This is a genomic window from Bradyrhizobium barranii subsp. barranii, from assembly GCF_017565645.3.
In the GTDB taxonomy this organism is placed as follows: Bacteria; Pseudomonadota; Alphaproteobacteria; order Rhizobiales; family Xanthobacteraceae; genus Bradyrhizobium; species Bradyrhizobium barranii.
This window is the reverse complement of sequence record NZ_CP086137.1, coordinates 173,015-288,357: the sequence shown is the minus strand read 5'-3', so window position 1 is coordinate 288,357 and position 115,343 is coordinate 173,015. Positions and strand designations below refer to the sequence as shown.

93 protein-coding genes and 14 pseudogenes (2 of these 107 running past the window's edge) are annotated in these 115,343 nt (G+C 59.5%); 47 read left to right on the top strand and 60 right to left on the bottom strand.

Annotated features, from left to right (window positions below):
• Together J4G43_RS53025 and J4G43_RS53020 are read left to right on the top strand one after the other, a co-directional pair.
• On the top strand, nt 1-122 hold the final stretch of the coding sequence (locus tag J4G43_RS53025) for a type IV toxin-antitoxin system AbiEi family antitoxin domain-containing protein (RefSeq protein WP_208089758.1). Its footprint begins 616 nt before the window's first position; 122 of the gene's 738 nt are visible here — the last part of the coding sequence; the start codon falls outside the window, past its left edge; the stop codon is at nt 120-122.
• Nucleotides 119-553, top strand: a pseudogene (locus J4G43_RS53020) (nucleotidyl transferase AbiEii/AbiGii toxin family protein); the annotation flags it as partial. The gene J4G43_RS53025 and the pseudogene J4G43_RS53020, both read left to right, overlap by 4 nt.
• A gap of 49 nt (nt 554-602) precedes the next feature.
• Here the strand turns inward: J4G43_RS53020 and J4G43_RS53015 are convergent.
• The 4 genes from J4G43_RS53015 to tnpA (J4G43_RS56390) are packed head-to-tail and all read right to left on the bottom strand — an operon-like array spanning nt 603 to nt 3,626.
• A complete protein-coding gene (locus J4G43_RS53015) occupies nt 603-1,253 on the bottom strand; it encodes a UPF0149 family protein (RefSeq protein ID WP_063712394.1) in 651 nt (216 codons plus the stop codon).
• Entirely contained in the window at nt 1,250-2,800 is a 1,551-nt protein-coding gene (gene tnpC, locus J4G43_RS53010; RefSeq protein WP_035681142.1) for an IS66 family transposase, read from the bottom strand. The genes J4G43_RS53015 and tnpC (J4G43_RS53010) overlap by 4 nt, the downstream gene beginning before the upstream one ends.
• A gap of 50 nt (nt 2,801-2,850) precedes the next feature.
• A complete protein-coding gene (gene tnpB, locus J4G43_RS53005; RefSeq protein ID WP_018273742.1) occupies nt 2,851-3,207 on the bottom strand; it encodes an IS66 family insertion sequence element accessory protein TnpB in 357 nt (118 codons plus the stop codon).
• The gene (gene tnpA / locus J4G43_RS56390; protein WP_018273743.1) at nt 3,204-3,626 is read right to left on the bottom strand and encodes an IS66-like element accessory protein TnpA; all 423 of its coding nucleotides are present in this window, start codon (nt 3,624-3,626) and stop codon (nt 3,204-3,206) included. The genes tnpB (J4G43_RS53005) and tnpA (J4G43_RS56390) overlap by 4 nt, the downstream gene beginning before the upstream one ends.
• A gap of 84 nt (nt 3,627-3,710) precedes the next feature.
• On the opposite strand from tnpA (J4G43_RS56390), the pseudogene J4G43_RS52995 reads away from it, so the two are divergent.
• A pseudogene (locus J4G43_RS52995) lies at nt 3,711-4,202 on the top strand (nucleotidyl transferase AbiEii/AbiGii toxin family protein); the annotation flags it as partial.
• 203 nt (nt 4,203-4,405) lie between these two features.
• Here the strand turns inward: J4G43_RS52995 and J4G43_RS52990 are convergent.
• A pseudogene (locus J4G43_RS52990) lies at nt 4,406-4,657 on the bottom strand (DUF736 domain-containing protein); the annotation flags it as partial.
• Nucleotides 4,658-5,113: 456 nt separating this feature from the next.
• Between J4G43_RS52990 and J4G43_RS52985 the strand changes: the two are divergent.
• Entirely contained in the window at nt 5,114-6,457 is a 1,344-nt protein-coding gene (locus J4G43_RS52985; protein ID WP_208084195.1) for an IS1380-like element ISBdi2 family transposase, read from the top strand.
• 420 nt (nt 6,458-6,877) lie between these two features.
• Here the strand turns inward: J4G43_RS52985 and J4G43_RS52980 are convergent, their stop codons facing one another.
• Entirely contained in the window at nt 6,878-8,164 is a 1,287-nt protein-coding gene (locus J4G43_RS52980; protein ID WP_208089757.1) for a hypothetical protein, read from the bottom strand.
• 675 nt (nt 8,165-8,839) lie between these two features.
• Nucleotides 8,840-10,108 (bottom strand): IS256 family transposase, encoded by a 1,269-nt coding sequence (locus J4G43_RS52975; protein WP_038379337.1) that lies wholly within the window; start codon nt 10,106-10,108, stop codon nt 8,840-8,842.
• A gap of 508 nt (nt 10,109-10,616) precedes the next feature.
• On the opposite strand from J4G43_RS52975, the gene J4G43_RS52970 reads away from it, so the two are divergent.
• The gene (locus J4G43_RS52970) at nt 10,617-10,901 is read left to right on the top strand and encodes a hypothetical protein (RefSeq protein WP_166350332.1); all 285 of its coding nucleotides are present in this window, start codon (nt 10,617-10,619) and stop codon (nt 10,899-10,901) included.
• Between the two features lie 276 nt (nt 10,902-11,177).
• The gene (locus J4G43_RS52965) at nt 11,178-12,446 is read left to right on the top strand and encodes an IS256 family transposase (protein ID WP_035716818.1); all 1,269 of its coding nucleotides are present in this window, start codon (nt 11,178-11,180) and stop codon (nt 12,444-12,446) included.
• A gap of 653 nt (nt 12,447-13,099) precedes the next feature.
• Here J4G43_RS52965 and J4G43_RS52955 read toward each other — a convergent pair.
• Nucleotides 13,100-13,657: a DUF6538 domain-containing protein gene (locus J4G43_RS52955; protein ID WP_208089756.1), complete on the bottom strand. Its 558-nt coding sequence runs from the start codon at nt 13,655-13,657 to the stop codon at nt 13,100-13,102.
• Here J4G43_RS52955 and J4G43_RS52950 point away from each other — a divergent pair.
• Nucleotides 13,626-13,802 (top strand): annotated as a pseudogene (locus J4G43_RS52950) (tyrosine-type recombinase/integrase); the annotation flags it as partial. The gene J4G43_RS52955 and the pseudogene J4G43_RS52950 sit on opposite strands and share 32 nt — an antisense overlap.
• Before the next feature lie 630 nt (nt 13,803-14,432).
• Here the strand turns inward: J4G43_RS52950 and J4G43_RS52945 are convergent.
• On the bottom strand, nt 14,433-15,776 hold the full coding sequence (locus tag J4G43_RS52945) for an IS1380-like element ISBdi2 family transposase (RefSeq protein WP_208089755.1): 1,344 nt from the start codon (nt 15,774-15,776) through the stop codon (nt 14,433-14,435).
• Nucleotides 15,777-16,051: 275 nt separating this feature from the next.
• Here J4G43_RS52945 and J4G43_RS52940 point away from each other — a divergent pair, with 275 nt between their 5' ends.
• From J4G43_RS52940 to J4G43_RS52930, 3 genes are all read left to right on the top strand, one after another.
• Nucleotides 16,052-16,447 (top strand): hypothetical protein, encoded by a 396-nt coding sequence (locus J4G43_RS52940; protein WP_166350336.1) that lies wholly within the window; start codon nt 16,052-16,054, stop codon nt 16,445-16,447.
• 2 nt (nt 16,448-16,449) lie between these two features.
• Nucleotides 16,450-16,653, top strand: a complete 204-nt coding sequence (locus J4G43_RS52935; RefSeq protein WP_166350338.1) for a hypothetical protein — start codon at nt 16,450-16,452, stop codon at nt 16,651-16,653.
• 102 nt (nt 16,654-16,755) lie between these two features.
• A complete protein-coding gene (locus J4G43_RS52930; RefSeq protein ID WP_208089754.1) occupies nt 16,756-17,064 on the top strand; it encodes a hypothetical protein in 309 nt (102 codons plus the stop codon).
• A gap of 1,034 nt (nt 17,065-18,098) precedes the next feature.
• Here the strand turns inward: J4G43_RS52930 and J4G43_RS52925 are convergent.
• Nucleotides 18,099-18,383: a DUF3892 domain-containing protein gene (locus tag J4G43_RS52925; RefSeq protein WP_224516986.1), complete on the bottom strand. Its 285-nt coding sequence runs from the start codon at nt 18,381-18,383 to the stop codon at nt 18,099-18,101.
• A gap of 189 nt (nt 18,384-18,572) precedes the next feature.
• On the opposite strand from J4G43_RS52925, the gene J4G43_RS55810 reads away from it, so the two are divergent.
• The 10 genes from J4G43_RS55810 to J4G43_RS52875 all read left to right on the top strand — a co-directional run bounded on the left by J4G43_RS55810 (nt 18,573) and on the right by J4G43_RS52875 (nt 29,381).
• Nucleotides 18,573-18,941, top strand: a complete 369-nt coding sequence (locus J4G43_RS55810; RefSeq protein WP_283258617.1) for a polysaccharide biosynthesis protein — start codon at nt 18,573-18,575, stop codon at nt 18,939-18,941.
• Nucleotides 18,942-19,076: 135 nt separating this feature from the next.
• Nucleotides 19,077-20,339 (top strand): glycosyltransferase family 4 protein, encoded by a 1,263-nt coding sequence (locus tag J4G43_RS52915; RefSeq protein WP_208089753.1) that lies wholly within the window; start codon nt 19,077-19,079, stop codon nt 20,337-20,339.
• Nucleotides 20,336-21,211, top strand: coding sequence for a dTDP-4-dehydrorhamnose reductase family protein (locus J4G43_RS52910; protein ID WP_166350344.1), 876 nt, complete (start codon nt 20,336-20,338; stop codon nt 21,209-21,211). The genes J4G43_RS52915 and J4G43_RS52910 overlap by 4 nt, the downstream gene beginning before the upstream one ends.
• Before the next feature lie 29 nt (nt 21,212-21,240).
• Nucleotides 21,241-22,251, top strand: a complete 1,011-nt coding sequence (locus tag J4G43_RS52905; RefSeq protein ID WP_166350346.1) for a polysaccharide biosynthesis protein — start codon at nt 21,241-21,243, stop codon at nt 22,249-22,251.
• The gene (wecB, locus tag J4G43_RS52900) at nt 22,244-23,371 is read left to right on the top strand and encodes a non-hydrolyzing UDP-N-acetylglucosamine 2-epimerase (protein WP_166350348.1); all 1,128 of its coding nucleotides are present in this window, start codon (nt 22,244-22,246) and stop codon (nt 23,369-23,371) included. Before J4G43_RS52905 ends, wecB begins: the two co-directional genes overlap by 8 nt.
• 204 nt (nt 23,372-23,575) lie before the next feature.
• Nucleotides 23,576-24,937 carry an acyltransferase family protein gene (locus J4G43_RS52895; protein WP_166350350.1) on the top strand — a complete coding sequence of 454 codons (1,362 nt, stop codon included), beginning with the start codon at nt 23,576-23,578 and terminating at the stop codon, nt 24,935-24,937.
• Entirely contained in the window at nt 24,934-26,343 is a 1,410-nt protein-coding gene (locus J4G43_RS52890; RefSeq protein ID WP_208089752.1) for a lipopolysaccharide biosynthesis protein, read from the top strand. The genes J4G43_RS52895 and J4G43_RS52890 overlap by 4 nt, the downstream gene beginning before the upstream one ends.
• Nucleotides 26,344-26,375: 32 nt before the next feature.
• A complete protein-coding gene (locus J4G43_RS52885) occupies nt 26,376-27,293 on the top strand; it encodes an NAD-dependent epimerase/dehydratase family protein (RefSeq protein WP_228411367.1) in 918 nt (305 codons plus the stop codon).
• Nucleotides 27,290-28,486: a glycosyltransferase family 4 protein gene (locus J4G43_RS52880; protein WP_166350356.1), complete on the top strand. Its 1,197-nt coding sequence runs from the start codon at nt 27,290-27,292 to the stop codon at nt 28,484-28,486. The genes J4G43_RS52885 and J4G43_RS52880 overlap by 4 nt, the downstream gene beginning before the upstream one ends.
• 1 nt (nt 28,487) lies before the next feature.
• A complete protein-coding gene (locus J4G43_RS52875; RefSeq protein ID WP_166350358.1) occupies nt 28,488-29,381 on the top strand; it encodes a glycosyltransferase in 894 nt (297 codons plus the stop codon).
• A gap of 35 nt (nt 29,382-29,416) precedes the next feature.
• Here the strand turns inward: J4G43_RS52875 and J4G43_RS52870 are convergent, their stop codons facing one another.
• The 10 genes and pseudogenes from J4G43_RS52870 to J4G43_RS52830 form a co-directional block, all read right to left on the bottom strand.
• Complete coding sequence (locus J4G43_RS52870) at nt 29,417-31,078, bottom strand: hypothetical protein (RefSeq protein ID WP_166350360.1); 1,662 nt, start codon at nt 31,076-31,078, stop codon at nt 29,417-29,419.
• Nucleotides 31,079-31,217: 139 nt separating this feature from the next.
• The gene (locus J4G43_RS52865; protein ID WP_166350362.1) at nt 31,218-31,478 is read right to left on the bottom strand and encodes a hypothetical protein; all 261 of its coding nucleotides are present in this window, start codon (nt 31,476-31,478) and stop codon (nt 31,218-31,220) included.
• A gap of 298 nt (nt 31,479-31,776) precedes the next feature.
• Nucleotides 31,777-32,448 carry a hypothetical protein gene (locus J4G43_RS52860; RefSeq protein ID WP_208089750.1) on the bottom strand — a complete coding sequence of 224 codons (672 nt, stop codon included), beginning with the start codon at nt 32,446-32,448 and terminating at the stop codon, nt 31,777-31,779.
• A 26-nt stretch (nt 32,449-32,474) separates the two neighbouring features.
• Nucleotides 32,475-32,870, bottom strand: coding sequence for a hypothetical protein (locus J4G43_RS52855; protein WP_208089749.1), 396 nt, complete (start codon nt 32,868-32,870; stop codon nt 32,475-32,477).
• A gap of 136 nt (nt 32,871-33,006) precedes the next feature.
• On the bottom strand, nt 33,007-33,645 hold the full coding sequence (locus tag J4G43_RS56385; protein ID WP_408581462.1) for a phospholipase effector Tle1 domain-containing protein: 639 nt from the start codon (nt 33,643-33,645) through the stop codon (nt 33,007-33,009).
• 279 nt (nt 33,646-33,924) lie between these two features.
• A pseudogene (locus J4G43_RS56380) lies at nt 33,925-34,526 on the bottom strand (phospholipase effector Tle1 domain-containing protein); the annotation flags it as partial.
• Nucleotides 34,527-34,768: 242 nt separating this feature from the next.
• Nucleotides 34,769-35,062 (bottom strand): hypothetical protein, encoded by a 294-nt coding sequence (locus tag J4G43_RS52845; RefSeq protein WP_208089746.1) that lies wholly within the window; start codon nt 35,060-35,062, stop codon nt 34,769-34,771.
• 460 nt (nt 35,063-35,522) lie between these two features.
• Nucleotides 35,523-35,984, bottom strand: coding sequence for a hypothetical protein (locus J4G43_RS52840; RefSeq protein ID WP_208089745.1), 462 nt, complete (start codon nt 35,982-35,984; stop codon nt 35,523-35,525).
• Nucleotides 35,985-36,299: 315 nt separating this feature from the next.
• Complete coding sequence (locus J4G43_RS52835) at nt 36,300-36,746, bottom strand: hypothetical protein (protein ID WP_166350370.1); 447 nt, start codon at nt 36,744-36,746, stop codon at nt 36,300-36,302.
• 224 nt (nt 36,747-36,970) lie between these two features.
• The gene (locus tag J4G43_RS52830; protein ID WP_208089744.1) at nt 36,971-38,395 is read right to left on the bottom strand and encodes a S8 family serine peptidase; all 1,425 of its coding nucleotides are present in this window, start codon (nt 38,393-38,395) and stop codon (nt 36,971-36,973) included.
• Between the two features lie 318 nt (nt 38,396-38,713).
• On the opposite strand from J4G43_RS52830, the gene J4G43_RS52825 reads away from it, so the two are divergent.
• The gene (locus J4G43_RS52825) at nt 38,714-39,778 is read left to right on the top strand and encodes an IS630-like element ISRj1 family transposase (RefSeq protein WP_026192128.1); all 1,065 of its coding nucleotides are present in this window, start codon (nt 38,714-38,716) and stop codon (nt 39,776-39,778) included.
• Here J4G43_RS52825 and J4G43_RS52820 read toward each other — a convergent pair.
• Both J4G43_RS52820 and J4G43_RS52815 read right to left on the bottom strand, forming a co-directional pair.
• A complete protein-coding gene (locus tag J4G43_RS52820; protein WP_208089743.1) occupies nt 39,765-40,154 on the bottom strand; it encodes a hypothetical protein in 390 nt (129 codons plus the stop codon). The genes J4G43_RS52825 and J4G43_RS52820 overlap by 14 nt on opposite strands.
• A gap of 9 nt (nt 40,155-40,163) precedes the next feature.
• Complete coding sequence (locus J4G43_RS52815) at nt 40,164-40,574, bottom strand: hypothetical protein (RefSeq protein ID WP_208089742.1); 411 nt, start codon at nt 40,572-40,574, stop codon at nt 40,164-40,166.
• A 563-nt stretch (nt 40,575-41,137) separates the two neighbouring features.
• Here J4G43_RS52815 and J4G43_RS52810 point away from each other — a divergent pair.
• The 5 genes from J4G43_RS52810 to J4G43_RS52790 all read left to right on the top strand — a co-directional run bounded on the left by J4G43_RS52810 (nt 41,138) and on the right by J4G43_RS52790 (nt 47,677).
• Nucleotides 41,138-42,163, top strand: a complete 1,026-nt coding sequence (locus J4G43_RS52810) for a serine protease (protein ID WP_208089741.1) — start codon at nt 41,138-41,140, stop codon at nt 42,161-42,163.
• A 285-nt stretch (nt 42,164-42,448) separates the two neighbouring features.
• Complete coding sequence (locus J4G43_RS52805) at nt 42,449-42,964, top strand: hypothetical protein (protein ID WP_208089740.1); 516 nt, start codon at nt 42,449-42,451, stop codon at nt 42,962-42,964.
• Complete coding sequence (locus tag J4G43_RS52800) at nt 42,961-44,034, top strand: hypothetical protein (RefSeq protein WP_208089739.1); 1,074 nt, start codon at nt 42,961-42,963, stop codon at nt 44,032-44,034. The genes J4G43_RS52805 and J4G43_RS52800 overlap by 4 nt, the downstream gene beginning before the upstream one ends.
• Before the next feature lie 63 nt (nt 44,035-44,097).
• Nucleotides 44,098-45,366, top strand: coding sequence for an IS256 family transposase (locus J4G43_RS52795; protein ID WP_208089738.1), 1,269 nt, complete (start codon nt 44,098-44,100; stop codon nt 45,364-45,366).
• A gap of 76 nt (nt 45,367-45,442) precedes the next feature.
• On the top strand, nt 45,443-47,677 hold the full coding sequence (locus tag J4G43_RS52790) for a hypothetical protein (protein ID WP_208089737.1): 2,235 nt from the start codon (nt 45,443-45,445) through the stop codon (nt 47,675-47,677).
• A gap of 77 nt (nt 47,678-47,754) precedes the next feature.
• Here J4G43_RS52790 and J4G43_RS52785 read toward each other — a convergent pair whose 3' ends face one another.
• The 3 genes from J4G43_RS52785 to J4G43_RS52775 all read right to left on the bottom strand — a co-directional run bounded on the left by J4G43_RS52785 (nt 47,755) and on the right by J4G43_RS52775 (nt 49,894).
• On the bottom strand, nt 47,755-48,243 hold the full coding sequence (locus tag J4G43_RS52785) for a hypothetical protein (RefSeq protein WP_208089736.1): 489 nt from the start codon (nt 48,241-48,243) through the stop codon (nt 47,755-47,757).
• 977 nt (nt 48,244-49,220) lie between these two features.
• Nucleotides 49,221-49,712: an IS110 family transposase gene (locus tag J4G43_RS52780; RefSeq protein ID WP_208089735.1), complete on the bottom strand. Its 492-nt coding sequence runs from the start codon at nt 49,710-49,712 to the stop codon at nt 49,221-49,223.
• Nucleotides 49,712-49,894 (bottom strand): hypothetical protein, encoded by a 183-nt coding sequence (locus tag J4G43_RS52775; protein ID WP_208089734.1) that lies wholly within the window; start codon nt 49,892-49,894, stop codon nt 49,712-49,714. Before J4G43_RS52775 ends, J4G43_RS52780 begins: the two co-directional genes overlap by 1 nt.
• Before the next feature lie 526 nt (nt 49,895-50,420).
• Here J4G43_RS52775 and J4G43_RS52770 point away from each other — a divergent pair.
• Nucleotides 50,421-51,539: an IS110 family RNA-guided transposase gene (locus J4G43_RS52770; protein ID WP_408581458.1), complete on the top strand. Its 1,119-nt coding sequence runs from the start codon at nt 50,421-50,423 to the stop codon at nt 51,537-51,539.
• Nucleotides 51,540-51,906: 367 nt separating this feature from the next.
• Here the strand turns inward: J4G43_RS52770 and J4G43_RS52765 are convergent.
• A pseudogene (locus J4G43_RS52765) lies at nt 51,907-53,303 on the bottom strand (TAXI family TRAP transporter solute-binding subunit).
• A gap of 963 nt (nt 53,304-54,266) precedes the next feature.
• Between J4G43_RS52765 and J4G43_RS52760 the strand changes: the two are divergent.
• Entirely contained in the window at nt 54,267-55,676 is a 1,410-nt protein-coding gene (locus J4G43_RS52760; protein ID WP_208089732.1) for a hypothetical protein, read from the top strand.
• Nucleotides 55,677-55,835: 159 nt separating this feature from the next.
• Here J4G43_RS52760 and J4G43_RS52755 read toward each other — a convergent pair whose 3' ends face one another.
• Nucleotides 55,836-57,398 (bottom strand): DUF8371 domain-containing protein, encoded by a 1,563-nt coding sequence (locus J4G43_RS52755; RefSeq protein ID WP_208089731.1) that lies wholly within the window; start codon nt 57,396-57,398, stop codon nt 55,836-55,838.
• 869 nt (nt 57,399-58,267) lie between these two features.
• Nucleotides 58,268-59,535: pseudogene (locus tag J4G43_RS52750) on the bottom strand (IS256 family transposase).
• Nucleotides 59,536-59,715: 180 nt separating this feature from the next.
• Between J4G43_RS52750 and J4G43_RS52745 the strand changes: the two are divergent.
• Nucleotides 59,716-60,135, top strand: a complete 420-nt coding sequence (locus J4G43_RS52745; RefSeq protein ID WP_208089730.1) for a hypothetical protein — start codon at nt 59,716-59,718, stop codon at nt 60,133-60,135.
• 22 nt (nt 60,136-60,157) lie between these two features.
• Here J4G43_RS52745 and J4G43_RS52740 read toward each other — a convergent pair whose 3' ends face one another.
• The 6 genes from J4G43_RS52740 to J4G43_RS52715 form a co-directional block, all read right to left on the bottom strand.
• On the bottom strand, nt 60,158-60,910 hold the full coding sequence (locus J4G43_RS52740; RefSeq protein WP_208089729.1) for a hypothetical protein: 753 nt from the start codon (nt 60,908-60,910) through the stop codon (nt 60,158-60,160).
• An 81-nt stretch (nt 60,911-60,991) separates the two neighbouring features.
• On the bottom strand, nt 60,992-61,642 hold the full coding sequence (locus J4G43_RS52735; protein ID WP_063712394.1) for a UPF0149 family protein: 651 nt from the start codon (nt 61,640-61,642) through the stop codon (nt 60,992-60,994).
• Nucleotides 61,639-63,189, bottom strand: a complete 1,551-nt coding sequence (gene tnpC, locus J4G43_RS52730; RefSeq protein WP_035681142.1) for an IS66 family transposase — start codon at nt 63,187-63,189, stop codon at nt 61,639-61,641. The genes J4G43_RS52735 and tnpC (J4G43_RS52730) overlap by 4 nt, the downstream gene beginning before the upstream one ends.
• Before the next feature lie 50 nt (nt 63,190-63,239).
• Nucleotides 63,240-63,596: an IS66 family insertion sequence element accessory protein TnpB gene (gene tnpB / locus J4G43_RS52725; RefSeq protein ID WP_018273742.1), complete on the bottom strand. Its 357-nt coding sequence runs from the start codon at nt 63,594-63,596 to the stop codon at nt 63,240-63,242.
• A complete protein-coding gene (gene tnpA, locus J4G43_RS56375) occupies nt 63,593-64,015 on the bottom strand; it encodes an IS66-like element accessory protein TnpA (RefSeq protein WP_018273743.1) in 423 nt (140 codons plus the stop codon). The genes tnpB (J4G43_RS52725) and tnpA (J4G43_RS56375) overlap by 4 nt, the downstream gene beginning before the upstream one ends.
• Before the next feature lie 91 nt (nt 64,016-64,106).
• Nucleotides 64,107-64,397, bottom strand: coding sequence for a hypothetical protein (locus tag J4G43_RS52715; protein ID WP_208089728.1), 291 nt, complete (start codon nt 64,395-64,397; stop codon nt 64,107-64,109).
• Nucleotides 64,398-64,517: 120 nt separating this feature from the next.
• Between J4G43_RS52715 and J4G43_RS52710 the strand changes: the two genes are divergently transcribed.
• Nucleotides 64,518-65,647, top strand: a protein-coding gene (locus tag J4G43_RS52710) for an IS3-like element ISRj2 family transposase (RefSeq protein ID WP_129557670.1) whose coding sequence is annotated in 2 segments (ribosomal slippage) — nt 64,518-64,770 and nt 64,770-65,647 — 1,131 coding nt in all. Because the reading frame shifts where the segments join, the coding sequence is not laid out codon by codon here.
• A 78-nt stretch (nt 65,648-65,725) separates the two neighbouring features.
• On the opposite strand, the gene J4G43_RS56370 is transcribed toward J4G43_RS52710, so the two are convergent.
• The 3 genes from J4G43_RS56370 to istA (J4G43_RS52700) all read right to left on the bottom strand — a co-directional run bounded on the left by J4G43_RS56370 (nt 65,726) and on the right by istA (J4G43_RS52700) (nt 68,648).
• Nucleotides 65,726-66,067: a ribonuclease H-like domain-containing protein gene (locus tag J4G43_RS56370; protein ID WP_408581461.1), complete on the bottom strand. Its 342-nt coding sequence runs from the start codon at nt 66,065-66,067 to the stop codon at nt 65,726-65,728.
• A gap of 259 nt (nt 66,068-66,326) precedes the next feature.
• The gene (gene istB / locus J4G43_RS52705) at nt 66,327-67,088 is read right to left on the bottom strand and encodes an IS21-like element ISFK1 family helper ATPase IstB (RefSeq protein ID WP_011090937.1); all 762 of its coding nucleotides are present in this window, start codon (nt 67,086-67,088) and stop codon (nt 66,327-66,329) included.
• 18 nt (nt 67,089-67,106) lie between these two features.
• Nucleotides 67,107-68,648: an IS21-like element ISFK1 family transposase gene (istA, locus tag J4G43_RS52700; RefSeq protein ID WP_060907903.1), complete on the bottom strand. Its 1,542-nt coding sequence runs from the start codon at nt 68,646-68,648 to the stop codon at nt 67,107-67,109.
• Between the two features lie 468 nt (nt 68,649-69,116).
• Here istA (J4G43_RS52700) and J4G43_RS52695 point away from each other — a divergent pair, with 468 nt between their 5' ends.
• On the top strand, nt 69,117-69,668 hold the full coding sequence (locus tag J4G43_RS52695) for a hypothetical protein (protein ID WP_208089727.1): 552 nt from the start codon (nt 69,117-69,119) through the stop codon (nt 69,666-69,668).
• 52 nt (nt 69,669-69,720) lie between these two features.
• A complete protein-coding gene (locus tag J4G43_RS52690) occupies nt 69,721-70,752 on the top strand; it encodes an IS110 family RNA-guided transposase (RefSeq protein WP_208088065.1) in 1,032 nt (343 codons plus the stop codon).
• A gap of 419 nt (nt 70,753-71,171) precedes the next feature.
• On the opposite strand, the gene J4G43_RS52685 is transcribed toward J4G43_RS52690, so the two are convergent.
• The 5 genes from J4G43_RS52685 to J4G43_RS52665 all read right to left on the bottom strand — a co-directional run bounded on the left by J4G43_RS52685 (nt 71,172) and on the right by J4G43_RS52665 (nt 76,777).
• Nucleotides 71,172-71,519, bottom strand: a complete 348-nt coding sequence (locus tag J4G43_RS52685) for a DUF3024 domain-containing protein (RefSeq protein ID WP_028154600.1) — start codon at nt 71,517-71,519, stop codon at nt 71,172-71,174.
• Nucleotides 71,520-71,541: 22 nt separating this feature from the next.
• A complete protein-coding gene (locus J4G43_RS52680; protein ID WP_208089725.1) occupies nt 71,542-72,102 on the bottom strand; it encodes a hypothetical protein in 561 nt (186 codons plus the stop codon).
• 1,223 nt (nt 72,103-73,325) lie between these two features.
• Nucleotides 73,326-73,505 carry a hypothetical protein gene (locus J4G43_RS52675; RefSeq protein WP_208089724.1) on the bottom strand — a complete coding sequence of 60 codons (180 nt, stop codon included), beginning with the start codon at nt 73,503-73,505 and terminating at the stop codon, nt 73,326-73,328.
• Between the two features lie 283 nt (nt 73,506-73,788).
• Nucleotides 73,789-74,631 (bottom strand): hypothetical protein, encoded by an 843-nt coding sequence (locus J4G43_RS52670; RefSeq protein WP_228411366.1) that lies wholly within the window; start codon nt 74,629-74,631, stop codon nt 73,789-73,791.
• 25 nt (nt 74,632-74,656) lie between these two features.
• Complete coding sequence (locus tag J4G43_RS52665; protein ID WP_208089722.1) at nt 74,657-76,777, bottom strand: plasmid replication protein, CyRepA1 family; 2,121 nt, start codon at nt 76,775-76,777, stop codon at nt 74,657-74,659.
• A 345-nt stretch (nt 76,778-77,122) separates the two neighbouring features.
• Between J4G43_RS52665 and J4G43_RS52660 the strand changes: the two genes are divergently transcribed.
• Nucleotides 77,123-77,422 carry a hypothetical protein gene (locus tag J4G43_RS52660; RefSeq protein WP_208089721.1) on the top strand — a complete coding sequence of 100 codons (300 nt, stop codon included), beginning with the start codon at nt 77,123-77,125 and terminating at the stop codon, nt 77,420-77,422.
• 87 nt (nt 77,423-77,509) lie between these two features.
• Here the strand turns inward: J4G43_RS52660 and J4G43_RS52655 are convergent, their stop codons facing one another.
• Nucleotides 77,510-77,830 carry a cytochrome c gene (locus J4G43_RS52655; RefSeq protein WP_208089720.1) on the bottom strand — a complete coding sequence of 107 codons (321 nt, stop codon included), beginning with the start codon at nt 77,828-77,830 and terminating at the stop codon, nt 77,510-77,512.
• 113 nt (nt 77,831-77,943) lie between these two features.
• A pseudogene (locus tag J4G43_RS52650) lies at nt 77,944-78,066 on the bottom strand (tyrosine-type recombinase/integrase); the annotation flags it as partial.
• Between the two features lie 234 nt (nt 78,067-78,300).
• Here J4G43_RS52650 and J4G43_RS52645 point away from each other — a divergent pair.
• Nucleotides 78,301-79,110 (top strand): transglutaminase-like domain-containing protein, encoded by an 810-nt coding sequence (locus J4G43_RS52645; protein ID WP_038945528.1) that lies wholly within the window; start codon nt 78,301-78,303, stop codon nt 79,108-79,110.
• 77 nt (nt 79,111-79,187) lie between these two features.
• On the opposite strand, the gene J4G43_RS52640 is transcribed toward J4G43_RS52645, so the two are convergent.
• Entirely contained in the window at nt 79,188-79,346 is a 159-nt protein-coding gene (locus J4G43_RS52640; protein WP_155258301.1) for a hypothetical protein, read from the bottom strand.
• Between the two features lie 187 nt (nt 79,347-79,533).
• On the opposite strand from J4G43_RS52640, the gene J4G43_RS52630 reads away from it, so the two are divergent.
• Nucleotides 79,534-80,604, top strand: coding sequence for a sensor histidine kinase (locus tag J4G43_RS52630; protein WP_080586882.1), 1,071 nt, complete (start codon nt 79,534-79,536; stop codon nt 80,602-80,604).
• A gap of 416 nt (nt 80,605-81,020) precedes the next feature.
• Here J4G43_RS52630 and J4G43_RS56365 read toward each other — a convergent pair whose 3' ends face one another.
• Nucleotides 81,021-81,509, bottom strand: coding sequence for a CHAD domain-containing protein (locus tag J4G43_RS56365; RefSeq protein ID WP_157790382.1), 489 nt, complete (start codon nt 81,507-81,509; stop codon nt 81,021-81,023).
• A gap of 104 nt (nt 81,510-81,613) precedes the next feature.
• On the opposite strand from J4G43_RS56365, the gene J4G43_RS56360 reads away from it, so the two are divergent.
• The 3 genes and pseudogenes from J4G43_RS56360 to J4G43_RS52615 all read left to right on the top strand — a co-directional run.
• A complete protein-coding gene (locus tag J4G43_RS56360; RefSeq protein WP_408581457.1) occupies nt 81,614-81,733 on the top strand; it encodes an ATPase inhibitor subunit zeta in 120 nt (39 codons plus the stop codon).
• 222 nt (nt 81,734-81,955) lie between these two features.
• Nucleotides 81,956-82,303, top strand: a complete 348-nt coding sequence (locus J4G43_RS52620; protein WP_208089718.1) for a c-type cytochrome — start codon at nt 81,956-81,958, stop codon at nt 82,301-82,303.
• A gap of 115 nt (nt 82,304-82,418) precedes the next feature.
• Nucleotides 82,419-82,934: pseudogene (locus tag J4G43_RS52615) on the top strand (2,3-bisphosphoglycerate-independent phosphoglycerate mutase); the annotation flags it as partial.
• Between the two features lie 99 nt (nt 82,935-83,033).
• Here the strand turns inward: J4G43_RS52615 and J4G43_RS52610 are convergent.
• The 6 genes from J4G43_RS52610 to J4G43_RS52585 all read right to left on the bottom strand — a co-directional run bounded on the left by J4G43_RS52610 (nt 83,034) and on the right by J4G43_RS52585 (nt 95,234).
• Nucleotides 83,034-83,201, bottom strand: a complete 168-nt coding sequence (locus tag J4G43_RS52610) for a hypothetical protein (RefSeq protein WP_208089717.1) — start codon at nt 83,199-83,201, stop codon at nt 83,034-83,036.
• 212 nt (nt 83,202-83,413) lie between these two features.
• A complete protein-coding gene (locus J4G43_RS52605) occupies nt 83,414-92,014 on the bottom strand; it encodes a glycoside hydrolase family 94 protein (protein ID WP_208089716.1) in 8,601 nt (2,866 codons plus the stop codon).
• Nucleotides 92,015-92,092: 78 nt separating this feature from the next.
• Nucleotides 92,093-92,314, bottom strand: coding sequence for a hypothetical protein (locus tag J4G43_RS52600; RefSeq protein ID WP_028153734.1), 222 nt, complete (start codon nt 92,312-92,314; stop codon nt 92,093-92,095).
• 345 nt (nt 92,315-92,659) lie between these two features.
• Nucleotides 92,660-93,187, bottom strand: coding sequence for a restriction endonuclease subunit S (locus tag J4G43_RS52595; RefSeq protein ID WP_208089715.1), 528 nt, complete (start codon nt 93,185-93,187; stop codon nt 92,660-92,662).
• Nucleotides 93,184-94,638 (bottom strand): class I SAM-dependent DNA methyltransferase, encoded by a 1,455-nt coding sequence (locus J4G43_RS52590; RefSeq protein ID WP_208089714.1) that lies wholly within the window; start codon nt 94,636-94,638, stop codon nt 93,184-93,186. The genes J4G43_RS52595 and J4G43_RS52590 overlap by 4 nt, the downstream gene beginning before the upstream one ends.
• A 431-nt stretch (nt 94,639-95,069) precedes the next feature.
• On the bottom strand, nt 95,070-95,234 hold the full coding sequence (locus J4G43_RS52585; RefSeq protein ID WP_208089713.1) for a hypothetical protein: 165 nt from the start codon (nt 95,232-95,234) through the stop codon (nt 95,070-95,072).
• 209 nt (nt 95,235-95,443) lie between these two features.
• Here J4G43_RS52585 and J4G43_RS52580 point away from each other — a divergent pair, with 209 nt between their 5' ends.
• Both J4G43_RS52580 and J4G43_RS52575 read left to right on the top strand, forming a co-directional pair.
• A complete protein-coding gene (locus J4G43_RS52580) occupies nt 95,444-95,881 on the top strand; it encodes a hypothetical protein (protein WP_208089712.1) in 438 nt (145 codons plus the stop codon).
• Between the two features lie 185 nt (nt 95,882-96,066).
• A pseudogene (locus J4G43_RS52575) lies at nt 96,067-97,094 on the top strand (IS110 family RNA-guided transposase).
• A 350-nt stretch (nt 97,095-97,444) separates the two neighbouring features.
• Here J4G43_RS52575 and J4G43_RS52570 read toward each other — a convergent pair.
• Nucleotides 97,445-98,541 (bottom strand): annotated as a pseudogene (locus J4G43_RS52570) (IS3 family transposase); the annotation flags it as partial.
• A gap of 102 nt (nt 98,542-98,643) precedes the next feature.
• Here J4G43_RS52570 and J4G43_RS52565 point away from each other — a divergent pair.
• The gene (locus tag J4G43_RS52565; protein ID WP_208089711.1) at nt 98,644-98,802 is read left to right on the top strand and encodes a hypothetical protein; all 159 of its coding nucleotides are present in this window, start codon (nt 98,644-98,646) and stop codon (nt 98,800-98,802) included.
• Between the two features lie 418 nt (nt 98,803-99,220).
• Here the strand turns inward: J4G43_RS52565 and istB (J4G43_RS52560) are convergent, their stop codons facing one another.
• Nucleotides 99,221-99,988 (bottom strand): IS21-like element IS1631 family helper ATPase IstB, encoded by a 768-nt coding sequence (gene istB, locus J4G43_RS52560; RefSeq protein ID WP_038952109.1) that lies wholly within the window; start codon nt 99,986-99,988, stop codon nt 99,221-99,223.
• 4 nt (nt 99,989-99,992) lie between these two features.
• A complete protein-coding gene (istA, locus tag J4G43_RS52555) occupies nt 99,993-101,750 on the bottom strand; it encodes an IS21-like element IS1631 family transposase (RefSeq protein WP_100214066.1) in 1,758 nt (585 codons plus the stop codon).
• 160 nt (nt 101,751-101,910) lie between these two features.
• Here istA (J4G43_RS52555) and J4G43_RS52550 point away from each other — a divergent pair, with 160 nt between their 5' ends.
• Nucleotides 101,911-102,201: a glycoside hydrolase family 113 gene (locus J4G43_RS52550; RefSeq protein ID WP_028154629.1), complete on the top strand. Its 291-nt coding sequence runs from the start codon at nt 101,911-101,913 to the stop codon at nt 102,199-102,201.
• A gap of 61 nt (nt 102,202-102,262) precedes the next feature.
• The gene (locus tag J4G43_RS52545; RefSeq protein WP_038945969.1) at nt 102,263-102,904 is read left to right on the top strand and encodes a class I SAM-dependent methyltransferase; all 642 of its coding nucleotides are present in this window, start codon (nt 102,263-102,265) and stop codon (nt 102,902-102,904) included.
• Nucleotides 102,905-103,105: 201 nt separating this feature from the next.
• On the opposite strand, the pseudogene J4G43_RS52540 reads toward J4G43_RS52545, so the two are convergent.
• Nucleotides 103,106-103,201 (bottom strand): annotated as a pseudogene (locus J4G43_RS52540) (DNA ligase); the annotation flags it as partial.
• On the opposite strand from J4G43_RS52540, the pseudogene J4G43_RS52535 reads away from it, so the two are divergent.
• From J4G43_RS52535 to J4G43_RS52520, 4 genes and pseudogenes are all read left to right on the top strand, one after another.
• Nucleotides 103,202-103,381: pseudogene (locus J4G43_RS52535) on the top strand (LysR family transcriptional regulator); the annotation flags it as partial.
• Nucleotides 103,382-103,472: 91 nt separating this feature from the next.
• Nucleotides 103,473-104,771, top strand: a complete 1,299-nt coding sequence (locus J4G43_RS52530) for an IS256 family transposase (RefSeq protein WP_208089710.1) — start codon at nt 103,473-103,475, stop codon at nt 104,769-104,771.
• A gap of 20 nt (nt 104,772-104,791) precedes the next feature.
• Complete coding sequence (locus tag J4G43_RS52525) at nt 104,792-105,673, top strand: aldo/keto reductase (protein WP_208089709.1); 882 nt, start codon at nt 104,792-104,794, stop codon at nt 105,671-105,673.
• A gap of 372 nt (nt 105,674-106,045) precedes the next feature.
• Nucleotides 106,046-107,047, top strand: a pseudogene (locus J4G43_RS52520) (IS256 family transposase); the annotation flags it as partial.
• Nucleotides 107,048-107,359: 312 nt separating this feature from the next.
• Here J4G43_RS52520 and J4G43_RS52515 read toward each other — a convergent pair.
• From J4G43_RS52515 to istA (J4G43_RS52500), 4 genes are all read right to left on the bottom strand, one after another.
• Nucleotides 107,360-108,577, bottom strand: a complete 1,218-nt coding sequence (locus J4G43_RS52515) for an IS110 family RNA-guided transposase (RefSeq protein ID WP_166354296.1) — start codon at nt 108,575-108,577, stop codon at nt 107,360-107,362.
• 458 nt (nt 108,578-109,035) lie between these two features.
• The gene (locus J4G43_RS52510; RefSeq protein WP_180672139.1) at nt 109,036-114,192 is read right to left on the bottom strand and encodes a Ulp1 family isopeptidase; all 5,157 of its coding nucleotides are present in this window, start codon (nt 114,190-114,192) and stop codon (nt 109,036-109,038) included.
• Nucleotides 114,193-114,370: 178 nt separating this feature from the next.
• The gene (istB, locus tag J4G43_RS52505) at nt 114,371-115,132 is read right to left on the bottom strand and encodes an IS21-like element helper ATPase IstB (RefSeq protein WP_208089708.1); all 762 of its coding nucleotides are present in this window, start codon (nt 115,130-115,132) and stop codon (nt 114,371-114,373) included.
• 18 nt (nt 115,133-115,150) lie between these two features.
• A protein-coding gene (gene istA / locus J4G43_RS52500; RefSeq protein WP_208089707.1) for an IS21-like element ISFK1 family transposase crosses the window boundary here: on the bottom strand, nt 115,151-115,343 show its 3' end. It continues 1,349 nt past the right edge of the window; 193 of the gene's 1,542 nt are visible here — the last part of the coding sequence; its start codon lies off the right edge, out of view; it ends in the stop codon at nt 115,151-115,153.

The window sequence follows — 115,343 nt, the reverse complement described above, 5'->3', positions numbered from 1 at the left end:
AGCTTGGCCGCGAACTCTCTCAGCCCTGGGCCAGCAAGCTCGATCCGTCTCAACTGCCCAAGGGCAGCGACCGGGCCTGGGTGTCCCGCTCCGCTGATGGGCTCCTGGTGCTGAAGCCATGAACCAGGTCTACCTCGACAGCGCGCGGTTGCTGACGCGCGTGGCGCCGCTGGTGCTCGTCGACGATACGTTCGCACTCAAGGGCGGCACGGCGATCAACCTGTTCGTGCGCGACATGCCGCGGCTCTCGGTCGATCTCGATCTGGTGTTTCCCGACCACACACTGCCGCGCGAGCAGGCTCTGCGGCGCATCAACGAGGCCATCCGTCAGTCGGCCGCGCGCCTGCAGAAGCAGGGCTTTCTGACCCATGCGCCGGCCGCGACGGAATCCGGCGAGACAAAGCTGATGGTGCGGCGAGGGGGCATTGAGGTCAAGATCGAGGTCAACTTCGTCATGCGCGGCACCGTCCATCCGGTGCACATGGCGTCGCTGACAGAGGCCGCGCGCGACACGCTGCAGGCGGATCTCGAAATCCCGGTGGTGTCGTTCGAAGGTAAACGGTACGAGAGGCCCACGGAGCCACGGACTTGGTGCGGACGGCCTACGCACCGCGCTTGAAGCGTATAGGCATCCAGAACTGCCGGAGGGCCTCGACGGTTGCTGGAATGTTGCGCCAGGCGTTTTGGATGATGGGCTGCGTTCCCAGCGTGCGCCGGGCCGGGGGTAGCAAGGGTCGACCGGCGTCGTCGATGCAATGGACCAAGATCGGCCGCAGCATAAGGTGTTCGGTTCCATTCGGGGGGAGAAGCCGCGACCAGACGAGAAGCCGAAGCTTCATGACGGCGTAGAAGCCCATGCACCAGGGCTGCGGGTCGACTTCGCCGTCCGGTGATCGCACGAACAGCGGCTCGAAGCTCTCCGGTCTCGTCGACAGCGTCTCGCTGATAGCGTTGTGGCGCATCAGCGTGGCGGCGATTGCCGAGAACTCCTCGGTGTCGTGATTGAAGGCGTCGGGATCTACGCCGAGGAGCGGGCACACCCATTCCTCGGACGCCATCGAGACCGGCCCGGCGACGACCGCGGCCACCGCGCCATCGAGCATGGAGAGCGACGTCGCCCGCGGATGCCGAAGCGTCGGCGACCTGGCGCGCTTGCTGATCCATTGCCCGAGCCGTTCGAACGACATGGCATAGTCCGCCATCGTCGTCTTGCGTGCTTTTCGCGTTCCCCGCCCTTGCTTCGGCTTCGTCATGCCACGGCCCGCTTTTCGGCTTCGCGTGCGGCCTTCCAGTTCCAGGCCAGAAGTTCGTGAAGCTGGTTGGTCTTCGTGGCGCCGCTCACCATGCGATCGAGAACGTCGACGAGATACGCCTCGGGGTCGAGGCCATTCAATTTCGCTGTGTTAAGAAGCGAAGCGAGTATCGCCCAGGTCTCGCCCCCGCCTTCGTCACCACTGAACAACGAGTTCTTTTTTCCGATCGCAATTGGCCTGATCGATCGTTCGACCGTGTTGGTGTCCGGCTCGAGCCGCCCGTCATCCAGGAACGTCGTCAGGCCCTGCCAGCGTTCGAGCATGTAGTCGATCGCCTTGATGAGCGTCGAGCGGCGGGAGATCCCGTCCTTCACCGCGATCAGACGGGCCCTCAACGCCTCCATCAGCGGCTTCGTCTCGGCCTGTCGCGTCGCGCGGCGTTCCCCAGCATCGAGACCGCGGATCCTCTCCTCGATCGCGTAGACGGCCGCAATGCGCTCGATGACCTCCGCGGCGAAGGGTGAGTTCGTCGTCTTGTGCACCCTCACGAAGTTGCGGCGCGCGTGAACGAGACAATACGCCAGCTGGATCTGGCCCGACATCATCGCATCGCCCGCCAGCGAGGCGTAGGCGGCATAGCCGTCGACTTGCAGCACGCCTTCGAAGCCGGCTAACTGCGCCACGATCTCCTTTTTGCCGCGACCACCTGCGAACACGTAGGCGACCGCCGGCGGCGCCGGCCCCTTCCACGCCCGATCGTCCGTCGCGTGCGCCCAGAACTGGCAGATCCTCGTGCGGCCGCGTCCCGGATCGAGCACTGGCATCGGCGTCTCGTCGCAGAACAGCCGCTCGAAGCCGTGCATAGTCTTCAGTTGCAGATCGTAGAGGCCCCTGACCAGCCACGCCGCGCTCCCCATCCAGCGCGCCAGCGTCTGACGGTCGACGACGACACCCTGACCCGCCAGGATCTGCGTCTGGCGATAGAGCGTCGATTGCCAGGCATATTTGGCCGCGGCGATATGCGCGATCAGCGCCGTCGTTGCCATGCCGCCCTCGACGAGCCGCGCCGGTGCCGGGGCCTGGACAATCGGGCCCTCACAGGAGCGGCAGGCGTATTTTGGACGGATCGTGCGGAGCACACGCAGCCACGCGGGAACCCGATCGAGCGCTTCGCTGCTCTCCTCGCCGATCCGATGCATCTGACCCGTGCAGCACGGGCACAGCGTGGACGCCGGCTCGATCACCCGCTCGACCCGAGGCAGATGCGCCGGCAGCGCGCCGATGTTGCGCTTCGCTTTGCGCCGCTCCGGCCGCGGCGCGTCCGGTTTGTCGTCATTGGCCGGGAGCTGTGAGCCGGCGGTCCGTTCCAGATCAAACGCGATCTGTTCGGCGCAGACGATCGCCGCGCGCTCCGATCGTGCGCCGAAGATCAGGCTCTTCAACGTGGCGATCTCTGCGCGCAGATCATCGTTCTCGCCTTCGAAAGCCAGCACCATCTCGGCAAGAGCCGCAGGGTCAGAGGGGAGATCTTCGGGGCGAAGCGCCATATCGCAGAGCTACACGAACGCACTCGCAATCGCCAGCAAAACAAGACGCTTCAGGCAACCTTCGTCGGCCGCTTCGTCACCTTCGGGACCACACGCGACCACTCCGCAAGACCTTCAATCAGCATCGCCAGTTGCGCCCCCGTCACCGGCATCGTACCCTCGCGAACAGGTGGCCAGGCAAAGCCCCCATTCTCCAGCCACTTCGTCGCTAGAACCATTCCCGAGCCGTCAAAAACCAGTAGCTTCAAACGATCCGATCGCTTCGATCGGAAGACATAAACGTCACCGCTGTAGGGCTTGCCGCCTAATCCCTCCGCTACCAGCGCGACAAGGCCATGAACGCCTTTACGAAAGTCAATCGGCTGCGTCGCGACGAACACACGGACCATTGGACCGAAAGAGATCATCGCGTCGATCTCACCGCCGCCAGCACGCGCTCCAGCGTCGCGGCGTCGACGCCGACGGGCACGCGCACCGTCGCGCCCGCGATCATCACCTCGATCCGCTCGGCCGGATCCGTCAGAACATGCGCCTTATCGATCGCGTTCGGCTGCGCCTCGACGGCGGCCTCGAGCCTGACTTGCACGAACTGCGGCGCTTCGCTCGACGCGAGCCGCGCCTGGCGCCGCCACACACTGAGCAGTCCCCGGTTCACCCCGTTGCGTCGAGCCACCTCGGAAATGCTCGTCTCCGGATCGGCACTCTCGGCCACGATCCGCGCCTTCTCCGCATCGCTCCAACTGCGCCGTCGCCTCTCCCCTGTGATCACCTCGATCCGCTGATAGGAGGCGGCATCATGCCCGTCTTGATGTCTGTCTTGATGCATGGAACGAGCGTCCCTCGCGTTGTCAAATCCACGCGCGAGTCTCGCTCATCCCGTCCACCTAAACGAGGTGGGGTCGTCGTACCGCTATCGTTCGAAGACGTATATGGCGGCAAACTGGTTGCGGCGATGGACCGGCAGCATCCCCGCGATCTGTTCGATGTCACGCAGCTTTTTGTGCACGAGGGAATCACGGCGGGCATTCGCCGCGCTTTCGTCGTCTATCTCGCGAGCCATAACCGGCCGGTGCACGAGGTTCTGTTTCCATCGCTGCGGGATCTCCGCCAGGAGTTCGAACACAATTTCGCGGGCATGACCACCGAGCCCGTTGAACTCGACGCGCTCTTGGCAGCGCGCGAGCGAATGATGCGCGAACTGCAGCAAGGTCTGAACGCCGACGAGCGCCGCTTCCTGCTGTCGCTGGTTGCCGCAGAGCCCGAATGGTCGCTACTGGGCGTGCCGCACTTGGAGCAGCTTCCCGGCCTGCGATGGAAGCTCCAAAATTTGGAACGGCTTCGGAAGGCCAATGCCCGAAAATTCGCCGAGCAATCGAATGCGCTGGCCCGGCTATTTGGATGAGCGTAGGTGGGCCGTCGCCACGCGCCGCAGGTGATGCGGTGTGACTGCCGACGAGGCCCTTCCGGCCTCCCCATCAGCTATCCATGAAGGGATAGGCGGCACGATGAGGCAGCGCTTGTCGACTTTACGCGCGCGTTCAAAATCGTTTCTCACCGCCTACGGGTGAAGGCCCCGCCTCGCGGCGGGGCCACCTGCGCGGCGTCTTAGTCGCGACTCGGGCGAGACCAGATGAGCGAGTGGCCTTCCTCGCCGTCGACCTCGACCAGCGTCGCGTAGATCGGAGCCGGGAAGCTCGGGTCGTCCAGCTTGACCGAGTAGTACTCGCGGCCCGTGTCCTGGGACTTCTTCTTCCACATGGCGCCGAACTCGATGTTCGCGCCCGCGAAGATGCGGTAGTCCGGGGCCTTGTCTGAAGTGCGTTCGGCCGGAACGATCTTGGTCTTGACGGTGCCTAGCCCGTCTTATTCGCGAGAGGGCGCCTGAGAGGCTGGCGAGCGTGGTGTAAAGCGCTGATGCGGCGTAGGATTCGGTTGCGAAGCCACCCCATCACCTTCAACCGCGAACGCCACGCCCGCCATGACCGATGATACGATTTCAGACCACTATCGAGAAGCAAGAATTCAACACAAATAAAACCTCTGCCTCGCGCTCGATCTCTTCATGCTTGATAGTCTCGTTTCGGAGGCTGATCACCTACCGCGTCTAATAGGCCGCTCGCGCCGGTTTCTTTGGACGCGGCACGACCGCGACTCCACGTTTCGGCACAGAAATGATCGGGAGTCACTCAATCTTTCTTCAACTTAACCCGTCTTATTCGTAAGAGTGCGCCTGAGGGGTAAAGCGCTGATGCGGCGTAGGATTCGGTTGCGAAGCCAACCCCATCACCTCCAACCGCGAACGCCACGCCCGCCATGACCGACGATACGATTCCGCCCTTCTCGTTTCCAGCCGTTCACGCCAAGAAAGTCACAGCTGCCTTCGATGGTGGGCGCCTAACCTCGAACGGGGGCGTGATGCTTCTGGCGATGGCCGAGCGGCGTCTCGGTTTGGCCAACAATCTGGCCCGGGTGTTCCCGGATCGGCGCGATCCGACGCGGGTCGTGCACAGCCTGGTCGATATGCTCCGCGCTCGCATGTTCGCGATCTGCTGCGGCTACGAGGACGCCGACGACCTCGATCATCTGAGGTCCGATCCGGCATTCAAACTGGCCTGCGGACGGCTGCCGGACACGGGCCGGGATTTGTGTTCCCAGCCGACGCTGTCGCGGCTGGAGAATGCTCCGCGCCTGCGCGACGTGATCCGACTGACCTACATTTTGGTCGACGCATGGATGGATAGCTACCCCCACGAGCCGGCATCCGTCACGCTCGACATCGATGATACCTGCGACGTCGTCCACGGCCATCAGCAGCTCTCGCTGTTCAACGCTCATTATGATGAACGCTGCTTTCTGCCGATCCACGTCTACGACACGGAGAAGAGCCGGCCCGTGGCCGTCGTGCTGCGGCCCGGCAAGACGCCGGGCGGCGTCGAGGTGCGTGCCCATCTGCGCCGCCTGGTACGGCATATCCGGACGCGATGGCACAACACGCAAATTACGTTCCGTGGCGACGGGCACTATGCCCGGCCGGAGGCCATGGCGTGGTGCGAGACCAACGGCATCGACTACATCTTCGGTCTGTCCGGCACCAAGCCTCTCGCCAGAAAAGTCGACGAGGTCGCCGACGACATCCGCACGCGACGCGCCATCGAGAACCTGCCGGTTCTGCGTGGCTATACCGAGACGCGCCACAAGGCAAAGTCCTGGGATCGCGAACGGCGCACTGTCGCCCGTATTGAGGCGACGATGCTCGGCCTCGACATCCGCTTCGTCGTCACCAGCCTCGATGTCGGCTCGGCCGAGTGGATCTACGACAGCCTGTATTGCGCGCGCGGCCAAGCCGAGAATCTGATCAAGCTGCATAAGACGCAGCTCGCCTCCGATCGCACCAGCTGCCGTTCGGCGCTCGCCAACCAGGTCCGTCTCGTGCTCCATACGGCCGCTTATTGGCTGATGCTGACCGTGCGCGACGCCATTCCCAAAGCCCGGGAATTGGCCGCTGCCGAGTTCGCGACGCTGCGTCTTCGGCTCTTGAAAATCGCCGCCCGTGTCGTCGAGACCACGAGCCGCATTCGCCTTGCGTTTGCCGCGGCATGTCCCGAAGCCGACCTGATCTGCGGCTTGCCCGGCGCGCTGCTGCCGCTCGGTCCTTGACCGGCGGGGCGTCCGCCCCCGTTCGCCCAACCCATCCCTCAAGCGCGTTGCAAAGTACCGGTCGTCAGGCGGCGAAAAGCCGAAGGCAATCCTGTGCGCCTCGTCAGACAAGATGTGCGGCCGCATCAATCGGGCCCAAAAGCCGCACTCTCACGAATAGGACGGGCTAGATCGTGCACCGCAGTACTGCCACGGGATAGCATCCGTAAGAATTGACTCGGTGACCTGTGCATTATGGTTCGTTATTATGAAACCCTGAATTGAAACTGTGTATGTCACGCCGCTTGTATTCTGTCCACGCTACACCGGTGTAAAATTGCAACACTTGGCAGGGATTTTTGCGCAGCCGAGCGTAGAGGGAGGTCGTCTGGTTGGCGCGCAAAGGGCGAGCTGCTGGACAAGTTTATCTAGCGAATGGGATCATGTACCGGGGGCCTTGCCAGATTGCACGAACAGCACTCTCACCCCCGCCGCATAGCCCAGGAATAAGAAAACAAGGGAATCATGGCTAATCCGACCATGTGCCATCGCGAGTGTGACCACGAATACTAGTGCACACAGTGCGAACCGCGCTTCAGCGGTGCAATGAGCCAACCGCCATAGCGAAAAGCCTGCGAAAATAAGAAGCGCCACCAGAATCGCTGCTGCGATCCAGCCTAGCTCAACCGCTGCCTGCAAGATCGTATTATGAATCTGGCTGTCCTTTATGCAGGACTTACCCATGAAGTGATCCATGCCTATGCCGAACGGTCCGGCGCTGGGGAGAATGGCGAAGGCATCTAAATACAGCTGTTTCCGAATAGCGATCGAATCTTGCAGATCTATGATAGGGCACGATGTGCGTCTGTTGGTGCCGTTTTCGCCTGATTTCGCCTGGCCTTCTACGCCTTCATCGGCACGGATGGCGATCGGCGTGAGGGCGACGACCTGAGCGGGCACAGCAGCTGGAACATAGCTCGAAAATCTAGCGGCCAATTCTATACGAGCAACGTTCCCTATGATGACGCCAACGATCATGAGGCAAATCATTGTAGCTGCGTATCTCCTGCCATGGGCCGGGCTAGATAATAAAGCAAATGTGAGGGCGGCTCCGATCGCCACGAACGAAAATCTCACAAAGGAGGCCGCAAAAACCATTGTCAGCATGACGACTAGAATTCGTGCTGCGATAGCCTGCCGGGTTGTAAGTTTCATACAGACCAATGCAATCATCAGAAAGCCCAGACTCAAAGTGAATTGAAGCGTAGCCGCTCCAAACTCTCCGAATACAACAGGATGAGGCCTGCCATAGCTGTCGCTCCACTGTTCCGGGAGGGCTGGGATGGTCAGAACAGCGCCGATAATCGCGACTACCGCTGTGCAGAGCACAAAGCTTGGCGCGATCGCTTTGCTTCCAGCGAAAAACCGGGCGGACGGATAAGCAACCAACGAAAGTGCCAAGAGAGCAATTTCTTTAGGATCACTACGGATCTCGTTGACAGCAAAAGAGATCGCGATGCAGCAGATGAACATCCCGAACAGAAGATCGCAGAGATCGATAGTGAAGTTCGCCCGGCGGCTGGACAAGAACAGCGCCAACGTCGATCCGGCCATAAAGGCCGCTGTAAATAAAGATCCGGCGCCGGCAAATCCGTGAGCGAAAACCAGTATCGATCCGGTCGAGACGTAGAGCGAAAGCATAAGCCAACGATTGAAGATCGAAGTCATGGGACCCTGGGCCTTGGTCTTTCGGCGGCTGGGGAAAAGTCTGGCTCTGCGAGCCGGATGCGACGATCGAGCGCTTCGCGCGTGCGATGCGTCTCAGTCCACTTGATCCATTTGTCCCAAGAACGCAAGCCGGATCGCATATGCACATTTCTTCCTAGGCAAGCCGTCGAAAAAGCAAAAGAAGATGGGCGACGGCCTACGGTTCGAAATCGTATCTTGTTGATGGTAGCGAAACAGGGTCATCAGAAGGTGGTGAATGATATTTGGCAGGCAATCGTACCAGAAGACGGCCCCCGATCATCTGCTTCGGCGCTTTAGCCTCAGCTGGCCAGAGGTAAGTCCGGGCTAAAATTTCAGCATGAGTTTTCAGCATGAGCGAGGTTCATCGCGGCGCCGCGGCCGCGCGTTCCGCCGCCGGTGAAAAGAGTTTATGCCTCAAAGCCATTCGCCTTTGAGGTTATCGATAGGCCTGGTGGAACGTCTACAAACATCCTTTTCGAACCGACTGTAGGAAGAGAGCGTTCAGCTTTCATTCCTCATGATATAATATCCGGAAGTTTTCTAAGCGTCGGTTCGGATAAGCTGGGCGATCGAACGAGGTACTCATATTCCTTTTCTTATAAGCTGAATTGATTGGGCGCCGAGCTATGGCTGATTTTGGGTGACGCGGCCTGATCAGGCGGCGTGGCTTTCAGTGTTCGGAATGACTTCGATTCCGTCGATGAACTTTACACCGGCGATGACTTTCGGCAACTGGTTCGTGCTCTTCAATCGCCGCCAGGTCTTCGATGCGGCGTCGATGAGCTTGAACACCATCAGCTTCGCGGTTTGTTGCGACAGCGATCCCTTGGTCCGCACCGTTCGGTGGCGCACCGTGGCGAAGACGCTCTCGATCGGGTTCGAGCTGCGTAGGTGGATCCAGTGCTCAGCAGGGAAGTCGAAGAAGGCGAGCAGCGCATGGCGATCCTTGATCAGGCACTCCACCGCACGTCCGTATTTGACGTGGTATTTCTCGACGAAGACGTCGATCGCGGTTTCAGCTTCGGCCCGGTGTGGGGCCAGATAGATGTTCCGCAGGTCGTTCTTCATGAGGCCCTGCACGGATTTGGCGACCTTGTCGAGTACGTTGCTCACTTTATGGCACCAGCATCGTTGGTGCCGCGTGCCGGGAAAGGCCTCGTCCAGTGCCTTCCAGAAGCCGAGGGCGCCGTCGCCGATGGCGAGTTGCGGGGCAATCCGTAACCCGCGTTGCCGCAGGTCGATCAGGAGTTCGCGCCAGCTCTGCGCGCTCTCGCGCACGCCGACCTGGAAGCCGATCAGCTCCTTCTTGCCTTCCGGCGTGGTGCCAATCAGCACCAGCATGCATTCGCTGTGATCTTCCATGCGGGCCTGCAGGTACACGCCATCGGCCCAGATGTAGACATAGCGACGCGCCGACAGATCGCGTCTCTGCCAGCGTTCGTACTCGACCTGCCAATCGGCCTTCAGGCCGGCGATCACCGAAGGCGACAGGTTCGGCGCATCCTTGCCGAGCAGCGCCGAGAGCGCCTCCTGGAAGTCGCCGGTCGAGATGCCGCGCAAATAGAGGACCGGGATCAAGGCATCCAGGCTCTTCGTCCGCCGCGCCCATAGCGGCAGGATTGCCGAACTGAAGCGGAGGCGGTCGCCTGGCCCGCTCGCTCCGCGGTCGCGGACCTTGGGACGAGCGACCTCCACCGGACCGATGCCGGTCGCAATCTCGCGCACCGGACCGTGCCCATGTCGGACCAGGCGCGCTCGACCGTCGGGCAGCGTCAGATTGGCCGTGCTGGCCAGAAACGCGCCAACCTCGATCTCGATCGCCCTGGCAAGCAGGTCCCGCGCGCCGGCTCGAACGATATCGGTCAGTGGATCATCAACCGCGGACGGCTGACGGAAAGCAAGAACATTGGTAGTCTCGGTCATGGCGTATCGCTCTCCTCGAGAGGTTCTGGCAGGCTCGTCACCCGCCTCGATACGCCGCCTTCCTCACACCGTCATCACCCAGATTCCGCCATAGCTCTTGGGCGCCCCGGGATGAACTCACGCATGACCTTGTCGTCGATGTCCTCGACGGCTAGATGCCCTGCGTATTCCCTCAACCAAAAAGGAAACGGACCACTGCATGTGGCGAGTCCACCAGCCCACCTTCGGAGCGGAATAAAGCAGTGCGGAGTTCTTCTGTCCGTGGTGAATTGACCTGAACGTCACGTGGAACTTTGGACGTTTTTGCGATTTGCACACCAGCTTGAAGGCATACAGGTGAACGATGCTTCGTTGGTTTAGCTCAGATCACCAAAAGATCCGGGAGGATCGGAAATACCTACAGGCAAGGGCTCGCCGCCTTTTGCAGAGCTACCTAACATCCAATGAGAATTAAAAGCGCCAATACTACCAGGTTGTCGCTGGCGCAGCTGCAGGATGTCAGCCCGGAGTGACCGATCCCAGCTTACGAGATGTGAAGTTGGCTGAACAGAGTGCAGATGCGGCTATGAGGGTTGTCAAAGGGCGTGTTCGGCAGGCAAAGGATGAGCATGATCACTCGGCCGTACTGATCACCGATGCCTATGCAACCGTGGCCATTGCCTACCGCCGTGCTGCTGCAGTCTACATAGCTGACAAAGAAATGGAGCAGCTAGGGACCGCCGCTGTGCATCTGGTCACCATAGCGAATTCCTTTATGAACGCCCAATTAGAGCAATCAAGTGCAGAGGAGTGATCAGGGGGCCCCTCTACTAATCGATCACTCACCTCGTAGACGTCGCACAAACTGTCTTCCCTAAGCCGCTCGTAAGGCGTTCCCCGGTAGTCTATTGGACAACAAAACTGGGGGATGGCGCGCGCCTGGCATGTCTGTTGGATTGCGCATCGTTATCCTTCTGTGCTGCGCATGTGGTGGCGAGCTATGCGGGAAACTGGGTGATGACGGAATGAGATAGGCGGCGTATCGAGGCGGGTGTCGAGCCTGCCAGAACCTCAAGGAGAGCGATACGCCATGAACGAGCATAGCAACATTGTCCCACTGCGTCAGCCCGATGAGATCGACGATCCACTGACGAATATTTTGCGATCTGGTGCTCGGCAGCTGCTTGCGCAGGCTGTCGAGATGGAAGCCGAGGCGTTTCTCGCCGCGATGAAGGGCTTGAAGCTTCCCGATGGCCGCGACCGCCTCGTGCGGCACGGCCATGGTCCAGTGCGGACGATCCAGACGGGGATCGGCGCCGTCGAAGTCGCCCGGGTAAAGATTCGCGATCGCGCGGTGACCAGCGATGGCGAGCGGATCCGCTTCACCTCGGCGATCCTGCCGTTGTGGGCACGGCGCACGAAGAGCTTGGATGCACTTTTGCCGGTTCTGTACCTGCGAGGCATCTCGACGGGCGACTTCCAGGAGGCGCTGGCGGCGCTCTTGGGCAAGGATGCGCCGAATCTTTCTCCAGCGGTGGTTTCCAGACTGACGACGGAGTGGCAGCTCGAGTACGAGCGTTGGCAGAAGCGCGATCTGTCGGCGCGCCGGTACGTATACGTGTGGGCGGACGGCGTCTTCCTGCAGGCTCGCATGGAAGACCACAGCGAATGCATGCTGGTGCTGATCGGCGCGACGCCGGAAGGCAAGAAGGAACTCATCGGCTTCCAGGTCGGCGTGCGCGAGAGCACGCAGAGCTGGCACGAACTGCTCGTCGAGGCGAAAACCCGTGGGCTGAAGATCGCCCCGGAAATCGCCGTCGGTGACGGCGCGCTCGGCTTCTGGAAGGCGCTCGACGAGGTCTTTCCCGCCACGCGACATCAGCGGTGCTGGGTGCACAAAACCGCGAATATCTTGAACAAAGTCGCAGTGTCGGTACAGGCCAGCATGAAGAAGGATCTGCGCGAGGTCTATTTGGCGTCCAACCGAGCTTCGGCCGAAGTGGCGATCGATGTCTTTGCCGAGAAATACGGAGCGAAGTACGACAAGGCGGTCGAGTGCCTGACGAAAGATCGCGACGCAATGCTTGCGTTCTACGAATTCCCCGCCGAGCATTGGGACCACTTGCGGACGACGAATCCCATCGAAAGCGTGTTCGCGACGGTCCGGCACAGAACGGTGCGCACGAAAGGTTCGTTATCGTCAACGACTGCCAAGTTGATGGTGTTCAAGCTGCTCTGCGCCGCATCAAAGACCTGGCGGCGGCTGAAAGGCACAAATCAGTTGCCGAAGGTCATCGCAGGTGTCAGATTCGAAAACGGCATCGAGGTCATCCAAGTGCCGGAAAACCACGCCGCCTGATCGCCTCGTCACCCAAAATCCCGCATAGCTCTGTGGTGGCTGGGACACCGCAGGTGTCGAGTTTGGTCAATTGCCACGGCCCCAGCCTCAAGTGCAGGCCCCTAACCCCCGGACCGGCAGTGCGTCTCAACCCACGGCAGATTATGCCGATGAGCCTGATTCTGCATGAACTCGTCACCAACGCTTGGAAGTACGGAGCGTTCTCCAACGCTGAAGGGCTGGTCCACTGGGCTCGCGTGCGATGAACCATGCGTCCCCATTTGGGCTCCGGTATAGCTCGCGCCGGTCTGACATTTTTTCCTCCCTGCTGCTCCGGACACTGTTTGACGAACGCTTCGGGATGCGGAGATCAGTGAAAATAAGAAAGCTGATTTTCCGTAATGACGCGTTCAATGTTCTCGGACGTGCACTTGATGCGATACCCTCCGGCCTCTGGCGCTCTTTCTTCCAGCCCTCGAAGGCTTCGCGTAGCGTGCCTCCTTGTTGGCCCGTAGGAAGCTCAGGGAGCACGTAGGCGGATGGAGGCGTCTCAATCGGCTCACCCGCATTCGGTCTCTCGATGTCTCTGAGAGCGCGAACGTAGGCTGTTAGCACTGCCATGCCGAGCTTTCGGTACGACTGGCTCTTGCGGTCAACATTGAGTTGGAAATCACTCAGCAGCTCGTCCAGCTCTTCTCGGATGACGCTGATGTCGCCGCGAGCCAACGCGGGCGGGACGATGGCCAGCTCGTACTCGAGTGTGCAACGCGCTTCAGCACTTCGCGGTCCGACAAGCCAGCCTCTGGCGTTGCACCAACGGAAAATGAGGTTTGATACTCGATACCCGCCGCACTGAGCTGCTTCGCGATGCTTTGAAACAACGGCTCGGAGCCAGTGCCCTCGCGGCGCTCCTCCTCATCATTCGCCAATCTGGCTGCGTAGTATGCTTCCGCCATGCGCTTTATCTGCGCATCAGTCAGCGATGGAATTACGGGACGCTCCTTCAACAGCGCTTCTGCATCGGCAATCGTCCGGTCGAAGTCGGCAAGGACGTGCGTTGCGGCCACATTCGCCGCCTTGAGGTCTTTGGTCCCCAGTGACTTCTTTAGGAAGACTTGGCGACCACGGCCTGAATTGAGCACGCGCGCGACCGCTTTTTGAAGGCGTTCGGGCACCTTCCGCTGCGCATAGTAAGTCCCGTGTTCCTCACATTCGGGCCGAAGAACCTTCATTACGCGAGCCGCGCGGCTCGTTCACAAGGCAGGCGGCTCCCTAAGAGACGTGCAGCTCTTGGCTGGCCATCGCTCGATCCAAACAACCCAGCGATACATCGATGGTGACAGCGATGCCCAAAGGAGGCTCGTATCTTTGATCTAGCAAAGTCTCGATCATTGGCAGCGACGGGGCACTCTCGGTCCACCGGCGCAGCGGCGGTCAGGTACGCAATCGGCCTGATCGAGGCCATATGCCGCAATAGCAGTGGCCAACTCTCGTCCGCTCCTCAACTCAGTATCAGCTCGCCAGATCCCGACCTTCGTGAAATCGTGCGAGCTCGGGAAACGCCGCTCCTATTCAGCTGGATGGTCGAAACGTTCTCCTTCCAGGGAATTTCAGACAGAGTCGCTAAGTCGTACCTTCAGGCTCACGGCGGAATAACCTGGCAAGAGATCAGTCAGACGGCATGTGACCCAGCGTGCCATCTCCTGGACAGTTACTGGACCTACGAGAACTGCCGCTACGACAAGACCCGGCATGCTTGCAGCCATCTCAAACTTATCGACCGATGTCCGGTTCCGAAAGCTCCGCTCAGGAACGGTCACCTCAACCAAACCGCCTTTAGCCCGTCCTATTCGTGAGAGTGCGGCTTTTTGGCCCGATTGATGCGGCCGCACATCTTGTCTGACGAGGCGCACAGGATTGCCTTCGGCTTTTCACCGCCTGACCACCTGTACTTTGCAACGCGCTTGAGGGATAGGTTGGGCGAACGGGGGGCGGACGCCCCGCCGGTCAAGGACTGAGCGGCAGCAGCGCGCCGGGCAAGCCGCGGATCAGGTCGGCTTCGGGACATGCCGCGGCGAACGCAAGGCGAATGCGGCTCGTGGTCTCGACCACACGGGCAGCGAGTTTCAAGAGACGAAGACGCAGCGTCGCGAACTCGGCAGTGGCCAATTCCCGGGCTTTGGGAATGGCGTCGCGCACGGTCAGCATCAGCCAATAAGCGGCCGTATGGAGCACGAGACGGACCTGGTTGGCGAGCGCCGAACGGCAGCTGGTGCGGTCGGAGGCGAGCTGTGTCTTATGCAGCTTGATCAGATTCTCTGCTTGGCCGCGCGCGCAATACAGGCTGTCGTAGATCCACTCGGCCGAGCCGACATCGAGGCTGGTGACGACGAAACGGATGTCGAGGCCGAGCATGGTCGCCTCAATACGGGCGACGGTGCGCCGTTCGCGATCCCAGGACTTTGCCTTGTGGCGCGTCTCGGTATAGCCACGCAGAACCGGCAGGTTCTCGATGGCGCGTCGGGTGCGGATGTCGTCGGCGACCTCGTCGACTTTTCTGGCGAGAGGCTTGGTGCCGGACAGACCGAAGATGTAGTCGATGCCGTTGGTCTCGCACCACGCCATGGCCTCCGGCCGGGCATAGTGCCCGTCGCCACGGAACGTAATTTGCGTGTTGTGCCATCGCGTGCGGATATGCCGTACCAGGCGGCGCAGATGGGCACGCACCTCGACGCCGCCCGGCGTCTTGCCGGGCCGCAGCACGACCGCCACGGGCCGGCTCTTCTCCGTGTCGTAGACGTGGATCGGCAGAAAGCAGCGTTCATCATAATGAGCGTTGAACAGCGAGAGCTGCTGATGGCCGTGGACGACGTCGCAGGTATCATCGATGTCGAGCGTGACGGATGCCGGCTCGCGCGGGTAGCTATCCATCCATGCGTCGACCAAAATGTAGGTCAGCCGGATCACGTCGCGCAGGCGCGGCGCATTCTCCAGGCGTGACAGCGTCGGTTGGGAACACAAATCCCGGCCCGTGTCCGGTAGGCGACCGCAGGCCAGCTTGAATGCGGGATCGGACCGCAGATGATCGAGGTCGTCGGCGTCCTCGTAGCCGCAGCAGATCGCGAACATGCGCGCGCGGAACATATCGACCAGGCTGTGCACGACCCGCGTCGGATCGCGCCGATCCGGGAACACCCGGGCCAGATTGTCGGCCAAACCGAGACGCCGCTCGGCCATCGCCAGAAGCATCACGCCCCCATTCGAGGTTAGGCGTCCACCATCGAAGGCAGCTGTGACTTTCTTGGCGTGAATGGCTGGAAACGAGAAGGGCGGAATCGTATCGTCGGTCATGGCGGGCGTGGCGTTCGCGGTTGGAGGTGATGGGGTTGGCTTCACAACCGAATCCTACGCCGTATCAGCGCTTTACACCACGCTCGCCAGCCTCTCGGGCGCCTCTTACGAATAAGACGGGCTAGTAGTAAGCTCGGCGGCTTTCCTTCTCGCCTTGGTATTGCGGCTGGATTCGGAGCTCTTCGTCCAGAACGAATTCGAATATTTCGCCGCAGCGGCTCTATTCGGCCTAACCGTCAGCCTTGTCGGTTTTGCGCTTGGCATAAACCGGGGGGGTGTGGCGCTACGCCTCGCTGCCGGATCTTGTCGCGATCATGAAGGCAGCAACAGTTTCGGCGGCGGTCTTCATCGCCGCGCATTTCTTTTTCGTACGGCTCGAAGCCATCCCTCGCTCTTCGATCATTATCGCTTGGGCCTTCCTAGTCGTCTTCCTGGCAGCGACTCGCGCTGCCTACCGCCTCTACCGCAACCAACGCGACGTGCACCGCTTTACGGACGCTTCGGGCCGCCCTGCCAAGCGCGTTCTCAGCGAACGCGGCGACTTGGCTGAGAAATACTCGCCGCTGCGCTCAATTATCGAACGCGCGATCGAGCTGAAGTACGTCGACTCGGCCAAGCGGCCGGATTGGCGCCTTTCGGCAAGCCCGGCTCTGATTTATTCGGGGGTCTGACAATGAAAGCAAAGACGGTAACTGAAACGCGCGCAGAGATCCGCGGCATGGTCGCGAAGCTTGACGAGATCTGTAAAGCCGATGTGCGCAAGCACGCCGCCAAGAAGAAGCCAAGCCGTGGCGCGCGATTGCGTCAGGCTGAGGCATCGGTGAAGGACGCTAAGCCGCGCGACCGCCGCTTGGTGTTCAAGGAAATGGATCAGTAACGCCGCGCGCCGGTTGTTCCTTTCTACCGGCCGCGACAGGCGAGACGCGATCGGGGAACGTCGCGTCTCGCCACCAATCAATACAAAGCAGGGAATTATTTGATGAGAGATATTATCCAGAATCTGGGCTTTACCCCAACCATTGTGCCTGCGGTGCAGGCTGCCACGATCAACGGTACGAGCGTTGATACAAACGGCTTTGAATCGGCCGCGCTTGTCATCAACACTGGCGCGATCGTCGGCGCTGCAAGCTTCAGCGCGAAGTTGCAGGACTCCAGCGACGGCACCAACTTTACGGATGTTCCTGCAACACTGCTTGTCGGGGCGCTGCCTGGCGCGCTCGCAGCAAACAGCGCGTACAAACAGGGATACCTCGGTGCAATCCAAAGGTCGCGCCGGTCAATTAGTTAGCGGCGCGGATGTTGATGTGGTCGGCGCGTCGCGGGAACAGCCGCGTCGGCCCATCAACAATTCCGGCTAAGTCGCGCCTCGCAACGGATCGCCGGCCAGATGCCGGCGCGGTCTAACAACATGGCGCTGTGTGCGCAAACTACGCCCTTATCCGACACCGCACGACGGCGATGTAACCGCGCGCAGCGGACGCGAGGCTGTAGGTCAAGCGGATGGCTCGTTCTCGTTCAGTACATCCACAAAACGCGCGTGTAGCGTTATCTCATGCTTTGACCCGTCAAGCAGAACACGAAGGCGGTGGCGCGTTCCGCCAGATCCGAGAACAACGCCATGTCGGCCGACCATTCTGGGACCCGCCGCTGCGTTCACGATGATCCGCTGCCCTTTCACCATCTCGTTTTTGACGAGGGTGAGGTCCAATGGGTTCGGCAGGCTGCGTCTGTTTGGCGGAGGCATGGTGGAAACTTAGCGCCGCCGGACGCGACGCAAAACGTCTCGTCGTCGTACCAGGTGGTTTGCGATCAGCAGCCTGACAGCCAAGACGGCGAGCGCGACAGTAACAATCTCGCAGATCATTTGGACCTCGAAAGGTTCATTTACCTCACGAGATCATCAGATCGTCAAGCCTCGTTGTGTTGCGCGACGAAATCTACGTTCGACCATCGTTTGGAGACGAATTTCCCAACGACGACTTTCAACGCCAATTCGGCCAACTGCCGATCAAGCTAAAACGTCAGCTTGCGACGGCGCTGCCTGCGATCAGAGACTGATTGCCAAGTCACCGCCCTATCCTGGTAGTTGCTCTAGGGCATTCGTCCGGAGGATACGTTGCCCGGTCAGCTTCTCCCTCCCTTGAGGCTGGCCACCGAAGTTAGCGGCGCGTGGTAGGGACAGCGCCTCCTCGGTTCACGTCAAGGCGCCGAATCACGTTGCCGCTAGCTTCACCGGCAGCGCGGGCGCGATAGGGACAGCGTCGGCTACGCAGTCCGACGCCGAGTCGCGCCCGCACCGCCACGATCTGGGATCGATAAGCATCACGGACACTCAGGGAGGGAAAGGAGATTGTCCGGTTGAATTCCGTCCACTGTTGTCTTGATGTACTTGTGTCGGCCATCGGTGGCGACGATGACCTCGACAGTGACGCCTGATTCTTCGACGTAGTACTCCCACTCGCGGCTTTCGAGGTCTCGGATAGTCTTCTTAACGGATAGCTTCCATCGCGTTCCGTCTGAATTTACCCCGCCGACATTTTTGATTCTCTCGTGTGCGTTTCGCCTGTCAGTCTTGTTTATGCAACGGATGCGCACGCGTTTGGGCATGCGGGTGTCTCCCATCTGGGCAAGCTGTCGGACCAGCTTAGAGACTGGTCGAGGAGGAGGGACCCGCCGATTCTGGTAGGTGCCCCGGTTACTTGTCTGCGCCATTATCTGGGGCGCCTGGAAGAATGTGACCCTCTCAGGAGCAGGGTGGCCAGCCCCAGTCTTCGCGGACGGGCTGGCCACCATCGCTTGCCGCGCAATCTTACAGGGGAGCTATCCGGTTTTCGCCCCGACGTCGATATCAAGATCGTCTACACGGGACTGCGGCCGGGCGAAAAGCTGTTCGAGGAGCTTTTCGACCCCGGCGAGACACTGAGCCAGACCGGCGCACCCGGCATTCTCGCCGCCTCGCCCCGCTACATAGAGCGCGCGCTCATCACGCGCATCATCGACGACCTCCATCGGCTAGTCGAAAATCACGATGTCGCCGGTGCCCTTCGGCTGCTGCTGGCGAGTGAACTTGGCTTCACTCCGAATGCGGAGATTGCGGCAATGATGAATGCCGGCGGGTCCGATCGTGCGCGTCACTCGACGCTTCTTGAGGAAGGCGGACTATGAATAAACGTTCGTGCGCTGACTCGGCGATCGATCCAAGGGCGTTGGGGAAGACGTTTTCGACGAGCAGCAGCAAACAGGTCACCCTGATCAGCGCGACGACCGCTGTCGGCAAGTCCGCTTTAAGCCTGAAGTCGAATGGTAAGCCTGAAGTCGAATGGTCTGCGGGTCTTGGTTGTCAGTCAGCATTTCTGGCCAGAGAACTTGCGAATTAACGAAGTCGTTCTCTCGCTTCGTGCCTGCGGCGTGGATGTTGAGGTGCTGACCGGCCAACCCAACTATCCCAAAGGTGAAATCTACGACGGCTATAGCGCCACCGGTGTTGGATCGAAGCGACATCCGTTGGGCTATATGATCCACAGGGTTCCAGTCGTGCCGCGTGGTGGGGGCGGCGCTTTGCGCCGCATGGCGAACTATGGTTCGTTCGTCCTTAGCGCACTCCTCTTCGCGCCGCGGCTTACCCGCGGCAGACCATACGACGTGATCTTCGTTTATGCGATCTCACCGATTCTTCAGGGACTACCGGCAGCATTCCTGAAGCTTCTGAAGCGAGCGGCGCTCGTCATATGGGTACAGGATCTTTGGCCCGACAGCCTGGAATCGACCGGGTATGTCCGCAACAAGGCCGCGCTTGCCGCTGTCGCCGCCCTGACAGGCTTCATCTACCGGCGCGCCGATCTCCTGCTTGCCCAATCGCGTGGGTTCGTCCAGAAGATCCGGGAGTCGGCGGGGCGCCGTGTGCCGATCGCCTATCACCCTAATCCGGGCGACATCGCCCTGGTGGAGAGGAGCCCCGCCGCTCCGTCTTCGCTGGCGATGGAGCCAGACTGCTTCAATGTTGTTTTTGCCGGCAATCTCGGTTCAGCGCAGGCCCTTGAGACGGTCGTCGCTTGCGCTGAAACTATAGCGGATCCGTTGATTCGGATTATTTTCGTGGGTGCGGGAAGTCGCGCGACCTGGCTGCGCGAGGAAACCGCTCGGCGGGGCCTTCGCAATATCGAACTGGCCGGCCAGTATCCGGCCGAGGCGATGCCTGCGATTTTCGCTCAGGCCTCCGCACTGCTCGTAACGCTCCGGCGAGCCGATAGTCTCGCCTTGACCATCCCAAGCAAGATTCCCAGTTATCTGGCCGCCGCCCGCCCGATCATCGGCGCTCTCGACGGGGAGGGGGCGGACCTCATCCGCGACGCCGAGGCGGGACTCGCTGTTCCGGCTGAAGACTCTGCGGCGCTTGCCTCGGCCATACTCGAAATGCGAAACCTCCCTGCCGCGCGGCGCGAAGCGATGGGTGCTGCGGGGAGAGCCTATTTCGACCAGCATCTCGCTCCGGGGGCCTTGGCCCAAGATTTGGTGCGGCATTTTCATGAGGCCCTCGGCCGTTCGAGACAAGGCAGAACATGATAACGGAGAACTCGAACACAACGGTGCTCGTGCTTGGCGCGACCGGAATGCTCGGCAATGCGATGTTTCGAGGCTTTGCCGAAAGCGCCGGCTACCGTGCCTTCGGCTCGACGCGATCGAAAGGACTGCAGGCCTTGTTCCCAGAGGCGCTGAGGTCCAATCTCATCAGCGATATTGATGTCGAGAACGTCGATGCGCTCAGCAGGATTCTGACCGACGTCAGGCCGGACGTGGTGATCAACTGTGTCGGCCTCATTAAGCAGTTGTCGGAAGCCAAGGACCCACTTGCCGCGCTTCCGATCAACGCGCTTCTCCCGCACCGGTTGGCAAGGCTTTGCCGGCTGGCCGGCGCCCGCCTCGTCCACATCAGCACCGATTGCGTTTTCGACGGCGTCAGAGGCAACTATTCGGAGGAGGATCGGCCGAACGCGGACGATCTCTACGGTCGCAGCAAGCTTCTTGGCGAGGTCGATTACGAGAACGCAGTCACGCTGCGGACTTCAATCATCGGGCATGAACTGAATAGTGCTCACGGCTTGATCGGCTGGTTCCTGTCGCAGTCGAGTAGCGTCAAGGGCTTCACCAAAGCGATCTTCTCGGGGCTGCCGACCGCCGAGCTTATGGGTCTCGTCCGCGATTTTGTCCTGCCCGATCGTTCGCTTCGCGGCCTCTATCATGTATCGGCCGCGCCGATCAGCAAATACGAGCTGCTCAGGATCGTCGCTGATAATTATGGTCGGGCGATCGACATCGTGCCGGACGAGACGCTCGTCATCGACCGCTCGCTCGACTCCAGCCGCTTCCGCCGCAGGACCGGCTATCAACCGCCGGAATGGCCGGCTCTCGTGCGCATCATGCGTGATTTCGGCTGATTCAGGCTTTCGCGAGGATTGGAATGTCTATGTTCGCTGGCAAGACGCTGCTCGTCACGGGCGGAACGGGCTCCTTCGGCAATGCCGTTGTCGCACGTTTCATCAATACCGATTTTGCTGAGATCCGCATCTTCAGCCGGGATGAGAAGAAGCAGGAAGACATGCGGCAGTCGCTAAAGGACCACCGTCTGAAATTCTATATCGGCGACGTTCGGGACAGCGCTGCGATCAACGATGCCGTTCGTGGCACCGACTACATCTTCCATGCGGCGGCACTAAAGCAGGTGCCGTCCTGCGAATTCTATCCGCTGGAGGCCATCAAGACGAACGTCCTAGGCGCCGAGAACGTACTGCGGGCCGCGATTGAGAACGACGTCCGGCGTTGCGTGGTCCTGAGCACGGACAAGGCTGTCTATCCCGTGAACGCCATGGGCCTTTCCAAGGCGATGATGGAAAAAGTGATGATCGCCAAGTCACGCCTCACGGACAGCAGCAAGACGGTCGTCTGCGCCACGCGCTACGGCAACGTCATGGCATCGCGCGGCTCAGTCATCCCGCTGTTCCTGGAGCAGATCCGGCAGGGCCGTCCTCTGACCGTGACCGACCCGAAGATGACGCGCTTTCTTATGTCGCTCGACGAATCGGTCGATCTGGTGCTCTATGCCTTCGCGCATGCAGGGCCCGGTGATATCTTCGTCCAGAAGGCGCCGGCCTCTACGATCGGTGACCTCGCCCGGGCGATCCGTGAAGTTCTGAACTCTGACAACCCGATCCGTGTCATCGGAACCCGGCACGGGGAAAAGCTATACGAGTCGCTCGTATCACGGGAGGAGATGGTGCGCGCGGAGGATCTCGGCACCTACTACCGTATCCCAGCGGACTCGCGGGACCTCAACTACGATAAGTATTTTACTGACGGCATTCGCGAGGTCTCAGACGGGACAGACTATACTTCGCATAACACCCGTCGTCTGGACGTTGAAGAGATCAAGGAAGTCCTATTGCGGCTCGACCTCATTCAGGAAGCCGTGCATGCTTAAGGTCATGACCGTTGTTGGAACGCGGCCGGAGATCATCCGCCTGTCCCGCATCATCGAGACGTTCGATGCGCATTTCGCGCATGTCCTGGTCCATACTGGGCAGAATTACGACTACGAACTCAACCAGATCTTCTTTACCGAGCTTGGCATCCGCACACCCGACCAATTCCTCGAGGCCGCAGGCGAATCCGCTGCCACGACGATCGGCAAGGTTATCATTGCGGCCGACGAGGCGATGGAGGCACATCGGCCGGATGCGCTTCTCGTGCTTGGAGACACCAACAGTTGTCTCGCCGCGATCGCCGCCAAGCGCCGGAAAATTCCGATCTTCCACATGGAGGCAGGCAACCGTTGCTTCGACTTTCGCGTTCCGGAAGAGATCAACCGTCGCATCGTCGATCACACGGCGGACATCAATCTAACCTATAGTCAGATCGCCCGCACCTATCTCCTGCGCGAGGGCTTTCCGCCCGATCAGGTGATCGTCACCGGCAGCCCGATGCGCGAGGTTCTGACACATTACCGGGCGGGGATCGAGAATTCCGACGTGTTGAACAGGCTCGGGCTGTCCCCTGGGCACTATTTCATCGTCAGCGCGCATCGGGAAGAAAATGTCGACTCGCCTGAGCGGCTCGGCATGCTCATTGACATCCTAACGGTCCTTGCCACGAGGTACCACGAGCCGGTTATCGTCTCCACCCACCCGCGCACGCGCAAGTGCATAGACGCCCTCGGCGTATCCTGCCCTGTCAACGTCCATTTCGAGAAGCCCTTTGGGTTCCTGGACTATGTGAAGCTGCAATGCGAGGCGCGCGCCGTTCTGTCGGACAGCGGCACGATAACCGAGGAAAGCGCGATCCTTAACTTTCCGGCGCTGACCTTGCGGGATGTGCATGAGCGCCCCGAAGGTGTCGAGGAAGCTTCCGTGATGATGACGGGTCTGAATGTCGAGCGCGTTCTCGGCGCGCTCGCGATCCTCGAGGGGCAACCGCGAGGCCGCGACCGGCTGCTGCGGATGCCGGCGGATTACGAGCCCTGCAATGTTTCCGATAAGGTGTTACGCATAGTCCAGAGCTATACAGAGTTTGTAAATCAGCGCGTCTGGAAGAAGACGGACTGACAAGCCAGAGCAGGGTATGGTGATCCGTAAGCAGTTGCGCTAGGCACGGGCAGCGTCGAAGCCGTCGACCTTTATTGAATTCCGCTCGGCAGAGCGCTTCCGCGTCGCGATGAAAGGTTCTAGAGTTCCAAGACGTCTCGATGGTGATGTGCAAATGCGAGCTTCAAGTATGCCATTATGGAAAGGCAAGGGGCGGAGAATCTGATGCCGGCGGATTCTATTGCAGACGGGCCGCACGTTCATCTCATTCCATATCCAGCTTGGGTCCGCACCGAGCCGCGAAATGCCGATATTGAGGCTCTGCGTGGCTATGCAATCTCGATTACAATCATTGCCCATCTCGGAACATTGGTGCCCGAATGGGGCGATTGGACTGGTTATTTTTGGCTAGGCGGGGGCGTGGACCTGTTCTTTTGTCTGTCCGGATTCCTAATCACGCGCTCACTTCTAGCATCGCTACAGACGTCCCCCGCTTTCGGCTGGTATGCGACAACCTTCTGGGTGCGCCGGATCTTTCGGCTTTTCCCCGCGGCCGTCTTTTGGTCGACGGTAGTTTTCTTTCTCTCGCTCGCCATGGGTGACTTGCCGGCGCTGGGGCTAACAAGCTCTCTGATTGATACTTGGACCGCAAGCTTCTTCAATGTTGTTAATTTACATATCTATTATTGTTACACGTATCTCTCCGATCGATGCTCTGGTAATGCCCTATGGCATTACTGGAGCCTGTCGCTTGAAGAACAGTTCTATCTGTTCATCTCGTTAAACTTATTTTTTGTCCGCCGTCCAAAATCGTTGATCATCCTTTTCCTCGCCGGCGCGCTTACGCAGGCATGGATCCAACGGCCTTGGGGTGGCTTGCTCTGGTTCATTCGCAGCGACGCACTCTTGTTCGGTTGCGTGACAGCGCTTTCGATGCATCACCAGATTGATGCCCGCATTCGCCAATACATGCGCGGGCACCGGCTCGTGGCGCAGGCTCTTCTCGGATTTTTCATGACGACGCTGATCGTCACAGCACGGGCACAGATCTCAACCCATTATATGGGACTGGTCTCGCTGTCGGCCGGCGCAATCGTCTTCATCGTCGCATCGGATAGTTCATACCTCACGAAGGCGCGGTGGATGGAGTGGATTGCGCGCTACGCAGGATCGCGATCGTACTCGCTTTATCTAGTGCACCTTCCCACTCTCGCCCTGACGAGGGACGCGACTCTGTCGCTGGCATCAACTATGCTTGAACGCGAAAATGGACGCATGATCACTCTTCTGGTCGCGATTGTGGCCGCGCTCGCGCTGGCAGAGATTTCGTATCGGTTCCTAGAAGAGCCGTTGCGCCTCTTCGGACGCCGGATTACGCAGCGCCGATCGGCGTTCTCGTTATCTCTCTTGTCGCGCAAAGTGCCGGTACATAGCATCATCGCAGGTTGCTTCGTGCCAACTGAAGACGAAAAGCAGCAGGAAGTTGTCAGGCAGGAGCGGAATCGAAGTGGCATGACCCTCGATCATGAAAGCGCCTCCAGCGTCTCCGATACACTGGCGCTCACGCAACCATTGCGCCAGGGATGACGGATTTGGCGCCGCTCACGGCAGGCGCGGAGACGCCGCCAGCAGTTCCAACCTTCCGCAGCGCCGGAGCGTCAGCGCTTTTCAGCCGCGGCGTCGTCATTATCGCGGGATTTGGCAATTCGCTCCTTCTTCCACTCGTGCTGAATCAACGAGGCATCGGACAATACTTTCTAGCGCAGTTGATTATCGCTGGGCTTGCGACCTTCTGCCAACTGGGCTTTACCTTTTCCATTCCGAGCCAGGTGACGGACGCGGTGGCCCGGAAGGATCTAGGACGGGCGCGAGGTCTGGCGGCAACGATCTTGTGTTTCTCGACTGGGCTCGGAGTGATCGTCGTCGTCGTGGTAGTCGCAGCGTCTCCATGGATCGTAGAGTTCCTCGACCCGGCTGATCGGGCCACCTGGATCGCCGCGCTGCCGATCATCGCAGCGATCGGGTCCTTGGCCAGTCTGACGGCCGTCATAGTCGAGCTTCTGCGGGCGGTGCATGCCGTCCGGGCCGCCGCCAACTTGGCCGCGCTGGCCAGCATTTTCGCCGCCGCCTATGCCGGCCTCGTACTGGCGATCGGGGAGCGGGCGACGCTGAGCGGCGCCCTGTTTGCTATCCTCCTTGGATCGGTAGGAAGTGTCACGCTTGGTCTCGCGCTCTTCTGGCTGCGGTCTGCCAACTGGCCGAGATCCGCGCACAAGCCTGCGCAAGCCACTGCGGTACTGCGTGAGACGCTTCCCAATCTATTCACGACGCTTGTCCTATTCGGTCTTGCAAATCTTGACATGCTCATTCTCGGCAGCCTTGGCAGCATGAATGAGGTCGCCCAGTATGGCCTGGCGCTGCGCTTTTCCGCCCTGATGGTGATGCCTCTCGCAATTGCGAATGCCGCCGCTGCGCCGCTTGCAGTACATGCTCGATCGACAGATGACATCGCAACCCTCTACAGCATCCTGGCGCGCGTCGTATTTGGAGGTGCCGGCGTAGCGGCGGTGCTTTATATCGGCTTTGCGGCTGTCGGCTACGGCTTCATCGCGCTCTGGAATGCGAATTACCAGGACGCCTACTGGCTAACTCTCCTGCTCGGACTGGGTAACGTGCTTCACGCCTGCGGCGGGGCGGCTGGCGTCCTATTGATGATCTGGGGTGATCAGAGTCGCGCTTTCATGATCGTGGTCGGCACCAGCGCGGTGACGATTATTCTGTGCCTCCTCGGCTATCGTTTTGGGGGCGTGTTTGGACTAGCCGTTGCTGCCGCTTTTGGGAATGTGTCGCAGGTTACCTGCTTTGTCTTGCGGGCGCGTGCCCGGTTCGATGTAGATCCTTCGCTTCCAGGTCAATGGCGGGCCAGTTTTGCCTCGCGGGGGAGATGCAATCCACCGGTGGCCGCCTCTTCGGAGGGAAGGCTGAGACGATGACAAGTGCGCCTTTTTCGCAAGGCGTTCCCGAGGTGGTCGTCCTCGGCGGCACCGGCTTCGTGGGACGCGCTCTCGCCGAGACATGGCCGGCCGTTCACCGGCGTCCGCGTTATCTCGTGCATCGCTCGTTTCCCCGATGGCTGTCCGATTCCGGCATCAGGGTGCAGCGGGTCGATCTCGACGATCCTTCCGAGGTACGGGCGGCGCTGGCAGGCGGCAATGTGCTCATCAACCTTCTGCGCCCTGACGGTCGGGGCTGGTATCCGAACCTGCTGCGGCGGCTAGGTCCGAGCTTCGGGGACGTAGGCCTGCGCCGCTGCGTCCATGCGAGCAGTATCGATGTCTATGCGGGCTCCGCTCAGGGCCTAATTGACGAGGAAACCCCTGTCCGGCCGCTGTCGCGTTACGAGGAGGAGCACTGCGAAGCTGAGCGCAATATCGCGGGAGGCTTCCCCGAAGCAGCAATCTTGCGGCTTGGAGCGGTGTTCGGTCCGGGCGGACGCAACGTCGTAAGCTTTGCGCAGGAGATGGCGGATGCGTCATTCCCAAAGCTGGCCCTGCGCCGCGCGCTCTACGGCGAGCGGCGCATGCATCTGGTCAGTGTCGGGCTCGTTGCGCGCGCCCTTATACATTTTGCAGTCGACGTATGTGTTGACGCACCGACAGTGGTTCTGTTGACGCAAGACGACGATTCCGACAACAACTTCGCGTTTGTCCAGGATACCCTTGCTGAAAGCTTTGGTCGCCAACCGCTACGCAACGTGCCGGCTCTGCCTCCTGCCGCGCTGAGCCTCGCGCTCCGTTTGCGGGGCCTGCCGAGCCAAGCCGCGAGGCGGCGCTTCTCGGCCCAAAAGGCTAAGGGCTTTGGCTTGAGAGCGGACGGATTCGGCGAGGCACTGCGGAACTATGCGCGCATGCTCGCCGTAGACGCTGAAGAGCGCCACATATGAGGATCCTCCTTACTACCATTTCCTTGAGTTCGAAAACGGGCGGCGGCACCGCGGAACGGACCCGTCGGCTTGCGCGCCACCTTGCGGCTCAGGGACATCGCTGCATGCTGGCAACGATGGAGGATGGCGATCTTGCCGACGAACTGCGCAGCGCGGGGATGCCGGTCTATGCTTCGCCCGCAATCAAGTTGCGCTTCCGCGTGCCACTAATCCGCCCAGACAGGCTGGCTGAAGCCGTGCGCTCCGCGGACGCGATTCACATCCTGGGCTACTGGAATCTTTTGTCGGTCGCGACGGCCTTTACGGCGACCCGATTCCGCAAGCCCTATGCGTTCAGCGCAGCGGGCGAGTTCGTTGGCCTGGAACGGCCGCGGCCCATCGCGCGCGCGTTCCATGTGCTGCTTGGGAGATTCATGCTGCGCAACGCTGGTCTAATTGTGGCGATTACGCCCTTGGAGCGGATGCAAATCATCCAGCGTCTCGGACTGGCTCCTAATCGGGTCGTGGTCGTTCCGAACGGCGTCGAGCCTTCTCCATCGCCGTCATCAGGAGCTGCGGTCGCTCTGCCGGACGAACCATTTATCCTTTTTGTCGGCCGCCTCGCCGAGGTGAAGGGGCCGGATCTTCTCCTGAAGGCCTTCGCCGCTGTCGCTGCGGCTCATCCAGACGTCGCGCTCGTGATGGCGGGCCCCGACTTTGGTATGGGTGCGCAACTCCGGCAGGAGGCCGCTAGACGGGGCCTTGAGAGGCGCGTTCTCTTCACCGGCCATTTGGGGGAGGCCGACCGGACCGCCGCTTACCGGCGCGCGCTGTTTCTCGTGGTGCCTTCCCGAGCGGAAGCCATGTCGCTCGTCGCGGTGGAAGCGGGCGCGGCTGGGACCCCGGTGCTTCTCACGGACCGCTGCGGCTTCGACGAGGTCGAGACGCTTGGCGGGGGACAGGTGGTGCCGGCGACGGTCGAGGGGCTGCGCGACGGCCTAAGCGCGATGCTGAGTCGACGGTCCACCCTTCCGCAGGTCGGCGAAAGGCTGCGCCTCCATGTAGAGCGGAGCTATATTTGGACCAGCATCGTGGCCCAGCTTGCATGCCATCTCAAATTCCTTGTCGAAGGGGCCTCCGGAGAAGGAACGACGACATTTGCGCCATCGCCGCCCACGGGGGATGACGACTCGACTGCGAAGGACACGAACTAGAATGCGGTCGAAAGTCTCAATCGTCGTGCCGGCCTTCAACGCCGCCGACTACATCGTCGAAACAATCGATAGCCTCTTGGCCCAGGACTATCCCAATCTTGAGATCGTCGCAGTCGACGACGGCTCGACCGACGCGACGGGCGTGATCCTCGCGCGCTACGAGGGCCATATCAGGCTGTATCGCCAAGCCAATGCCGGCCAGAGCGCGGCCATGGCGACGGGCTGGGGTATGACAAATGGCACCTTTATCGGCTACCTAAGCGCGGACGATCGGTTGAAGCCCGCCGCCGTGCGACGCTGTGTTGAGGAGCTCGAGGCGCGGCCCGACGCGATTCTCGTTTATCCGGATTTCGACCTGATAGACGAGTGCTCGCGGTTGCTTCTCACGGTCGAGCCGCCGGACTTTTCGCGCCGCGCGCTTTTTGGAGAGCTTCACTGCCTGCCGGGACCTGGCGCGCTCTTCCGGCGTGCGGCCTACGAGAAGGCCGGACCGTGGCGGACGGATCTGCGGCAGATTCCTGACCTCGACTTCTTCTTGCGTATGGCGCTCGAAGGCGACTTCTATCATCTCTCGGAGGTGCTCGCCGAGTTCCGTATGCACGCGCAGTCGACGACCTATCGGGCCGTTCCATTTGAGCGCGGGGAGGAGCCACTGATGGTAATCGATAGCCTCTTCGCGCGCCCAGATCTTCCCGCGGACATTCGGCGGTGGGAGCGCTCGGCCCGGGCCAATGCCGACCTTCTGTCTGCGGCGATCCACGGTCAGTCCGGTCGCGCCGGCGTCGCTATCCGGCGTCTTCTGGCGTCTTTTGCCTATCCTCAGGCTGCTATTTCCCGCAAGACTCTGGGACACGCCATCACGATTACCCGCGGCGTGTTGAGACGCCGGAACTAACTCGACGAGCGCGGCCACAGAGCGCACGCCGCGTGTCAGATCCTCGACATCGCCATCCAGCGGCTTGCGAACCAAAATACACTGAGCCCGGCGCAAGCTAGACAAAGCTCTACCGCATAGATGACAAGCGTCCAGGGAAAGCCCATCTGCACAGTCAGATAGGCTAGGGAAACCCCTGAAACCGCTCCAACTGCCACATTTCCGGTGATCGTGCAGGCGAACCATTCCACTAAGTGTCCGGCGAGGATCGTGCCGAATACAAAGCCGAAGATCAGTGGAATACTCCCAGAATAGCTCGCAAAGCCAATGATCCCTGGAAGCGTCAGGAAGGTGAAGACCTCGACTTTGCCATACGGGTCTCCCGCCATCCTTTGATAGATGCCGTTTTTCCCAGCCGCGGGATCTTCGGTCAGCCCTCGCAGAAGAAGGTCGCGACCGAGTTCGCGCTCCGCACCCTCCGTCGTTAGAACACCTTCCAAGCCGATCCACCGCATCAGGACAAGGCTGCGCAATTCCTGGAGGACACTGCTGAGCCTGCTCTCGCTGGTCACCACGTCGAACTTCGTGGCAAGCGTTGCCGTATCTCCAAGAGGAGACGGAGGTTGGCGGGGTTTGGAAGGAGGAATGGGAGCTTGGGTCGGAGAGGACAAGGCGGGTTTGTCCGGGGACGGGGGCAGCGAGTTCCTCGTAGGGAGCGAAGGTGGGAATGGAGCAGGCTGTTGGGGAGCATCTGTTCCGCCGACCGCGGGTGGCGGACCGACGATCGACGAAGACGGGGTCTGCACAACAATCTGGTGACCGCTCTGGAAGGCATAGTTACGCTCGATGCTGACGACCGCAATCGACAGAACGAAAAGGAAGCCGGCAATGCAGAGCGCGAACGCGATCTCCGCCCAGCGCTGAACATTCCTCCACCGCCAAAGCACTATGCAGACGGATGCCAGAATGTAGAGGAGAAACTGGATCCGACTGCCCATCGTGAGAGACGAGAGAAAGCCGAGGAAACTGGCGACGAGGATCAGAGACCCGTAGCGCAGTCGTTCAAGTTCTATCAGCCATTGCGTAAGCGCAAGGCCGCCGAGAAGCGCGCCCCATGTGAGAATAAAGGCCAACATGGCATAGACTCGCGGATGAATGTCAATCCCAAGTGGATAGCCGATCCGCAGGATGGCGAACCGAAAATTGAGCGCGTAAATGCAGGTCGCAACAACGAGGAGTAGGGCCAAGGCGCCGAATAGGATATTTCCTAGTCTTCGCTGACCGCTTGCGTCGCTGGGAGTGATGCGACCGTGGGACGGGACGAAGGACGCTAGGATGATTGAGGCGACGCCGCCGAACTGACCAGCCGTAGCAAATCTTAACGCCATGTCCCATTGGGCTGGCGAGCCTGAAAAATCACCTACCGGCTCGATCAGCTGGGCTCCGAAGGTAAGATGCGCAACGGCCTTGATTAGGAAACCAAGCGTCAGGAACAACGCAAGCACGACAACAAAAAAAGAGGGATGCAGTACGATCGCACAGCCGAGGAGCAGCGTCCCGCTGGCCACAAATATAAAAAGTGTGGTGGCGTGGCCTTCATAAAATGGAAAAACAATCGCATAGAAGACAATAGCCAAGAGGGCCATAGTCGCCGACGCTAGGGCAGGAATTTGCAGCTTTGCTGAAGACTGCATTCGTTCAAAGGAATTGGCTGACATTCACCTACACCGAGCAATTTTCGAATAAGTCCCGCTTCCCCAATGAGCGGGCAACGTGCCGGATTGCGTTGATTGGGGATGATTAATCGGCCTCACATTAGCCCGGCTCAACGGTGTCGTCCAGTCGCCGGAGGCCACGTCAGAGGATCAGCAACGAGCCGTCGTCGGAATCCGAGGGCTCTCCCGCGCCCGCGACGAGTTTCACCTTGCCGCAGCCGAGAAGGCTTGTTTCGCTCGCGTGCCCGGTCCGATCGTCCTCGTCGGCCACTCCTACGACGGCACGCTGATCATGCATGCCGGCGAGCACCCTCGGGTGGCCGCGCTCGTCTACATCGCGGCATTGGTGCCCGACGCCGACGAAACTTCGCAGAGCCAGCTCGAAAAATTTCCAACGAGCCACTGTGTTCTTGCGGGGGTGCGCATTTGGCTGAAGCGCAGTAGCGTTCAACACTTCGACGGCAGGAAGCCGCAGCGCCTCTTTTTAAAGAAGGGAATTAATGAAAGCTACTCTGCCGCCGCGGTGGACGCGATGGGCGACGCTGAATTGTCGGATAACCGAAGCTGCGCAGACGGGGCACGCTGCGGACATGCCCGGCAGCGCTTCCGTGCGCTCCCCGTGAATTTCTGCAAACTTCATAGTCGCCTCCTGCCAATACCGGACGGGCTGTCTTCCTTTTCACCGACAGGTGGCGGATCGGTCAACGCAACAGCCGTTCGGCCGCCGCGCGCGATTCTGGCAAGATACCCTTCAGGTTCGCGTTATTGGCCAACTCGTGGATCGAGCGCGTCTCCAGCGGCCGCGCCCCCGAGACGTCCAGGGGGATCGAGAATGCACAATCGAGACGCTCGCCTTTGTTCACGGCTCGGTTGAATTTACGACGAGAGTCGTAGCCAAGATCGACGACGGCTGTGCCTACCTGGCCTCCAAAAAGTGAGATAAAGGCGCATGTCGATTTGCCAATGGGGAGAACGGCCATGACGTGTCTGTTGTTGGCAAGGCCGACAATCTCTGCGACTACCGGAGGAACGTTGGCATCGATCGTGCCTTTCAGCGAACCGAAATTGAGATCCTTTTCTCCCGGAAAGAGGTGGCTCCTGAGCATCATGCCGCCCGGTCCGAGCGTCCATTCGGGACCGAGAACCCGGTGGCCCAATCCGAGCGCAATTTTGACCATGAGGCGGGCGCGGGCTTCATTGAATGCGGCAACATCGACCGTTACGCTGGCCTTGAATTCGCGGCCCTCATTCCGATTGGCGACCAGAAGAGCGATCTCGATGTCCTCATCATCGGTGATTTCGCCGAATTGGGTATAGAGATGAAGCTTCCGCTGCTTGGCTTGCTCAAGCCTACCTCGAAGAAAGAACCGCACCCGGTCCTCGGTTGAACCGAGTGAGATTATCTCTCCTGATGTCTTTTGTTCATCCTCGAACTTGAACTCTCCAGGGCGCCTTGCGAACTAATGCCCAACTCGGCGGCGGCACTGATATCGATGAACTCACCCTTCATTTTCAAAGACGGGATAACCTTGCGGTTGCCCTGAAGCTTGTAGCGATGTCGAAGCATCAAGAATGGGATGGTGCTAGCGACCGCATCGTCAATTTCGTCACCGGCTCTATTGTTTGCCACTAACGATACGTCGCACGTCGTAAACTGGTTCGATCCGCCCAACGCGAGCGGGGTGATATGCTCGGGACTTGGCTTGAAGTTTGCGTCCGATGGATCGATCACTTTGCCGGTATATATGCAACGTGTTTGGCTGATGAACTTCCCAGTTTTTGCGGGTTTTGTCACTTGATATCCTCAGTGCTACGGCAAGCGGCGCGAGTCCATTTGGAAGAACCCACAGCTCACATGCCACATTTACAATTTCCGTCTCAGTCGCCGTCCGGATCATCACGTCCTCCAAGCGCTCGTCGGGAAAAATTGATCAAAGACGGCCTACGAAGCCGCCGTTCTTCCATTTCAGTTCGATATCGTCAGCGACGCACTGCGGGGCCTGCGGGGCGCTCTGATCGAAATAATGCCTGAAATCGACATGCACCTGCATGTTGTCAGGCCGATAGAGGGACATGCGGTCGTACAGCAGAACCGGGCCGGCCTCAAAGCGGCGATAGACAGACTTGTGCATTGGTGATTTCGACAGCCCTGTTTTCTCGTCGACAGGAATTTCACGCAAGCCAAGTTTGAGAAAGCCGCCCGCCTGCTCATTGTGCTGCGGGCCGGCGGGATCTGGCGAAAGACGCAGGACGCTGCCGTCATGCTTTAGGCCGTCGGGAATGAGCGAGGCACCCGCGATCATCCAGTTGAGCGCATTGTCCGACAGCCGCGCTTCGTTCTCCAAATAGCCGCCGCCAACGTCGGCATGCACGCCGGGAAACCCAACCTGCTCAAAGAAGATGTTGCCAAACGCATCGCGCGTGTAGGTTCGCGAGCTATCGAGTGGATTCCACTTCACACGCGCGAAATCTTCGCGGTTCTCATCGATCGAGATCGCATGCTTGGCGTAGGGAACGTTTGGATTGAGCGTCGTGTCGTAGAATTTGTGCTTGGACGGAGCGAAATGCAACGTCGCGAGTCGTTTAAGAAAGCTATAGCTGGGCAGCGGCGGTGCTACCTTCAGATAGTTCTTCAATACAAGGAGAATGGCGGCCGCAACGCCGAAGTAGCTGAGGTCACGCGTCAGATGACCAGCCCAGGGATAGGTAGGCTCAAGCCAGACGCCGAGGAAATGAACGCCGATCAGGATTGCGGCGCACAGGCCGAACAGCGCGCGGCCGAGATATTTGTGTCCAAGCGCAGCGACGGTGTCGAAGACACCGATGAAGTAGGGAACGACATTCGCCTGCTCGATATTGTTGACGGTCTTCGAGCTGCCGTGTTGCCGTCGAAAGTCGGCGGCAATCGCGGCGCGGGTGTCCATCAGAAACTTCCAGTAGCCATGGGCATCCTTCCGGCTATAGGACGGGCAGAACTGATACACGTCCTTGACGGCGTGCTCGGCGAGTTCATGGATGCTCTTCGGATCGCGGCGAAGCGCGGAACCATCCGGCATATTCCGCGGGATGCCGCATTGGGAGAGGACGCCCGCGACCGATCGGACCGTATACGCGCCTCGGCTGAAGCCGAGCAGGAAGATACGATCACCTTCCTCGTAAAGCCGATGATTGCGGCGTAGCAATCGACGATGTTGCGGGTGATGCCGAGGCCGGTTGCCATGCTGGCCAGATTGTAGAGCCAGCGCATCCAGCCGATTTTGAAATGCCCGCCATCCGATGCTGAGCCGAGGCCTGGATCGTAGAACGCCACCTGCTCGGACGGCTCGATCTTCGTGTCTGGCCCCACACGGCAGGCGCGGTAGAGCTTGTACACATTCGTACGCGCTTCATCGAAATTGATGCCACCGGCCTGACCCTTGCCGTCGGAGAAGATCAGAATATTCTTCGGCATCGCACGCCATTCCCCCAAAGTGCGCCAGATGCCGATGTGTATCACAGATTGCGTAATCAGGGTGTGATGCAGCCGACCGTTTCCGACGCCCTCGGTCCTGACCATGCGGGCGTCCGGGACTTCGGCGTTTGCTTACTAAATAGATGCCCTGCCGCCTCCACCGTCTTTAATACTGGCTATCTAGCCGGGGTTCTGCGTTTTCAGTTTCACCGGCTCTTCGGTGGAGGGGCTGGGTGGCTTAGTCACCAGTCCATCACATTGCGTAGCGTACTGGTCGCATGCGACGGCTTGCCTTTCGTCGCTGTATTTGAGGTGATTCCGCCGATCCCCACATCGTCCAGCCACGCCGTGTGCTTTCGGTTCAGCAATTTCGGATTCTTTCTCCGGCAGATGAATATCATCAGCGCTTCAAGTGCCTGAAGCCAATCTCTACGAGGTCGTGCAAACCCCGACTGCTTCTCCTTCCGCTTTCCGAGCAAATGCAGACAGATTGTGCCCTTCATCCAGCCGTTGCGGCTATTGAGCTGCGAAATCATGCGCAAATTGCGTTCGCTAAATACCTCCTTGCAAAATTTCTACTTGGTCGTGAGGCCAACGTAGATCGGCTTATAGTTCCGCCCGTGCGCAGGGAAAAAACATAGATCCCGATAGCATCCGAGAGCTTGCCTCCCTCTATCTGATCAACGTATTCCCACCGTTCCTTTTGCCAGGCGCTCCGAAATACTTTGTCCCGGTCAATTTCGTACGGTCGGAACACCTCAAACGTCCTCGTCATAGACTACTCCAAGCACTCACGGACTGGATCGATTGACCATTTCTCGGGCTGCGCACTGAAGTGCGATGCATCGGCCGCTATCGATTCGTACGTCGTGCCAGCAACCGCGAGGTCTTCTCTAGAGAGGATCTTCGCTGGAATAGCCTCGGTCCATTGAAAGAATTCGCAGGGGCGGCAATGCTCCCTCGGGGCGAGGGTAGACAGAGATAACGAACATCATCTTAAATCCACAGAGTAGGCGCTGCGCTAGCAACGCAGCCCAAGAAAGGTCTGATCGTTTCGCACGCGACAGCGGTGGTGTTGACAAGCTGTGTTCTCTGGCCGACGATGTGCCAGCTAACCTCACAAGACGAGTGCTTGATAATTTCAATTTCCTGTCCCATTATCGCGACGTCCAGATTCTTGCGGCTCCTCTGATCAAACGTCTGTCTGATCTCTGAAACAAAAAGCGATTGTTTGAAAAACGAGCAGATTGACTCCTTCGCATCGGAAGCGGCGCGTCCGGGTAAGCGCTCTCGGAAAGCCATCTTTATGTGAGCGTCTTTACCCGCCTCAATAAGAAAAGCCTCGTCGGTTGGCCAGAGTTCTAAGCGGTCGCGGGGCACCTGATCCGGGTGCTTCAATGTAATTGAGAGAACGTTGAATCCCAGCAGGCCGCTAGATTTTCCTTCGTTCCTGGCCAAGAACGATCCATACCGTTGTCGAGGCCGCCAAATGTCAGAATGACGACAGGCTCCAGCGGTTGCAACCACGCTCAACCGGCGGCGAACGCCCCCAACCAGAGCGATCACGGCACCGCATACAGCCGCAACGACCTTTGCGTTAGATTCGACAGAAGCAAAATACTTCCTCCGATCCAGCGCAGCCTTGCAATTCGTACAAACTTTTGCCGCCCTCGGCACCGGTAGACCGCAGCTTGGACAGGTCCGAGTATCGGGGCGAAGCTTTGACATGGCAACGCGAAGAATGACGGTTACTCAAGCATCTTCAGGACGAGCTCATAAGATTGGGCGCGGGCGCCGCTGAGTTCGAACGGAAGCGGATTTGGCACGTTTGAGAATGTACCCGTTCTTGGTTTCCTGTCGTCGCATCCGCCGCGCCCCCAGGGGACGCACTACCGCAGGGCCCGCCGCTATGCGTTGCAGCATCTTCTCGACATCCGTCTGCGTCGTCTTTGGCATTCCGATTGCGCAAGGTGTCGTCGTCCGTTGATAGGCGTCGGTCAGATGCTTCGCGCGATCCAGCGGATCTGATATGCGCGCGAGGCCTGCCGGGGTAAACAGCCATCGCCGGACTCGCTCGATGTCGCCGCGGAAAGTGAACCCGAAGCCGTCGGAAACCATCTTGCATTCAATGGCGTTGCCCGGCAGCCGCCAGGACGACACATACTCCAGCCACTGCATTGAACCATGATTGCCCGCATACTCCCAGTAGCTGCCCCGCATGAGCCAGCCCCGCGACATCACGAACTGGAACGCGAGCGGATAGCACGCCTCAATATGGGCTTAGGGTACGAGCTGGATTGGCTTGCCGTGATCCAGATTGAAACAGGCCCGCAAGGCGGGCGGAAGATGGATGGGCTGCGCTGAAGCCGGCGATGGTAGTCCGGCCATCCCGGTGAGGAGCAAGAGAATTGCTGCCGTTGATCGAGCCCTCACAAACAGACCGGTCATGCTGCACCCCCAAGTGTAAGTCGTGAAAATTCCGCTCTCAGGTTCGGGAGAGGGCCGATATGTTGTGTGGCCGGAAAGGTAGGCGCGTCCGTTTGCGCCGTTCCGGTGTCTACGAGCAGTTGCCTCATATCAGAGGGAGGTAAGGCTGCCTGTCCCGCAGCCTTCAATGCCCCGCTAATCGAAGCGACGGTTCCGGTGATGATGGGCGATGCTCCCGATGTTCCGCCGAACGATTGCGTGTAGCACTTCGATTTGTCGATGCTGCTGATGCGGTCGTGATAGGAGGGTAGTGATCGTCCTCCCGTCGTTACGATATCGAAACCCCATCCCTGGACGTCTACGCGACTGCCGTAGTTCGACCACCAGATGCGCGATCGCGGATGCGCGTCGTGCGCGGAATTGCCGCCGCCGACGAGGATTGCACCCGAGTCACGAGCCGCCCGCGAGAATGCACTGTTGTAGATCGGGGCATCCAGATCTTCGCCGCCGTTGCCACCGGCTTCCACCACGTGAATTCCCATGCCAATCGCATATTTGATCGCGGCGAATTCGGGCTGCCAATATTCGATCGCGATAAAGCCCTGCTGGGAATTCGGGTCGCTATCGTGGGCATTCGGGCCCGGCGCGTGCATCTCAAGGAGGATCACGTCTCCCGGTGTCATACGGTCGGCAGCGAACTTGATCGCTGCTGCAGAGTTCCATTTGCGCAGCTTAGTATCGTACATCACTGCCGCCGCGGAGAGCGATGACTGGCTCGCAATGCCGGTTACGCCGAAAGGATTGCTGTCACCATGAAATATTCCGAGGACAGCCGTGCCATGATCGTTGTCGGAATGCGGACCATAGATCACACCATTGTCGTTGCCCTTCAGATCCTCATGGCCGAAATTCCAGCCATTCTCGATGTCAACGACTTTGACGTTGGTCCCGCGCCCGCCCGGGATGGTCCAGGCATAGAGTGCATCGATCCCGGCCGGCGCAGGTCCAAGATATCCCTGCTCGCCGGACAAATCCGGTGTGCCTGGCACCGGTACTGTTAGCAAAATGTCGGTCGTTTGAACCCGTCGCGACTGACCAAACTTTACCGGATATTGCCACTCACCCTGCATGTCCGCATAGGCGATGTCGCGTTCGGCCCGCAGCCGGTTGACCAACGTCAGCGCCTGCTGCTGCGTCGGCACAAAGACATGCGCGTAACCCGCCAGATCCATCGCCGCGTCCGCCGGCAGATGAGGCCGCGCAAGTATGCTTGTTCGTAGCGACGCCGGATGCTCGGCGAACACCGGCTCAGGATCGCCGTAGGCGTTCAGGTCCTTCCAGAGCAGGTTCTTTGCGTCGAGCACCGATTGGAGATTAGGCGCAGCTGCAGCCGTCATCGTACCCATGCGCGACGGCCCGTATTGCCACATTACCCGCCACATATGTCTCTCCCTGGAGAGTTAGCGAATTGTCGGACGCACCGGAAAGAGAGGCAGTTGATTGGTTATCGTCCCCCGCTTCTTCTGAACTGTCGGGGCTCCAGGCAACGGCCCGGCCCCGTGCGGCTCGGCAGGTGTTGTGACAATCTCCGCCGTGCCTGTCTGGGCGGCGGCGGCCAGCCTGGCGGGCTCGCCATTGAGCCAGATCTGAACCTGACTTGTGTGCTGGGTTGAGCCGTTTGCGTTCGGCGCAAGCGCGCTCCAGACCGGTGAGACTAGTACCCACTTTTCTTGGAACGTGAGTCGTGATTCAAGGTCGGGATGATACCCGAAGCAAGAGAAGTCCACCTTTCGAGGAAAGATCGCAAGGTGCTTGAGGCGTGCTGTCGCTCACCGGTGACGTTGCAGCGCGATTTGAAGCGGGCGCGGATAGTTCTGTTGGCGGCGGATGGGCGCAGCACCCGGTCGATCGCCAAGGAAGTTGGGGTCCAGCCGCGGATTGTCAGCCTTTGGCGGCATCGCTATGCCGACCATGGCCTTGAAGGGCTGCAAGACAAGCCGCGGCCTGGCAAGCAGCCGATCTATACGAAGACGACCGACAAGCGGATTCTGAAGCTGCTGGATAAGCCGCCACCGCAAGGGTTTGCGCGCTGGACCGGCCCCCTGCTGGCCGAGGCGCTGGGCGATGTCGATGTCCAATATGTCTGGCGGTTCCTGCGCAGCCACAAGATTGACCTGGTGGCTCGCAAGTCCTGGTGCGAGAGCAACGACCCGAACTTTACGGCCAAAGCCGCCGATGTTGTCGGCCTCTATGTCGCGCCGCCGGCGAAGGCCATTGTGCTGTGCGTGGACGAGAAGCCCTCGATCCAGGCTTTGGAGCGAGCGCAGGGTTATCTGAAGTTGCCCAATGGCCGCGCCTTGACCGGCCAAAGCCACGATTACAAGCGGCATGGCACCACAACATTGTTTGCGGCGCTCGAAGTCGCCACCGGAAAGATCATCGCGACCCATTCAAAACGCCGGCGCCGCGTCGAGTTTCTCGATTTCATGAACAGCGTCACCGCGGCTTTTCCGAACCGCAAGCTTCACGTCATCCTCGACAACCTCAACACCCATAAAAAGAACGAGGACTGGCTCAAGGCCCACCCCAACGTGCAATTTCATTTCACGCCGACAAGTGCGTCATGGCTCAATCAGGTCGAAGTATGGTTTTCCATCTTGCAGGGGCAGTCGCTCAGCGGCACCTCCTTCACGAGCCTCAAGCAGCTTCAGGAACACATCGATGCCTACGTCAACGCATACAACGACAGAGCCGAGCCCTTCGTCTGGACCAAGAAAAAGGTCCGTCAACGCCGTTTCAAAGGCCGCCGTATCACTCAGCTCTGATTCCGGGTACTAGAGTGAACTTGACCTCAAGCCCGACCGTGGCCTGCACGGCGAAGGTGTAGATCATCTGGGCGGGTATGAATTGCTCGTTGGCTTCGAGCTTCCTGTCGAGCGCTGCGAAATTGGCCCAGGTTTCGGTGCTGTTATCCTGCAGCCATGCGGCCAGAGGCAGCGTCCCGTTGACGGTTACGCGGGTAAAGGTCGCCTGATCGGGATAGTTACCGCGCGCGAGCCCGTCGAAATCGCGGGTGACATAACCCGCTTTCCTGAGCCGATCCTCCACGCCCTGAAACTTGACGAGGCGCGGAAGCGCTTTGTAGCACTGCAGCGGATCGACCTTGTCCGGCGGCGGCGTGAGACGGGCGTCCTGAGGCACCAGGAAGCTTCAGTTCAGCTCGTAGGTGTTCTGATTGCCTGCGGTAGGTCCAAAATGCCAAGTCCGGGTCGTGGCAGCGTCCACCGTGTTCAGAGGATCAATGGTGGCGCCGACGCCAACCGTGTCCTGGACCTTGAGGTCAAGCACAATCAGGCCGAACTGTTTCTCCGACAGCTCATAGTGCGGAAAGTTTGCGAAGGCGTAGGTCCGGTCGAAGTTGCGCAGCATATAGAAGAGATTGCGGCGCTGACGATTGGCTTCGATATAGGTGATGAGCTCGCATCGCATCGACTTCAGCAGGTTTGGCACGTGCTGGCGGTCGAGAAAAGGATGTGGATCATGGATGACATTGAGGCTCGTACAGGAGCCCAAACACAACGCAGCACAAACAATCGCGCCGCGTGAAGCCGCGCCCAACATATCCCACCCCCAAAAACAGCCCCGGCATAAAGTCGAAATATGAGATTTGTTGTTATTGACCTCATTTGCGAACGAGGCGTAGAAAATGTCACTCGCAACTTGTGAACGAACGGCGTGAATCTCTTCCGGTGTGATGCTGCAGCCCGGGTGCGTCCGCACATGCGACCGGGCTCTATGAGCGGGCTCACCGAGCCATGCTGTCTCGGCCCTTCGGGTAATGTCCTCGCGCAAAGACTTAATGTGCTCCTCGCCGGGGCACTCGGAAAAGGGGCTCGCCTGCGACGACCGCCAGCACTGCCCCGTTCCCGGGTGCCACTCGAAGGCCGGTCTCGTCGCTACACTCGTCCCGCGTGCCGGCTGCGCCGTCGCTATGCTCACGCGGTCCGGGTGACGTTTCAGTAGGGCGATGCGCTGCGCGCACGCCTGTCTCGCATCTTGTGCCGCTGTTGCGGCTGATCAAGCGAGCGAATCTGCCTGCGGTGCGCGCGACGTGCATTGTTTTAAATTTACAATCCAGGAAACGTCCTTATTGTATACCCGGGGTTGCTCCAGGAAACGCGTCGATGGCTGGCGTGGCGAATGTCTTTGAACAACGGGCGTGGCTTGCCAGGATATGGAGCAATGAAAAGCGCGCCAGCTTGGTCGGCACCGCTTTCGCGATCGACAAGCGCCACCTGTTGACCTGCCATCACGTTGTCCATGAAGCAGGCGCCACGATTCCGGGCGGCAGGGTTTATCTTGACTTTCCACTCACAAACAAGACGGGCATCTGGTGTACGGTCCTTGCCGACGGATGGTGTCCAACGCCGGCCAAAGATGATGCACAGTCGGCCGGCGATCTCGCACTCCTCAAGATCGACGACGGTTTGCCCGATCTCGCGCCGCTTCCGCTGAGGCTTCGCAAGTCTTACGCAGGCCTGGCATTTTCCAGCTATGGCTTCACCAAGCAGTACCCGGAAGGGGATGCCGCACACGGCCAGATCAGCCTTATGGTTGGCCTTGAGTGGTTGCGGGTGGAGGCGGCCTCCGAGGCCTTGCTGCAGCCAGGATTCAGCGGCGCACCCGTATTCGTGGAAGAGTTGGAAGGGGCTGTCGGCGTCGTCGTGACGCGGAATACGGTGAATGGACGCGCCAGTTATGCCGTGCCCATGAATGTCATATCACGATCGAACTCCGTCGTTCGAAACATCCTCGATCAGTCGCCGCTTGCATGGGTAGACACGGCGCCGCGTTCCCTGCGCGCCGAAATCATCACCAGCGCGCGCAGTTTGATCCGTGATCGAACACGTGATTTTGTCGGTCGCCAATTTGTGTTCGACGCGATCGACAATGAACTTGAAAGGGCTGCGGCTGGATACGTCATGATCAAAGGCGAGCCTGGCATTGGAAAATCCGCCATTATGGCTTCGCTCGCGGACCGGCGGGGCTACCTTCACCACTTCAACGTGTTCAGTGACAATATTCGGTCGCCGGATGCGTTCCTGGCTAACGCATGTGCACAGGTCATTTCTAAGTATGAACTACCCTACGGGACCGTGCCGGCGAGTGCCACCAAGAACTCAAACATGCTGTTCGCGCTCCTGGAGTAGGCATCGCAGCGGCCGGAAAATCTGCAGTCCAAAATCGTACTCCTCGTCGACGCTCTGGATGAGGCCAAAGAACCGGACCCGGGCGTCAACCGCCTGTATCTTCCGCGACGTCTTCCCGATCGCTGTTTCGTCGTTGCGACAATCAGGTCGAACGTCAAGGAGCATCTCATCCTTGATCAGCGTCTGGCCTCTATCGAGATCTCAGAAACCTCTGCTCAAAACGAGGCCGATATCCGGGCGTATATTGCGGCGTTTCTGGATCGAAACCGCGCCGACATATCGAAATTGCCGGGGTACGACAAGCTTGATAAGACGGCCTTTACGGACACCCTCTGGGCAAAGAGCGAAGGTAATTTCATGTACCTTCATGTCGTGCTCGACGCCGTTCTCAAAAAGCAAATCGGTCTCTCTGATGTCGCCAATCCGGATATCCTGCCCTCCGGATTGATGGGCTACTACGAAAGACACTGGCAGCTGATGCACAGTCCCGATCGTGCCAAGCGCCGCGGGTTGCAAGAACCCGTCATTTGCTTCCTGGCGCTAGCGAAGAAAGCCGTTCCCGCGGAGGTCATTTCGGAGTGGATGAACGATAGCCACCATTTTGAACGGGTCGACACGCGGGACGTTGAAGATCTTCTCGACGATGAATGGGCGCAATTTGTCCATAAGGAGCCGGGAACGCCTGATAGCTACCGGCTCTATCACCGCAGTTTTTTGGAATTCCTCGAAAAGAAGGTTCCGCTCAATCGTTACGGCGCGATGATGGCAGCTGCCATGGGTGATAAAATTGACTGGGAGTGAGGCCCATTTTCGACCGCTTCCGCGATTATGACTTTCAGTTCTGGGTTGCCGTGCAGGCCGAAAGCGGCGAGCCGGCAAAGATTCACCGGCTGTTTGGCTTTTTCGGGAAGGATGAATGCAACAAGTGGTTTGATATTCGCCAAAGGCGGCATGAGGTAGCGGGTTATGTCTCCGATTTGGCGATCGCATCCGGCCTTGCGGATGCTGCGGCTTTGCACAACCCAGGTGACAGGGCAACAGCGATCGGCCTGCAGGTGCGCTACGCTCTGATCTCGACGACCTTGCGTGAACTAGCCTACAACCACAGTCCCAACCTTGTGGCCCGCTATCTGCGAGCAAAAGTCTGGACCGGCGAACAAGCGCTGACATGGGCCCGCCTGAACGGGAATCCGCAGCAGGCTGTTGAGACGGCTGTGGCCATGCTGCGAATGTCCACCGCCGATGCCAGACCGGAGCTATGGGCAGAAGCCCTTGAGCTCGGCGGTTCAATCGGCGACGCCGATAATAAGGTCCTGGGGATCGCGGCATTCGCAGGCGACTTGCCACCCTATCTTCAGATGCGGGCACTTGAATTGATCAAGGCCGAGAAACACGAAGGAAGCCGGAGAGGCGGACTTGCTGCCTTCATAGGTAAGCCCGGCATCTCCCCTCGCATTCTCGAGGAAGCGTTGGAAGTTGCCCGAAATTTCGAGCGGGACGATCTTCGCAGTGAAGCGTTGGCTGCCATAGGGAGCGTGCTGAATGAGCCCGAGCAGACCCGCGCTTTCCAGTCCGCGATCGATTTGCTTCACCAGGGCTTGCAAAAACCAGTCTGGCAAGACCTATGGAGGCAGCCTCGCTTTATTCGCTGGCTGCCCTTGTCCATGATTTCCGACCTCATTGCCGATCCGCGGTTCGAGCAGGTCCGCGATTCGTCGACCCTCGAATATGTCGAGCGCAAGACGAAGTCGGATCCTCTTGAAGCATTTGCTCGTCTTAAGGATGCCGGCTCTTACATACCGGATGATTTGCTGGAACGCCTCGCGGAAGCGTTGGCGAGCTATGGCGGAATCTGGGTGATGACGGTGTGAGGAAGGCGGCGTATCGAGGCGGGTGACGAGCCTGCCAGAACCTCTCGAGGAGAGCGATACGCCATGACCGAGACTACCAATGTTCTTGCTTTCCGTCAGCCGTCCGCGGTTGATGATCCACTGACCGATATCGTTCGTGCCGGCGCGCGGGACCTGCTTGCCAGGGCGATCGAGATCGAGGTTGGCGCGTTTCTGGCCAGCACGGCCAATCTGACGCTGCCCGACGGTCGAGCGCGCCTGGTCCGACATGGGCACGGTCCGGTGCGCGAGATTGCGACCGGCATCGGTCCGGTGGAGGTCGCTCGTCCCAAGGTCCGCGACCGCGGAGCGAGCGGGCCAGGCGACCGCCTCCGCTTCAGTTCGGCAATCCTGCCGCTATGGGCGCGGCGGACGAAGAGCCTGGATGCCTTGATCCCGGTCCTCTATTTGCGCGGCATCTCGACCGGCGACTTCCAGGAGGCGCTCTCGGCGCTGCTCGGCAAGGATGCGCCGAACCTGTCGCCTTCGGTGATCGCCGGCCTGAAGGCCGATTGGCAGGTCGAGTACGAACGCTGGCAGAGACGCGATCTGTCGGCGCGTCGCTATGTCTACATCTGGGCCGATGGCGTGTACCTGCAGGCCCGCATGGAAGATCACAGCGAATGCATGCTGGTGCTGATTGGCACCACGCCGGAAGGCAAGAAGGAGCTGATCGGCTTCCAGGTCGGCGTGCGCGAGAGCGCGCAGAGCTGGCGCGAACTCCTGATCGACCTGCGGCAACGCGGGTTACGGATTGCCCCGCAACTCGCCATCGGCGACGGCGCCCTCGGCTTCTGGAAGGCACTGGACGAGGCCTTTCCCGGCACGCGGCACCAACGATGCTGGTGCCATAAAGTGAGCAACGTACTCGACAAGGTCGCCAAATCCGTGCAGGGCCCCATGAAGAACGACCTGCGGAACATCTATCTGGCCCCACACCGGGCCGAAGCTGAAACCGCGATCGACGTCTTCGTCGAGAAATACCACGTCAAATACGGACGTGCGGTGGAGTGCCTGATCAAGGATCGCCATGCGCTGCTCGCCTTCTTCGACTTCCCTGCTGAGCACTGGATCCACCTACGCAGCTCGAACCCGATCGAGAGCGTCTTCGCCACGGTGCGCCGCCGAACGGTGCGGACCAAGGGATCGCTGTCGCAACAAACTGCGAAGCTGATGGTGTTCAAGCTCATCGACGCCGCATCGAAGACCTGGCGGCGATTGAAGAGCACGAACCAGTTGCCGAAAGTCATCGCCGGTGTAAAGTTCATCGACGGAATCGAAGTCATTCCGAACACTGAAAGCCACGCCGCCTGATCAGGCCGCGTCACCCAAAATCAGCCATAGCTCAGCGTTGGCGGGTGCACAACGGTTCGACGATGCACTGTTTTGCTTGAAGTCGAGCGCCAACCTCGTGGTAGAGCAGAAGGCACGAGCGATTGGGCGCTTTCTGCCTGTTTGTCCCCCGCATCTGCAAGACGAAGCCATCGGTCTCTTGAAGGATGTTAGACCCGAAGATCGGGTCGCTTGCTTGCGCGAACTGGCGCGCGCACCCTCCGTTTCCAAGAATCTTGTGCGGCAGGTCGCAGATGCGAGTCTGACCGAGCACAATGAGAATGAGGTGCGGGTTGCCATGGCGCGGTTCCTTGCGCCAGAAGAACGTGAGGCGCTCGTGCATGTGCTGGCCAGCGACAAGCGTTGGTCTTCACGTCCGTTTGCTGATCTCGCGCCACACCTCCCAATTGAGATGGTGCGGTTTGGTTTGGATGCAGCAAATGCAGCCGCTTCTCGGGATGGATATATAGCCCTGTTAGTGCGTCTGGCCGATCTGGGTCATCAGCAGGAAGCAATTAACCGGGCCGGAGCTGCCACCTCATCCTACTATCAGAAGGAGTTATTTGAAGTCCTCGCGGCCAACGTTTCCGAAGACGCAATCGGGGCTATCGCGACCTCCATTCGTCCTAACGATATCAGCGAGCGACTGGACCTTGCCAAGATTGCATTGCTTCCATCGCTTCCTGATTCCGAGGCCCGCCAAACGTTCGGCAAACTGCATCACGAGTTTTCTGTGCTTGCTGCGCTCGTCGACCAGGTGTCATCGGCGGAACTCGTTCATGTCTATCCGCTCATCCTTGAGGAGATGCGCAAGAACATGACGGACACGGGCAGCATAGAGCGCGAGCTGCCCCGAACGGTCGCACTCCTTTCGCGTGCCTTGAAGCGACTGCCGTGCGCACCGGTTATTCAGAAGGCGGTAGTTGAACTTTCTTCCAAGCAGTTCGAGCCTGCATTGAAGCTTGATCTGCTGCTCGGGCTGGCCGAATCGTGTGACGATGCGGCTTACGTTCGCGTTGCTCTGCAAGGAGCACTGGCGCTTGCCAAAGCGGATGCCGATCTTACGGCCTATCTTAATATTGGTATGCGCGTCGCCGCGGCGCATCCCGCTTGCCTTAACGGCATTTTGGAGGAGATCGACGATCCCGAGGCGTTGGCGCCGTTCCTTGCGTTATCAAGCGCCACACTTGACGCTCCGACGCGACAACGCGCATTGGAACGGGTCGCGGCGATTGCGGAGCCTTGGCCACGTCTTCAGGCCCTTCGCTCGTTGTGGCGCTATCTCGACGAGGAAGAGCAGCGCTTCGTCGCTGTGAGAGAGCGAGCCAAGCCGGAATGGCTTGAAGACGACCAGTTATTCGTCTGGCTCATGACCATGCTTTCGTCTCCTACCTTGGAGGATATTGCCGGGCGCGAGATTGCGCGTGCACGACGATTCCAGGCGATGCCGGTGCGAGAAAAGATCGCCACGGCCTGCTGGATTGCTGATATCACGGCTGGCTATCGCGAATACTTTGATCCCGCCTTCGCGGCGATAACGTCGCTGGAGCCGGACGAGCAGATCGTTGCAATTAGCCGGATGGCGCCGTGGCTGACCGCCGAGCAGATCAGGTCGGCGTACGAAACCCTTGACATGCTTGAGGGCAAAGACCTGACGCCAACGATTGCCGAACTTGTCAATCGGTCGCTCCACCTCGAGGACGGTCGACTTGCGCTCAACGGACTCAACCGGATCGAAGATCGATACACCAGGTCCGGGGTTATCACTGAGGTGGCCGATCTTCTGCCCGTCGAGGTTCTCGAAATGATCGCGTTTTCCGCACGAGACGACGGCTTTATGGGAGGGCTGGCGAGTGGGACCCTAGTCGAACTTGCCTTCCGCGCGGTCGGACTTATTCGTGATGACCTTGCGCTCACCTTTCTCGATATCAAAGGGAATAACTCGTCAAGTTCTGACCGGCCCATTGAGGAGGTGTATCGCCGTGCTTCGCCTTCGTCTTATTCAGTCTTGCTCGCGCGTTCCCGACAGATATGGTCGGGCGAGCGAGCCTCCATGTTGGCATCATTACTGGAGATCGCGCCGACCGGCGAGCGAATGTCCCTTTTCAGGGAAGTGATCGAGAACCTACCTGATGCTATTGTCAGCAGCAGGGTGAGAATTCTCAAGATCAATGCACCAGAATTCGAAGCGTTCTCGGATGACGATGTTGTCGACATGTGGACGAAAACGTTGCACCGCTGCGCCAGCAAAAGCCGCCAGGATGTATTAAGCTTGGGTTCGCACCCATTCTGATCGCGCGTTTCGGTCCCTCCATTGCTTCTGAGTTGATGGACGCTTTTTCAGTCGGGGCGCGCGGTCGCTGGCCTTAATCAGTCCGGAAAAAGTTTGTGCGCGAGATCCAGCACTTCATCGCGGTCGTCTCCGCCTCCTGACGCACTGAGACGCTCACTTCCCGCCGTGCCGCTCCGCGCACGCGCCTTTGCTTTGATGACAGTCGCGAGGGTTTTTCCCTTGATGGCGGCGTCACTGTTGGAGGCGGCTTGTTCTTCGGCCTTGCTTGCGTTTGCCTCGGCGTGCGCAGCGCGCTGCTTTGCGTCTTCGACGCGTTGCCGCTGGATGTGAGTCCCGAACAAGGCGCCCGCTGCACCAAAGGTGACTGCTTCTAGCGAGCCAAGGACCACGAGCAACCTTGACCAGGCCATTTCCTCAACGGCGGTATGGAACGCAAGCCAAGCGAGCAGCAGCAGCCACGCCGCGAGTACAACCAGGGCGGCTACAAGTGCGGCTCCAGACAGTCCGGTGCGGCCATCAGCGCGATGGGGCACGGATTCTTTCTTGATCAAATGCTCATCGGTCATCGCATCTCCTCCGAAAGCCCGATCCGGTTAACTACGCCAAACCGGGGCGTTAACGCGTGCCCGTCCACCGCTATCGGATGTAGATGCAAACGTGCGGCTGTGCGTCACATGGGGCGGCAGGGAAGTGTCTGCAACCGAGGGTTACTATCCTGGCCCCGGGTAGCGAGGTCAACCCCATTCGGGGAGTTAGCCGCTTCCTACGAGGGGAATATCGTCAATGGCCTTCGGTGGAATGCCGTATCGCTACTCGCCCGCCGGGCCGGGGTGTTCAGTTTGGGCTGGATCACGTCACCGCGGGGTTAACCACATCGGGGGCCCCATCGTGAGTGAATGACCGCGGCGTTGTCCTCGATGTCGTGAGCGAGGCTTAGAGAGCGCGCCGGCGATTAGCGACCGTCGAGAGATCCGTGCGGCCCCGGGACTCGTCGGCCTCCCATGGGGGTGATTTGCATAGGTAACGAGGAGAGTCTTCTGAAGGGCGCGTCCGCTGTTGCGGGCCGGGCTCTATGAGCAGGCTCACCGAGCCATGCTGTCTCGGCCCTCCGAGTAACGATACCTCGCGCAAGACATTAGGTGCTCCTCGCCGGGGACACTCGGAAAAGCGGCTCGCCGCCATGAAGTATGGCAGCGAACGTTATCACTGCAGCATTCCCGGGTGCCGCTTTTAACCGCTCTTCTCTAACCGGGGTTGGAGCGTCAAGTACCAAATCTGATCTAATTACCGCATTGTGGCTGTCCCTTCCGAACCGACATGGCGTCAAAGCGATCCGGCGATCGCGCTTCTCTTCGAGGTCGGGATCCCCGCCTCATGATGATGTTCGTGAAGAAGTGGCGGGACCATCTCGTGAGCGCAGTCGCGGAGCGATCGGCTCGCGCTGCAGACCGGTTATCACCCTCGCCATTCCTCGTCCTGCCGGACTCCTTGACAGCCTTTCGGCCGAGTTCTGCTGATCAATGCATTCGGGTGTCAGGCTGCTCTAGCCTCCGATCTCTCCCACCGGAAGTCGCTGCCGTCGCACCACATACGGTGCAGGATGACGGATATTTTGCGAGTCACCGCTACCAGCGCATTTTTCATGGAACTGCGCTTGGCGATACGGATGCCCCATGCCTTTAACGAGCACCATGTGAACCGCCTTGAACCACCCTGTTCGCATCATTTGCGCAAGCGCTCGAGCATCATTGCGATCCGTCTTGACAGTTTGAGCTTGCATCACGCTCTTTGCATGCCGGGTCTCAACACAAATGACTGGTAATCCGCCTTCCGAAAGCCCCTTGTGCAGCCAGGAGGAACATTGCCCGGCTTCTAGCCCAATGCGCTGCAAAGCGAGGCGGGTATTTCTCAGCCAGGAAATTTGCGCCTCGGGTTCGGTATCCGTCACTCCATCCCGGACGATATTTCCATCTCGGTCAACGATGCAGATCGCGGTGCGCTTGAGAGACACGTCGAGTCCAGCGAAGTAATTCATCAGGATCTCCAGCTCATCTTTATGATCGAGCCCATGCCAGGCCCGGCGAATTGAATTCCCATGTCATTCGGCAGGATTTGTCGGGCCTCGATGTCAGTTTTGCGATCGAGCCTGTACATGACAATTGGAGCGAGTATCAACGCATCGTCGACCATAAGCCGGATTTCGTGATCATTCATCATTCATCATTCGTCGCTCGGCTCGGACACAAACCGTAACACGAACGACCTCAAAAACTTTCTCAACTACTTGCTGAGAAACGCGCCGGCAACTCAAGTGCTCGTTTACGGCCGGGGCAAAATGGCGTGATTTTGAAGAACATGTCCGCAGTATGGTTGATGGCCGATATCGTGAGCGCGTCTTTGGGTATCATGTCAGGAAAAATGGTTCAGCGCCTGAAAGCTTCGCTGACCCAAGAGTCGCAAGAGAGTTGAGGTCGGCAGTGCAGGCAAGATTGGGGCAATTGCAATAGCCGACGCGCCGCGGTCTCACGGGGGGGCGAGCGCTTCCAATTCATGTTCTCCCGCCCATAAGGATGTACGAGAGCTTCTGGCCTATAAGTGGGCTCTCGTCGTCCTATCTTATAAGGCCGCTTCCGCGCCCGTTCCTTAGTCCGTATGTCCTCAGCGCCAGCATAGCGGCGCCATCGGTCTCGGTCACAGTCGAGCCGCCGCCGCTCATGAAGGCGCGGCGGCTCGACATCGGAGAATGGGCATGCAGAAGATGGTTTACATTGGGCTCGATGTTCACAAGTCGGGAATCTCGGTTACAACGGCAGAGGAGGGGCGAGACGGCACGGTCCGGTTCATTGGTACGATTCCAAATACCACGGCCGACGTCACCAAGCTGGCGAAGCGACTGGCTAAGGAAGGCCATCGCTTGGCGTTCTGCTACGAGGCGGGCGCATGTGGTTACGGCATCTATCGACTGCTCGTCGAACTTGGCCATGAGTGCATGGTTGCAGCCCCCTCGTTGATCGCCCGCAAGCCCGGCGAACGCATCAAGACGGACCGAAGAGATTCCGAGAAGCTCGCCTTACAACATCGCTTTGGCGACCTGACCGCGGTTTGGGTTCCTGATCCAGTCCATGAGGCGATCCGCGATCTCGTTCGTGCCCGGATGGACGCCGTAATGCAGCTGATGCGAGCTCGCCAGCAATGTCTTGCTTTCCTGCTTCGTCACGGTCGCAACTATGGCCCAGGGAAGAAGAATTGGACGCTGCGTCATCGGCGCTGGCTTGCAACGCAGACGTTCGAGCACACCACACACCAGATCGTCTTTCAGGATTATGTTGAAGCGGTATGGGCCTCCCAGGACCGGCGCAACCAGCTCGAAGTCCAGATGACGACGATGCTGCCGGATTGGTCGATGGCCCTGTTGGTCGAAGCGCTGCGAACGATCCGCGGCATCGATCTGATCTCATCAGTGATCTTCGTGGCCGCGGTGGGCGATCTCGGCCGTTTCGATACCCCTCGCCAGCTCATGGCCTATCTCGGCCTGGTGCCATCCGAGCAATCAAGCGGGAGCCGCATTCGGCGGGGCGGAATCACCAGGGCCGGGAACAGCGAAGCTCGCCGTATGCTCGTGGAGGCAGCCTGGAGCTATCGGTATCAACCGCGCGTCTCATCGGGCAAGACAGACGTTATCGAGCGCCAGCCAAAACCAGTGAGGGATATTGCCTGGAAGGCGCAGGTCCGGCTTTGCGGCCGCTATCGCAAGCTTGCTGCTGGTGGCAAGAAACCCACCGTGGTTGTGACCGCGATCGCCCGCGAACTCAGCGGTTTCGTCTGGGCCATCGGTCAGACGGTGAGGCCCGGGATGCCATAGGTGTAAATCCGCCGACCTGTTCGGCCGGGGGCGGAGCGCAAGGTCAGGCAATCCTCGAGAGCCCTATGGGCCGGTTCAATCCGACGCCCATACTAAGTCAGAGGTAGGCCGCGACGAAAAGCGTTCATGCGGTAGCCAATCCGCGAATGGAAGATTGATCGACCGTCGCCATCGGCGCTTCGCCCCCGACCCAACAGGAAACAAATCGTCTTAATCGCCGCGCCTCCGGCACGGTGAGGATCTCGCACGTCTTTTTACTTGCAAAAGGACATGGAGCTCCGCCCTGGGCGCGGCGCAAGGGCAGGCCCTCCAGTTTTGGCTCCCGCGCGCTCATTACGTTTTACAGGAGCGGTAGCGCCTCCCGGACCTAACGGCGAGAGGCTATGGTTGGGCCCGGAGCCCTTGCTTCGAGGTGACCGCCCTGAAGAGCCGCCCGCCTTTCCGCGACGGCATGATTGAACAGCTCAAGTACGAGGCCGAACGCGGCCATGTCCTCTTGTTCGATCGCCCCTTCGTCGTAGCACTTGAGGGTTTCACCAATGATCGCGTCGACTTCCCGTTGCGATCTCAGCAGGTCCTGTTCGGACGCTGCATCGCGAACCTCCGAAACCACAGCCAGAATGCGGTTGCGGTGACTTGTGGTGTCATCTCGCTCGTCCCGGTTCAGATAGCGGCGCAGCCAAGCGGCCGCCGAACCGATCCCTGAAAGAAGAAGCAAGGCGAACCAGAAGTAGTCGCTGTACTTGTCAAGAAAAGTCCGCTCGGTCCCGTTGATGACAGCTGCCGCCCCCCTGTGCACGGAAGGCTCTGCCTCTTTCTCCGTCTCAGGCTTTGTGATGTGCGCGGCGCCGGCAACACGCTGCGTGATCGTATCTCGGACCGCGAAAAGTTGCCGATAGAAGGACGCCGCCTTGGCTTCGGAGAGTCCCTTTCTCGTCAAAATAAGATGGTTGACGCTGAGGGTGTCAACCTTGTCCTCTGGCCAGGCCGGTTTCGCGTTGAAGACACCGCCCGGAATTTCCTCGGCTTCGTAGCGTGCGTGCTTCAGGGCGATGGCCTCGGATGCTGCGAGGGGAAGAAACTTTGGAGCTCCGCGCGACCGCGACGTCGCGACGATCGCGGCAGCAGTAATCTTGCTGTCTAGCGGACCGACGGCGAGATACGCGTCGAGAGTGGCGTCTTGCGCGAGCTTTTCAATCTCGTCGGTCCCGAATTGGGCGGTCGCAACCTTGTCCGGCTCCACGCCTGAGCCGGCGAGAATGGCACGCAGGAGTGCGACGTTGGCCCCGGTCCTTCCGATGATGCCGACTTTGTGGCCCACAAGATCGGCAACCTCTCCGATCTCCGCGGCGGCCTTCCTCTTGGAGTCCTTGCCTCGTGCGGACGGCGCCCATATGACGACGTAGTCCTTGCGCAGAACGGCCAGCGTCTGCGCATCCGCCGGCATGGGAGGTCGCCGCGACCGATGGCCAGATCGGTTTTGCCGGTGCCCAAGAGAGTAAGGGATTCGGCTGCTCCTGCGGTCGTGATGAGCGCTAGTCTGACAGTCCTGCTTTCCTCGTTGAAGGCCTCTGCCATTGCTTGGACCACCTGATGGTCGTCACTGCCTGCCGGGCCGACGGCAATCCGGAGAGCCTCGGGCCGCAAGACGTAGAAGAGGGCAGCCGCAGCGGCGCCAAAAACAACAAACCCCAAAGCTAGGACGATCAGAAGCCTTCGTTGGCGTCGTTCGCGAGCGCTCCTGACCTGATCGGACGATGACATTAGGGGCTCTCTAGAACAGCGCTCGATTGGGCTTGAAGTGCGCCGATAACTTGGGCGAACGGATGCCGGCGCGCAATGTTCCGTGACACCGCCCGAGATCCGCCCTGTCTCAACGACAATGGGGAAGTTCGCGGGCTGCTCGGCTTAGGGTGCTCGCTGGTAGGCTAATTGATTGTTTCTAATAGGATTTTCATCGGGGTGAACTTGGATCGATGTGGCCGCTGGAGAAGGTTCGATCCCAGGTTCTCTCCCTCCGGGGAGAGGAATGCAAAACTCGTGCGCGTGCTGCCAGCTTCGGCAAGACTACTTCAATGAGTAACTGGGGGAAGAGGCCTGCCTGTCAACCTGTCAACCGTGTCAACCCAAGAATTTCCTGAACTGGCTGGCGGAATTTTGGGGCGCGCTTGGGCCGTGTAGGGGGAGGCTGTCAGAAGGACCCATCGCCGCAATGCTTTGCTTGTATCGTGGGCGCTAACAAAATCTGATCGATTGCTCTTATTGCGCTCGCGTGGTCCGCTTGTCGTTTTCCTGATCTGTTCTGTTTACCGACGGGCGGGGCGGCGGCGATTTTGTCATCTTCTGCGAGCTCGCTAACAACTTGCTGAAGCGAGATATCAGGGCCGCGCATTGAGATGCGATCGTCGAGTGAGATCGATATGGTTTGCGAATCTCTGACGCGTGACAAGTGGCCCCGCACGCAAGCGCGTGCTGCGGACTTCGCGCTCGGTCGTCTGACTTGGCGCCGGCCGTCTGCCCGACCTTGGATAACGCTGCCACTCCGCTTCCTTTTGCCGTCACGGGTGGTATGACAACGGCGGAGACGCCACCTAAAGGGCCGCAGTGCAGCGTTCGGTTAGTCGACGTAAACCGCGGCAAGAGCTTTGGTTTGGACAGTGGCAAGTACGCGCCCGATCCAAGCCGAGAAAGCGTCCGCAAGGTCACCTATCAACAGGAGACGTGAGCTTGGCTGTTCTGAATATCAAGATTTCCAACTGTAACAGCGTAGACCTGGCCGCGATCAGCATCACGGAGCAGGCCCTCAACATCAAGTACGGACCTAACGGGCTTGGCAAGAGCTCGCTGGCGCGAGCCATTGTGAGCCATATCAAGGCCGACGGTTCCATCAAAGACCTCATCCCCTTTAAGCATCGTGGCACTCCGGGCGCCGGAACTCCAACTGTTGAAGGTGCGGATAGCTTCAGATCTGCCCTGGTGTTCGATGAAGACTATGTCGACCAATTCGTCTTTCAGAAAGACGAGGTCGTAAAAAACAGTTTTGACATCTTCATCAGAACGCCGGAATACCTGACTGAGCTGGCCGAGATCGATGACCTGCTGTCTGGCATTCGACAAGCATTTGCGGACAATGCTGATATCGGGCAAGTCGTCAAAGACTTGATGGAGTTGCGGGAGGCCTTCGGTAAGCCGTCTAAGAGCGGTGCGTTGGCGAAGAACAGCAAGATCCACAAGGCCTTCGGTTCCGGAAACAAGATTGCGAACATCCCGAATGTGCTGAAGCCGTTCGAAACATTCATCAAGAGCAAAGAGCCTGCTAAGTGGATCTCCTGGCAGATCAAGGGTAACGAGTTCCTCTCGCTGGGCGATAATTGCCCCTATTGCTCGAGCACCCTGGCCGAAGCCGGGAAAAAGGATACAGCACTTGCCGTTGAGAAAGAGTACGATGCGAGCGCGGTCGGTCACATCAAAGCCAGCTTAAGAGACAAGACGACGCTGATGCTGACGCATGACATCGAACCGGCGATTGATGTCATCAAGAGCACGAGCAGCGTCTTTCAGGCAGCCCGACCGTCCGCCGCGTTTCTTTCATCTCGCGCTGGCGTGATCAGCGAAGTGCCAATACAGCGAGACGATATCCAGACCTTTGCAAAGATTTGTAAGGACAACATAGCGTTGCTGAGCGATCCTCTGCTCCAGGCCATCTATCTTCGACGCCAGTTCGAGCTACAAGACGATATGGGGCTGGAATACAATCTTCTCGCAAGCCTCTTCAAGCGGCGAGATGTTCCCACGATACAAAGCGCAACCGATAACCGGCCTATGACGGCTTCTGAAAAGGCCGAGGCCGAAAGCAAGATTTGTGTTCATTTGCCGGGGTTCGATTATGACATTCTGATCGCCGACACAAAGAGCGTAGCGACAATAAAAGCCAAGTTCCATGCCACCACGGTCGGTTACGAGAAGATTCAGCTTTTCCGTATCCTGGGTAGCGAGCATGATCACGACGTGATCAGGAAATTCATCAATGAGTCCTATCATATTGAGAACGAGTATGTGATGCAGCTCAATCCACACAGATTTGAAATTGTTCCCGAATATGTCGTTGAAGAGTGCACCCGGCTGCTTCCGGCATGACCTTGATCGAAGGTCCTCGACATATCTCGGGGTAGTCACTCGGCGGCTAGACGCGCAAAAAGCGGCATCTAGTAGTCGAGGCTCGACGTCGGCTTCATGGTGCAGGATTTCCAATCGAGAACGCGACATTGCGCGCCTGGCTCGTCAGCTTTTCGCCCTTCAGTTCGACGCGCTCGAACGGCGACGCGCATCGATATATATAGTTTCGAGCCAGATATTGGAGTTCGCCGAGCGGGCCGCATCACGCGCGGGCAGCACAAGCCGACTATAACGATCCTCGCTATCGTCGTCGAAACCAACGCAAACAAAAATACCGGAGTCGACGCCGTCCGATTGCATATACGACGGCAGTTGGCTCATTAGCCCGTGTTGGATTCTCGTATGATCCATACGCTTGAACTCAACATGAATGCGCGCGACATATCCATTTGAAAACTCAGAATCGACTGGCCCAGTACCGGTATCCGGTTCTCGTATCGCTGCAATGCCCCAGCTTTTAGCCAAGGCCCGTGCAACACTCATAAAGTGACGTTGGATACCGGCTTCGTCGGTATGACTATGCGAATCCGTCCAAAGTATGCGCCAATCGCCTGATTTTTCGATGCCTTCCTTATAAACGTTCAGCAATCCCGAGACAGTGAGCCATAAATCAGCTTTTGTGCTGACGGCGCCGTGAGCCATAGCATTGCCGGCTGGCGATGCGTTCGCACGTAGCACATTCCATTTGCCATATTCTGTCCGGTCCCACCCGCCCCATCGCGGAAGCGCTGCTGAATGCCCATGCGCCGCGTCAAAGTAGTACTGAACAAACAGAGGGTCACAATCACAAGCAACGACACGACAGGAGCACGCCATGCTCAGCGTGTCGCTTTGATCACTGTAGACGAACTTCGCCAAGCGAGATTTCAGCTCCAATTGCTGGCTCGCACTCAGGCCGATCCACACGCATAGAAGAGCCCAGAGCGTCTTCGGATTGTTTTGATCAGTCAAATCGAGCAAGAACTGGCCGATCGCAGGGCATACGTCAGGTCGAGTTCGGGCAAGGTGGGCTCCGATTTCGACGGCAATAGCTTGCGTTACCCAGCCCGCATCAGTGTCGGGAAGCTCCCAATGATTGCCGTCCTTAACTTGGTCTGTGAGCCAAGCTCTGCTCTTCTCGATCTTGGTACGTAGCTCCGCTTCCCATGAACGCGGAACGACATTAGATGGACGAGAAATTCGACAAGCCTCATCGTTGTGGGTCACCGTAATGAGAAGATTCAGAACATAGAGGGTAGACCACAAATCTGCGGCTCCGCCGGAAAACTGCGGGAAGGCACCGTTCGAGAGTTGCAACGCGATCAACGGCCCAATATTGCGCAAATCGTCGCCGTCGAATTGCTTTGCCAGAATGCGGACGTCGATTCCTATGGCCGTGTGGCGCACATTACGTACCCAAGCAGGAGCATTTTGGCTGGGCGCTTTGGAACCCGCTGCACTGTGCCACCAGCCGTCCGGAGACCTCGTTTTTTGGACCCAATCCAAATAGGTCGCGATCGCTTCGTTACCAGCAGCTCCCGTAGCAACTAAACTGAACGCTGCTTCGCTACTCGAGAAGCAATTCGGCTTTAATCTGGAAATTTCAAGGTCGCGCGCAGCGGTCGGCGATTCACACTTGCCCCATTCTCCATAGTTGAATTGGTCGGCCAGCAGCGTTTCTTGGGCGCGCTTCAAATTGTCCACTAGATGCCTCAGTCACTTGCGGGAAGATAAGCCGAACCACTTTCTTGAGAACCGATCCGTTATGCAAGGTCAGAGTTCTGATTATTCTACGTGCAGCTGCGTTGTGCCACTATCGGAATGATTAACAGAGAGTTCATCAAGCGTTGGGGGTTCAATAACTGTAGTATGTTGGTTTGCCAATGACAGCTTAGCCGCGATGACTTCGGTCATAGGCTAGGTCCGGCGCGAGTCCCTATATGAGGATTTGCGATTGCCCAAGTCCATGTCAGTTCTGGGTGAAAAACGGACGTCGTCTGGATGGATCGCAACCTAGGCTACTGGCGCATGTCAGACGGCAGACCTTGAACCGCTTTCAGGGGTGTCAGGTTGGTGAGGTCAGAAAGCCGCAATTCTATCTGGTGAAGTTTCGCAGTCTGCTTGGGCAAAAAGTGGCTACTTTGTCGAGCCACGGAGACGTAAAAATTTGGCACCTGAACGATGGTATGAAAAAAATACACAACCGATGAAGTAAGATGGGACGTTATTACCCATTCTCGATGGCGAGAGGATCTACCAGGCATCGTGTAACGATATCTTTGTTCTGGATCTGGGCCGAGGTACGATCGCCATGGGTCAAAAAGCGATTCAGGTAGAGGATTTCCGTTCGTCCCAGGATGGTGCGGCTGCGCGGGGTATTTCAACGCCCGCGCAACAAGCGAGACAATCAAAAGGGTACGGGCCCGTCGCAGAGCTTTCCGAGCCAGACGTCGTACTCTCCGGCGCAAATCTCAACGCATTTATACACAGCCATCGCAAGAATGATCTCGCGCGGGATCAAGATGCGTTCAGTATAAAAAGAGCTATGGCTGATTTTGGGTGACGCGGCCTGATCAGGCGGCGTGGCTTTCAGTGTTCGGAATGACTTCGATTCCGTCGATGAACTTTACACCGGCGATGACTTTCGGCAACTGGTTCGTGCTCTTCAATCGCCGCCAGGTCTTCGATGCGGCGTCGATGAGCTTGAACACCATCAGCTTCGCAGTTTGTTGCGACAGCGATCCCTAGTCCGCACCGTTCGGTGGCGCACCGTGGCGAAGACGCTCTCGATCGGGTTCGAGCTGCGTAGGTGGATCCAGTGCTCAGCAGGGAAGTCGAAGAAGGCGAGCAGCGCATGGCGATCCTTGATCAGGCACTCCACCGCACGTCCGTATTTGACGTGGTATTTCTCGACGAAGACGTCGATCGCGGTTTCAGCTTCGGCCCGGTGTGGGGCCAGATAGATGTTCCGCAGGTCGTTCTTCATGGGGCCCTGCACGGATTTGGCGACCTTGTCGAGTACGTTGCTCACTTTATGGCACCAGCATCGTTGGTGCCGCGTGCCGGGAAAGGCCTCGTCCAGTGCCTTCCAGAAGCCGAGGGCGCCGTCGCCGATGGCGAGTTGCGGGGCAATCCGTAACCCGCGTTGCCGCAGGTCGATCAGGAGTTCGCGCCAGCTCTGCGCGCTCTCGCGCACGCCGACCTGGAAGCCGATCAGCTCCTTCTTGCCTTCCGGCGTGGTGCCAATCAGCACCAGCATGCATTCGCTGTGATCTTCCATGCGGGCCTGCAGGTACACGCCATCGGCCCAGATGTAGACATAGCGACGCGCCGACAGATCGCGTCTCTGCCAGCGTTCGTACTCGACCTGCCAATCGGCCTTCAGGCCGGCGATCACCGAAGGCGACAGGTTCGGCGCATCCTTGCCGAGCAGCGCCGAGAGCGCCTCCTGGAAGTCGCCGGTCGAGATGCCGCGCAAATAGAGGACCGGGATCAAGGCATCCAGGCTCTTCGTCCGCCGCGCCCATAGCGGCAGGATTGCCGAACTGAAGCGGAGGCGGTCGCCTGGCCCGCTCGCTCCGCGGTCGCGGACCTTGGGACGAGCGACCTCCACCGGACCGATGCCGGTCGCAATCTCGCGCACCGGACCGTGCCCATGTCGGACCAGGCGCGCTCGACCGTCGGGCAGCGTCAGATTGGCCGTGCTGGCCAGAAACGCGCCAACCTCGATCTCGATCGCCCTGGCAAGCAGGTCCCGCGCGCCGGCACGAACGATATCGGTCAGTGGATCATCAACCGCGGACGGCTGACGGAAAGCAAGAACATTGGTAGTCTCGGTCATGGCGTATCGCTCTCCTCGAGAGGTTCTGGCAGGCTCGTCACCCGCCTCGATACGCCGCCTTCCTCACACCGTCATCACCCAGATTCCGCCATAGCTCATCCAAATACGGCGCGCCTCAATGGTATCAACACAATCTGCGCACACTTTGACTGGTTGCTCAATCGGAAGAAAGATGCGGGGTTGGTGCTGATCGACAGGTTTTCTGACCCGAATGTCGATGCACACGTGGTTGAGAAGATGGCGGTAGGTTTGAAAGGTATGCCGTTCTCGTCGGAAATGAAGTTGGACAATATAGTGGGCGTTCACTATTCCGCTGTTGGACAATCTCACTTTTCGAGCGTCTTGGACATTGTGATCGGTTCCTTGCGGTTTTCTATCAATGCTTTCACCCGGAACGAAACTAATAATCTTCCAACAGCAAAGAAGCTTCTCGGCTTAATCAAACCTTTGTTCTTCCGTGAGGAAGGAAAGGGGGCTGTGGCGGAGATAGGCTTTTGCTACCGACCCAAAGAAATCCGGATTGAGAACTACAAGTCCAAGTACCAAGCGCTCAAAGCGTTTCTAGTCGAAAACGGTATTGAAACCGCACAAGCAGTTTGACAGCTCGAAATTGAGGATTGGACTAAAATGCGTTTTCAGCTGTCCAATTATCACCGTCCTTAAGCGCAAAGATTGCCGCGTCGAATACACAGGGAATCACGCCACTTTTCTCGCACAGCTCCTGAATGCCATCGGAAACGAAAATATAGTAATTGATATCGCTTAGAGCTTCTGAGCTAAGACGAACAGGAAATTGAAATTCCTCATTGAGCCAATCGATCACTCGGCTATCTATTGGAATTTCGTACCGGGTCAGCCACAAAGACTGAAGCAGATTGCGAGATTGCTTGGGTCCAAAACCGGAAAAAGTATCTTGAATGTAGCGTGCCACGTCGATTTCCGTTACCCGGGATACGTTTGTTGTAAGACGATTGCATTCATTCAATGATCGGTCCCATTCTCCTTGTTCGAGCATTGCAAAGTTGTGCGAAAGTTGATCGGCGATCGTAGGCACATGTCGTATGCCCCGCCACTCGTTGAGTACTCTAGTGATAAGACCTTCCCTGTCATTGCTCTTGCTAATGATGTCGTATCCCAAAAGAAATGGCTGCTGACGGGAGAACCGAGCAACCGGACCATTTGGGCTGGAGTTTTGCTGCGAGGTTAGCCGCATACACACCATTTGCTGCCAGAATCGTGCTCGTCCAATCGGTTCCTTGACGGCTGCACAGTTCCGTTCGAGACGAGCTTTAACAAAAGCGTTGCCCTTTTGCTGTTCGATAAGTCGCCTCACACGCTGAATATCCGCGTCGGTCACTTGCCAGTGAAGTTTCATCGAATGTTGCTCGGCTGTGCAATACGATCAAACGTAAACGGTACGAGAGGCCCACGGAGCCACGGACTTGGTGCGGACGGCCTACGCACCGCGCTTGAAGCGTATAGGCATCCAGAACTGCCGGAGGGCCTCGACGGTTGCTGGAATGTTGCGCCAGGCGTTTTGGATGATGGGCTGCGTTCCCAGCGTGCGCCGGGCCGGGGGTAGCAAGGGTCGACCGGCGTCGTCGATGCAATGGACCAAGATCGGCCGCAGCATAAGGTGTTCGGTTCCATTCGGGGGGAGAAGCCGCGACCAGACGAGAAGCCGAAGCTTCATGACGGCGTAGAAGCCCATGCACCAGGGCTGCGGGTCGACTTCGCCGTCCGGTGATCGCACGAACAGCGGCTCGAAGCTCTCCGGTCTCGTCGACAGCGTCTCGCTGATAGCGTTGTGGCGCATCAGCGTGGCGGCGATTGCCGAGAACTCCTCGGTGTCGTGATTGAAGGCGTCGGGATCTACGCCGAGGAGCGGGCACACCCATTCCTCGGACGCCATCGAGACCGGCCCGGCGACGACCGCGGCCACCGCGCCATCGAGCATGGAGAGCGACGTCGCCCGCGGATGCCGAAGCGTCGGCGACCTGGCGCGCTTGCTGATCCATTGCCCGAGCCGTTCGAACGACATGGCATAGTCCGCCATCGTCGTCTTGCGTGCTTTTCGCGTTCCCCGCCCTTGCTTCGGCTTCGTCATGCCACGGCCCGCTTTTCGGCTTCGCGTGCGGCCTTCCAGTTCCAGGCCAGAAGTTCGTGAAGCTGGTTGGTCTTCGTGGCGCCGCTCACCATGCGATCGAGAACGTCGACGAGATACGCCTCGGGGTCGAGGCCATTCAATTTCGCTGTGTTAAGAAGCGAAGCGAGTATCGCCCAGGTCTCGCCCCCGCCTTCGTCACCACTGAACAACGAGTTCTTTTTTCCGATCGCAATTGGCCTGATCGATCGTTCGACCGTGTTGGTGTCCGGCTCGAGCCGCCCGTCATCCAGGAACGTCGTCAGGCCCTGCCAGCGTTCGAGCATGTAGTCGATCGCCTTGATGAGCGTCGAGCGGCGGGAGATCCCGTCCTTCACCGCGATCAGACGGGCCCTCAACGCCTCCATCAGCGGCTTCGTCTCGGCCTGTCGCGTCGCGCGGCGTTCCCCAGCATCGAGACCGCGGATCCTCTCCTCGATCGCGTAGACGGCCGCAATGCGCTCGATGACCTCCGCGGCGAAGGGTGAGTTCGTCGTCTTGTGCACCCTCACGAAGTTGCGGCGCGCGTGAACGAGACAATACGCCAGCTGGATCTGGCCCGACATCATCGCATCGCCCGCCAGCGAGGCGTAGGCGGCATAGCCGTCGACTTGCAGCACGCCTTCGAAGCCGGCTAACTGCGCCACGATCTCCTTTTTGCCGCGACCACCTGCGAACACGTAGGCGACCGCCGGCGGCGCCGGCCCCTTCCACGCCCGATCGTCCGTCGCGTGCGCCCAGAACTGGCAGATCCTCGTGCGGCCGCGTCCCGGATCGAGCACTGGCATCGGCGTCTCGTCGCAGAACAGCCGCTCGAAGCCGTGCATAGTCTTCAGTTGCAGATCGTAGAGGCCCCTGACCAGCCACGCCGCGCTCCCCATCCAGCGCGCCAGCGTCTGACGGTCGACGACGACACCCTGACCCGCCAGGATCTGCGTCTGGCGATAGAGCGTCGATTGCCAGGCATATTTGGCCGCGGCGATATGCGCGATCAGCGCCGTCGTTGCCATGCCGCCCTCGACGAGCCGCGCCGGTGCCGGGGCCTGGACAATCGGGCCCTCACAGGAGCGGCAGGCGTATTTTGGACGGATCGTGCGGAGCACACGCAGCCACGCGGGAACCCGATCGAGCGCTTCGCTGCTCTCCTCGCCGATCCGATGCATCTGACCCGTGCAGCACGGGCACAGCGTGGACGCCGGCTCGATCACCCGCTCGACCCGAGGCAGATGCGCCGGCAGCGCGCCGATGTTGCGCTTCGCTTTGCGCCGCTCCGGCCGCGGCGCGTCCGGTTTGTCGTCATTGGCCGGGAGCTGTGAGCCGGCGGTCCGTTCCAGATCAAACGCGATCTGTTCGGCGCAGACGATCGCCGCGCGCTCCGATCGTGCGCCGAAGATCAGGCTCTTCAACGTGGCGATCTCTGCGCGCAGATCATCGTTCTCGCCTTCGAAAGCCAGCACCATCTCGGCAAGAGCCGCAGGGTCAGAGGGGAGATCTTCGGGGCGAAGCGCCATATCGCAGAGCTACACGAACGCACTCGCAATCGCCAGCAAAACAAGACGCTTCAGGCAACCTTCGTCGGCCGCTTCGTCACCTTCGGGACCACACGCGACCACTCCGCAAGACCTTCAATCAGCATCGCCAGTTGCGCCCCCGTCACCGGCATCGTACCCTCGCGAACAGGTGGCCAGGCAAAGCCCCCATTCTCCAGCCACTTCGTCGCTAGAACCATTCCCGAGCCGTCAAAAACCAGTAGCTTCAAACGATCCGATCGCTTCGATCGGAAGACATAAACGTCACCGCTGTAGGGCTTGCCGCCTAATCCCTCCGCTACCAGCGCGACAAGGCCATGAACGCCTTTACGAAAGTCAATCGGCTGCGTCGCGACGAACACACGGACCATTGGACCGAAAGAGATCATCGCGTCGATCTCACCGCCGCCAGCACGCGCTCCAGCGTCGCGGCGTCGACGCCGACGGGCACGCGCACCGTCGCGCCCGCGATCATCACCTCGATCCGCTCGGCCGGATCCGTCAGAACATGCGCCTTATCGATCGCGTTCGGCTGCGCCTCGACGGCGGCCTCGAGCCTGACTTGCACGAACTGCGGCGCTTCGCTCGACGCGAGCCGCGCCTGGCGCCGCCACACACTGAGCAGTCCCCGGTTCACCCCGTTGCGTCGAGCCACCTCGGAAATGCTCGTCTCCGGATCGGCACTCTCGGCCACGATCCGCGCCTTCTCCGCATCGCTCCAACTGCGCCGTCGCCTCTCCCCTGTGATCACCTCGATCCGCTGATAGGAGGCGGCATCATGCCCGTCTTGATGTCTGTCTTGATGCATGGAACGAGCGTCCCTCGCGTTGTCAAATCCACGCGCGAGTCTCGCTCATCCCGTCCACCTAAACGAGGTGGGGTCGTCGTACCGCTATCGATCAAACGGCTTTCGGCAGCTCGTTGCTTTCCGCAGTGGACTCAAGCCTCGGGCGAGCCGCCAAAAAGGTTGCAAGCGAGATTTCGCTTGCCTCATACGAGGACCTAGAGAGCCTTCCGCAAAACAACTCGTATCTCAGCCAGACGCGGTAGGTATTGACGACGTCAGTTTCGCAATAGTCAGCGATTTCCTTGATTCGTCCTGCTCGAAAATACTGCTCAACTTCGCCGCCATGAATTTCATCTGGCTTTCCGGGAAAGCCGAGTATTTTGCTCAGTTCGTCAAGCTTCACTTTCGCTCCGGAACTGAACGAGGACAGTTCGTAGAGCTGGCCCCGCAAATTCGGACAGTAGCTTGAGTGGATTTTCTGCCTGACAGCGGCGAGGATTCTTGCTGCGAATCAGGAGCGAAGATGACGAAGAAGAGCCGCCGGACGCATTCTCCGGCATTCAAGGCGAAGGTTGCTTTGGCTGCGGTCAAAGGCGACAAGACACTGGCGGAGCTGGCGCAACTGTTTGATGTTCATCCGAACCAGATCACGATCTGGAAAAACCAGCTCCTGGAAGGCGCCGCCGGCGTGTTTGGGCATGACAAGACATCGGCCGAGACGCCGGTCGATTTGAAGGCGTTACATGCCAAGATCGGCGAGCTGGCGTTGGAAAACGATTTTTTGTCCGGCGCGCTCACCAAGGCGGGCCTGCTGAGCGCAAAGCGATGATCGACCGCGATCATGATCTTTCTATCGTGCGCCAGGCGAAGGTCCTGAAGCTGGCTCGCAGCACGGTCTACTATGAACCTCGGCCAGTTTCGGCCGAGGACCTTGCCTTGATGCGTCGGCTCGATGAGCTGCATCTCGATTATCCCTTCGCGGGAGCGCGTATGCTGCGATCGTTGCTGCGGCGGGAGGGCGTATACGCCGGTCGCCGCCACATCGCGACGCTGATGAAGCGCATGGGGATCGAGGCGGTCTATCGTCGCCCGAACACGAGCAAGCCGGCTCCGGGTCACAAGATCTACCCGTACCTGTTGCGCGGATTGAAGATCGAGCGGCCCGACCATGCGTGGGCAATGGACATCACCTACATTCCGATGCGGCGTGGCTTCGTCTATCTCGCGGCGGTCGTCGATGTGTTCAGCCGACGGGTCCTGGCCCATCGCGTCTCGATCACAATGGAGGCGGCCTTCTGCGTCGAAGCGGTCCAGGAGGCGTTGGCGAAGCACGGCAGGCCCGAGATTTTCAACACGGATCAGGGCAGCCAGTTCACCAGCCTCGAGTTCACCGATGTGCTGCTGGACGCGAAGATCGCCATCAGCATGGACGGCAAGGGCGCCTGGCGCGACAACGTGTTTGTCGAGCGGCTCTGGCGCACGGTCAAATACGAAGAAGTATATCTCCGCGCCTACGACAGCGTGTCCGAGGCGCGAGCGTCAATTGCCAAGTATCTGGCCTTCTACAATCAGGGACGCCCTCACTCGAGCCTTGACGGGCGCACGCCCGACGAGGCTTACTTCGGCACGCAAGCTATGGTGATGGCCGCATGACCGTCGCCGACGGTTTTGTCGTCGCTCTGGTCGGGCTACGCCCTCCCGACGCAACGACAAAACCGTAAAGCCCCGCGTTCAGCATAACCCGGCAGGAATCCACTTAAATCCAGCGGGGCGCTGTCCAAACAACCGGGGCCAGCTCTCGTCGCATAAGTCAAGAGCATCGGTGCTGTATCGCTTAAAATAGGCGCGGCTGGATAAGCCTGGCGCGGCGATACCATGCACCATGGCGCGATATCGTAAGACAGGAAGATCGAAGCTACTGCCATTGAAGGTAACAAGCTGAGGTCGTAGTTGAGCAATCCTGTCTACGAACGCAGCAATCAATTCGGGTTCAGTGCGGTCGCCAACGTGCGGAGCGCCGATGGCATCAACCGTCCAATGATCACCTTCGAGGTGAGCAACAACTGCCCCGATGCAGACGATTGAATGATAGATGTGCTTCGGAAATTTGTCGCCTATGGCATCCCGACTTCCTGAGCGGTCTTATCGCTGAGTCCGTTCGCTTTAGCGAAGCCAGACAAATCGGGCACCGTTTCTAAGTCCCAAACAATAACACTTGGCATTGTGCGCCTACGATGCGGATTTCACGGATCGTGAGCATCGATTTCGCGCGATCGTGAGCACTGAATTCAGACGATCGTGAGCAGCCCGCTACGGCCGATGGGAGATAGAGTCAGTGTTCTGGTTGGCCGTCAAGGGTGATGGTTTTGGCGCTGCGTTTTCGCATGCTTTCTCCGGTGAGCTGGAGGCGGTGGGCGTTGTGGACGAGGCGATCGAGAATGGCGTCGGCGACCGTGGGGTCCCCAATGGCTCCATGCCAGGTGTCCACGGGGAGCTGACTTGTGACGATGGTGGATGCGCGGCCATGTCGGTCCTCGAGGATTTCGAGCAGATCGCGGCGTTCCGCGGCGGTGAGCACCGATAGTCCCCAATCATCCAAAATCAGAAGCTGAGCGCGGCCGAGGCTTTTGAGGAGCCGGGCGTAGCGTCCGTCTCCGCGCGCGAGCGCGAGCGCCTCGAACAGCCTTGGAACGCGATGATAGAGGACTGATCGGTTGTCGCGGCAGGCCTTGTGGCCGAGCGCGCAGGCTAACCAACTTTTGCCCAGGCCGGTTGCCCCGGTGACGAGCAAATTCTCGTGGCGATCGATCCAGCGACCTTCGACCAGTTTGGCGAAAACGGCGCGGTCGATGCCCCGCGGGGTGCGCAGATCGACGTCCTCGACGCAAGCAGTCTGGCGCAGTGCGGCGATCTTGAGGCGCGTGGTGAGCCGCCTGGTGTCGCGTTCGGCGGCTTCGCGGTCGACCAACAGGCCGATGCGATCTTCGAACGGCAGGGCTTCGAGATCGGGCGATCGGCGCTGCTCCTCGAAGGCCTTGGCCATTCCGGTCAGGCCAAGCTCGATCAGCCGTTCGTGGGTTGGGTGGTTAAGCATGCCGGGTCTCTCCTTGCTTCAGTGGAAGTAGTCGCGTCCGCGGATATTGCCGTGGCGCAGGGGCTGGTGCTCGAAAGATTCGTCGAAGAACGTGCGATCGAGGCCGTTCTGGAGGATCGATCTAATCGAGGCGACGGAGCGCGCCTTGATGAGGATGCCCCTCCGGCAGGCTGCGTCGAGGCGTTCGGCGCCGTAGCTTTTGACGAGCGCCAGAATGCCAAGGCAGGTTCGAAAGCCTTGTTCTGGATGGGGCCGGGCGTCGATCACGGCCTGGAAAAACGCTGCTGTCGAAGGACCGATCCGCTCGCCGGCGGCGATCACCGCGGCGGGGGTCCATTTGCCGTAGCGGCGATGGGCGCTGGGCATGTGGTCGGCGATGGTGGTGTGTCCGCGTCGGTTGGGCGCGCGGGCATGGCTGGCGATCCGCTGGCCCTTGTGGAAGATCTCGACCGTCCGATCGTCGATACGGGCATCGACCAGCTCGCCAATCAGACGATACGGCGCGGAGTACCAATGGCCGTCGACCTCGACATGATAATCGGGAGCGAGGCGGCAGCGCTTCCAGCGTGCGAAGGCATAAGGCTGATCTGGCAGCGGGGTTAGCTTGGGTTTGTCGAGTTCGGCAAACAGTTCGGCGCGGCTTGAGCCGAAGCCACGCATTTGACGAGCATTGAGTTCGTCGACGAGTGTCTTGATGGCGGCGTTGAGCTCGGCCCGGGAAAAGAAGCGCTGATTGCGCAGCCGGGCCAGAATCCAGCGCTGGGCGATTTGCACCGCGACCTCGACCTTCGCCTTGTCTTTTGGGCGCCGCGGCCGTGCGGCGAGAATGGCCGTGCCGTAATGGCTCGCCATCTCGGCATAAGTGCGATTGAGGCCGGGATCGTAGCGGTCGGGGTTGCTGACGGCGGCTTTGAGGTTGTCGCAGACCACGAACGTCGGCGTTCCGCTCAAAAACGTGAACAAGTTGACGTGGGCCCGGATCCAGTCGGCCAAGCTCTCGCTGGGGCAGGCCTCGGCGTAGGTGTAGTTCGAAGCGCCCATCGCCGCGACGAACAGCTTCATCGGCTGCACTTCCCCGGTCAGCGGATCGACGATGTCGATGGTGTCGCCGGCGAAATCCACGAACACCTTCTCGCCGCCCAGATGAATCTGCCGCATCGAAGGTCGGACCCGCCCCTTCCAGGCCTCGTAGGTAGTGCAGAACCACGTGTACCCGAAACCGTCGGGATTAACGGCGCGATACTCCTCCCAGAGCAGGCGACGGGTTACGTTGCGCCGGCGGAGCTCTTTATCGATGTAGCTCCAGTCGGGCACCGGCCGCTGCGGGCTCTGAGACGCTGGTCGTGGGGCCGGGAAAAGCAAAAGCTCCAGGTCTTCATCGGTCATTCCCTCCGGAAGCGGCCAGCTCAACCCAGCAGAGCGGGCGCGGCTCAGGTAGCTGTGCACAACGCCGTTGCTGACGCCCACGCTCCGCGCGATGGCCCGCTCTGGCAGGCCTTGAAAATGTTTTAACCGAAGGACTTCCTTGATCCGGCGCATCGACAATCTCTGGGTAGGCATTGGACTTCCTCGTTAACCACGAGGTCATCCCTAAGCCGGTTGAGTTGTCGGCCGAAGCGCTGCAAGGCTCCGAAAGCCTTGCTCACGATCCCGCGAAATCGTTGCTCACGATCGTCTGAAATCTCTGCTCACGATCCCCTGAAATCCGCGCTCACGATCCCGCGAAACGCGCATACGAAATGTCGAAAGCCACTTCAAGTGACAAACATCGAAACAATACACGCAGGCGGGGATTGGTCAAAGGACCGGGGCAGGCAGGCAACTGAATGGTCGCTGGTATGGTTGCCTTTTGGCGGGTCGGAATGCCTTGAGGACGCGGAAAGTACAGCCAGCGACCATGCCAGATGGTTTGGAAGGCATCGGCGACAAATACGAGGTTCGGTGCCTCGCAGGATAAATAGTCATACACGGCATTCCCAGAGCATTTGATGAGGGCTGCCTTTGTCAAATGTTCAAAAGGGTCACGTCATGACGTCTGCTATCGGATTCTCAATCGATAATACTGACCTGCCTAGGCTTCTCGCTGATTGCGTCAAATCCCATCTTTTTCACTCCTCGCCAAACGTAGCGTCGAGTTGGGATGAGCTTTGGACGTATCCGCGCTATTTCGGTGTCTATCGAATTGGCGACGTTGAGGAAGTGTTTAAATTCAACCGCACGGACATTGATCGAGCAGTTGACGCGATGGCGGCTGCATGCGCCGAAAGCGTTCCGCTTTCCAGCGACGATCATCCAATCGATATTGGATCGTTTGTGACCGCTTCAATCGAGAAGGCGAAAGCCTTTGACATGGATATCGTGGAGGAATGGGTACGAACAAAGCATGCGTTGCCATCCTCGAAATTCTGTTCTGAGAACGCGAGGGAGGTGGTAAAATCCTACCTACAATACGGGTTCGAAAAACGATCGAATACCAAGAGAACCCTGGGGTCTCACTTCGTTTTCGCGTTCGTTGTGCCGTTGGCAGAGAAGGCGACGGACGAGAATTGGGTGTGGAACGGCCCTTCGAACCGGCTTTAAAAGTGCCTAACGTGGTCGCGTAGAGAGGGCGCCACAAAGGAAGGACCATTCCATGGAGACGATTATCACGGTGGGTTTGGATTTGGCCAAATCGATCTTTCAAGTTCACGGCATCGCCGAAAACGGGAAAGTCCTGGTCCGTCGCACATTGCGGCGATCGCAGGTTCTGCCCTTCTTTCGGAGCCTTCCAGCTTGCTTGGTAGGGATGGAGGCCTGCGGGACGGCCCATTACTGGGCGAACGCGATCAGCGAATTCGGCCACACCGTCCGCTTGATGCCGCCTGCCTATGTGAAAGCTTACGTCAAGCGAAACAAGACCGACGCAGCCGATGCAGAGGCGATCTGCGAAGCCGTGTCGCGCCCGACAATGCGCTTCGTGCCCGTCAAATCACCTGAGGAGCAAGCTGCCGGGATGGTTTTGAAGACCCGAGAGTTACTTGTTCGTCAGCGAAGCCAGACTGCGAATGCTATGCGTGCCCACATGGCGGAGCTCGGGATCATTGCCGCGACCGGCATGACCAGCATTGCCAAGCTCGTTGCCGTACTGCGCGACGATCAAGACAGACGCCTCCCTGCTTCGGCTCGAGCCGCGCTTCTGGAGATGGCCGAGCAAATCGAAAGCCTGACAACACGGATCGATATGCTCGACACCAAAATTGTCGCGGCCGTGAAGGCCGATGATGCCGCCCGTCGTCTGACGACCATTCCTGGCGTAGGCCCTATTATCGCCGCGACTGTTCGCGCCGTCGTCCAGGATCCGGCAGCCTTCCGAACAGGGCGGGATTTGGCCGCCTGGATCGGCATCACCCCAAGGGCGAACTCCAGCGGAGGGAAAGAGCGGCTCGGCAAGATCTCGAAGCAGGGCAACAAGCAGTTGCGAACTTTACTGATTGTTGGTGCGACGTCGATCCTCAAGCAGGCCCGCAGAGGCGTGAAGCTACCTGCCTGGGTCGTATCCATAATTGCGCGCCGTCCCTATAAGGTGGCCGCAGTGGCACTTGCGAACAAGATGGCGCGCATCATATGGGCGCTTCTCGTCAAGGGCGGAACCTATCAATCACCGACGACGCCGGTGACGGCTTAATCCACAATTCCCAGCGCCTTGGCGTTGGGATAAAGCGGCAAGGTGCCAAAGCGTGATGAACCCGAGGGGCGATACCCCGATGCCGATCAGACCGTCTGACGCAGTGCGCGACTGAGCGCGTAAAATTGATTAGGCGACCGGCATCGCGGATCTCATCGTGGCCAGCGGTCAATGACCGTGCGGATAGGCCGGACATATGACTGCACCGTCCGACGGTGATACACGCTGAAAAATACCTTGCTAACCGGGCCGTTCTATAGTCGAGGACTGTCAGCCAGAGGAATTTGAGCGCGCGGCATCGATGTGTAATCCCGACTCTATGAGTCACTTGGACGACAAGTCGCGAGCCAATGCCGCGAAGTACGGCTTCCGATTGTACGACTACGAACGTCGCTTCGTTCATTGAGACGCCAGCAGTTCTAGCCGAAGAAGCAGGCATGTTCGTCCTTCTCTACAACATCCAAGAAGGCTTCAATTGACGGCACCGTCAGATTTGGCTCGTAGCCGTGCCACTTGAGGTCCGCTCGTTGCCAGAAGACCTTCCAATTGCGAGCGCTCTTGTTGTACGTCGCTTTGGCGATGGGATTCTCGATCTTCCTGCTTGCATCCTTCCAATGGGGGCGGACCTCGTAAATCTCGACACTCTGGTCATCGATACGGAATGTCAGGTCGACTTGGTGGCGGACGTGCGGTCGTGGTCGTCGCCTCTGGACGAATTCGGCAACCATCTTCTCGCAGCGTTTGATCTCGAATTCTGAGAGCGTCAAGGAACGCAGCCTCCGTATTCAGCTATGGTACTGGAAAGCGACCTTTTGCAACCGCGTCAATCACACGCTTCGCATGGGCAAGCTTACGGAAAGCGGCGACTGACATCGCGGCTTTCTTCTCAGCAACGTTGATATCGTTTTCGCTCAGCTTGGCTGAAAATCGAAGCCGCTGCGCAATCTGCCACAGCTTCAGATCAGGTTCACGCAGCCGCAAGTCGTATGCTTCAAGGTCCGTCTTGAGTGATGAGACGCGGAATTGGGCTGAGACGGGATATTCTGCTTTCGAATCCTTCATCACTCGTTGCCCGCGTCCCCTCTTGTGCCGCTTTTGCAGGATTGTCTTTACGTGGCTCAATATTGCTCGCTTTGAGAATGTTAGCGGGATTGCAATGACAAGTTGTGATCCGTTTTCCCAACTGTCCTGAATTGCCGATATGTCGGATGGCAGGAGCGGGATCACGCTGCTTGTGACCGCGGGTTCGGCAAACAATCGAGCGCCACGATCTCCCGTCGTCCACCAAGTCTTGAAGTCCACCGCATGCACGTCGCCGAAATCCTCGTACAGCTCGGCTGTACTGCCCATTGCCGTCGCGCTCGCAGGTCTTGCGGTACCCCTCATGGCGACGGAGGAATTCCCACCAAAGATAATAGATGCTGCTTTCCCAATGAACGCCCGTGTCGCTCTCCCGTTTACGGAACAGCGGATGCTTGAACATGAAGTGTCTGAGAAAAGCAGGCATCGTCTGATCTTATCATTCGAAATCGTTCAAGCGCGTGATTACGAAAGATAGTCCAGAGTTGTCTGAGTGCCAACTGTCTTATCATTGGAAAATGCACGAAAACCGCGAAATGGGATAAAAACGCTGCCCGTGGCATCATCTGGAAATCAAACGCGCCCCGAAATCCCTTCGTGCCGGTTTTGATTATAAGAGGAATAGAATGAGTTACTTGCCTAAAGAACCAAACCTCAGTGCTGAAATTCGAATGATATTCGACCGCTATTCGTGCCGAAACGCGTTTGTCGTGTTCAATAACACTCCACCACAGCACGTAAATCCGATCAGGCGATCACCAAGACTGGCAAACAACGACAATAGTCCGCTTGCGACGAAGAAGAGGAGTGCCCGATAATGACCGCAACTCGTTTCCACCCCCGCACTTTGAACTTACCTGGTCACCAAGCCGCCAGACGGCAAGCCCGCTTGCCAAACTGGGTCAAGGAAAATTGGGGGTTCGAATCAATGATGCGCCGTCTCATTCGCGGAGAACTCTACGAAGAAGAAGCACGCGCGCTCGGTGTATCTAAGCAGCGTTACCGTCGGCTCCGTCGCCGTGCAATCCGGAGACTCTATGACCGAAAGTAGTGCCTAGTGCAGCGTCATCGAAGTGCAGCGGATCATAATCCGCTGCACCTTCCACTCGACAAGAGTGGCATCTCCATTGGTGTGTTGCTCATTGAGCGCAGGACTGCCGTCATTGTGCGGAGAACAGCCGCTGACGACCGCGTTCCGTTCAGAGAGGGGTCCAAGCGACAAGAATCGCATGATCGTGTGATTTTCGTAGGACCTCGTCTGTTAGCTTTCGAATAGCTGCTTGACGAACCTGATCGTTGTCCGAAGGGTTGACGGTAATCGCGTTGACTTTTCTGGCATTCGACAGAAGGCGGACAATGCGGCTGTGATCGATATTCATGGCTGCCACGGCTCTGGGCGTGCGATGACGCGGTCGATACCATGGCGGATCAGGTTCGAGACCGTTCGATATCGGGATGGGACGTGTCGTAGCAGATCGCTCAGGCGCTCTGGATCAATTCTGAAGCTCAAGACTTTTGTTTTGTGCATCTTCAATCCTCTTTTTCTCCCTAGCCCGCTTGAAGTCGAGCAAGTGCCAATGCAGTTCCATGGCTGATCTACGAACCTTTTCGTCGCCATGAAACAGTGCCGCAAACTGAATATCGAATAGGAACTCGTCGTCTGTTACAGCCATGTTTATAATCCGTTTGGTTTTGAAATACGACGGATAGCGATGCCATCCAGTCGGTCTATTTATGAATCGCTGCAATACAGCCGACGATATTTGCTGCAGAATTGCGCTGAGTTGCTGTGGACCGATGCGGACGCGACAGATCCCCGATCGTGGCTATGGCAGCTTTGCAGCTTAAGGGAGTTTGCAATACGTTGGATCAAATCCAACCAGAATCATATGCCATTGTCTGATGGTCGCCTCACTGCGTGAGGCGGCTCGCGAAGGCGAGCCGCTGGAATGGATGTCAGCTTTTGTGGGAGGTGTTGTCTTGCAGCTCTTCCGGCAATTCCTGTTGATCCCAGCCGTGCATTTCGTAGACCGACCGCCAAGCATTGGTCGTCGCCCGCTTTTCCACGAGTGCGGTCATTCGTTTGTAAGCTGCGCTATCGAACTGGTAGCGGTAGACGATCTTGCCCTGAATTTTCTGCTTTTTAAGCGGCTTGCAATTCAAACCGACCAGCTTGAGCAGCTGATTTAACTGGGTCATCGGCTTCGAGCGCACGTCGGCGCGGACCTCGAAGTCGAGGAGGTTTTCGACGATGGCTTTCTGCTTCAATATCGCGGCTGAGAACGGCTTCAGGTCGTCACTGGTCAGGGTTGTCGGCGTCCAGTTGCCGTCTTTCATCAGTGGCGTCTGGTGCAACAGATTGAAGATAGCGCGGGTAACTTCCTGCGAGGTCTTTAGGAAACGGAATCGCTTATCGAGTTTTGCAGCACCGCTAATATCCAGCTTGGAACGCAAATCGCCAGTCATTCCAGCGATTTCGTGGGTCCTCTTTGCGAATGCTTGAAGGTTCTCAAACCGAAGCACTGATTGGCGGTACTTGCCATTGTTGTCTAGTTTCATCAGCGATCTGGTTAGCGGTCGGCGGTAGAAAAGTTCAAACCACATTCGTTCTCGCGACCACTCCTCCGCGACTGTGACTTTTTCGTTTTCCGACAGCCGACCGTCGATTTCTTGGAATTCCTGAAAGGTAAGCGGTCGCGCATGGAGCAGGGCGTTCATACGCTTAGATTTGATGAGACGTTCGCCCAACTTCGCCAGATCGCGTCCTGTTTGGTTCAACGTTTCGTCTGGATCGATCAATTCGACGGTGTATCCCTGATGCCGTTTAAGATCGAGAAAATGCTTTTTTAGATTGTTCTTCGAAGCTCGTTGCTGCGACACGATCAGCGATCGCCATATCGAGAAGCGGATCGTCGTCGAGATAGGTGGGTCGTCCGAGGGCGTCGTATCCCACCAGCAAGTTTTTGTACGAATTGCTGACCTGAATATCCTTCCTGATGACATCTACGGCGGTGTCGAAATTGAACCTCCGCGGACTGATCCAGACTTTGACAGCGCCTGGATGGCGAACACGGGCTAGCTGTTGATCGCAATCAAAATGCGTCGTGATCAACGCGTCGAAAAAGCCGTACACGACATCAATCTCCTGCGCGTCATCTGGGAATGCAATGTCCACGCCAGTACCCAGCGAAGGTGACGTGAGAATCACGCTGTACCGAAGAGCCTGTTTGCTGGGGGTTTCGATGAATGCTTTAACGGGCGGGTCGTCTTTTGTAGCGCTTGTAATCAAGAGACCGCGTACTGTTCCCTCAAAGTCAGCAGCGATGGCGGCGTTCAGGTTGTCGATGCGCCGCTTAGAGTTGGAGGTAACAAAGACGCGTTTCTTGTTGTCGATGGCTTGCTTGAGATCAGCAAGGAGATGACTTTCCGATTGGAATATCGCGATTGTTTTGTCGACAGGATGGTCATTGAGGATGATGTGGGTTAAGCGCGGTGCAGCGGGAGGAGGGGAATGAGCTGGTCGTTCATTCCTCATTTTTGTTAGCGTTTCGAACGTCAGCCAGCTTAAATCGGCGTCGAGAGCGATCACGCGCTTTGCACGCTGTATGAGCATCTTGAATAGGATGAATATCGCTTCGCGATCTCGACCCTCCGAGTCCATGGTTTGTGAAAGAAAATGCGAGAGAACCTGCTCGGATTCATCAATTATGATAGTCTTGAAGATGTTCGCGGTTCCCGTGCGTGATCGCAGTCGTTGTAGGCTATCGAGGCAGATGCCGACGCGTAGCCGATCAATGGGACCATCAAAATCAAGATAGCATTCCAGTTTGAGACGCGCGCAGCTTTGGCGAATGAGGGCTACGCGATGTCCGATGAGCAGAACGCTGCCAGGATCGGCGTCAAGAACGGCGCTGAGGCGCTCGGTCTTTCCTGTTCCTTTCGGGCTCTTGATGAGAGTGAGACCGTCATTGATGCGATTCAGCGTCAGGTACTTGCTCGAGGTGATCGCGATGTTTGCGTCGGTCAATCCCTCGTGGATCGGGTCTTCGTTGACAAAAAGGTCCTTCAACGGTCCGAGATCGTGGTGCTTGTCGAAGTACGCTTTCACTTCGCGGACGCGTTTGTCGAAGTCGAAGAAATCGTAAGACGGAATTGTTGTACCTTCGAGCCAGAACGTCTGTGCGCAGGTCGAGCAATGCAATCCCCTTGTGCCTGTGCGCGATTTGAGGACGAACGCGCTTGCGTGCTCATCATGATGAAAGGGGCAACATACCGCTGTACCGAAATCGATCTGTGAGAACGGTAACGTCTTGCCATATCCTGTTTTTATGGGGAGTTCTGCGGCAACGGTGAGTTTGGAAACTGAGCTGGCGGTTACAGCCGAACCCTTCGTGTCGCTGTGATCGGTATCCAGCCCTTGCTTGATGAGTTCGTCCAGAAGGGCTGCGTCGATGCCACGGTCAAAGATTTGCGGATTGGAGCCGCGTGAGCCGTAGAAGATGCGAGCCGCATCTGTTGCGCCTCGATCACCATTGAGCCGCAAAGTCAGGCTTCGGGATGCCGCGACCATTTCATCCCTAGAATCGATTGTTCGCGGCAGCGCGAAGATGAGACGAAAGCGGTGCTGCTCGTTAGTGTGGCTTGGAGTGGTGTAGAAGATCGTCAGGAAGCGCTCGACGATCGGATCGCACATCATCTCATCGATGCGGCGCGTTCCGTCGATATCAACGGAGATGATGTCCGAGCAGAGGAAATTCGCCGATTTTCGGAGCCCATCGAGTTGGCAGCAGTACGCGATCCCCTTGTTGATCGAGTCCGCGAGCTGCTTCGGGGTCAACGACCTGTTGATCCAGCCCTCAGCAAACAAGGATTTATCGTTGCCCTCGTTCTTGTTGATGAGTTTCCGATTGATGGAAAGCTTGAGTTTTCGCGTAAGGACGGACATGCGCGGTCATCGTGCCACGGAGGCACGGATTCGACCACGGGACCGATGTGCCCTGGTACCGCGAGAAGTGGTGATAACAGGGAGGGTATTTTGATGGTTGTATATAAATCGGGGTGTTATCACCTCACGGGAGGTAAAATCGTATGGATAAGAGAGGTAAAATAGTAGGGAAAGGAAGCTGCCACGCGTTGAGTGGATGCCGATACTTATGCCCCCGAACGGTCCGCCGCAGGCGGACTGTCTGCCACTAGGCGGACATGTCCAACGCCGCCAGTGCCGACCTCTGAACGTCATACAAGCATAAATAGGTCATACAGCGTCATTGCCAAAAAGGAGAACAACAAAATGCATGACCTAGCAGCAACAAATCTCAGTCGCTCCCTCGGCATCTTGAAAAAAGCCGAGAAAACAAAACCAAGATCACCTGACTTGATTGGCACGATCAAAATCGAGGAACACACCCTCAAGACGCTCGTGGACCATTACAAGGAAAGCGGCAGCCTGACCGCCAATCTCGCGGGATGGGTTTATGCAGACAAGCAGGGTAAGCGGATCACGGTTGAGCTGTCACCGCGATACCAAAAGCGCGCTACCGTACAAGAATTCGACTTAGACGACTTTCTTGGCGAATCCACACTCCAATAGACCGCTGCCGCGTTAGACCAGTTCAACGATCTTCTTTTGCGCGTGGTATCGGCGCCGTCTTGCATGAAGGGGAGTAGCGCTCGCCTTTTATTGCTGCTTCAGGCTCAGGATATATGCGATCACGTCATTTGAGTCGGCTGGAGCAAGGATGAGATTGGGCATATTCTTGTGGCTTGAATGAAGAAACGCATTCAAAGCGATCCCTGTGGTCGACGGGAGGTTAGCGATGCTCTGGAAGCTCGGGGGATCAGCCTTGTCGGGGATAGTCATCGGCAGAACGTGGTGACATGAGCTGCATAGCTTTGTCGCGATTTCACGCCCGCGCAATGGATTGCCCTCAAGGGGCTGAGCGAGAGCGGAAAAGTGTGCCCCTGATACCAGTGCAGCAACGACGTAGGGAAACATCATCCAACGCATCGTGATCACCGTAAGCAGTTGTGTCGGAAAACTGCGCTCACGAGTGCACCATGTCAAATGGTGATATTTGCGGGAAGCCACCACCAAAAGTGACAAAAATATCCCTATACGAGATCGACAATCTTCCGCTGAGCGTGGCTATCGGCTTCTATGTATCGTTGGGTCGTTGATAGCGTGGAATGCCCAGCCAACATCTGGACATCGCGTAGCGAGCCGCCGACTGTCGATAGCCAAGCATCAGTCGGAGGTGCCCGCACCGGATCCGGGCGCGGGCATCCTGGAGAGGAAGCAGGCCGATCGGTCTATCAAAGATGCCCTCGAGGACGACGAGGTGAGAGAAACACTTGGACTGCATCATCGGGGCAAGCGCCCGTAGGCGTGTTGCATGCAACTTTACACTATACCATAGCGTGACCCCATAGGCGGAATCAGTCAAACCGACCAACCTGGAGGATTCTGAGGTGAAGATTCGGGTCGGCTACGAGATGATTTACGACTTTCCTCAGCCTACACCCATGATCATGGTGCTGGGCGCTCATTTCACGCGGGCTTCAGATGTGATTGTGCCCGACTATCTGACGACGGATCCCTCCGTTACGATCGTCCCATACCGTGATGGCTTCGGCAATTGGTGCAGCCGCATCGTTGCCCCACGCGGCCGGATGCGCCTGGCGACTGACGGTATCATTCGCGACACAGGCTTGCCGGATGTCGTTGTGCCCACGGCACAACAACACGCGATCGAAGACTTGCCGGCAGATACAATCGTCTATCTTCTCGGCAGTCGCTATTGCGAAACCGACCTACTGTCCGATGTCGCGTGGAAGCTTTTTGAGAAGGAGCCACCTGGATGGGCGCGCGTTCAGGCGATCTGCGATTTCGTTCACAATCACATTCAATTTGGCTATGAGCATGCGCGCGCAACAAAGACGTCATGGCAAGTCTTCAATGAGGGTAAGGGCGTTTGTCGCGACTACGCGCATCTGGCCATCACCTTCTGCCGTTGCATGAACATTCCGGCAAGATACTGCACGGGCTATCTGGGCGACATCGGTATGCCTCCGCCATATGCCCCAGGCGATTTCGCCGGATGGTTCGAAGCTTATATTGGCGGGCGTTGGTACACGTTCGATCCGCGCAACAACGTCCCGCGTATCGGACGCATATTGATTGCGCAAGTACGTGACGCTGCTGACGTCCCGATTACCCATACGTTCGGGCCCAATACCTTGGTCAGCTTCAAGGTGTGGACCGATGAGCTCAAGGCTTAGCAATCGCGAGCAGGCGCCGCTTGCTGAGCGAGATCTTTGTATCGGCCTTGGTCAATGTTGTGGCTGCATAGGCTGCTTCAGGCGTCTATGGGCTTTTGATCTGCATCAAGCGTTCTTTTCAGGTCTGAAGCAGAATTCAAACGCCCAAGCGGGGACATCGGATGCGGCGTCGTGTCAAGCAGACGAAAGCTCTGGAACAGCGCCTGGCGGAAGAGGCCGTGCGATTGCGTCAGCAAGCAAAATTGCTTCCTGTAGGCCCTGGGCGCGAGAGACTGATACGCAAGGCCCGGCAGGCTGAAATTGGCTTGCAGATCAGTAGTTGGCTGCGCTCACCGGGTCTTCAGCCGCCGGAGTAGTTCTCCGCCACCACGAACGGTGGCTGCTGGAATACCAAACTTGGTATCGTTGGTATTGGAGTAAGCTATGAGCAATGCGTTCACGCCTCCAGGACAAGAGCCCGTTCGACCGGAGCCATTTCGACAGCCCGAGGATTGCCCCCGCGCATTTTGCGTTGCGATCGAGGCGGGGCAAAAGGAAGTCGAAAGGCTGAAGCACACGGAAGCCCAATTGCGAGACGCTCTCGCGCGTGAACAAGTGCTGCTCGATCAGAAAGACGAATTAATTCGGCACAAAGATCTGATGAACCGCGAGTCTGACCATAGACTGATGAACGGCCTTCAGATGGTTGCAAGCTTGCTTTCACTGCAAAGCCGGGAAGTGCCGAACGCCAAGGCAGCAGATCAACTGAAGATCGCTGCAAATCGGGTCGCCACCATAGGGAGCGTGCATAAACGTCTTCACGCTCTTGATCACGTCGGAAGTGTCGAGCTCAAGCATTATCTTGAGAACCTCTGCCACGACCTAAGGGGGATTCTTCCGGGCGAACATCGCGATCTTGCAGTTGAGGGTATTGCGGTGGAAGTGCCGACCACGATCGGAGTACCGCTGGGATACATTGTCAGTGAGCTTGTTATGAACTCCGCCAAACATGCCGACGGCAAAATCACAATAAGAGTGGGCATGAGCGCGGAAGGCTACGAACTCTCGGTCTCTGACGACGGCCCCGGCTTTCCAAAGGGATTTGATCCAACGAGGTCGAAAGGTCTCGGGATGAAGATCGTTTCATCTTTGGTCAATCAAATCGGCGGCCAGGCAATCTTCGGCGCAAATCCTTCCGGGCGAGGCGCGCGTTTCACGGTTCGGTTCACGCTCAACAGGCTATCCGAATCCGTTGCAGAGAGCGCTGCTCCGAAGAGCGTATTATCTGACCTGGATGATCAGCGAATGCCTGCATCTCTAAGCACGCGGCCGATGTGTCCGGTGTGTAAGCACCGGATGGCATTGGCACGCGTCTCGCCTGGCAAGCGTGGTTTCGAGGAGCGTACATTTGAATGCTCGACCTGCGAACGCACGGAAGTTGTGTCTTTCGCCGTGGATCCAATGAAAACAGATGCTGTCGGGTGGCTGGCAGGCGAGTTGAGGCCGCCGCAATAATTCGGTGACGGCTTTGCGTGACAGAACGCGGCTGCTTCTTCACTTTTCGTCGTTACGAAAGGCCTCGGACCGGCCGTCGTTGCCGAATCTCTGGACTGCCTCCGATGCCGGCAGACGAGGACAGCTTACTGGAGGCAAATCCACGCCCGTAGACGCTTCGATGCCGCGCTTCGCCTCTCTTGCCTCGGCACGACGGTGTTGAAAGACTAGAAACCGATCGCACGTTTTCGATTTGAATCGACAGCTGTCGTACTGAAAGCGCCATGGAAGCGTACAGGATGAATGAATCAACGAGGATGGAAGCGTACGAAGCGACGCTCACCGTTTCCCTGGAGAAGGTTTGCTTCATCGTTCATCGTGACCGATCTTTGCTTGCAGCCACTATGAGTTGCGGGTGTTGATGTGGAATCAAGAGCTTAGCGGTGCCGCCGTGAAGGCTCAACCGGGGCGGTCCGCCGCAAAGCCTCCGGCGCCCGTTGAAACGCTTGATCAGCCTGTCCAAGTAGTTTTCGCTTGCTCTTGCGATAATGGGGAGGCAGACGTTGTGCCGTCTTCCGCAGGCGGTCGAGGTCTCGGAGGTCGCCTAACGCGCGATGCGCTCGTGTGGCGATTTCACCGAATGCCAAATCATGCGGAGGAATGCTGACTTGCAGAGACTGCAGTGCCGCCAACATATAGCGGTAGCGTTTGCACCGGATTCGCAGCCGATGTAGTTGTTTGCGCCGGAGAGTTCGAAGACGTTGGCCTTTTTGCCAAATTTCGGTCCTCCAATCACCTAAAATCGCTTGGCTGTAGACATCGATGGGCTCGGACCGGAGCTGCTGATCATGCTTCAGCCAGGGACCCTTCGCCAGCCAACGATTGAGCGTCGCTATCAATTGATCGTATCGAGCAGAGGTCAGCATTCGCGTTAGGCTACGCAACAGAAGTGGATTTTCGCTGACCGGCGTTGACATGAATCAATAGCTGACTGTGTGTCCCGACTAGCTTTGCTTGCGAGCGCGACGGAATGAGACGAACAATGACTTCGTTCGACGAGCGTGAAAACGCTCATGAAACGGACTCTGCCCATCGCGAAGAGTTGAAGTTCAAAGCGCGAGAGCGCGCTGTCAAGTCGCTTGCGCTTTGAGAAGGCTATCCCCCGATGGAGATCAATGAGTGCAAGTCGGCGCGCTGGATTCAGGGTGCACTAAAAGACGATGAGGTTCGGGAGGCCATACGGAGGTCTTGTTCACCGGGGCGACCGGAAAGGGCACGCAAGGTGATGCCGATGAAGCCACGGCTATTTGATCGCCCTGTCGGTGTCCTGTCCGCGCGGTCCGCGAACCCGGTCTCAGGGAAGTGCAGACGAATGGCAGCGCGTTTCGTGGGGCAGGCTCTCAGCCTCAGCATCGGATTGCTTCTGTGCTTGCCGGCACACATCGAGGCCGCCGACCTCAGGAAGGTAGCGAAGCAAGGCAAGATGGTCCTTGAAGAAAGATGCGGCCGCTGCCACGCGATCGAAGCTTTTGGGAAAAGCCCGCTCAAGGAAGCCCCGCCGATGCGCGATATCTACGCCCGGTTCAATCCACGCGAGCTGCAAGCAGAGCTCTCGGAGGGCATGGTTTCCAAGCACAGGGAAATGCCACAGATCGAATTCTCCGATGAAGACGTCCGCGCGATCCTAGCCTACCTTTACGCTCTCGCGGTCGAGAAATGAGATCGGGGCATGCTCACAGGGGATCGAGACGGTGTCGCAGGTTAGCGACACGCCGACAGATAGTATCTCATCACCTTTCGATCGGCCCCGTCGGATAGGCGGGAGGGCTCAAGAGATGCACAAGCGCCGATCCGTGATGCTGGTCGTTTTGGACGGCTGGGGTTGGCGAGAAGAGATCGCTGACAATGCCGTTCGTCAGGCGCGAACTCCCAATTTCGACCTTCTATGGGGCAGCTGCCCGCATGCCCTCCTGCGAACGTCGGGCCAGGATGTCGGGCTGCCGCAAGGGCAAATGGGTAATTCTGAGGTCGGGCATCTCAACATTGGCGCCGGTCGCGTCGTGATGCAGGACCTGCCGCGTATCAGCGCGGCGATTGCCGACGGCGAGATCAAGCATACGGCTGCCCTCATCGGCCTGATCGACCGGCTGCGGCTGACCGGCGGTACCTGCCACCTCTTGGGTTTGGTCTCACCAGGGGGCGTGCACTCGCATCAGGATCACGCGGTAGCGCTCGCGAAGATACTCACTGAGGCCGGTGTGTCTGCAGTCTTGCATGTGATTACCGACGGCCGTGACACCCCACCGCGGTCTGCAATTGGGGATATTTCGCGCCTGAGCGCGGCGCTGCCGCAGCGCATGGGCACGAGCCGGACAGCGGCGGCGAGGATGTGCCTTTGTTCGGTGATATGGCAAGCTCGTAATCGCCCAACGCCTGTCGCTTCGTGGAAATTACTCAATTTGAGGGGCGCTCGTTAAATAGACGCTCCACTCATCGGGATCGTCGCCAGCATCCAAGTCGATTTCCTCGTCGCTGATTGCCTGATCGCGAGACTGCTCCCATTCGGCATGTTGTGCCGCCGTCGCCTCTTGCGCTTGAATGATAGACTTTCGTCCCATAGCGGCTTTCCGTCCCCGTCAACGAGCGCCCTCAGGTCAGATCGTATGCCACCTTCCTGGTCGTTAATCATCGAGCGCGCTTCATCATCATCCTCAGCGCGAAATGCTAATGTCACCTTCCCGCCAATGCTCGCGACGTACGTTCTCACGATATTACTCCTCTCAGGCAGTCCCAGTTTCGACAATTATAGACCTTGTTGAGGCCCACCGCACTAGCCCAGCCGGACTTGCAGCCGATGGATCGCGCCGTCGTCTTTGAGTGGAATGGAAAGCGGCCGCGCGGCGATCTTCGCACCATCGAGCTCCGCCGCCGCAATGCCGCGCGGCACACTTTGCGGGTTCTCGACCACGATCTCGTACCGTGACGCGCCGTGGCGGAGTGTGATCTCGAAACGGGGCCATGACTTGGGAATGCAGGGGTCAAGACGCAGAACGTTGCCTTCGATGCGAAGTCCGAGGATGGACTCGATGCCGGCGCGCTGCATCCAGCCGGCCGAGCCCGTGTACCAGGTCCAGCCGCCGCGCCCGACATGGCCGGGTGCGGCGTACACGTCGGCGGCGACGACATAGGGCTCCACCTTGTAGCGGTGCATGTCGATGCGCGTGCGGGCGTGGTTGATCGGATTGAGTATCCAGAAGAGCGCCGCCGCCTTGTCGCCATCTCCGAGGCCTGCAAAGGCCATCACGGACCAGAGAGCGGCATGGGTGTACTGGCCGCCATTCTCGCGCACGCCCGGCGGATAGCCCTTGATGTAACCAGGGTCGAGCGCCGAGCGATCGAAGGGCGGCGTGAACAGCAACGCCAAGCCATCGTGATGCAGTATCAGCTCGCGGTCGACGGCCCTCATACCTTGGGCCGCGCGATCGGGCCGCGCCGCACCGGAGATCACTGCCCAGGATTGGGAAATTGAGTCGATCCGGCACTCATCGTTTGTTGCCGAGCCCAGCGGAGTGCCGTCGTCGAACCAGCCGCGCCGATACCAGTCGCCGTCCCAGGCTTGGCTTTCCAGGCCAGTCGTCAGCGCCTGCATGTGCTTGCGCCAGTTCGCTGCCCGCGCTGCGTCGCCGCGCCCATCGGCGATGGTGGCGAAGACGTCGAGAGTGGCGTGCAACAGCCAGCCAAGCCAGACGCTCTCGCCCCGACCACCTTCGCCGACGCGGTTCATGCCGTCGTTCCAATCGCCGCCGCCGATCAGCGGTAGGCCATGGCTGCCGACCGCTAGGCTCGCGTCCAGCGCACGGGCACAATGCTCGTAGAGGCTGGCGCTCTCGTCCGAGACGGTCGGCTGGAAGAAGCTGTCGCTCTCGCCCGGCTGCAGCGTCTGGCCCGTCAGGAAGGGGACGACTTCATCGAGCACGAGGGGGTCGGCGGTGACTCGCACATAGTGTGCGACCGCGTAGGCGAGCCACACACGGTCATCCGATATGTGCGTGCGCACGCCTTGGCCTGAGTGCGACAGCCACCAGTGCTGGACGTCGCCCTCGACGAACTGGCGGCTTACGGTTCTCAGGAGATGTTCGCGGGTTATCGATGGACGGATCGTGGCGAGCGCCATACAGTCCTGCAACTGGTCCCGGAAGCCATAGGCGCCGCTGGCTTGGTAGAAGCCCGATCGCGCCCAGACGCGGCAGGCGAGCGTTTGGTAGACGAGCCAGCCGTTAAGCATGATATCCATCGACCGGTCCGGTGTCTTCACCTGAACTGCGCCGACGATCTCATCCCAAAATCCACGGACTTCGGTGAGCACGGCATCCAGGTCCGCCTGGCGGTATCGCGCGATCAGCGACTGCGCCTCCGCGTCGTCCGAGGCGTCGCCGAGGAAGAAGACGATCTCGGCAACCCCATTCGGCTCGATATCGACCACGGTCTGGAGAGCGGCGCAGGGATCTAGTCCGGCGCCGACCCGCCCCGAAAGCGAAGTCCCGTTGATCAGGGCCGCCGGCCAGGCGAGCGCGCCGTTGCGGCCGATAAACTCCCGGCGATCACCCGTCCAACTCGCTTGGCGCCCGGCCAGGTCCGCGAAGGCAGAGCGCTTCGCGAAGGCCGGATTCCACAGGTTGTTTGCAATGATCGCCCCGCTTTTCGGATCGATGCGTGTGGTGATCGATGGCGCCGCCGCGCCGCGGGACGCGCCGAGAACCCATTCCACATATGCCGTCACCGACAGCCGTCTGGTGCGGCTCGAAAGATTGCGCATTCTCAAGCGCGAGATCTTCACCGGATCAGCGACCGGTACATATTCCAGGAGCTCGGCGGCGATGCCCTGCGAGGTGTGCTCGAAACGGCTATAACCCCATCCATGGTGCGCCGAATAGGTGGCCGCTTCGTCCCGGATCGGCAGCGCCGTGGGGCTCCAGAGATGTCCAGTCTCCTCATCCCGAAGATAGAAAGCCTGGCCCGGTTGATCAGTGACTGGATCGTTGGACCAAGGCGTCAGCTGATGCTCTCGGCTGTTCACGGACCAGGCGTAACCGCCGCCTTCCGCGGACACCAGGAAACCGAAGCTAGGATTGGCGATCACGTTGATCCACGGCACCGGCGTCGATTGGCCCGGGCCGAGGATCGTCACGTATTCGCGGCCGCCCTCGGCGAAGCCACCGAGGCTATTGAAGAACTCCACGCCAGGCGGCCGTCTCGAGATCTGGAGCTCGGAAGCGGGCAAACCACGCTTTGCTGTGACCCGGGGCAAAGGCCTGGCTTCGGGCGCGCGTTCAAGCTGATCCGCGAGCCGTCCCCGCGCGCCGACCAAGACAATACGCGCGACGGACGCAAGAAGGCCGAGGGCCTCCGGCGAGGTCAAGTCGGAGCGCAGCATGAAGGTGTGCCCGGGTGGCCCATCTTCTCCAATCCGGGGCCGGGATTGTTTGGCCCTGACCAAGGTCTCCAGCGCGATCTGGAGATCCTGAACGTAGGAGGAGGCAAGCTCGTTGATGATAACCAAGTCCACCGCAAGCCGCTTCATCCGCCAATATTCCACCGCCTGGAGCACCTCGCGCGCCACATTGAGTTGGTCGATGTCAGAAATGCGGACCAGGATGATCGGCAGATCGCCAGATATGCCCATGCCCCACAAACCCGGCTGCCCACCAATCCCGCTTTCGATGGTTTGCGACGGCGAACGGAGCACGGGCGCGGCGTAGACGAGGTGACCGGCTAGACGCTGGTATTGTCCCGCCTCGCCGCGCGTAATGCCGAGGTGGTGCAATTGCACTTGGGCTTGCGTCCAGGCGAGCGCGGCGGCGCGTTCGAAGGCGCCGACATCGTGGTGCTTGTCAGCAAGGTCGAGGATCTCCTGACGAGTGGAGGCGACCATCGTCCAGAAGTCGATCCGTGTCGTCGCGCCGGGCGCGATCCGCACCCGGCGGCGAAGGGCAAATATTGGATCGAGCACCGCACCGGTCGAGCTGGAGAGAGGCCGACCGCCCACGACTGCGCCCGGTGCGCGAACACTGCCGCCGCGACCCAGGAACCGCACGCGCTCGGTCTCGAACTCGCGCTTGCCTACCGCTACACCGTGGACAACTGCCAGGTGCGCAGCCCAGACCTCCGGCTCGTTGGGTGCCCGCCGCCGCCTCGTCGCCAGTATGGCGCCGAGGCCGGCGAGATGCTCGGTCTCTATGAACAGTTTCGAGAAGGCGGGGTGTGCCACGTCTGCGGCCTGTGATGCCAAAGCCAGTTCGACATAGGAAGTCACCTCAACCTCGCGCGGCTGGTCGCCGAAGTTCGAGATCGTCACGCGGCGCACTTCCGCATCGTCTTCGGCGGAAACCAGCACCTCCATGTTTGTCGCCAGCGCTCCGTCTCGACGCGTGAACTCGGCGCGATCCTCGTTGAAGATGACGTCGCACGCCTCAGGCTCTGCATCAGTCGGCTGGTAGGTCGCCGACCAGACCTCGCCGCTCGCGATGTCCCTCAAGAAGATGTACGGGCCCCAATCGTCGCAGGTGGCGTCCTCTCGCCAGCGCGTCACGGCCAAGTCGCGCCAGGCGCTGTAGCCAGATCCGGCCGCCGTGAGCATCACGGAGTAGCGGCCGTTCGACAACAGCTGCGTGGCTGGGGTAGCGCTGTACGGGCTTGCCTTTCGCCAATTGCCGGGTCCTTCAATCTCGCGGATCCTGGCCGCTGACTTCGCGTCTGAGACCAACGGCGGAGTCGCCATGACCTCGCGTGGCACGCGCTCCTGCAGAAGCAACTCTGTCGCTTCTACGATCGGTTCGGCATGGAAGCGGTTTCGCATCAAGCCGTCCAAAAGGGTATCGGCGATTGCGGTGATCGTCATACCTTGGTGGTGGGCCATGAACGCGCGCACAATGGCTACACGATCTCCGTCAGGGACCCGAGCTCGCGTGAAGTCCAGCGCCTCGTAAAAACCGTGACGGCCGCGGGCGCCGAGGGCCTCGAGCCGTTCGAAGTTCTTTACTGCGGCCTGAGGGTCGACCATGCAAGCCAGAGCGGTGGCGTAAGGAGCGACCACGGCATTGTCCGCCAACCCTCGCTTCAGGCCGAGACCTGGAATGCCGAAGTTGGAGTACTGGTACGTGAACTCCAGATCTTGCGCGTTGTAAGCGGACTCCGACACGCCCCAGGGCGCCCGCATCGTCGTTCCATACGCGATCTGGCGGCGGACAATCAGCCGGTTGGTCTGCTCGATCAGGCTCTCGGCCGGTGCCCTCATGACGATTGAAGGCATCAGGTACTCGAACATCGAGCCCGACCAAGAGATCAGCGCTGCGCCATCTGCTACCGCAGTCACCGCGCGGCCCAGCCGGAACCAATGCCGCGCCGGTGCGTCCCGCTTGGCAATGGCGAAGAAGCTTGCGAGCCTCGCCTCCGAGGCGAGAAGGTCATAACAACGCGGATCGAGCTCTCCCTCGGATGCCCGATATCCGATGGAGAGCAGCAGCCGGTCGGGGTCGAGCAGAAAGTCGAACTCCATCGACAGCGCTGTCGACCGCGCGGCTTCCTCCAGCGACTTCAGCCGCGCCTCCAGTGAGACTACGCTGCTCGTGCTAAGATCGCGCCGGTGACTTTCAATGCAGGCATTGACTGCATCGGCCCAGAACTGCAGGTCCGCGCCCGCCTGGTCGCTTTCTTCGAGAACGGTCTGATGGACAACGTCGGCCAGGATCGCGGCCTGTTCTGACACTTCCGCAAGCCGCTGTTCGATATCAATGGCGCGGGCACCCGCCTGAAGCAGGCTGGACGCCAGCCGTCCGATTTCGTCGTCGAGGCGCCGCCATGACACCGCCTGGGACTTGCGCAGGTCGCGCAACCGACGAGCTTCGTCCCGGACGAGGTCGAGAGCATCGGCCACACCTTGGAGGCGCTGCTGCTCCGCCATGGCCGAGGTGCGCCACTCATGGCATGCGTTGGCGAGCGCGATTAGGTGTCCAGCGAGATTCCCGCTGTCGACCGAGGACACGTACTGCGGATCGAGCGGACGCAGGTCACGTGTATCGTACCAATTGAAGAAGTGACCCCGGTGCTTTGCCAGCCGATCCATGGTCGCGAGCGTCGCCTCGAGCCGCTCCACGGCCTCGGTGGTCCCGATCCACCCGAAGTCCCGCGCGCACGCGCCTGACAACAAATAAAGGCCGATGTTGGTCGGCGATGTGCGATGGGCCAGTACGAACGCTGGAGCTTCCTGCAAATTGTCTGGCGGAAGCATGTTGTCGGTCGGTGTGACCGATGCTTCGAAAAAGCGCCATGTCCTTCGGGCTATGCGGCGCAAGCTGAGAACGTCAGCGGCGGCCAACTGACGCCGGCCCAAGACCCGGGGCGACAGGCTCGCCCAAAGGGCGACATACGGAGAGGCGAGCCAGGCGCCTGCAAACACGGCGGCCAAAGGCCACGTTTGTTGTCCCCATAGCCAAGCCACGCTCATGGCCACGACGCCGATGACCAAGGCTCCGGACATTCGCCGATAGAAACTCAGCGCGCGTGGACGCGGCCCGAATGCCGCGTGAGCCGCAGGGACCCATTCGAGAAGGTTGCGGCGCGTAAACGCGAGCCGTACCAGGGTGCGAACGATTGCATCACCCATTAGCCAGGCCTGGTGAGCAAGGAAGACAATCATCAGGCCAGACTGGATAAGCGCAAGGCGCAGGTCTGCGCCGAGAGCCCGGACATGACTGCGCAGCGTAACACCGGGTCGGCGCGGCGCGATCTCGGCGATCACGGGAATAAGTGGCGGCAGCACGATTGTCGATAGAATGAAGCCAGTCCAGACCGCCGCTTCTTCAAGCGGCATCGCCCATCCCGCGATCAGCGCCAAAACAATCGCCGGCGCAGCCAGTGACCGCCGCAGGTTATCGAGCATCTTCCAGCGGCCCATCGCGGGAACACCAGACATCGGCCGGTGATCGGGGCGTCTGGGTCCACGTCCGAAGAGCCATGGTAGCAGCTGCCAGTCGCCTCGCGCCCAGCGGTGGTGGCGAAGAGCCGCAACGTCGTACCGAGGAGGAAAATCCTCTACCACCTCGACATCAGAGGCGAGGCCGGCGCGTGCAAATATCCCCTCGAACAGATCGTGGCTGAGGAGCGTCGACTCGGGCACGCGTCCGTGCAGCGCCGCCTCAAAGGCGTCCACGTCGTAGATGCCCTTGCCCGTATATGAGCCCTCACCGAAGAGATCTTGGTACACGTCCGAGACCGCTGCGGCGTAAGGATCTATGCCGGTTGCGCGAGAGAACACGCGCAGAAAGAGCGAGCCTTCGCGTCCCACTGGCAGTGCTGGCGTGACTCTGGGCTGCATGATACCGTAGCCTTCGACGACTCGCCCCAGATCTGCGTCAAAGCGCGGCCGGTTGAGAGGATGCGCCATCTTGCCGATCAGCCGTCCGACCGTCTCGCGCGGGAGCCGCGTGTCCGCATCGAGCGTAATGACGTAGCGCACATTATCGGGCACAGTAGAGGGCGCCAAGAATGTGGTGTCCTTGGCGCCTCGCAAGAGCCGATTGAGCTCGGACAGCTTCCCGCGCTTTCGTTCCCACCCCATACAACAGCCTTCGCCTTCGCTCCACACCCGCCGCCGATGCAACAGCAGGAAGCGGTCGCCCCCCGGTGCAGGTCCGTAGCGTCGGTTCAGCCTCGCGATACCGGCTTTCGCAGCAGTCAGCAGCTCATCGTCACCGTCCTCCAGCTCGCTTGCTGCATCGCGCCAATCGGTCAGTAGTGCGAAATGAAGATCGCCCTGAGCGCTTGCCAGGTAGTGGATCTCAAGCCGGACGATCAGCTCTTCGATTTCCTTGAGCGATGTCAGCAGAGCCGGCACTGCGACAAGAGTGCGCAGGTCTACGGGGATGCCGCCAAGCAGTTCGAGCGCCGGCAGCAAAGTGGCGCGGAAACCTCGGGTGATGAGGTAGTTGACGACTGCGACGGCCACGTCGATCGCCGGGACGAGTCCAAGAATCCCGAGCAGCAGCAACCATCTCCACTCCAGACCCCCCAATGCGGCGACAGACAGCGGAACGGCCAGCACGCCGGCTGCGATGAGCGCGCCGGACCCGACATACCCGCCGATTCCCATTGCGCGATAGGCCCGTCGCGGCCAGCTCAGCAGAGACGGCCTAAAACCGATCGCCGCTTCGAATCCGGTTCGCCCGCCTGCGATCAGATAGTAGCCGGGATCTGTCAGGCGGACGTTGCCGTCATCGACATTCGCTTCGGACGCGCGCCTCGCCGCGTCCACCGCTGCGTGGGCAATCTCCAATTCGGTGAGTTCACAGCCGCGAGCGAGGTGCTCGACTGCGTCGCGATAGAGGTTGCGCGACGGGAAATCCATGTGTTCGAAGGCGCTGCCGGCCTTGAAGACGTCATCGACCAGGCTGACGCGCTCGAACAGATCCGTCCAATCGACATCGGTGATGAGGCGCATACTCGTGATGATGTTACGGACTGTGACGGTGCCGGCGACCTGCCTCTGGTGTTCGCCTCGGACGACGGTTTCGGCAGTCGTTCCCTGCCGAGCCAGTTGCTTGTCGAGCCACTCTAATGCCGGCGCAATGCTGGGATCCTGATCGCGCAAGCGATAGACCAACTGCATGAGAAAGCTATCTGGGATAGTTGTCTGGGGATGCGGCGGAAGGACTGCCTCGGCTGGTTCGACGACGCGGCCGCCAGTCCCCAGCAACCGATCTGCCACAGCGTCCGCGGCGCCCCGCCCGGCCCGGCTTTCGACGACGCGCTCGGCGATCCGCCTGAGGTTCTCGACGAGCACGATGCGTAGGGTTGTCGCCACCGCCCACAGTTCGCCGATGCTCAGCGGCTGCACTTCCTGATAGGCGCGCAGGTAGCGGCGAAGTACCTCCGGGTCGAAGAGGCTGTCGGTGTGGGCCACGTACGCCCACGCCACGCCGAGCACGCGCGGATACCCCGCGAAGGGGCCGCCGGCGAGCTTCGGAAGTTGCCGATAGTAGCCGGGCGGTAGATCGACCCGGACCTCGCGGATCTGCTTCTCCACCACGTGAAAGTTGTCGATCAGCCACTCGGCCGTGGGGGTGATGGCCGCCCCCGCATCGATAGCCTGAGCGACATCGCGGTAGGCCGCCAGAAGCACAGCCTCATTATCGGCGAGCCTCGCCGTCAATGACGGGCCCTTCGATTGGTATGGCATCACGGCCTGTGCGGAGGCAAGGCTGCGCGCGTGTTCTTCAAGCCGATCGACGCTGAAGAGCTCAGACCGGATGGGAGCTCCGTCGTCCCACGGCGGTGACGATCCATGTGTCCTAAGCCATCGCCGAAACCGCAAGCTCAGCGCACTCTTGAGGGGCGGTCTGCGCCTGCCCGCGAAGTCATCGAACTCGACAAGCATCGCCTTGCCGCCCCTTCAACGTGGGCCTGGCCGCTGGCGGCGCCAGCGTCCCACGCTCCCACCATCCTTCGAGCGGCCTCAAGCCGAGAGGGGTCTTGCGTCCGCGGTCTTCGTAAGCGGCCCGCTCGGGACGGCATCCTCGATAATTACTTCCGCGCACTCGCCATGGCAGCGGATGGCGTTGGCCAGACAGTTCGCCTCGCGGATCGCCAAATCTCTCGACCAGAATGGCGTCATCATGCGCTTATCCATCCGGATGGCCCAGCCATGCTGCTCTTTGATAACGTGGAATGTGATCATCGTATGTCACCGCGAATGGACCGCTTACATCACTAGGCGCCCGGACGATCGGAAAATTGCAGATCCATTCAACCCCGCGGAGAATGGGCCGCGTTGATCTACGTCAAATGTCCCGGCGGCTGCGTTCCTGACGTAAAAGAGAAGAACCTGCCCTGACGCGGGCGAGTCGTCCTGCCTCAGACGCACGTAGCCCTGATTATCTCGAATTGGGACATTACCATGTGACTCCGACTTTGTGGGTCAACCCATTGACCTTTTGACGAGTCGATTGCCCACTATCTAATAGATCCAGGCGAGACGAATGAACGCGCGCGACGACGAGAGCTACTATCGTGGCTTGCTTGTTTAGAGGCAGTCGGAACTTCCGAAGCCGCGCTCAAGGTCGTAGTCCTCGATGCGTTTTTGTTGAGGGAGGGGCGGAAGCGGTACAGGCCAATTTTGCACCACAGCTGTATTCACTACCACCTGGGCAGAACCTACCTTCCTTGCCAACAGGTGGCGCTGAGCCTCCGGCGACCGAATGTAGTGGGCCAAATACTCAGGAACGACTAACTTTCCCGATCTTACCAAGATGACGTTGGCACAGTTTGTTGGTCCCAGATCGTCCGGGATCAGCGCACAATGCACTGAATGGGTAATAACGCGAGACATCAAAATGTCGCCTCCCTTGACCTCAGATTTCTTGAGAGAGGCATGAAACTCGGGAGTGATATATTTGACGGTTTCCAAGTTCAGACCGGACGCCCCAACGTTCTGAGTTCGCAAGAAGAGAACGCCGTCGTCGCGATAGTAAGGCGACGTAGTTCCCACATGGCCAACGGTCACGCGCTCGCACACTTCCCCAAGTGTTGACGTTTGCCAGGTTTCCCTCACAGCATCCTCCCGATGTCTGCAAGGATCTCCGCATTCTCCGCGTCCAGCGCCATCATTTCGACGATGATGTCGTTTGGATCGCGCAGAGCTGCCTCGCCAGCCTTGTTCGGGTTCTTCACCGAGAGGTCATAGGTCGTACTGTCGACACTCTTCGCATCGACCGTCCACGAATTCTTGCTGTCCTTGAACTTCGCCTGCAACGCGACGAATTCCTTCAGGTCGTCGTCGTTGAGCGGATTGGTCTTGCCAAGGTTGCGGCCGGGATCGAGTTTGTAAAACCAGACCTTGCGTGTGGGCGCGCCCTTCTCGAAGAATAGCACGACGGTCTTGACGCCTGCGCCATGAAACGTGCCGCCCGGCATGTCCAGCACTGTGTGCAGATTGCAGCCTTCCAACAGCTCCTTGCGAAGAGCAACCGAGGCGTTGTCGGTGTTTGACAGGAAGGTGTTCTTGATGACGATGGCCGCGCGGCCACCGGCCTTTAGCGACTTGATGAAATGCTGAAGGAACAGGAACGCCGTTTCGCCGGTCTTTATTGGGAAATTCTGCTGGACCTCCGGGCGCTCCTTGCCCCCGAACGGCGGATTGGCCAAGACAATGTCGAAGCGGTCCTTCTCCTGAATGTCGTTGATATTTTCGGCAAGCGTGTTGATGTGCAGGACATTTGGCGCCTCGACACCGTGCAGGATCATGTTCATGATCGCGATGACGTAGGCGAGGCTCTTCTTCTCCTTGCCGAAGAATGTCCTTTCTTGGAGGGTCTTCAGATCCCTGGTCGACAGGTCCGGCTTGGCACGCAGGTAGTCATAGGCCTCGCAAAGGAAGCCAGCTGAGCCGCACGCGCCGTCATAGATACGCTGGCCGATTTCCGGTCTCACCACCTTTATCATTGCGCGGATGAGCGGGCGCGGCGTGTAATACTCGCCACCGTTCCTGCCCGCATTGCCCATGTTTTTGAGCTTGGCTTCGTAAATATGCGACAGCTCGTGCTTCTGGTCTTGTGAACGAAAGCTCAGGCCATCCATCAGTTCGAGTGCGTCACGCAGCGAGTACCCGCTTCGAAAGCGGTTCTTGATCTCGCCAAAAATTTCGCCAATCTTGTATTCGACCGTGTTGGAACCTTCGGCGCGCGCCCTGAAGCTGTGCAGATATGGAAACAGGTCGCGATCGACATAGTCGATGAGGTCATCGCCGGTCAGCGCCTTGTCGTGATCAAAAGACCCGTCGCGTTTTTTCGGCGCAGCCCACGCTGACCAACGGTGCGGTCTGTCAATAATGTAAGTGTATTTCTTGCCCTGAAGCTCGGCCTTTTGCTCATTGGCCCGCTCAAGATCATCAAGGTACTTGAGAAACAGGATCCACGACGTTTGCTCGGTATAATCAAGCTCGGTGGCGCATCCAGCCTCTTTCCACAACACGTCGTCAATGTTTTTAAAGGTCTGTTCGAACACGACTTACGCCCCCGGTGGCTGAGCACCATAAGAAATTGACCGTCCAAACGCCATGGGTACAACCATACGTGGACGGAGCGAGAGGAGACTTTTCTACAGCGTTGGGAGCTGCCGAGCCAGAACCTTAACCGGCGGCGATTGGGAAAGCCGAAAAATCCGTTAATTGGCGGTGGTTGGTGCCCTAAAGGTCAAAAGAATACGATTTTGACCGCCTGTGCCCGACTAAAAAGGGCCGCCGCCCAACCAACCCAGTGGATCTAATCCGACGCGCCGTAAAAACAGCCGGCGACTGAGTTCTGTCTGCGGCATCCTTCACGCGCTGCCGATTCGTGCCCGTGGGGTTAAGCTGAAGAACAGGCAGCACGCTCCTTTCAGCCGGGTGCTGGATACGCTTGGTTGAGCCGCGCAGCGCCGGCCGGCCGCGAGAGGACTCACTGCGGCCAATCGTTGCAGAGCATAATCCCGATCATGATCATCGAACTGGCCGCGACCACCACTGAGCAGATTCCCGGCCATTCTTCGAGGACAGCGACAATGGCTGCCCGCCCGCCAACGTTTCTCTTCATATGCGCGAAGCGCCAGCCTGCCACACCCATTCGGAAACTCCGTTTGGGCCCCAGCAGCGGGTTGATTTCTAACAACGTGAAGCACTCGCCGGCAATTAGCCAATTCGGATGTAGCCCCTGGGCGAAGGTCGAGAATCGGCAGCACCATGCCTTCGGCCGGGTGATGTGTCAGTTCGGCTGAGCCATGATCCAGATCAAGGCCGCCGCTCAGCAGCCGCTCAAGGAATTCGCGCTGTAAGTTGCTCAACCTCCTGTTCGCTGACTGGAGTGTGTCAACAATGAAACGCTGCCTCGCTGCTTTCGCAATGGGCGCCATCCTGTTCGCACCGGCTGCGCACGCCAACGATGCCTTGGAAGCCAAGGTGCGGGCCTACGTTCCGGTCGTCTCCCTCGCCAAAGTATGTGACATCAGGATCAATGACGCCACCTTGGGAGACCATCAGGTCATGCTCGAAGCGGTGAAATCCGACCCGAACGCCAAGAAACTCGCCTACCGCCTGCATTACGAAACGCAGACGGCCTACATCAAGGCCCGCGACGGAGGTCAACGGCTCGCCTTCTGCAAGGACTTCATCGCAGCCAACAGCCAATACGCCAAGGCGCGTGTCACCGCCGTGGCCGAAGGCTACATGGGTGCCGTCAGCACTGGTGTGCAGAAAGCGATTGCCCACAACTAAAATGGACCCGCGGAGCGGGACCGGTTGAACCGGTTTGTTAGTTGGAAACGGATCGCTCCTGATCCCTTTCTATCACGCAGCCAGAGACTCTGTCTGCTGCAGTTGCTGTGATGGGGTGGACGCCCCTCGACGGCATCGATGTGCCAAAGTGAAGGGTGTTGAACCGTCAGAAAGAGGAAGCGTCCGTGAACGAAGTTAGCACGATTGGACTAGACTTGGCGAAACATGTTTTTCAGGCACATGGCGCAGACGCTGGCGGCGTTGTTGTTTTCCGCAAACAGCTGCGTCGTGATAATGTGCTGGCTTTCTTTGCTCAGCAGCCTGCGTGCCTGGTAGCGATGGAAGCCTGCGCCAGCGCCCATCACTGGGCTCGTGAGATTGGCAAGCTGGGTCACGCAGTGCGTCTGATTCCACCGTCCTATGTAAAGCCCTTTGTGAAACGCCAGAAAAACGATATGGCCGATGCAGAAGCGATTTGCGAAGCAGCCCAACGCCCCACCATGCGCTTTGCCGCCGTGAAGAGTGAGGACCAGCAGGCGAGCGCGGTCGTGTTTCGCGCTCGCGATCTTTTGGTCCGGCAACGTACTCAGATCATAAACGCGTTGCGAGGTCACCTCGCCGAATACGGCCTGGTCGTTGCAAAGGGGGCGTCCAATGTCGCCGCGCTGGTTGAGCACGCGCAAGCTTCCGGGAGCAGCGTGCCAACGGCGGCGCAACCGGCGCTCGATATCCTAGTCAAGATGCTGGCGGTGCTGGAAGAGCAAATATCAAGCAACTCGATATTGAGATCGCGCGACGAGCCCGAGAAGAGGAAGTTGCTCGACGGCTTATGACAGTTCCTGGCATCGGCCCAATCACGGCGACAGCTCTGATGGCGCTAGCGCCTGAGCCCGAAAACTTCAAACGTGGCCGGGATTTCGCCGCGTGGTTGGGGTTGACGCCGCTGCAACGTTCCACTGGTGGAAGACAGAAGCTCGGCCAAATATCGAAAATGGGTGAGCGAACGCTGCGGCGTCTCCTCATCATCGGGGCGAGTGCGGTGGTGAAGCTGGCTCGCCGACGCGGTCAATCGCAAGGGGCATGGCTGGAGCGCATGCTCGCTCGTAAGCCGCCCATGCTTGTCGCCGTCGCTCTCGCCAACAAGATGGCTCGCACCGTGTGGGCTTTGATGGTCAACGGTGGGGTCTACAAAGCTCCGGTCGCAGCGGCTTAATCGCTTAGTCCGCCCGACCAGAGGTCGTCGAGGAGGTAGGAAGGTCAAACGGAAGGTACGGCGCAACAGTCGATGAGACGGGGTCGGGAAAACCAGTACATGCCCAAGTGCTTCCAAGTACGCCGCTGTGATTTGGACCTGATCCGCGAACTCCCATACGGGCCCGCGACATATGACGGTCGCAATCAAGGCCGGACAGATGTCAGCACCCGACTACGCGCAACACCTAATCGAAAGATTCTTCTTGCATCCACCGGGGCGTCCACAGATGGGCATGTGGTCAACGCGTCAGCGTTGTCCACCATGTCCACAGCCTTCGCGGCCTGCATCCGTTCGCGCCAGACCGCCATCGGCGTGCGATAGCCGAGGGACTGATGAAGGCGACGATCGTTGTAGAAGGCGATCCAGCTCGCGATCCCTGCCTTGGCCTCGCGGCCGTCGGCATAGCCCTTGAGATAGATGTCCTCATGCTTGAGCGACCGCCACAGCCGCTCGATGAAGACATTGTCCATCCAACGACCGCGGCCATCCATGGAGATCTTGATCCCTGCGCCCACCAACGCGCCGGTGAAGGCCACGCTGGTGAACTGGCTGCCCTGGTCGGTGTTGAAAATCTCCGGCGTGCCGTACGTCGCCAGCGCCTCTTCCAGAGCCGCCACGCAGAACGAGACGTCCATCGTATTCGACAACCGCCACGCCAGAACCGCACGGCTCGCCCAGTCGATGATGGCGACGAGATAGAGAAAGCCGCGGCCGATGGGCAGATACGTGATGTCGGCCGCCCACACCTGGTTCGGCCGGTCGATCGTCATGTTGCGCAGCAGATAGGGATAGATCTTGTGGCCCGGCGCCGGCTTTGTCGTGTTCGGCTTCGGTCCCAGCGCCGCGATGCCCATCTTGCGCATCAACCGCTGCACGCGCTTGCGATTGACCTGAAGCCCCTCAGCCTTCAGCATCGCGGTCATTCGCCGCGAGCCCAGGAATGGCCAGGCGGTGAACAGCTCGTCGATCCGCTGCATCAGGGCAAGGTCGTTGTCGTTGGCCGGCTGTGGCGGCCGGTAGACCCCAGAACGGGCGATGCCAAGCAACATGCATTGCCGGCGGATCGACAGCGCCTGGTCGGCGCGATCGAGCATTCCTCGACGGTCCGGCGTGCTCATCTTCCGGACCTCCGCGCTAAAAAATCGCGCTCGACTGTCAGTTGTCCAATCTTGGCGTGCAGCTTCTCGATCTCGCGTTCGCGCGTTTCCTCGCTCTCGCGCCCGACACCCGCGTCAAAAGCCCGGGCCGCCTGGTCCAGCAGCTGCTTCTTCCAGGCATAGATCTGGTTCGGGTGAACCTCATAGCGCTGGGCCAGATCGGCCACCGTCGCCTGCTCCCGCACCGCTTCCAGCGCGATCTTTGCCTTCAACGCCGCGTCGATCTTCCGTCGTGTCTTCTTCGTCATCATGCCCTCCGTCTATCAAACGGAGCGGCCCTCTTCCAACTTAGCCTCTGGTCCCAAAACCGGGGTCCATTTCACAACGTCTGCGGTGCGCCCCCCGCCAAGTTGTCCAAGGCCGACTGGAAATCGTACGCGCTCATCAAACAGAAACTTCAGATCGAGCACAAGTTGGCGAAGGAAGAGGCCGAGACGAACGGCTGGAACGTCGCCGACGAAAGGGCGGCGGTCACGGAACAGTTCTGCGCGGCGGTAAACAACCGATGAGCATCACCGCCCGCCATCTGTTTCACTGTGGTGGACGCATTGATTTTGCCGCCTGAAACCGGATTGCTCGGGCGGAGAGGGATAAGGGGACTCGACGCGCTGACGCGCTCTTAATACCGGCCAAAGCGGCAAGAAGATGATGCCCGCGCTGCCGCACGCGCTCGACGAGATGCCGGCGCAGAACGCATCAATCAACAGGCCCGCTCAGTGTATCGTCACATTGTGAATCGCCGCAATTGATTCGATGTTGGACCGTGGCTGACGTCGCGATGTTGCATTTTATCAACAGGTCGTGCCGAAACGTGCGTTTCGCGGCATCGCTCAGGAACGAATAGCGGCTCGACCCCGCGGGTCACTTCAAATTCCTCCGGGTGTGGTCAGTCAAATTCCTCCACCCGCGAGGCAGGACAAGGGACTGTTAGTTTGAGTTTGTTTCCCGGGCAAGAGCTTCAGCGGCTTCTTTGAGCCGATAGCTGCGTCCGTCGAACTCAAGCAGATGGCAATGATGCATAAGGCGATCGAGGATCGTCGTGCTCATAGTGTTGTCCCCAAGGTATGCCCCCCAATCCTGCACGACGCGATTGGAGGTGACGATGACGCTGCGGCGCAGTTTGTAACGCTGATGGATCAGGGTCTGCAGCAAAGTGCCGGCGTCGTCGGGGATGGCGCGTGCGAGGAATAGATCGTCCAGCACGAGGAGATCGCAGTCGATGATGGTTCGCAGCCGGACCTCGCGTTGTGCCGGAGAGTTCAGGGCGTAGCGGTGGAAGAAGTCGTCGGTCTCAAGATACTGGACCTTGTGGCTTTGCAGGATCGCCTGATAGGCAATCGCCTTGGCGATGTGCGACTTCCCGGTGCCAGGTTTGCCAACAAGCAGAGCGTTCTCGCCAGCGGCAATGAACGCCAGGGTGTGGAGCTGGAAGCAGGTCTGACGTGGCAGTTTGGGATTGAAGGACCAGTCGAACTCGGCGAGCGTCAGCTTTTCGTCGAGCCCGGATTGCTGGTATCGCCGCTCGATAAGACGGGACTGACGACGGTCCAGTTCATCCTGCAGGATAAGGGAGAAGGTCTCGAGGAAGGGCTGGTTGGCGCCCTGCGCCTGGAGCACGCGCGTCTGCAGCGTGTCGCGGACACCCGACAGGCGCAGCTGTCGTAGGCAACGCTCAATTTCCGGCATGGTCATCATGTGGCTAGGTCTCCAGTTTAAGGTGAGAAGGTGCAGCGGGAGCGCTCGTGGCGCCGGAGTTGGCCGGGGTTGCGCAGGCGACACGAGCGCGGATTGCCGTGGCGTGATCGTCGTGAGCCTCGGCCTGCCGACCATTGTCGTCGGCGTCGCGCCGCACAGCGCGGCTGAAGAGGTCGCCGTATTCCGCGGGGGTACGGATCAGCGGATGATCCTGGGTGAGCGGCGATGCCGGCTGTGGCGTCACTCCAACCTGCTCGATCGCCTGTTCGAACAACCGCTCGACGGTCGCACGCACGTGCTTGTAGCGGTAGATGCGGTTGTCGATGGCGTGCGCGCAGGCCTGCTCGACCAGCCGCGCCGGATACTTCCGGCCCAGCCCGACAATGCCCCACATCGCGCGCTGTCCGGGGCGCCCTTCGGTGTCGAACACCTGCTGGCACAAGGCCCTGGTCTGCGGTCCGATGCGCTCGGCGCTCGCCAGCAGCACGGCGGTTTGCCGCGACGGGTTGAACGGCCGTTCGCTGGTCGGCAGGACGACAGAACCGGGGTGCGCCATCCGGGAATGAACACGCAGCAGCGCACGGGTGTGGCGATCACGGATCTCGATCGTGGTGGTGTAGATGCGCACGACGACCTGGCTGCCGATCGGCGCGGGCCGCGCGGCGTAATAGCTGTTGTCGACGCGTACGGTGGTGTCGTCGCAGACAGTCCGGACGACTTCGGTGAAGATGCGGAAGGGAGCGACAGGCAGCGGCCGCAGGTGCGGCTTCTCTTCCTGGAACATCGCCTCGACCTGACGGCGCGTGCTGCCGTGGATGCGTTTGGAAGCCCAGTTCTCCTCCCAGTGCCTCAAGAACTCGTTTTGCGCCTCCAGCGTCTCGAAGCGCCGTCCGGCCAGCGCAGTGCCCTGGGTATGTTGAATCGCATTCTCGACGCATCCTTTCCGATTTGGATCGGCCACGCGCGCGGGATCGGCGACCACGGCGTAATGAGCCAGCATCGCGCTGTAAATCGGGTTGAGCTGGGGCTCGTACAAATCCGGCTTGAGGACGCCTTCCTTCAGGTTGTCGAGCACGACATAGCTGGGGACCCCGCCAAAATACCGGAACGCCTCTTCGTGGAGCTGCGCCCAGACTTGTTGGCTGGACTTCCAGACTACCCGCCGGAAGCTGCGCCGCGAGTAGCGTAGCGTCATCACGAACAGGCGGGGACGACGGTACCGCCCGCTCTTCGGATCAACCGTCGGCGCGCCCTCGCCATAGTCGACCTGAGCTTCCTCGCCGGGGAGGAACTCAAGACGATCAAACTGCTCAGGATCAGCGTGCCGCAACCGGCGCACAAACCGCTTGACACTCTGGTAGCTGGACGGAAAGCCAAATTGATCAACCAGGTCCTGGTAAATCGCCTGCGCGTTCCGCTTCAGCCGGACCTGTTCTTCGATCCACGTCCGATGCGCTTCGCAAGCCGAACGGGCCAGGCTGCTGGTGACCGTCGCTTCCGATGTCCCAAAAGCCGGTGGTCGGGGTGGAGGAATTTGGCCGTCCGCGCTCACCGAGCCGGTGGTCACTTCCCCGGGGGAATTTGCCTCCGCACCGGCCCGCAGCGCCTGATAACGCCGGATCGTCTTGCGATCGACACCCGTCAGCCGGTGAATCTCGCGCTGGCTGGTGTTGCGATCAAGTAATGTAAGTACGGTGCTTTGCAGATGTCGCTTCAAGACGTTCAACTCCCCGGCCCCTTGCTGGCTAAAGGGGTCGAACATAAACGTCCTGCCTGACCGGCTACTGCTGTTCAGCGGCGCTGACGGCGATCATCAGGTGGGGGAGTTTCAAGTGACCATACCCGGGGGATTTTGACCGACCCACGGGGCTCGATGTGTTTGCGCTGAGTTGTCCGTAGCGCAATCTGCATAGGAGTGATGAATGGCAGGAGTTTTCGGCGTCCAGGGATTTGGCGTCCTCTCGAACTTCAACGGCGAGCTTGTCAGCAAAACCGCGGATTCGGTCATGCAAGAAATTGCAGACACCGGATCCAATTCGCTGGAGTTGGCGCCGCGCATTTTTACGTCAACCCGAACGTCAAACAACGTCCTCAACGTCCCTGAAAAGACGGAGAGCGATGCGAACATCGCAAAGGCTGTCGCCGATGCTCACGCGCACGGGCTCTCGGTCTTGCTCAAGTGCTATGACAAAAACATACACAATTGTTGGTAGTTTTCGTATTGCCCGGGCCTTTTATGATGCTATCTCCATATTTTGGGGAGGGTGAGCGCAAATGAGCATCACGGAAGATTCGTATCTCTATTTCGGAAATCTTGGCAAAACTGAGCCTCAATACGGTATTCCCAACTGGATTGGCCTTTGTCTTAACCCGCGCTATGAGCGGGAAATGCTGCATGACTTAAATAACCCGCTTCCTGTCCCTGATGGTTCAGTCAAGAAAATACAAGCGCAAGATGTGATGGAGCACATCCCGAAAGAGCGAGTGCCAAGCCTCTTTGATGAGATATACCGGGCGCTAAGAGTCGGTGGAATTTTCAGGCTCAGTGTTCCTGATTATCGAAGCCCTTTGCTTAAGGCGAGATCGATTTACAATCATAAAGGCGATGTCATCGCTGATCTGATGATGGGCGGGAAGGCTGAATACGACGCCGAAAAAGCTGTTCTTAAGCCTATGTACACGACCGATGGTTATGCGCACCTCTGGTTTCCAACCTACGAGCAGATTCTTCACCTAATATTGCAGTCTGAAATCCGAAAATGTTCGGACATAACTTTTCATCATTATTTTGTAGACGACGAGACTGCCGTGACGAATGCGTTCCCAGAGAATGAAATGTTCGTCTTTAGATGCCCGCCCCGCGACATGCGGGCTGGCGGCAAGCCGATTTCGATCATTGTTGATTTCACTAAGTAGGTCTGAAGAGAGCGTCAGTGGGTGGTGGTCAACGCGAGCCCACCACCCGATAAACCTTCACCCGCTTTCGCCTCAGCTCCTTCTCCGGCTTAGGCTTGCCGTGGTTCAGCGCCCGCAGCATGAACATGTGGGCGAACATTAACCAGGCTGGAGGGCCGGCCGAGGCCCGCAACAAATGTTCTACGGCGTCTTGCCAGTGGGGTAGAGTTGGACCTCCTCATCGTGCTGGCGCGAGTGCAGGGCGTCGAAGTCGGAGATCCCGTCGACGCCGAGCACGACGGCTTCGCCGTCCAGGATCGCGGCGAAAGCCTGCTTCTGGCAACGCTGGCGCCGCCCTGCGGCGTCCGCACTATCGCCGTCCGCGCGCTCGACAAGGCCGGTATCGCCTGGAGCGAAGCCTTTGTCGGCGGCGGCGTCACCGCCGTGGTCGCGGCCGCCTTGGCGGGGCTTGCGGTGGCGCCGCTGGCGCGGGAGCTATGGCGGAATCTGGGTGATGACGGTGTGAGGAAGGCGGCGTATCGAGGCGGGTGACGAGCCTGCCAGAACCTCTCGAGGAGAGCGATACGCCATGACCGAGACTACCAATGTTCTTGCTTTCCGTCAGCCGTCCGCGGTTGATGATCCACTGACCGATATCGTTCGTGCCGGCGCGCGGGACCTGCTTGCCAGGGCGATCGAGATCGAGGTTGGCGCGTTTCTGGCCAGCACGGCCAATCTGACGCTGCCCGACGGTCGAGCGCGCCTGGTCCGACATGGGCACGGTCCGGTGCGCGAGATTGCGACCGGCATCGGTCCGGTGGAGGTCGCTCGTCCCAAGGTCCGCGACCGCGGAGCGAGCGGGCCAGGCGACCGCCTCCGCTTCAGTTCGGCAATCCTGCCGCTATGGGCGCGGCGGACGAAGAGCCTGGATGCCTTGATCCCGGTCCTCTATTTGCGCGGCATCTCGACCGGCGACTTCCAGGAGGCGCTCTCGGCGCTGCTCGGCAAGGATGCGCCGAACCTGTCGCCTTCGGTGATCGCCGGCCTGAAGGCCGATTGGCAGGTCGAGTACGAACGCTGGCAGAGACGCGATCTGTCGGCGCGTCGCTATGTCTACATCTGGGCCGATGGCGTGTACCTGCAGGCCCGCATGGAAGATCACAGCGAATGCATGCTGGTGCTGATTGGCACCACGCCGGAAGGCAAGAAGGAGCTGATCGGCTTCCAGGTCGGCGTGCGCGAGAGCGCGCAGAGCTGGCGCGAACTCCTGATCGACCTGCGGCAACGCGGGTTACGGATTGCCCCGCAACTCGCCATCGGCGACGGCGCCCTCGGCTTCTGGAAGGCACTGGACGAGGCCTTTCCCGGCACGCGGCACCAACGATGCTGGTGCCATAAAGTGAGCAACGTACTCGACAAGGTCGCCAAATCCGTGCAGGGCCCCATGAAGAACGACCTGCGGAACATCTATCTGGCCCCACACCGGGCCGAAGCTGAAACCGCGATCGACGTCTTCGTCGAGAAATACCACGTCAAATACGGACGTGCGGTGGAGTGCCTGATCAAGGATCGCCATGCGCTGCTCGCCTTCTTCGACTTCCCTGCTGAGCACTGGATCCACCTACGCAGCTCGAACCCGATCGAGAGCGTCTTCGCCACGGTGCGCCACCGAACGGTGCGGACCAAGGGATCGCTGTCGCAACAAACTGCGAAGCTGATGGTGTTCAAGCTCATCGACGCCGCATCGAAGACCTGGCGGCGATTGAAGAGCACGAACCAGTTGCCGAAAGTCATCGCCGGTGTAAAGTTCATCGACGGAATCGAAGTCATTCCGAACACTGAAAGCCACGCCGCCCGATCAGGCCGCGTCACCCAAAATCAGCCATAGCTCGCATCGGTTTGGGGTGCATGGCACTGACTGGCATTTACGGCCATATCGCCCGCGATGTTGCCATTGATATCATCCGCCACGCATTCGACATGGGTGTCACCCATTTCGACACGGCCGAGCTCTACGGTCCGTTTGTCAACGAAGAGCTATTAGCTGATGCGCTTGGCTCCCGTCGCACCCGTGTCGAGATAGCCACGAAATTCGGATATCGGCTCGAAGCCGGCAAGATCGCAGGATTGGATTCCCGTCCGCAATCGATTCGTTCAGCCGTGGAAGGGTCGCTGCGCCGACTGCGGCGCGACTACATTGACGTCCTCTATCAGCATCGCCCTGACCCAAACATTCCGGTCGAAGAGGTCGTCGGCACGATGTCGGACCTCGTGAAAGAAGGGAAAGTGCTTGAGCTTGGCCTGTCTGCTACCGATATAGAAACGGTGCAGCGAGCGTCCGCAATACACCGGATATCTTTCGTTCAAAACGAATACTCCCTTATCCAGCGGCAGCCCGAGCAGGGACTACTTCCCTATCTGAACGGCACAGGCACCGATTTCGTGTGCTACTCACCACTTGGGCGGGGCATCCTCGCGCGGATACCCGACGTGGAAGCAAAGCGTTCGCCGACCGACTATCGTAACAAGGACCCCCGCTTCGAACCGACACGTCTGGCCGAGCTCAGCCTTGCTCTCGATCCGCTTTGGGACATAGCGGCTGCTCACTTGGTCAGGCCAGCTACAGTCGCCCTCGCATGGCTGCTGGGGAGGTCACCCAACATCCGGGTCATTCCAGGCGCTACTTCGGTAGAGCAACTGAATGCGAACTTTGCCGCAGCGTCGGTGCCTCTATCTTCGGAGCAGCGAGTTGCCCTCGATCACCTTATGGTTGCCCGAGCCGCAGACTGATTCAGCAAGACTCAACTCTGCGTGCGTTGCCCCGAATTACCATCTACGACTTCTCGCACAATTGCGGGCAGACGAGCTCGCCGCGATCTGCTTCGCGCGTCGGGTTGGATTATTCAGCTATCAAGAGAGCTCAGTGATCGGATTCAATGAATGAGTGCGGCAAGTTTCGTCAGCGCTTATTCGACGGATATTCGACGACTTTTCGATCCGAGCTCGGTCGTGTCCCCGGATGTGGTGTAGCTCGGTAGAGCAAAGCCGCCCGGACGCGCGCCCCCCAATAGCGCCGTAGCGGGCGGGCGGCTTTGCGGTGGTCACCGGCAGTTCGCCGGTAGGGTCGGGTTGCTGACACCAACCTGATTCGAGGAACCACCGGTGACCGATGAGATGATGAACCTCCGCACGCTCGTGGAGAAGACCCCTGATGCCGATCTGTTGCGCGAGATGATCGGCTTTGCCGCCCAGCGATTGATGGAGCTGGAAGTCGAAGGCCAGACCGGGGCCGCCTACGGCGAGAAGACCCCCGAGCGCCTGGCCCAGCGCAACGGCTACCGCGACCGGACCTGGGAGACCCGTGCCGGCGCGGTCGAGCTTCGCATCCCCAAGCTGCGCAAGGGCTCCTACTTTCCCGGCTTTCTGGAGCCGCGCCACATGGCCGAGAAGGCGCTCACCGCCGTGGTGCAGGAAGCCTATGTGCAAGGCGTCTCGACCCGCTCGGTCGACGATCTGGTGCTGGCGATGGGCATGAGCGGCATCTCCAAGAGCCAGGTGAGCCGGCTCTGCGCCGAGATCGACGACAAGGTGAAGGCGTTCCTCGCTCGTCCGATCGAGGGCGACTGGCCGTACCTGTGGATCGACGCCACCTATGTGAAGCTGCGCCAGAACGGGCGCATCGTGTCGGTCGCAGTGATCGTCGCGGTCGGCGTCAACAGTGATGGCCGGCGCGAGGTTCTCGGTATGGATATCGGTCCCTCAGAGGCTGAGACATTCTGGACCGCGTTCCTGCGCAAGCTCGCCCGCCGCGGTCTGCGCGGCGTCAAGCTGGTCGTCTCCGACGCCCACGAGGGCATCAAGGCCACCGTGGCCAAGGTGCTCAATGCCTCCTGGCAGCGTTGCCGGGTGCACTTCATGCGCAACGCGCTGGCCCATGCCGGCAAGAGCGGCCGCCGCGTCGTCTCCGCCTTCATCGCCACCGCGTTTGCCCAGGACGATGCCGAGGCCGCTAAAATGCAGTGGCGCAAGGTCTCCGACCAACTCCGTCCCAAGCTGCCCAAGCTTGCCGGCTTCCTCGACGAGGCCGAGACCGATGTGCTGGCCTATATGACGTTCCCGCCGCAGCACCGCACCAAGCTGCACTCCACGGATGAGATGGACAAGCGATTTCTTCGGGGCCGAGACGACGACTGCGGAGATTGCTGTAAGTCCATTCTTTTGTTCGGCTGCGCTGCGGGCCATTCTTCCGTCCCGGCCACCAATCTCGCAGCCGCCGCGCGCCGGGGCGGTCAAGGCTGCCGCGTCTGCGGCCACCGCAAGGCTTGGCCTTGACCGGCCCGAGCACGGCGGCACACTGGCAGTGGAACGGGACTGCATTCCTGGCTAGAATTTGCCATCAGCCGCGATTATGGTTGTTGGGCGCGGGCGACCTCATGGCGAAGCGTGACGCGTCGGCTGCAAGCGTCACCGGACTGCCTATTTTGTCCTGCCGAACTGAGGCGCTCGCGCGCCACTTTTTGGGTGCCGCGACTTCCATTGCGACACGAATCGTTCGTAGCTTTGCTCGGCCTGGGCGGCAATCAACATCTCGCGGTCGCGCAGCGACTTGATGTTGTAGGCATAGGCTGGTCCACGGCGGCTCCCTTTCTGTTGTGGATGTCCGGCTTGAAGTTGCATCGCGCGGGTCTTGTTGGCGACCAGCGCCGGGCGCGCCCACAGGTAATCCTCGCCCTTTGTCAGCAAGTGCCAGCAGAGCACAGTGAGCTTCCGAGCCACGGCCACCGCGGCGATCTGATGGCCGCGCCGGGCGCGGATGCGTACGAAAAAAGCATGCAGTGGACCGGGCGCCTTGGCCGCTGCCCAGGCCGCTTCGACCAGCATGGCGCGCGCATGACTGCGGCCGATCTTGCTGATACGGCCGTGGTGGGCTGCTCCCAACCCGGACTGCCGCACCCGCGGGTTCAGCCCGAAATAGCTCACCAACTTCTGCGGGCTGTTGAACCAGCTGATGTCGCCGATCGCCGCCACGATGCCGGCGGCGACCGCCAGGTTCACGCCGGTGATCGTCATCAATCTGTTGACCGCGAAATCCTCGATTGCGTCCCGCGCGATCTCGCGGTCGAGCAGGACCAGGTCTTCCGCCAGCCGGTCAAGCTCACGGACATGCCGGTCGATGGCCGCTCGCTCATCGTCCGGCAACTGTTGAGCGGCCAACCATGCCCGGCCGCGGGCGTTGAAAAGATCGGCATGCGGGCACTTCGGGATCAGGTGCGCGTGCAGGATCGAATGCACCGCGTTCTTGAGCCGCGTGCGATGCCGCACGACCTGGTAGCGCCGCGCCACCAGCCTACGCTTGCGCTCGGTCTCCGCGTCAGGCGTCCAGATCTGCGGCAGGTATCCCGCCGCCTGCAGACTGGCGAGCGTGCCGGCATCGATCTTGTCGGTCTTGACGTGAGCCTGGGCGATCGCCTTCACCTGCAACGGATTGGCGATGATCCCCCGCGCCACGAATGGCGCCAGAACCCGCGACACCGCCAAGCTGTTACCAGTCGCTTCGAGCACCACCTCATCACCGGCCAGCAGGGTTTTGCCAAATCCCTCCAGCGCAGTCCGCGTCATATCAATGCGCCCCGCATGTCGAAGCCTGCCGTTCTCCCAAAATACCACCTCCCCGAAGGTTCGGTGGACATCAATGCCAATTATCCGTCGCATTCGCACCTCCTCTGCCGAACACATGACGGGAGCTGCGGGCGACACGACAACTACGGATTCGCGCTCGCGGCGCAACCGGGCGAGTCGCAGAGGCGGCCAGCTACTAACTCGAGCTCTCGGCTCATCGTGTGCATCGGCCTGCCCGCACTTCGTGCTCCCGGTGCCTCTGTCCCGATGGTCGCACCATACGCCACGATGTAGGAACACCGCAGCGGAACGTTGGCACCGAGCCATCTCATACCGGTTACCAACCCGATCGAGCGCCTCAACGGCGAGATCAAGCGGTGGTCCGGCGGCTCGTCGGATACGGGCGCTTCGACGGGGGCGAGACGGCCCGCGTGATGGCACGTCTCTACGCCGCGGCGCGCCTGCTGGTGAACTTCTTCCAGCCGTCATTCAAGCTCAAAGAGAAGCGCCGCGAGGGTCCGCCCACGGCGACATCACCCCCTGAGTCGCGCTTGCAGTGCCTGCCGATTGGCAACGACGTTGCTGAGGTTCAGCTGGTCTGGCTCCCGTCCTTGCGCCAATTGCCTAACCAGCTCCCGCGTGCCGTCCACGACAAAGACGCCGCAATCATAAGTGTTCTGCTGCTGGGCCATGCCGGCGGGCTGCAGGGCGATGTTCAGCCTTTCTGCGAGTTGTCTTGCATGCGTCTCGTTGTATCTCCCGTAGGAATCGTAGTGATAGGCGACAGGCCATTGCCGGTTGCTGCGATCAACGAACAGCAGCGACCAATGCCTGCCGCGGTCCGTAGCACTGGCATCGTTCACTGGCAGCAACAGGAAGTCGGCTGTATCGTTATCACGCCGATCATGGACGATGCGATGGAATACGCGTAGCACGTCGCTCTCCGCGCCCAGGCGCAGCCGCAGCGCTTCGAGGGGATCTACGAACCGCGTCCGGGCGGCGAGATCCGAATCGCTCCTCTGCAAATCCAGCTCCTGAAGCTGGTAATCCCTGAGGATATGCTCGTCGCCCAGCCATTCCGTGTCCTCGAGCACCAGCCCGCGGTTGTGGGACAAGGCTATCGGATTCAACGCCCCGATCTGAGCATCGGAGGAGGTGATCGGAAACCGCCGCACGATATCGTCGCGCAATGGGGACGGTGCGGGCGCGGTCAGATCAACCAATGGAAGACCGTCGTAGGTGTCTGAACGAGCCCTGGCAGAAGGCGCTGGCGCAAAGTGAGCACTGTCATCCAACTCGGCCGCATCCGGATCAAGCAGTGCCCCAAACCCACGATAGAGATCCTGAGCCCCGGCAGTTGATGGTGATGCCGGTTCTTGCATCTGCCGCGCAAGCTCCTCGCTCAACCACGCCAAAGCGTCATCGTCCGAGTGGGCGGACACCGGAGAAAGCCCCTGCGGCGAGCCGAGCTGTCGAGCGCCCTGGTGATGCCCCGGTACCGGCCCGGCAGACGGCGGCGGAAAGCCAGGCGCCCGGCTCCAAGCATTGTCGCGCAACTCAAATGATGCGGGCGAATTCGGATTAAACGATACCTCAAGACCGCCGTAGGTGTCTGAGCGAGCCCTGGCAGAAGGCGCTGGCGCAAAGTGAGCACTGTCATCCAACTCGGCCGCATCCGGATCAAGCAGTGCCTCAAACCCACGATAGAGATCCTGAGCCCTGGCAGTTGATGGTGATGCCGGTTCTTGCATCTGCCGCGCAAGCTCCTCGCTCAACCACGCCAAAGCGTCATCGTCCGAGTGGGCGGACACCGGAGAAAGCCCCTGCGGCGAGCCGAGCTGTTGAGCGCCCTGGTGATGCCCCGGTACCGGCCCGGCAAACGGCGGCGGAAAGCCAGGCGCCGGGCTCCAAGCATTGTCACGCAACTCAAATGATGCGGGCGAATTCGGATTAAACGACACCTCAATACCGCCGTAGGTGTTTGAGCGAGCCCTGGCAGAGTGCGTTGGCGCTGCTTCCACGGTCGGCCAGGCAGGTTCCTGCCCAGCTTGGACTATGTCCTGCGCCTGCTCAGGAGGAACCTCGGGCCACGATGGGCCGTCTTCCACCATTAAGCGCAGATCCTGATCGTAACCTTCCGGGAGGACCAATGGCCGACTGACAGCTCGCTGCCGCGCGCTGTGCTGCGCAGCGGCGTCCCCGACGTACGTCGCGACCGAATGCGGCGCCGTGACATCTTCGTAGCCGCTTCGCAGCAGCATCGGCTGCGTCTCCCATGACGACGTACCCTGTTGATGGGTAGGCGCCGGTGTCGGCTGGCCGCCTGAATTGGCGATCTCGCTCAGCTGCCGCTCGCCGGCAACGCCTTGCGGATTGTTTAGGGTCCTCTGCCTCTTCGCTGGCCTCAACTCAGCTGTGTCATGCTCATCGTTGATGAGGACCTCCTCGCTTGGCAGGCGGTTGCTCCTGGCAAGCGCAGCCATCGGCTCGTCCGGGGACTGCTGGCGGTCGGGCTCTCCGGGATCCGGTGCCTGGTCATGGCGCGCGGCTGGCTCGAGAGATGACGACGAGCGGGGTTCGTCCATCAGCCCCAAAAGCAAATCCTGATCGCGGCCTTCCGCGGGAAGCTCCTCTGGCCGACGGCCAGTTTCCTGCGACGCGCTGTGCTGCGCAGCGGCGGCGTCGACGCGCCTCGGCTCCATCAGTACCGTGTCTTCGGGATTGATAAAGGCCACGTTCTGGGGGTGAGGATTCAGCTTAGCGCGTCGTGAGATCGGCACTTCGCCCGTCGACCGCAAGGTCCGGAGATAGTCGATTGCCTGAACGAGTCTCTTTGGATTACCCTCTCCGATGAACTCGAGCACCTCACCGCCATCGGTCAGCGACTTATTGTCGAGCCGATCACGAATGCTCGGTTTTTCTTTTGCGAAAAGCCAACGGCTAAAGCTACGAAGAGAACCTCCGTGCTGCTCGGCAGCGGATTTGCTGAACCCGCCCTTGATGAGGGCCCTCTCAAGCCCCGAAATAAGGGGAGCATCCACGGAATAAAGAGGCTGCTTCCTCTTCCCTATCACAATCCAAGTTGACTGAGCCGACTGCGGCGCCGAGGACGACGGGCCGGGTTCATCCATCAGCCCCAAAAGCAAATCCTGATCATGGCCTTCCGCAGGAAGCAATTCCTCTGGCCAACTGCCACCCTTCTGCGACGCAATGTGCTGCGCAGCGGCGTCGCCGACCCGCCTCGACTCCCTCAGGGCCGCCTCTTCGGGATCAATATGGCGCTCGTGCTCCATCGCCTCAGCGCCGGCCTGCGATTTTCGGAGACGAGCCAGTGCGGCGCCAATCCTGGAATCAGCACCGGCGACCTTCCTATAGCTCTCGACATCTCCGTCAAACGACGTGCCGAGCCCAGCAGCAATGCCCGGCCTGTTGTTGTCACGCAGGTAGTCGCTGAAACTGCGAAGAGCAGTTGCATCCTTCCTGCTTGCATCCTTCTTGCCGGTATCTGTCGCTGCTTCGTTTTTGTACTCTTCGATGAGAGCCGCGTCCTGGGGATAAGGATGCAACTCAGTGCGGCCTGCGATCCGCACGACTCCGCCCGTCGACTGCGAGGTTCGGAGATGAACTATCGCCGCAAGAAGTCTTAAGGGATTACCCTTTCCGATGAACTCGCGCGCATCAGCGGTCAGTGACTTTTCGTCGTCGAGCCGAGCAGCAATGGGATCTTTGTTATTTGCGAAGAGCCAGTGGCCAAAGCTGAGAAGAGTACGTACATAGCCCCTGGCGGTGCGTTCGGCGGCGTTCCCATTACGGAGGGCCTCCTCAAGCCCCGAAATAAGGGGAGCATCCTCGGTATGAAGAGGCTGCTTGTCGTGCCCTATCAAAATTCCAGTTGACTGAGCCGGCTGCGGCGCCGAGGACGACGCGCCGGGTTCGTCCATCGGCCCCAAAAGCAAATTCTGATCATGGCCTTCCGCAGGAAGCAATTCCTCTGGCCAACTGCCAGCTTTCTGCCACGCACTGTGCTGCGCAGCGGCGTCGCCGACCTGTCTCGACTCCATCACGGCCGCGTCTTCGGGATCAATATGGCGCTCGAGCTCCATCGCTTTAGGGCCCACCTGTGATTTTCGGAGATGAGCCAGAGCGGCACCGATCCTCGAATCAGCACCGGCGTCCTTCTTATAGCTCTTGACATCTCCATCCAGCGCCTTGCCTGAAAGCCGACCAGCAATGCCCTTCTTGTTGTTTTCACGCAGGTAGTCACTGAAACTGCGAAGAGCCGTTGCATCCCTCCTGGCTTCTTCCTTCTTGCCGGTATCTGTCGCTGCTTCGTTTTTGTACTCTTCGATGAGAGCTGCGTCCTGGGGATAAGGATGCAACTCAGTGCGGCCTGCGATCGGCACGATTCCGCCCGTCGACCGCGAGGTCCTGAGATGGTCTATTGCCCTAAGGAGTGTCGCGGGACGCTTTTCGAACAACTCGCGCGCATCAGCGGTCAGTGACTCTTCGTCGTCGAGCCGAGCAAAAATGCTCTTTTTGTTATTTGCGTAGAGCCTCTGGCCAAAGCTGCGAAGAGAAGATAGATAGTTTCGGACGGTGCGTTCGGCGGCGCTCCCATTCCGGAGGGCCTCCTCAAACCCCGCAATAAGGGGAACATCCTCGGAATGAAGAGGCCGCTTCTTGTGCCCTATCGCAACCCCAGTTGACTGAGCCGGTTGCGGCGCCGAGGACGGCGGGCCGGGTTCGTCCATCGGACCCAAAAGCAAATTCTGATCATGGCCTTCCGCAGGAAGCAATTCCTCTGGCCAACTGCCAGCTTTCTGCGACGAACTGTGCTGCGCAGCAGCGTCGCCGACCTGCCTCGACTCCTTCAGGGCCGCGTCTTCGGAATCAATATGGCGCTCGAGCTCCATCGCCTTAGCGCCCGCCTGCGATTTTCGGAGATGAGCCAGAGCGGCACCGATCCTCGAATCAGCACCGGGGGCCCTCTTATAGCTCTTGACATCTCCATCCAACGCCTCGTCTGAAAGACGAGCAGCAATGCCCTTCTTGCTGTTTTCACGCAGGTAGTCGCTGAAACTGCGAAGAGCAGTTGCATTCTTGCTTGCATCCTTCTTGCCGGTATCTGTCGCTGCGTCGTTTTTGTACTCTTCGATCAGAGCTGCGTCCTGGGGATAAGGATGCAACTCAGTGCGGCCTGCGATCGGCACGATTCCGCCCGTCGACCGCGAGGTCCTGAGATGGTCTATTGCCCTAAGGAGTGTCGCGGGACGCTTTTCGAACACGCGCGCATCAACGGTCAGCGACTCTTCGTCGTCGAGCCGAGCAGCAATGGGATCTTTGTTATTTGCGAAGAGCCACTGGCCAAAGCTGCGAAGAGAATATAGATTATTTTGTGCGGTGCCTTTGGCGGCCCCGCCCTTGATGAGGGCCTTCTCAAGCCCAAAAATAAGGGGAGCATCCTGGGAATAAAGGGGGCTTTTGCTGAGCCTTCTCAGAATCCCTTTTGACTGAGCCGGCTGCGGCGTCGAGGCGGCCGGCATTGCTCCATCACCTTCACCTGAACTGCCGATCTCGCTCAATTGCCGCTCAAAGGTCGCCGCGGCTGCGGACGGAGCCGCGGGTGAGCTCTCTTGCGGGCCCGTGCTGTCCGATTGTTCACGCACCCGCTTGGTCGAGGGGAAATCCATCCGTTCTCACTTTCAAAATATGAACCAGGGCTTCGATCTGGCATGCTGGCGATCAGCAACAAACCACCCTTTACAGCCCTCGATAGACCCGCACCGGGAGCATCTGCGGATTTCACGGATCGTGAGCATCGATTTCGCGCGATCGTGAGCAGCCCGCTACGGCCGATGGGAGATAGAGTCAGTGTTCTGGTTGGCCGTCAAGGGTGATGGTTTTGGCGCTGCGTTTTCGCATGCTTTCTCCGGTGAGCTGGAGGCGGTGGGCGTTGTGGACGAGGCGATCGAGAATGGCGTCGGCGACCGTGGGGTCCCCAATGGCTCCATGCCAGGTGTCCACGGGGAGCTGACTTGTGACGATGGTGGATGCGCGGCCATGGCGGTCCTCGAGGATTTCGAGCAGATCGCGGCGTTCCGCGGCGGTGAGCACCGATAGTCCCCAATCATCCAAAATCAGAAGCTGAGCGCGGCCGAGGCTTTTGAGGAGCCGGGCGTAACGTCCGTCTCCGCGCGCGCGCGCGAGCGCCTCGAACAGCCTTGGAACGCGATGATAGAGGACTGATCGGTTGTCGCGGCAGGCCTTGTGGCCGAGCGCGCAGGCTAACCAACTTTTGCCCAGGCCGGTTGCCCCGGTGACGAGCAAATTCTCGTGGCGATCGATCCAGCGACCTTCGACCAGTTTGGCGAAAACGGCGCGGTCGATGCCCCGCGGGGTGCGCAGATCGACGTCCTCGACGCAAGCAGTCTGGCGCAGTGCGGCGATCTTGAGGCGCGTGGTGAGCCGCCTGGTGTCGCGTTCGGCGGCTTCGCGGTCGACCAACAGGCCGATGCGATCTTCGAACGGCAGGGCTTCGAGATCGGGCGATCGGCGCTGCTCCTCGAAGGCCTTGGCCATTCCGGTCAGGCCAAGCTCGATCAGCCGTTCGTGGGTTGGGTGGTTAAGCATGCCGGGTCTCTCCTTGCTTCAGTGGAAGTAGTCGCATCCGCGGATGTTGCCGTGGCGCAGGGGCTGGTGCTCGAAAGATTCGTCGAAGAACGTGCGATCGAGGCCGTTCTGGAGGATCGATCTAATCGAGGCGACGGAGCGCGCCTTGATGAGGATGCCCCTCCGGCAGGCTGCGTCGAGGCGTTCGGCGCCGTAGCTTTTGACGAGCGCC

Coding starts and splice junctions, on each gene's coding strand:
- J4G43_RS52530 (WP_208089710.1), top strand. CDS start 103,473: ATGACCGAGACTACCAATGTTCTTGCTTTCCGTCAGCCGTCCGCGGTT.
- J4G43_RS52985 (WP_208084195.1), top strand. CDS start 5,114: ATGACCGACGATACGATTCCGCCCTTCTCGTTTCCAGCCGTTCACGCC.
- J4G43_RS52935 (WP_166350338.1), top strand. CDS start 16,450: ATGAAAGCAAAGACGGTAACTGAAACGCGCGCAGAGATCCGCGGCATG.
- tnpB (WP_018273742.1), bottom strand. CDS start 3,207: ATGATCTCTTTCGGTCCAATGGTCCGTGTGTTCGTCGCGACGCAGCCG.
- istB (WP_011090937.1), bottom strand. CDS start 67,088: ATGCTTAACCACCCAACCCACGAACGGCTGATCGAGCTTGGCCTGACC.
- J4G43_RS52660 (WP_208089721.1), top strand. CDS start 77,123: ATGCATGACCTAGCAGCAACAAATCTCAGTCGCTCCCTCGGCATCTTG.
- J4G43_RS56365 (WP_157790382.1), bottom strand. CDS start 81,509: ATGCTGACCTCTGCTCGATACGATCAATTGATAGCGACGCTCAATCGT.
- J4G43_RS56360 (WP_408581457.1), top strand. CDS start 81,614: ATGAGACGAACAATGACTTCGTTCGACGAGCGTGAAAACGCTCATGAA.
- J4G43_RS52945 (WP_208089755.1), bottom strand. CDS start 15,776: ATGACCGACGATACGATTCCGCCCTTCTCGTTTCCAGCCATTCACGCC.
- J4G43_RS52905 (WP_166350346.1), top strand. CDS start 21,241: ATGTTCGCTGGCAAGACGCTGCTCGTCACGGGCGGAACGGGCTCCTTC.
- J4G43_RS52870 (WP_166350360.1), bottom strand. CDS start 31,078: ATGTCAGCCAATTCCTTTGAACGAATGCAGTCTTCAGCAAAGCTGCAA.
- J4G43_RS52895 (WP_166350350.1), top strand. CDS start 23,576: ATGCCGGCGGATTCTATTGCAGACGGGCCGCACGTTCATCTCATTCCA.
- J4G43_RS52680 (WP_208089725.1), bottom strand. CDS start 72,102: ATGGGCAGTACAGCCGAGCTGTACGAGGATTTCGGCGACGTGCATGCG.
- istA (WP_060907903.1), bottom strand. CDS start 68,648: ATGCCTACCCAGAGATTGTCGATGCGCCGGATCAAGGAAGTCCTTCGG.
- istB (WP_038952109.1), bottom strand. CDS start 99,988: ATGATGACCATGCCGGAAATTGAGCGTTGCCTACGACAGCTGCGCCTG.
- J4G43_RS52740 (WP_208089729.1), bottom strand. CDS start 60,910: ATGAAACTTCACTGGCAAGTGACCGACGCGGATATTCAGCGTGTGAGG.
- J4G43_RS52875 (WP_166350358.1), top strand. CDS start 28,488: ATGCGGTCGAAAGTCTCAATCGTCGTGCCGGCCTTCAACGCCGCCGAC.
- J4G43_RS52925 (WP_224516986.1), bottom strand. CDS start 18,383: ATGCCCAAACGCGTGCGCATCCGTTGCATAAACAAGACTGACAGGCGA.
- J4G43_RS52620 (WP_208089718.1), top strand. CDS start 81,956: ATGGCAGCGCGTTTCGTGGGGCAGGCTCTCAGCCTCAGCATCGGATTG.
- J4G43_RS52770 (WP_408581458.1), top strand. CDS start 50,421: ATGGGCATGCAGAAGATGGTTTACATTGGGCTCGATGTTCACAAGTCG.
- J4G43_RS52890 (WP_208089752.1), top strand. CDS start 24,934: ATGACGGATTTGGCGCCGCTCACGGCAGGCGCGGAGACGCCGCCAGCA.
- J4G43_RS52980 (WP_208089757.1), bottom strand. CDS start 8,164: ATGACTTCGATCTTCAATCGTTGGCTTATGCTTTCGCTCTACGTCTCG.
- J4G43_RS52550 (WP_028154629.1), top strand. CDS start 101,911: ATGGCAGGAGTTTTCGGCGTCCAGGGATTTGGCGTCCTCTCGAACTTC.
- J4G43_RS52795 (WP_208089738.1), top strand. CDS start 44,098: ATGACCGAGACTACCAATGTTCTTGCTTTCCGTCAGCCGTCCGCGGTT.
- J4G43_RS52845 (WP_208089746.1), bottom strand. CDS start 35,062: ATGATTTCGCAGCTCAATAGCCGCAACGGCTGGATGAAGGGCACAATC.
- tnpC (WP_035681142.1), bottom strand. CDS start 2,800: ATGGCGCTTCGCCCCGAAGATCTCCCCTCTGACCCTGCGGCTCTTGCC.
- J4G43_RS53015 (WP_063712394.1), bottom strand. CDS start 1,253: ATGACGAAGCCGAAGCAAGGGCGGGGAACGCGAAAAGCACGCAAGACG.
- J4G43_RS52690 (WP_208088065.1), top strand. CDS start 69,721: ATGGAGACGATTATCACGGTGGGTTTGGATTTGGCCAAATCGATCTTT.
- J4G43_RS52830 (WP_208089744.1), bottom strand. CDS start 38,395: ATGTGGCGGGTAATGTGGCAATACGGGCCGTCGCGCATGGGTACGATG.
- J4G43_RS52815 (WP_208089742.1), bottom strand. CDS start 40,574: ATGTTGGGCGCGGCTTCACGCGGCGCGATTGTTTGTGCTGCGTTGTGT.
- J4G43_RS52810 (WP_208089741.1), top strand. CDS start 41,138: ATGGCTGGCGTGGCGAATGTCTTTGAACAACGGGCGTGGCTTGCCAGG.
- J4G43_RS52605 (WP_208089716.1), bottom strand. CDS start 92,014: ATGCTTGTCGAGTTCGATGACTTCGCGGGCAGGCGCAGACCGCCCCTC.
- J4G43_RS52665 (WP_208089722.1), bottom strand. CDS start 76,777: ATGTCCGTCCTTACGCGAAAACTCAAGCTTTCCATCAATCGGAAACTC.
- J4G43_RS52835 (WP_166350370.1), bottom strand. CDS start 36,746: ATGCGGGGCAGCTACTGGGAGTATGCGGGCAATCATGGTTCAATGCAG.
- J4G43_RS52735 (WP_063712394.1), bottom strand. CDS start 61,642: ATGACGAAGCCGAAGCAAGGGCGGGGAACGCGAAAAGCACGCAAGACG.
- J4G43_RS52510 (WP_180672139.1), bottom strand. CDS start 114,192: ATGGATTTCCCCTCGACCAAGCGGGTGCGTGAACAATCGGACAGCACG.
- J4G43_RS52780 (WP_208089735.1), bottom strand. CDS start 49,712: ATGAATTACTTCGCTGGACTCGACGTGTCTCTCAAGCGCACCGCGATC.
- J4G43_RS52965 (WP_035716818.1), top strand. CDS start 11,178: ATGAACGAGCATAGCAACATTGTCCCACTGCGTCAGCCCGATGAGATC.
- J4G43_RS52775 (WP_208089734.1), bottom strand. CDS start 49,894: ATGATGAATGATCACGAAATCCGGCTTATGGTCGACGATGCGTTGATA.
- tnpB (WP_018273742.1), bottom strand. CDS start 63,596: ATGATCTCTTTCGGTCCAATGGTCCGTGTGTTCGTCGCGACGCAGCCG.
- J4G43_RS52825 (WP_026192128.1), top strand. CDS start 38,714: ATGATACCCGAAGCAAGAGAAGTCCACCTTTCGAGGAAAGATCGCAAG.
- J4G43_RS52630 (WP_080586882.1), top strand. CDS start 79,534: ATGAGCAATGCGTTCACGCCTCCAGGACAAGAGCCCGTTCGACCGGAG.
- J4G43_RS52655 (WP_208089720.1), bottom strand. CDS start 77,830: ATGATGTTTCCCTACGTCGTTGCTGCACTGGTATCAGGGGCACACTTT.
- J4G43_RS52915 (WP_208089753.1), top strand. CDS start 19,077: ATGGTAAGCCTGAAGTCGAATGGTCTGCGGGTCTTGGTTGTCAGTCAG.
- J4G43_RS52600 (WP_028153734.1), bottom strand. CDS start 92,314: ATGATCACATTCCACGTTATCAAAGAGCAGCATGGCTGGGCCATCCGG.
- J4G43_RS52610 (WP_208089717.1), bottom strand. CDS start 83,201: ATGGGACGAAAGTCTATCATTCAAGCGCAAGAGGCGACGGCGGCACAA.
- tnpA (WP_018273743.1), bottom strand. CDS start 64,015: ATGCATCAAGACAGACATCAAGACGGGCATGATGCCGCCTCCTATCAG.
- J4G43_RS52675 (WP_208089724.1), bottom strand. CDS start 73,505: ATGGCTGTAACAGACGACGAGTTCCTATTCGATATTCAGTTTGCGGCA.
- istB (WP_208089708.1), bottom strand. CDS start 115,132: ATGCTTAACCACCCAACCCACGAACGGCTGATCGAGCTTGGCCTGACC.
- J4G43_RS52910 (WP_166350344.1), top strand. CDS start 20,336: ATGATAACGGAGAACTCGAACACAACGGTGCTCGTGCTTGGCGCGACC.
- J4G43_RS52930 (WP_208089754.1), top strand. CDS start 16,756: ATGAGAGATATTATCCAGAATCTGGGCTTTACCCCAACCATTGTGCCT.
- istA (WP_100214066.1), bottom strand. CDS start 101,750: ATGTTCGACCCCTTTAGCCAGCAAGGGGCCGGGGAGTTGAACGTCTTG.
- J4G43_RS52525 (WP_208089709.1), top strand. CDS start 104,792: ATGGCACTGACTGGCATTTACGGCCATATCGCCCGCGATGTTGCCATT.
- J4G43_RS52585 (WP_208089713.1), bottom strand. CDS start 95,234: ATGGGTGTGGCAGGCTGGCGCTTCGCGCATATGAAGAGAAACGTTGGC.
- J4G43_RS52785 (WP_208089736.1), bottom strand. CDS start 48,243: ATGACCGATGAGCATTTGATCAAGAAAGAATCCGTGCCCCATCGCGCT.
- tnpC (WP_035681142.1), bottom strand. CDS start 63,189: ATGGCGCTTCGCCCCGAAGATCTCCCCTCTGACCCTGCGGCTCTTGCC.
- J4G43_RS52975 (WP_038379337.1), bottom strand. CDS start 10,108: ATGACCGAGACTACCAATGTTCTTGCTTTCCGTCAGCCGTCCGCGGTT.
- J4G43_RS52695 (WP_208089727.1), top strand. CDS start 69,117: ATGACGTCTGCTATCGGATTCTCAATCGATAATACTGACCTGCCTAGG.
- J4G43_RS52955 (WP_208089756.1), bottom strand. CDS start 13,657: ATGAAGGTTCTTCGGCCCGAATGTGAGGAACACGGGACTTACTATGCG.
- J4G43_RS52880 (WP_166350356.1), top strand. CDS start 27,290: ATGAGGATCCTCCTTACTACCATTTCCTTGAGTTCGAAAACGGGCGGC.
- J4G43_RS52545 (WP_038945969.1), top strand. CDS start 102,263: ATGAGCATCACGGAAGATTCGTATCTCTATTTCGGAAATCTTGGCAAA.
- tnpA (WP_018273743.1), bottom strand. CDS start 3,626: ATGCATCAAGACAGACATCAAGACGGGCATGATGCCGCCTCCTATCAG.
- wecB (WP_166350348.1), top strand. CDS start 22,244: ATGCTTAAGGTCATGACCGTTGTTGGAACGCGGCCGGAGATCATCCGC.